At 53.9% G+C, this 114,512-nt stretch carries 112 protein-coding genes, 7 tRNA genes, 2 pseudogenes and 1 riboswitch (2 of these 122 running past the window's edge); of the genes and pseudogenes, 50 read left to right on the forward strand and 71 right to left on the reverse strand.

Features of this window, described 5'->3' with window-relative positions:
* From VSR74_RS06160 to ybiJ, 4 genes are all read left to right on the forward strand, one after another.
* Positions 1-445, forward strand: partial view of a catecholate siderophore receptor Fiu gene (locus tag VSR74_RS06160; protein WP_347793876.1) — the 3' portion only. It extends 1,841 nt beyond the left edge of the window; only the last 445 of its 2,286 coding nucleotides appear in the window; the start codon falls outside the window, past its left edge; its stop codon occupies positions 443-445.
* A gap of 48 nt (positions 446-493) precedes the next feature.
* Positions 494-1,171 carry a PKHD-type hydroxylase YbiX gene (gene ybiX / locus VSR74_RS06165; RefSeq protein ID WP_347793877.1) on the forward strand — a complete coding sequence of 226 codons (678 nt, stop codon included), beginning with the start codon at positions 494-496 and terminating at the stop codon, positions 1,169-1,171.
* Between the two features lie 69 nt (positions 1,172-1,240).
* Positions 1,241-1,507 (forward strand): DksA/TraR family C4-type zinc finger protein, encoded by a 267-nt coding sequence (locus VSR74_RS06170; protein ID WP_347793878.1) that lies wholly within the window; start codon positions 1,241-1,243, stop codon positions 1,505-1,507.
* A 283-nt stretch (positions 1,508-1,790) separates the two neighbouring features.
* Positions 1,791-2,051, forward strand: a complete 261-nt coding sequence (gene ybiJ / locus VSR74_RS06175; protein ID WP_347793879.1) for a DUF1471 family protein YbiJ — start codon at positions 1,791-1,793, stop codon at positions 2,049-2,051.
* Positions 2,052-2,194: 143 nt separating this feature from the next.
* Here ybiJ and ybiB read toward each other — a convergent pair whose 3' ends face one another.
* From ybiB to rhlE, 3 genes are all read right to left on the reverse strand, one after another.
* Positions 2,195-3,163, reverse strand: coding sequence for a DNA-binding protein YbiB (gene ybiB, locus VSR74_RS06180; protein WP_347793880.1), 969 nt, complete (start codon positions 3,161-3,163; stop codon positions 2,195-2,197).
* Positions 3,164-3,195: 32 nt separating this feature from the next.
* Positions 3,196-5,340: an ATP-dependent DNA helicase DinG gene (dinG, locus tag VSR74_RS06185; protein WP_347793881.1), complete on the reverse strand. Its 2,145-nt coding sequence runs from the start codon at positions 5,338-5,340 to the stop codon at positions 3,196-3,198.
* A gap of 124 nt (positions 5,341-5,464) precedes the next feature.
* Entirely contained in the window at positions 5,465-6,856 is a 1,392-nt protein-coding gene (gene rhlE / locus VSR74_RS06190) for an ATP-dependent RNA helicase RhlE (RefSeq protein ID WP_347793882.1), read from the reverse strand.
* 259 nt (positions 6,857-7,115) lie between these two features.
* Between rhlE and cecR the strand changes: the two genes are divergently transcribed.
* The 5 genes from cecR to VSR74_RS06215 are packed head-to-tail and all read left to right on the forward strand — an operon-like array spanning position 7,116 to position 12,753.
* Positions 7,116-7,793, forward strand: a complete 678-nt coding sequence (gene cecR, locus VSR74_RS06195) for a transcriptional regulator CecR (protein WP_347793883.1) — start codon at positions 7,116-7,118, stop codon at positions 7,791-7,793.
* Positions 7,790-8,782, forward strand: a complete 993-nt coding sequence (gene hlyD, locus VSR74_RS06200) for a secretion protein HlyD (RefSeq protein WP_347793884.1) — start codon at positions 7,790-7,792, stop codon at positions 8,780-8,782. The genes cecR and hlyD overlap by 4 nt, the downstream gene beginning before the upstream one ends.
* Complete coding sequence (locus VSR74_RS06205) at positions 8,775-10,514, forward strand: ATP-binding cassette domain-containing protein (protein ID WP_347793885.1); 1,740 nt, start codon at positions 8,775-8,777, stop codon at positions 10,512-10,514. The genes hlyD and VSR74_RS06205 overlap by 8 nt, the downstream gene beginning before the upstream one ends.
* Entirely contained in the window at positions 10,504-11,637 is a 1,134-nt protein-coding gene (locus tag VSR74_RS06210; RefSeq protein WP_347793886.1) for an ABC transporter permease, read from the forward strand. Before VSR74_RS06205 ends, VSR74_RS06210 begins: the two co-directional genes overlap by 11 nt.
* A gap of 9 nt (positions 11,638-11,646) precedes the next feature.
* Positions 11,647-12,753 (forward strand): ABC transporter permease, encoded by a 1,107-nt coding sequence (locus VSR74_RS06215; RefSeq protein ID WP_347793887.1) that lies wholly within the window; start codon positions 11,647-11,649, stop codon positions 12,751-12,753.
* On the opposite strand, the gene VSR74_RS06220 is transcribed toward VSR74_RS06215, so the two are convergent.
* Positions 12,715-13,131: a YbhQ family protein gene (locus tag VSR74_RS06220; RefSeq protein WP_347793888.1), complete on the reverse strand. Its 417-nt coding sequence runs from the start codon at positions 13,129-13,131 to the stop codon at positions 12,715-12,717. The two genes, VSR74_RS06215 and VSR74_RS06220, sit on opposite strands and share 39 nt — an antisense overlap.
* A gap of 131 nt (positions 13,132-13,262) precedes the next feature.
* Here VSR74_RS06220 and VSR74_RS06225 point away from each other — a divergent pair, with 131 nt between their 5' ends.
* From VSR74_RS06225 to VSR74_RS06235, 3 genes are read left to right on the forward strand one after another with little or no spacing between them, the layout of a single operon-like run.
* On the forward strand, positions 13,263-14,024 hold the full coding sequence (locus VSR74_RS06225; RefSeq protein ID WP_347793889.1) for an endonuclease/exonuclease/phosphatase family protein: 762 nt from the start codon (positions 13,263-13,265) through the stop codon (positions 14,022-14,024).
* A complete protein-coding gene (gene clsB / locus VSR74_RS06230; protein ID WP_347793890.1) occupies positions 14,021-15,262 on the forward strand; it encodes a cardiolipin synthase ClsB in 1,242 nt (413 codons plus the stop codon). Before VSR74_RS06225 ends, clsB begins: the two co-directional genes overlap by 4 nt.
* Positions 15,263-15,267: 5 nt before the next feature.
* Positions 15,268-16,224: a lysylphosphatidylglycerol synthase transmembrane domain-containing protein gene (locus tag VSR74_RS06235; protein ID WP_347793891.1), complete on the forward strand. Its 957-nt coding sequence runs from the start codon at positions 15,268-15,270 to the stop codon at positions 16,222-16,224.
* Between the two features lie 63 nt (positions 16,225-16,287).
* Here the strand turns inward: VSR74_RS06235 and VSR74_RS06240 are convergent, their stop codons facing one another.
* The 12 genes from VSR74_RS06240 to moaA form a co-directional block, all read right to left on the reverse strand.
* Entirely contained in the window at positions 16,288-16,716 is a 429-nt protein-coding gene (locus VSR74_RS06240; protein WP_347793892.1) for a hypothetical protein, read from the reverse strand.
* A gap of 109 nt (positions 16,717-16,825) precedes the next feature.
* The gene (locus tag VSR74_RS06245; RefSeq protein ID WP_347793893.1) at positions 16,826-17,266 is read right to left on the reverse strand and encodes an SMI1/KNR4 family protein; all 441 of its coding nucleotides are present in this window, start codon (positions 17,264-17,266) and stop codon (positions 16,826-16,828) included.
* 246 nt (positions 17,267-17,512) lie between these two features.
* A complete protein-coding gene (locus tag VSR74_RS06250; RefSeq protein ID WP_347793894.1) occupies positions 17,513-17,968 on the reverse strand; it encodes a hypothetical protein in 456 nt (151 codons plus the stop codon).
* Positions 17,949-18,479 carry a hypothetical protein gene (locus VSR74_RS06255; RefSeq protein WP_347793895.1) on the reverse strand — a complete coding sequence of 177 codons (531 nt, stop codon included), beginning with the start codon at positions 18,477-18,479 and terminating at the stop codon, positions 17,949-17,951. Before VSR74_RS06255 ends, VSR74_RS06250 begins: the two co-directional genes overlap by 20 nt.
* Complete coding sequence (locus tag VSR74_RS06260; RefSeq protein ID WP_347793896.1) at positions 18,473-19,189, reverse strand: Bax inhibitor 1 family protein; 717 nt, start codon at positions 19,187-19,189, stop codon at positions 18,473-18,475. The genes VSR74_RS06255 and VSR74_RS06260 overlap by 7 nt, the downstream gene beginning before the upstream one ends.
* Positions 19,190-19,398: 209 nt before the next feature.
* Entirely contained in the window at positions 19,399-21,996 is a 2,598-nt protein-coding gene (locus VSR74_RS06265; protein WP_347793897.1) for a hypothetical protein, read from the reverse strand.
* 264 nt (positions 21,997-22,260) lie between these two features.
* The gene (locus VSR74_RS06270; protein ID WP_347793898.1) at positions 22,261-22,965 is read right to left on the reverse strand and encodes a Bax inhibitor-1/YccA family protein; all 705 of its coding nucleotides are present in this window, start codon (positions 22,963-22,965) and stop codon (positions 22,261-22,263) included.
* A 153-nt stretch (positions 22,966-23,118) separates the two neighbouring features.
* Positions 23,119-23,580, reverse strand: coding sequence for a molybdopterin synthase catalytic subunit MoaE (gene moaE / locus VSR74_RS06275; RefSeq protein WP_347794363.1), 462 nt, complete (start codon positions 23,578-23,580; stop codon positions 23,119-23,121).
* Between the two features lie 2 nt (positions 23,581-23,582).
* Positions 23,583-23,828: a molybdopterin synthase sulfur carrier subunit gene (gene moaD / locus VSR74_RS06280; protein WP_347793899.1), complete on the reverse strand. Its 246-nt coding sequence runs from the start codon at positions 23,826-23,828 to the stop codon at positions 23,583-23,585.
* Positions 23,821-24,306 (reverse strand): cyclic pyranopterin monophosphate synthase MoaC, encoded by a 486-nt coding sequence (gene moaC, locus VSR74_RS06285; protein WP_347793900.1) that lies wholly within the window; start codon positions 24,304-24,306, stop codon positions 23,821-23,823. The genes moaD and moaC overlap by 8 nt, the downstream gene beginning before the upstream one ends.
* Positions 24,307-24,309: 3 nt before the next feature.
* Positions 24,310-24,822 carry a molybdenum cofactor biosynthesis protein B gene (gene moaB / locus VSR74_RS06290; RefSeq protein ID WP_347793901.1) on the reverse strand — a complete coding sequence of 171 codons (513 nt, stop codon included), beginning with the start codon at positions 24,820-24,822 and terminating at the stop codon, positions 24,310-24,312.
* Between the two features lie 21 nt (positions 24,823-24,843).
* Positions 24,844-25,833 (reverse strand): GTP 3',8-cyclase MoaA, encoded by a 990-nt coding sequence (gene moaA / locus VSR74_RS06295; protein ID WP_347793902.1) that lies wholly within the window; start codon positions 25,831-25,833, stop codon positions 24,844-24,846.
* Positions 25,821-25,968: riboswitch (molybdenum cofactor riboswitch) on the reverse strand. (Overlaps the previous gene by 13 nt.)
* Before the next feature lie 224 nt (positions 25,969-26,192).
* Between moaA and yvcK the strand changes: the two genes are divergently transcribed.
* From yvcK to pmrB, 4 genes are all read left to right on the forward strand, one after another.
* Positions 26,193-27,101, forward strand: coding sequence for a uridine diphosphate-N-acetylglucosamine-binding protein YvcK (gene yvcK, locus VSR74_RS06300; protein WP_347793903.1), 909 nt, complete (start codon positions 26,193-26,195; stop codon positions 27,099-27,101).
* 77 nt (positions 27,102-27,178) lie between these two features.
* Positions 27,179-28,813, forward strand: coding sequence for a phosphoethanolamine transferase EptA (eptA, locus tag VSR74_RS06305; protein WP_347793904.1), 1,635 nt, complete (start codon positions 27,179-27,181; stop codon positions 28,811-28,813).
* Positions 28,814-28,817: 4 nt separating this feature from the next.
* Entirely contained in the window at positions 28,818-29,489 is a 672-nt protein-coding gene (gene pmrA, locus VSR74_RS06310; protein ID WP_347793905.1) for a two-component system response regulator PmrA, read from the forward strand.
* Between the two features lie 3 nt (positions 29,490-29,492).
* A complete protein-coding gene (pmrB, locus tag VSR74_RS06315; RefSeq protein WP_347793906.1) occupies positions 29,493-30,635 on the forward strand; it encodes a two-component system sensor histidine kinase PmrB in 1,143 nt (380 codons plus the stop codon).
* 143 nt (positions 30,636-30,778) lie between these two features.
* Here the strand turns inward: pmrB and uvrB are convergent, their stop codons facing one another.
* Positions 30,779-32,800, reverse strand: coding sequence for an excinuclease ABC subunit UvrB (gene uvrB / locus VSR74_RS06320; protein WP_347793907.1), 2,022 nt, complete (start codon positions 32,798-32,800; stop codon positions 30,779-30,781).
* Positions 32,801-33,546: 746 nt separating this feature from the next.
* On the opposite strand from uvrB, the gene VSR74_RS06325 reads away from it, so the two are divergent.
* Complete coding sequence (locus tag VSR74_RS06325; protein ID WP_347793908.1) at positions 33,547-34,269, forward strand: ABC transporter ATP-binding protein; 723 nt, start codon at positions 33,547-33,549, stop codon at positions 34,267-34,269.
* Here VSR74_RS06325 and bioD read toward each other — a convergent pair.
* Genes bioD through bioB form a run of 4 tightly spaced genes read right to left on the reverse strand, consistent with a single transcriptional unit; the run spans position 34,235 to position 37,859 of the window.
* Positions 34,235-34,933 carry a dethiobiotin synthase gene (gene bioD, locus VSR74_RS06330; protein WP_347793909.1) on the reverse strand — a complete coding sequence of 233 codons (699 nt, stop codon included), beginning with the start codon at positions 34,931-34,933 and terminating at the stop codon, positions 34,235-34,237. The genes VSR74_RS06325 and bioD overlap by 35 nt on opposite strands.
* Positions 34,926-35,681: a malonyl-ACP O-methyltransferase BioC gene (gene bioC / locus VSR74_RS06335; protein WP_347793910.1), complete on the reverse strand. Its 756-nt coding sequence runs from the start codon at positions 35,679-35,681 to the stop codon at positions 34,926-34,928. The genes bioD and bioC overlap by 8 nt, the downstream gene beginning before the upstream one ends.
* A complete protein-coding gene (gene bioF / locus VSR74_RS06340; RefSeq protein WP_347793911.1) occupies positions 35,665-36,822 on the reverse strand; it encodes an 8-amino-7-oxononanoate synthase in 1,158 nt (385 codons plus the stop codon). The genes bioC and bioF overlap by 17 nt, the downstream gene beginning before the upstream one ends.
* Positions 36,819-37,859, reverse strand: coding sequence for a biotin synthase BioB (gene bioB / locus VSR74_RS06345; protein WP_347793912.1), 1,041 nt, complete (start codon positions 37,857-37,859; stop codon positions 36,819-36,821). Before bioB ends, bioF begins: the two co-directional genes overlap by 4 nt.
* Before the next feature lie 84 nt (positions 37,860-37,943).
* On the opposite strand from bioB, the gene bioA reads away from it, so the two are divergent.
* The 3 genes from bioA (at position 37,944) to VSR74_RS06360 (ending at position 41,218) form a co-directional block, all read left to right on the forward strand.
* Positions 37,944-39,233 carry an adenosylmethionine--8-amino-7-oxononanoate transaminase gene (bioA, locus tag VSR74_RS06350; protein ID WP_347793913.1) on the forward strand — a complete coding sequence of 430 codons (1,290 nt, stop codon included), beginning with the start codon at positions 37,944-37,946 and terminating at the stop codon, positions 39,231-39,233.
* A 69-nt stretch (positions 39,234-39,302) separates the two neighbouring features.
* Positions 39,303-39,779: a kinase inhibitor gene (locus VSR74_RS06355; RefSeq protein ID WP_347793914.1), complete on the forward strand. Its 477-nt coding sequence runs from the start codon at positions 39,303-39,305 to the stop codon at positions 39,777-39,779.
* Between the two features lie 155 nt (positions 39,780-39,934).
* A complete protein-coding gene (locus VSR74_RS06360; RefSeq protein ID WP_347793915.1) occupies positions 39,935-41,218 on the forward strand; it encodes a putative acyl-CoA thioester hydrolase in 1,284 nt (427 codons plus the stop codon).
* A gap of 180 nt (positions 41,219-41,398) precedes the next feature.
* Here VSR74_RS06360 and pgl read toward each other — a convergent pair whose 3' ends face one another.
* On the reverse strand, positions 41,399-42,394 hold the full coding sequence (gene pgl, locus VSR74_RS06365) for a 6-phosphogluconolactonase (RefSeq protein WP_347793916.1): 996 nt from the start codon (positions 42,392-42,394) through the stop codon (positions 41,399-41,401).
* A 151-nt stretch (positions 42,395-42,545) separates the two neighbouring features.
* A complete protein-coding gene (locus VSR74_RS06370) occupies positions 42,546-43,499 on the reverse strand; it encodes a nickel/cobalt transporter (RefSeq protein ID WP_347793917.1) in 954 nt (317 codons plus the stop codon).
* A gap of 201 nt (positions 43,500-43,700) precedes the next feature.
* Here VSR74_RS06370 and VSR74_RS06375 point away from each other — a divergent pair, with 201 nt between their 5' ends.
* A complete protein-coding gene (locus VSR74_RS06375; protein WP_347793918.1) occupies positions 43,701-44,519 on the forward strand; it encodes a pyridoxal phosphatase in 819 nt (272 codons plus the stop codon).
* Here the strand turns inward: VSR74_RS06375 and modC are convergent, their stop codons facing one another.
* The 4 genes from modC to VSR74_RS06395 form a co-directional block, all read right to left on the reverse strand.
* Positions 44,520-45,578, reverse strand: coding sequence for a molybdenum ABC transporter ATP-binding protein ModC (gene modC, locus VSR74_RS06380; protein ID WP_347793919.1), 1,059 nt, complete (start codon positions 45,576-45,578; stop codon positions 44,520-44,522). It lies immediately after the preceding gene.
* Positions 45,579-45,581: 3 nt separating this feature from the next.
* Entirely contained in the window at positions 45,582-46,271 is a 690-nt protein-coding gene (modB, locus tag VSR74_RS06385; protein WP_347793920.1) for a molybdate ABC transporter permease subunit, read from the reverse strand.
* On the reverse strand, positions 46,268-47,044 hold the full coding sequence (modA, locus tag VSR74_RS06390; RefSeq protein WP_347793921.1) for a molybdate ABC transporter substrate-binding protein: 777 nt from the start codon (positions 47,042-47,044) through the stop codon (positions 46,268-46,270). The genes modB and modA overlap by 4 nt, the downstream gene beginning before the upstream one ends.
* Before the next feature lie 156 nt (positions 47,045-47,200).
* Entirely contained in the window at positions 47,201-47,350 is a 150-nt protein-coding gene (locus tag VSR74_RS06395; protein ID WP_347793922.1) for an AcrZ family multidrug efflux pump-associated protein, read from the reverse strand.
* A gap of 128 nt (positions 47,351-47,478) precedes the next feature.
* Between VSR74_RS06395 and modE the strand changes: the two genes are divergently transcribed.
* The 8 genes from modE to gpmA all read left to right on the forward strand — a co-directional run bounded on the left by modE (position 47,479) and on the right by gpmA (position 56,368).
* Entirely contained in the window at positions 47,479-48,267 is a 789-nt protein-coding gene (gene modE, locus VSR74_RS06400) for a molybdenum-dependent transcriptional regulator (protein ID WP_347793923.1), read from the forward strand.
* Between the two features lie 67 nt (positions 48,268-48,334).
* The gene (gene modF, locus VSR74_RS06405; RefSeq protein ID WP_347793924.1) at positions 48,335-49,804 is read left to right on the forward strand and encodes a molybdate ABC transporter ATP-binding protein ModF; all 1,470 of its coding nucleotides are present in this window, start codon (positions 48,335-48,337) and stop codon (positions 49,802-49,804) included.
* 173 nt (positions 49,805-49,977) lie between these two features.
* Positions 49,978-50,889 carry a DUF2167 domain-containing protein gene (locus VSR74_RS06410; RefSeq protein ID WP_411914238.1) on the forward strand — a complete coding sequence of 304 codons (912 nt, stop codon included), beginning with the start codon at positions 49,978-49,980 and terminating at the stop codon, positions 50,887-50,889.
* Positions 50,890-51,138: 249 nt separating this feature from the next.
* Positions 51,139-52,155, forward strand: coding sequence for a UDP-glucose 4-epimerase GalE (gene galE, locus VSR74_RS06415; protein ID WP_347793926.1), 1,017 nt, complete (start codon positions 51,139-51,141; stop codon positions 52,153-52,155).
* 9 nt (positions 52,156-52,164) lie between these two features.
* The gene (galT, locus tag VSR74_RS06420; RefSeq protein WP_347793927.1) at positions 52,165-53,211 is read left to right on the forward strand and encodes a galactose-1-phosphate uridylyltransferase; all 1,047 of its coding nucleotides are present in this window, start codon (positions 52,165-52,167) and stop codon (positions 53,209-53,211) included.
* 2 nt (positions 53,212-53,213) lie between these two features.
* Complete coding sequence (galK, locus tag VSR74_RS06425; RefSeq protein WP_347793928.1) at positions 53,214-54,362, forward strand: galactokinase; 1,149 nt, start codon at positions 53,214-53,216, stop codon at positions 54,360-54,362.
* A complete protein-coding gene (galM, locus tag VSR74_RS06430; RefSeq protein WP_347793929.1) occupies positions 54,356-55,396 on the forward strand; it encodes a galactose-1-epimerase in 1,041 nt (346 codons plus the stop codon). The genes galK and galM overlap by 7 nt, the downstream gene beginning before the upstream one ends.
* Before the next feature lie 219 nt (positions 55,397-55,615).
* The gene (gene gpmA, locus VSR74_RS06435; RefSeq protein ID WP_347793930.1) at positions 55,616-56,368 is read left to right on the forward strand and encodes a 2,3-diphosphoglycerate-dependent phosphoglycerate mutase; all 753 of its coding nucleotides are present in this window, start codon (positions 55,616-55,618) and stop codon (positions 56,366-56,368) included.
* Between the two features lie 32 nt (positions 56,369-56,400).
* Here gpmA and VSR74_RS06440 read toward each other — a convergent pair whose 3' ends face one another.
* On the reverse strand, positions 56,401-57,033 hold the full coding sequence (locus VSR74_RS06440; RefSeq protein ID WP_347793931.1) for an ABC transporter ATP-binding protein: 633 nt from the start codon (positions 57,031-57,033) through the stop codon (positions 56,401-56,403).
* Positions 57,034-57,048: 15 nt separating this feature from the next.
* Positions 57,049-57,294, reverse strand: a pseudogene (locus VSR74_RS06445) (ABC transporter substrate-binding protein); the annotation flags it as partial.
* Positions 57,295-57,404: 110 nt separating this feature from the next.
* Between VSR74_RS06445 and VSR74_RS06450 the strand changes: the two are divergent.
* A pseudogene (locus VSR74_RS06450) lies at positions 57,405-58,111 on the forward strand (IS4/Tn5 family transposase DNA-binding protein).
* An 80-nt stretch (positions 58,112-58,191) separates the two neighbouring features.
* Here the strand turns inward: VSR74_RS06450 and aroG are convergent.
* On the reverse strand, positions 58,192-59,244 hold the full coding sequence (aroG, locus tag VSR74_RS06455) for a 3-deoxy-7-phosphoheptulonate synthase AroG (RefSeq protein ID WP_347793932.1): 1,053 nt from the start codon (positions 59,242-59,244) through the stop codon (positions 58,192-58,194).
* A 316-nt stretch (positions 59,245-59,560) separates the two neighbouring features.
* On the opposite strand from aroG, the gene VSR74_RS06460 reads away from it, so the two are divergent.
* Positions 59,561-59,941, forward strand: a complete 381-nt coding sequence (locus VSR74_RS06460; RefSeq protein WP_347793933.1) for a YbgS-like family protein — start codon at positions 59,561-59,563, stop codon at positions 59,939-59,941.
* A 112-nt stretch (positions 59,942-60,053) separates the two neighbouring features.
* Positions 60,054-60,998 carry a CDF family zinc transporter ZitB gene (gene zitB / locus VSR74_RS06465; RefSeq protein WP_347793934.1) on the forward strand — a complete coding sequence of 315 codons (945 nt, stop codon included), beginning with the start codon at positions 60,054-60,056 and terminating at the stop codon, positions 60,996-60,998.
* On the opposite strand, the gene pnuC is transcribed toward zitB, so the two are convergent.
* From pnuC to cydA, 20 genes are all read right to left on the reverse strand, one after another.
* A complete protein-coding gene (gene pnuC, locus VSR74_RS06470; protein WP_347793935.1) occupies positions 60,995-61,711 on the reverse strand; it encodes a nicotinamide riboside transporter PnuC in 717 nt (238 codons plus the stop codon). The two genes, zitB and pnuC, sit on opposite strands and share 4 nt — an antisense overlap.
* 22 nt (positions 61,712-61,733) lie before the next feature.
* The gene (gene nadA / locus VSR74_RS06475) at positions 61,734-62,777 is read right to left on the reverse strand and encodes a quinolinate synthase NadA (protein WP_347794364.1); all 1,044 of its coding nucleotides are present in this window, start codon (positions 62,775-62,777) and stop codon (positions 61,734-61,736) included.
* Between the two features lie 248 nt (positions 62,778-63,025).
* Positions 63,026-63,101: transfer RNA gene (locus VSR74_RS06480), tRNA-Lys, on the reverse strand.
* Between the two features lie 33 nt (positions 63,102-63,134).
* Positions 63,135-63,210: transfer RNA gene (locus VSR74_RS06485), tRNA-Lys, on the reverse strand.
* 147 nt (positions 63,211-63,357) lie between these two features.
* Positions 63,358-63,433, reverse strand: a tRNA-Lys gene (locus VSR74_RS06490).
* Between the two features lie 3 nt (positions 63,434-63,436).
* Positions 63,437-63,512 (reverse strand) — tRNA-Val (locus VSR74_RS06495).
* A 136-nt stretch (positions 63,513-63,648) separates the two neighbouring features.
* Positions 63,649-63,724: transfer RNA gene (locus VSR74_RS06500), tRNA-Lys, on the reverse strand.
* Between the two features lie 2 nt (positions 63,725-63,726).
* A tRNA-Val gene (locus tag VSR74_RS06505) sits at positions 63,727-63,802 on the reverse strand.
* Between the two features lie 24 nt (positions 63,803-63,826).
* Positions 63,827-63,902: transfer RNA gene (locus VSR74_RS06510), tRNA-Lys, on the reverse strand.
* 164 nt (positions 63,903-64,066) lie between these two features.
* The gene (gene cpoB, locus VSR74_RS06515) at positions 64,067-64,861 is read right to left on the reverse strand and encodes a cell division protein CpoB (protein ID WP_347793936.1); all 795 of its coding nucleotides are present in this window, start codon (positions 64,859-64,861) and stop codon (positions 64,067-64,069) included.
* A 9-nt stretch (positions 64,862-64,870) separates the two neighbouring features.
* Positions 64,871-65,395 (reverse strand): peptidoglycan-associated lipoprotein Pal, encoded by a 525-nt coding sequence (gene pal / locus VSR74_RS06520; protein WP_015965297.1) that lies wholly within the window; start codon positions 65,393-65,395, stop codon positions 64,871-64,873.
* Between the two features lie 35 nt (positions 65,396-65,430).
* Positions 65,431-66,723, reverse strand: coding sequence for a Tol-Pal system beta propeller repeat protein TolB (gene tolB / locus VSR74_RS06525; RefSeq protein WP_347794365.1), 1,293 nt, complete (start codon positions 66,721-66,723; stop codon positions 65,431-65,433).
* A 132-nt stretch (positions 66,724-66,855) separates the two neighbouring features.
* Complete coding sequence (gene tolA / locus VSR74_RS06530; protein ID WP_347793937.1) at positions 66,856-68,142, reverse strand: cell envelope integrity protein TolA; 1,287 nt, start codon at positions 68,140-68,142, stop codon at positions 66,856-66,858.
* 53 nt (positions 68,143-68,195) lie between these two features.
* Positions 68,196-68,624 carry a colicin uptake protein TolR gene (gene tolR, locus VSR74_RS06535; protein ID WP_347793938.1) on the reverse strand — a complete coding sequence of 143 codons (429 nt, stop codon included), beginning with the start codon at positions 68,622-68,624 and terminating at the stop codon, positions 68,196-68,198.
* 3 nt (positions 68,625-68,627) lie between these two features.
* Positions 68,628-69,320, reverse strand: a complete 693-nt coding sequence (tolQ, locus tag VSR74_RS06540) for a Tol-Pal system protein TolQ (RefSeq protein ID WP_015965301.1) — start codon at positions 69,318-69,320, stop codon at positions 68,628-68,630.
* Complete coding sequence (gene ybgC, locus VSR74_RS06545) at positions 69,317-69,721, reverse strand: tol-pal system-associated acyl-CoA thioesterase (protein WP_347793939.1); 405 nt, start codon at positions 69,719-69,721, stop codon at positions 69,317-69,319. Before ybgC ends, tolQ begins: the two co-directional genes overlap by 4 nt.
* Positions 69,722-69,870: 149 nt before the next feature.
* Complete coding sequence (gene ybgE / locus VSR74_RS06550; RefSeq protein WP_347793940.1) at positions 69,871-70,161, reverse strand: cyd operon protein YbgE; 291 nt, start codon at positions 70,159-70,161, stop codon at positions 69,871-69,873.
* Between the two features lie 2 nt (positions 70,162-70,163).
* Positions 70,164-70,274, reverse strand: a complete 111-nt coding sequence (cydX, locus tag VSR74_RS06555; RefSeq protein ID WP_347793941.1) for a cytochrome bd-I oxidase subunit CydX — start codon at positions 70,272-70,274, stop codon at positions 70,164-70,166.
* A gap of 14 nt (positions 70,275-70,288) precedes the next feature.
* Entirely contained in the window at positions 70,289-71,428 is a 1,140-nt protein-coding gene (cydB, locus tag VSR74_RS06560; RefSeq protein WP_347793942.1) for a cytochrome d ubiquinol oxidase subunit II, read from the reverse strand.
* Positions 71,429-71,443: 15 nt separating this feature from the next.
* The gene (gene cydA, locus VSR74_RS06565) at positions 71,444-73,012 is read right to left on the reverse strand and encodes a cytochrome ubiquinol oxidase subunit I (RefSeq protein WP_347794366.1); all 1,569 of its coding nucleotides are present in this window, start codon (positions 73,010-73,012) and stop codon (positions 71,444-71,446) included.
* 926 nt (positions 73,013-73,938) lie between these two features.
* On the opposite strand from cydA, the gene VSR74_RS06570 reads away from it, so the two are divergent.
* Entirely contained in the window at positions 73,939-74,712 is a 774-nt protein-coding gene (locus VSR74_RS06570) for a hypothetical protein (protein ID WP_347793943.1), read from the forward strand.
* A gap of 98 nt (positions 74,713-74,810) precedes the next feature.
* On the opposite strand, the gene sucD is transcribed toward VSR74_RS06570, so the two are convergent.
* The 8 genes from sucD to sdhC form a co-directional block, all read right to left on the reverse strand.
* The gene (gene sucD, locus VSR74_RS06575; RefSeq protein ID WP_347793944.1) at positions 74,811-75,680 is read right to left on the reverse strand and encodes a succinate--CoA ligase subunit alpha; all 870 of its coding nucleotides are present in this window, start codon (positions 75,678-75,680) and stop codon (positions 74,811-74,813) included.
* On the reverse strand, positions 75,680-76,846 hold the full coding sequence (sucC, locus tag VSR74_RS06580) for an ADP-forming succinate--CoA ligase subunit beta (RefSeq protein ID WP_108473876.1): 1,167 nt from the start codon (positions 76,844-76,846) through the stop codon (positions 75,680-75,682). Before sucC ends, sucD begins: the two co-directional genes overlap by 1 nt.
* Before the next feature lie 134 nt (positions 76,847-76,980).
* The gene (gene odhB / locus VSR74_RS06585) at positions 76,981-78,186 is read right to left on the reverse strand and encodes a 2-oxoglutarate dehydrogenase complex dihydrolipoyllysine-residue succinyltransferase (protein WP_347793945.1); all 1,206 of its coding nucleotides are present in this window, start codon (positions 78,184-78,186) and stop codon (positions 76,981-76,983) included.
* Between the two features lie 14 nt (positions 78,187-78,200).
* Entirely contained in the window at positions 78,201-81,002 is a 2,802-nt protein-coding gene (sucA, locus tag VSR74_RS06590; protein WP_347793946.1) for a 2-oxoglutarate dehydrogenase E1 component, read from the reverse strand.
* 221 nt (positions 81,003-81,223) lie between these two features.
* Complete coding sequence (gene sdhB, locus VSR74_RS06595; RefSeq protein WP_108473879.1) at positions 81,224-81,940, reverse strand: succinate dehydrogenase iron-sulfur subunit SdhB; 717 nt, start codon at positions 81,938-81,940, stop codon at positions 81,224-81,226.
* Positions 81,941-81,955: 15 nt separating this feature from the next.
* Complete coding sequence (gene sdhA, locus VSR74_RS06600; RefSeq protein ID WP_231828149.1) at positions 81,956-83,722, reverse strand: succinate dehydrogenase flavoprotein subunit; 1,767 nt, start codon at positions 83,720-83,722, stop codon at positions 81,956-81,958.
* A complete protein-coding gene (sdhD, locus tag VSR74_RS06605) occupies positions 83,722-84,069 on the reverse strand; it encodes a succinate dehydrogenase membrane anchor subunit (protein ID WP_015965318.1) in 348 nt (115 codons plus the stop codon). Before sdhD ends, sdhA begins: the two co-directional genes overlap by 1 nt.
* On the reverse strand, positions 84,063-84,467 hold the full coding sequence (sdhC, locus tag VSR74_RS06610; RefSeq protein WP_015965319.1) for a succinate dehydrogenase cytochrome b556 subunit: 405 nt from the start codon (positions 84,465-84,467) through the stop codon (positions 84,063-84,065). The genes sdhD and sdhC overlap by 7 nt, the downstream gene beginning before the upstream one ends.
* 326 nt (positions 84,468-84,793) lie before the next feature.
* Between sdhC and VSR74_RS23305 the strand changes: the two genes are divergently transcribed.
* The 4 genes from VSR74_RS23305 to VSR74_RS06625 all read left to right on the forward strand — a co-directional run bounded on the left by VSR74_RS23305 (position 84,794) and on the right by VSR74_RS06625 (position 88,643).
* Positions 84,794-84,901, forward strand: a complete 108-nt coding sequence (locus tag VSR74_RS23305; protein WP_459349917.1) for a hypothetical protein — start codon at positions 84,794-84,796, stop codon at positions 84,899-84,901.
* Between the two features lie 204 nt (positions 84,902-85,105).
* Complete coding sequence (locus VSR74_RS06615; protein WP_347793947.1) at positions 85,106-86,389, forward strand: citrate synthase; 1,284 nt, start codon at positions 85,106-85,108, stop codon at positions 86,387-86,389.
* A 212-nt stretch (positions 86,390-86,601) separates the two neighbouring features.
* On the forward strand, positions 86,602-88,368 hold the full coding sequence (gene tssD / locus VSR74_RS06620; RefSeq protein WP_347793948.1) for a type VI secretion system tube protein TssD: 1,767 nt from the start codon (positions 86,602-86,604) through the stop codon (positions 88,366-88,368).
* Positions 88,368-88,643: a bacteriocin immunity protein gene (locus tag VSR74_RS06625; protein WP_347793949.1), complete on the forward strand. Its 276-nt coding sequence runs from the start codon at positions 88,368-88,370 to the stop codon at positions 88,641-88,643. Before tssD ends, VSR74_RS06625 begins: the two co-directional genes overlap by 1 nt.
* A 56-nt stretch (positions 88,644-88,699) precedes the next feature.
* On the opposite strand, the gene nei is transcribed toward VSR74_RS06625, so the two are convergent.
* From nei to VSR74_RS06665, 8 genes are read right to left on the reverse strand one after another with little or no spacing between them, the layout of a single operon-like run.
* On the reverse strand, positions 88,700-89,491 hold the full coding sequence (gene nei, locus VSR74_RS06630; protein ID WP_347793950.1) for an endonuclease VIII: 792 nt from the start codon (positions 89,489-89,491) through the stop codon (positions 88,700-88,702).
* A gap of 14 nt (positions 89,492-89,505) precedes the next feature.
* Positions 89,506-90,150 carry a pyroglutamyl-peptidase I gene (gene pcp / locus VSR74_RS06635; protein WP_347793951.1) on the reverse strand — a complete coding sequence of 215 codons (645 nt, stop codon included), beginning with the start codon at positions 90,148-90,150 and terminating at the stop codon, positions 89,506-89,508.
* A gap of 9 nt (positions 90,151-90,159) precedes the next feature.
* The gene (locus VSR74_RS06640) at positions 90,160-91,155 is read right to left on the reverse strand and encodes a DUF979 domain-containing protein (protein ID WP_347794367.1); all 996 of its coding nucleotides are present in this window, start codon (positions 91,153-91,155) and stop codon (positions 90,160-90,162) included.
* Positions 91,155-91,877: a DUF969 domain-containing protein gene (locus VSR74_RS06645; protein WP_347793952.1), complete on the reverse strand. Its 723-nt coding sequence runs from the start codon at positions 91,875-91,877 to the stop codon at positions 91,155-91,157. Before VSR74_RS06645 ends, VSR74_RS06640 begins: the two co-directional genes overlap by 1 nt.
* A 53-nt stretch (positions 91,878-91,930) precedes the next feature.
* Positions 91,931-92,665 carry a 5-oxoprolinase subunit PxpA gene (pxpA, locus tag VSR74_RS06650; RefSeq protein WP_347793953.1) on the reverse strand — a complete coding sequence of 245 codons (735 nt, stop codon included), beginning with the start codon at positions 92,663-92,665 and terminating at the stop codon, positions 91,931-91,933.
* Positions 92,655-93,587: a 5-oxoprolinase subunit PxpC gene (gene pxpC, locus VSR74_RS06655; RefSeq protein WP_347793954.1), complete on the reverse strand. Its 933-nt coding sequence runs from the start codon at positions 93,585-93,587 to the stop codon at positions 92,655-92,657. The genes pxpA and pxpC overlap by 11 nt, the downstream gene beginning before the upstream one ends.
* The gene (gene pxpB / locus VSR74_RS06660; protein ID WP_347793955.1) at positions 93,581-94,237 is read right to left on the reverse strand and encodes a 5-oxoprolinase subunit PxpB; all 657 of its coding nucleotides are present in this window, start codon (positions 94,235-94,237) and stop codon (positions 93,581-93,583) included. The genes pxpC and pxpB overlap by 7 nt, the downstream gene beginning before the upstream one ends.
* A 16-nt stretch (positions 94,238-94,253) precedes the next feature.
* Positions 94,254-94,997, reverse strand: coding sequence for a type 2 GTP cyclohydrolase I (locus VSR74_RS06665; protein WP_347794368.1), 744 nt, complete (start codon positions 94,995-94,997; stop codon positions 94,254-94,256).
* A gap of 281 nt (positions 94,998-95,278) precedes the next feature.
* Between VSR74_RS06665 and dtpD the strand changes: the two genes are divergently transcribed.
* The gene (gene dtpD, locus VSR74_RS06670) at positions 95,279-96,754 is read left to right on the forward strand and encodes a dipeptide permease DtpD (RefSeq protein WP_347793956.1); all 1,476 of its coding nucleotides are present in this window, start codon (positions 95,279-95,281) and stop codon (positions 96,752-96,754) included.
* 2 nt (positions 96,755-96,756) lie between these two features.
* Here the strand turns inward: dtpD and phrB are convergent, their stop codons facing one another.
* From phrB to VSR74_RS06685, 3 genes are all read right to left on the reverse strand, one after another.
* Positions 96,757-98,175: a deoxyribodipyrimidine photo-lyase gene (gene phrB / locus VSR74_RS06675; protein WP_347793957.1), complete on the reverse strand. Its 1,419-nt coding sequence runs from the start codon at positions 98,173-98,175 to the stop codon at positions 96,757-96,759.
* Positions 98,176-98,187: 12 nt separating this feature from the next.
* Entirely contained in the window at positions 98,188-99,144 is a 957-nt protein-coding gene (locus VSR74_RS06680) for a YbgA family protein (RefSeq protein WP_347793958.1), read from the reverse strand.
* Between the two features lie 107 nt (positions 99,145-99,251).
* A complete protein-coding gene (locus tag VSR74_RS06685; RefSeq protein WP_015965335.1) occupies positions 99,252-99,458 on the reverse strand; it encodes a YbfA family protein in 207 nt (68 codons plus the stop codon).
* Between the two features lie 332 nt (positions 99,459-99,790).
* Here VSR74_RS06685 and kdpF point away from each other — a divergent pair, with 332 nt between their 5' ends.
* The 6 genes from kdpF to kdpE are packed head-to-tail and all read left to right on the forward strand — an operon-like array spanning position 99,791 to position 107,540.
* Positions 99,791-99,856 carry a K(+)-transporting ATPase subunit F gene (kdpF, locus tag VSR74_RS06690; protein WP_347794369.1) on the forward strand — a complete coding sequence of 22 codons (66 nt, stop codon included), beginning with the start codon at positions 99,791-99,793 and terminating at the stop codon, positions 99,854-99,856.
* Positions 99,856-101,523 (forward strand): potassium-transporting ATPase subunit KdpA, encoded by a 1,668-nt coding sequence (gene kdpA, locus VSR74_RS06695; RefSeq protein WP_347793959.1) that lies wholly within the window; start codon positions 99,856-99,858, stop codon positions 101,521-101,523. Before kdpF ends, kdpA begins: the two co-directional genes overlap by 1 nt.
* A gap of 20 nt (positions 101,524-101,543) precedes the next feature.
* Positions 101,544-103,592: a potassium-transporting ATPase subunit KdpB gene (kdpB, locus tag VSR74_RS06700; RefSeq protein ID WP_347793960.1), complete on the forward strand. Its 2,049-nt coding sequence runs from the start codon at positions 101,544-101,546 to the stop codon at positions 103,590-103,592.
* An 8-nt stretch (positions 103,593-103,600) separates the two neighbouring features.
* Positions 103,601-104,176 (forward strand): potassium-transporting ATPase subunit KdpC, encoded by a 576-nt coding sequence (gene kdpC, locus VSR74_RS06705; RefSeq protein WP_347793961.1) that lies wholly within the window; start codon positions 103,601-103,603, stop codon positions 104,174-104,176.
* A gap of 2 nt (positions 104,177-104,178) precedes the next feature.
* A complete protein-coding gene (gene kdpD, locus VSR74_RS06710; RefSeq protein WP_347794370.1) occupies positions 104,179-106,866 on the forward strand; it encodes a two-component system sensor histidine kinase KdpD in 2,688 nt (895 codons plus the stop codon).
* Positions 106,863-107,540: a two-component system response regulator KdpE gene (kdpE, locus tag VSR74_RS06715; protein ID WP_347793962.1), complete on the forward strand. Its 678-nt coding sequence runs from the start codon at positions 106,863-106,865 to the stop codon at positions 107,538-107,540. The genes kdpD and kdpE overlap by 4 nt, the downstream gene beginning before the upstream one ends.
* 50 nt (positions 107,541-107,590) lie before the next feature.
* Here kdpE and pgm read toward each other — a convergent pair whose 3' ends face one another.
* Positions 107,591-109,231 carry a phosphoglucomutase (alpha-D-glucose-1,6-bisphosphate-dependent) gene (gene pgm, locus VSR74_RS06720; protein WP_347793963.1) on the reverse strand — a complete coding sequence of 547 codons (1,641 nt, stop codon included), beginning with the start codon at positions 109,229-109,231 and terminating at the stop codon, positions 107,591-107,593.
* A 24-nt stretch (positions 109,232-109,255) separates the two neighbouring features.
* Positions 109,256-109,813, reverse strand: a complete 558-nt coding sequence (gene seqA / locus VSR74_RS06725) for a replication initiation negative regulator SeqA (RefSeq protein WP_347793964.1) — start codon at positions 109,811-109,813, stop codon at positions 109,256-109,258.
* A 183-nt stretch (positions 109,814-109,996) separates the two neighbouring features.
* Between seqA and ybfF the strand changes: the two genes are divergently transcribed.
* From ybfF to tcuA, 6 genes are all read left to right on the forward strand, one after another.
* Entirely contained in the window at positions 109,997-110,761 is a 765-nt protein-coding gene (ybfF, locus tag VSR74_RS06730; protein ID WP_347793965.1) for an esterase, read from the forward strand.
* 129 nt (positions 110,762-110,890) lie between these two features.
* Complete coding sequence (gene ybfE / locus VSR74_RS06735; protein WP_347793966.1) at positions 110,891-111,184, forward strand: LexA regulated protein; 294 nt, start codon at positions 110,891-110,893, stop codon at positions 111,182-111,184.
* A 150-nt stretch (positions 111,185-111,334) separates the two neighbouring features.
* The gene (gene fldA, locus VSR74_RS06740) at positions 111,335-111,865 is read left to right on the forward strand and encodes a flavodoxin FldA (protein ID WP_149464405.1); all 531 of its coding nucleotides are present in this window, start codon (positions 111,335-111,337) and stop codon (positions 111,863-111,865) included.
* A 281-nt stretch (positions 111,866-112,146) separates the two neighbouring features.
* Positions 112,147-112,599 carry a ferric iron uptake transcriptional regulator gene (fur, locus tag VSR74_RS06745; protein ID WP_347793967.1) on the forward strand — a complete coding sequence of 151 codons (453 nt, stop codon included), beginning with the start codon at positions 112,147-112,149 and terminating at the stop codon, positions 112,597-112,599.
* A 117-nt stretch (positions 112,600-112,716) separates the two neighbouring features.
* A complete protein-coding gene (tcuR, locus tag VSR74_RS06750; protein WP_347793968.1) occupies positions 112,717-113,643 on the forward strand; it encodes a tricarballylate utilization LysR family transcriptional regulator TcuR in 927 nt (308 codons plus the stop codon).
* A 97-nt stretch (positions 113,644-113,740) separates the two neighbouring features.
* A protein-coding gene (tcuA, locus tag VSR74_RS06755) for an FAD-dependent tricarballylate dehydrogenase TcuA (RefSeq protein ID WP_347793969.1) crosses the window boundary here: on the forward strand, positions 113,741-114,512 show its 5' portion. 632 nt of this gene lie beyond the right edge of the window; only the first 772 of its 1,404 coding nucleotides appear in the window; it begins with the start codon at positions 113,741-113,743; its stop codon lies off the right edge, out of view.

Genomic DNA, 114,512 nt, shown 5'->3' on the forward strand with positions numbered 1-114,512 from the left:
AGAAGGTTATGAGCTTTCCGTAGCCGGTAACATTACGCCGGAGTGGCAGGTCATTGGCGGCTACACACAGCAGAAAGCCTCAATTCAGGAAGGCGCAAACGTAGCGCAGGATGGCAGTTCCGCCCTGCCCTATACGCCGGAGCATGCGTTCACCTTGTGGACACAATACCAGGCAACGAATGACCTCTCTGTCGGCGCGGGGGCACGTTATGTCGGCAGTATGCATCGTGGCAGCGATGGTGCGGTCGGTACGCCGTCTTACACCGAAGGCTACTGGGTAGCGGATGCCAAACTGGGCTACCGCATCAACAACAACCTCGATTTACAACTGAACGTTTATAACCTGTTTGATACGGATTACGTCGCGTCTATCAATAAGAGCGGCTACCGCTACCATCCAGGTGAACCCAGAACGTTCCTGTTAACGGCGAATGTGCATTTCTAAGTGATAACGTGGGGCGAACGCCCCACTTTCTGTTGAGGAGAATCCCCCATGATGTACCATATTCCCGGCGTGTTAAATGCTGATGACGTTAGCCAGATGATAGCCGACGTTAACCGCGCAGAATGGATTGATGGCCGCGCAACCGTTGGGGCGCAGGGAGCACAGGTTAAACATAACCAGCAAATTGATACCCGCACTCCACTGTATGAGGCGCTTCAGGCCCGGATACTGGCCGCTCTGAATCAGCACTCACACTTCTTTGCCGCCGCGCTGCCGAAAACGATCTCCAGCCCGCTATTTAATCGCTACCAGCAGCAGGAAACCTACGGCTTTCACGTTGATGGTGCGGTGCGCAGCCATCCGCAAAGTGGCTGGATGCGTACAGACCTGTCCGCCACGCTGTTCCTGAGCGACCCGGAAAGCTACGAGGGGGGCGAGCTGGTAGTTAACGATACTTACGGGCAACACAGCGTAAAGCTCCCGGCGGGCGATCTCGTACTCTACCCTTCCAGCAGCCTGCACTGCGTCACGCCGGTCACTCGCGGTGTACGCCTTGCCTCGTTTATGTGGATCCAGTCGATGATCCGCGATGATAAACGGCGGGCGATGTTGTTCGATCTCGACCGCAATATTCAGACCCTGAAAAATCGCCACGGCGAATCAGAAGAGGTGCTGTCGCTGCTTAATCTCTATCACAACCTGTTGCGCGAGTGGTCAGAGATTTAGGGCTTGTCTGGCACCGAAACGCCCCCATATTGTTTATAATATGTTCAATATTTAACCAGGAGAGAGAAAATGGCTTCAGGTTGGGCAAATGACGGCGCCGTGCAGGATCAAATCGACAGCACCATTGAGGATGCGGTAGCAAGGGCGAGAAACGGGCTTCCGAAGGGCGAAAGCCGCAAATTTTGTGAAGAATGTGGGGAACCGATCCCGGAAGCACGTCGGCAGGCCATTCCGGGGGTTCACCTCTGCGTGCAATGCCAACAGGAGAAAGATTTACATAACTCTACCTTTGCAGGATATAATCGCAGAGGATCGAAAGATAGCCAGCTTCGTTGACAGTTCCATACCGGAAAATACAGCGCAAACGGTTATCTTTACGACCACCCTTTTCGATTAAAAAAGTAGCAAATCGTGCCATAAATCATCGAGACAGTTATTATCCCCCTCCGAAACCATTCACGGTAAAAATAATTTATTAATAATCAGTAAATTAATACTCATTCAAAAATATTGATGAAGGTTATCAATTCTCTTCGATTTATTCTTTCGCAATAAAACGTGATACTCATCACATCGACAGAACATCGTCCCCTAACAAATAACCTGCGAGAGATTGAAAATGAAAACTATCAAATATGCTGTTGCTGCTATTGCCCTGTCCACCCTGTCCTTTGGTGCTTTCGCTGCGCAAGCCGTTAGCTCTGCTCAGGCACAGAATCTGAATAAAATTGGCGTGGTTTCTGCGGAAGGCGCATCCACTCTGGATGGTCTGGAAGCAAAACTGGCTGCAAAAGCAGAAGCGGCTGGTGCATCTGCTTACAGCATCACCTCTGCTAACACCAACAACAAAGTTAGCGGTACTGCGGTTATCTACAAATAACCGAATGATTTGACTGACAAAATGTTGTACCCCGCCAGCTTAACCCACTGGCGGCTGTTTTAACCCTCATTGAACTTGTTGATACCCTTTTTGACGCCCGGCATGCCACGCCGGGTTTTTTTTGTCTTTTTTAAAGGTGTCTCTTAGTACGACTCAGCCACCTTCGCCAGTCCCGCCTCCAGTGACGCCACTTCTCCGGCAGCCAGCAGGCAGCACGCCATCTGGATTTTCAGCGACTGAGGAACCGCTTCGCTTCCCGCGACGCAGCGTTCAATCCAGCGCGCCGTCACTTCCGGATCTTTGCTTTCAGGTAGCATCATGGCTTCGCTGGCCGCATCTGCCTGGCGCTCACTCACCACTCGCGCACCTTGCACATCAATGAGCGTCATCTGCGGGCTACGCTGCGGGTTGGCGTACACCTCTCCTTCCGTACCGTGCATCAGCAGGCCGCGACCACCGATATCGGTAAAGAACTTAGCCACTTTACCGACATACTCGGGATGCGAAACACTCGACAGACGTAACGCGGCATCTTCCGCAAATGGCGTCGCCAGCTTCGCCAGGGTATGCGCGCTGTTACGCACGCCCATCCGCCAGCGCATGGAGAGTTGTTTTTCCAGCGGCGGACACAGCGCACCCACCGGGATATAAACGGGGTGATGACCATCAAGTTTGGCCTGGGCCTGCCCGGCCTGGCGGGTGGGTTCAATACCCATCAATTCAAAAATGGTTTCGCTTATCACGCGCGTTGGATCTTCGCTTACGCCGTGAACTACCACCGGGAAACCGATTTTGTGTAGCAGGATAGCCAGCAATGGCGTCAGGTTGGCCTGTTTACGCGCCCCGTTATAGCTTGGGATAACAATGGGCATCGGTTTGCCCACCGGCGGGGTCAAACGCATCGTGTATTTCTGCATGGCCTCGTAAAAGCCCAGCATCTCCGCTTCGCCTTCCCCTTTGATGCGCAGCGCAATCAGGATGCCGCCCATTTCGAGATCCGGCACATCGCCATTCAGCATGTGGGTATAGAGACTACGGGCGGTATCCAGATCCAGATCGCGGGCGTGATTTTTGCCCCGGCCGATCTCTTTAATCACATTGCGTAAATCCATCAGATGCTCCTTGTCACATGCCGTGCGGCTGATTACCGTTTTTTGCGACGGGTCGGTTTTGCTTTGCTTTTTACTTTAACATCGGGCACGGGTGGTTGCTCAATAGGAAATACAGGTAATGCATTAAGCAGACGCTGGCCGTAGTTTTTGGTCAAAAGGCGTTTGTCATAAATGACCACTTCGCCCCAGCAGCCGTGGCTACGAATAAGTCGCCCAACCTGTTGGATCAGGTTAAATGAAGCGCTCGGCAGGCTCTGAACCTCAAACGGATAGCGGTTCAGGCTTTTCAGCCATTCGCCTTCGGTGATCACTACCGGGCTGTCGATAGGCGGGAAAGCGATTTTATGAATATGCACCTGACTTAACAGCTCGCCTTTTAAATCCAGCCCCTCAGCAAAAGATTGTAGCCCCACCAGCACGCTGCGCTCGCCATTTTCAACACGTTTACGGTGCAACTCAACCAGCCGGTAGCGTGGTTGGTCTCCCTGTACCAGCAACAGCAAACGCAGGTCTGTAACGTGTTCGAGAAAACGCTGCATGGCACGGTTACTGGCAAACAGCACCAGCATGCCCGTGTGTTTTTTGCTTTCCAGTTGCTGGCGGAAATAGGCTGCCATCTCGGCGATGTGCATCTCTTCATTTTCCATCAATGGCTCGTAGCGCATCTGCGGAATAATCAGTTTGCCCTGCTCAACGTGGTTAAACGGCGAGTCGAGCGCCACAAAGCGATCGCCAGCCTTCTCTTTCAGGCCGCTCATCTCCTGTAATCGCGAAAAACTGTTCAGCGAACGCAGGGTTGCAGATGTGACCACAATATGTGGCACGCTACGCCACAACAGGCGTTCGAGCTGATCGCTTACGCGAATGCCTACACAGTTAAACCACAAATGCATCTGCCCGTCGCGCACATCGCGGGTCGCCCATTTTGACACCGGCGCCCCTGATGCCTGAGCCAGCGAAGCCAGACGCCACAGTTTACTTTGTGCCTCAAACATCCCCAGCGCCCGGTTCATTTGCAGAATAACCCGGTGCAATCGCACGATATCGTGCGAACCGGTTTTTTCGCTGAGATCGTTTAAAAACAGTTCTGCCAGCCCGCGCAGCATCTCGGTGAGTTTTGCCAGTCGCTGAACAATCTCCATGATCTCTTCCGGCAATTCGCCCATAGTGAAGCGATGCTCCGTCTCCTGCGCCGCCGGCAGATAGAGATTCAGAATGTTATTGAGCGAAGCAATCAGTTCGTACAACTCTTCGCAGTGGGCATTCAGACGTTCCGGGATAGCCAACGGCGGCGTGGTTTTCGGGCGAAACTGCTCCATGCAGGTCGCCACCAGCTTGACGAAAAGATCGAGCTGTAAGCGATACCAGGGCGCGGTGATTTCTGCGCTCATCTCCAGCGCATCGCGCGCCACATCTGGCAGATGATGGCCTTCATCGAGCACCAGCAGCAGGTTTTTCGGCTCCGGTAGCACCGCTTCGCTTTCCATGGCAGCCATCACCAACGCATGGTTAGCGACCACCACTTCCGCTTCCTGGATCTCGCGCCGCGCGACGAAGAACGGGCACTCGCGATAGTAGAGGCAGTTGCGGTTCAGACAGCTTGCTTTATCAGTGCTCAGACGTCGCCACAGATCATCGTTAATCGCGATATCCGTGTGATCGCGCAGGCCGTCCCACTTATAGCTATCGAGGTCGGCCTTCAGTTTAGCGCAACGCTTCTGCTCTTCCTGGTTGTTCGGCGTGAGGTCGTCATCCAGAAACGCCAGCAGATCCTGCTGGTTTGGCTCGGTGCTCGCCAGCCCATTCAGATTACGCGGACAGACGTAGCGACCACGCCCGAACGCAGCAGTGAATTTAAGATCGGGGATGATTTTACGCAGCAGCGGGAGATCTTTACTGTAGATTTGATCCTGCAGGGCGACGTTAGCGGTACTGACCACCAGCGTTTTTTGCTCTTCCCGGGCAATCGCAATGCCGGGAATCAGGTAAGAGAGGGTTTTCCCGACGCCGGTCGGCGCTTCGATAGCCAGATGCCGCCCCTCTTCCCCGGCGAGCGTTTTTGCCACGTCAGCAATCATCTGTCGCTGCGGCGCGCGGGGAATAAAGTCCGGTATCTGTTCCTGAAGCGCCTTATACCAGGCGGCGATTTGCGCTTTCAGCGCAGCGGTCAATGCCATGAGAAAACCTGAAATACTGTATAAACAGCCACTATTGTGGCATTTTCTTTAGTGCGCAGCAAAAAATAAAGCCCGGCTTGCGGCCAGGCTTCAGAAATTTTTGCATCATGCCAGATGGCGAGGGTTACTGCACCGCTGACGGTTTACGCGGGCGACGGCGACGTTGCTGTTCGCCTGCCGGTTTGGCATCGCCAATGCGGCGGGATTGCTTCGGTTTAGCGTCAGACTTCGGCGCACTGCCTTCGCTGCGGCGTGGCTGCTGTTGTCCGCGGCCCTGGCTTTGGCCCTGACCCTGCGGGCGACCACCTTGCCCACGACCGCCGCCGTTGCCGCCACGCTGCTGACGACCGTTCTGGATCGGTTCCGCTTTGATAGACGGATCTGGCTCGTAGCCCGGCAGCGCAATGCGCGGGATCTCTTTCTTCAGCAGCTTTTCGATATCGCGCAGCAGTTTGTGTTCATCAACACACACCAGCGACAGCGCTTCACCCGTTGCCGCCGCACGGCCGGTACGGCCAATACGGTGGACATAATCTTCCGGCACGTTCGGCAACTCGTAGTTCACCACGTGCGGCAACTCTTCGATGTCCAGACCACGCGCGGCGATATCGGTCGCCACCAGCACGCGGATATCGCCGGATTTAAAATCAGCCAGCGCACGGGTACGCGCGCCCTGAGATTTGTTGCCATGGATCGCCGCACTGCGGATGCCATCTTTATTCAACTGTTCTGCCAGGTGGTTTGCGCCGTGTTTGGTACGGGTAAAGACCAGCACCTGACGCCAGTCGCCCTGGCCAATCATCTGTGACAGCAGTTCCCGTTTACGTTTCTTATCAACGAAATGCACATGCTGCGTCACCTGCTCGGAGGCGGTATTGCGACGCGCAACTTCAATTTCCAGCGGGTTGTGCAGCAGTTTTTCAGCCAGCGCTTTAATATCGTCGGAGAAGGTCGCGGAGAACAGCAGGTTCTGACGTTTCGCAGGCAATTTCGCCAGCACGCGGCGAATATCGTGAATAAAGCCCATATCGAGCATACGGTCAGCTTCATCCAGCACCAGGATTTCAATACCATCAAGTTTGACAGCATTTTGGTGTTCCAGATCCAGCAGGCGCCCCGGCGTTGCCACCAGCACGTCCACGCCGCCGCGCAGCTTCATCATCTGCGGGTTGATGCTCACACCACCAAACACCACCAGCGAACGAATGTTCAGATACTGGCTATATTCACGCACGTTTTCGCCAATCTGCGCCGCGAGTTCACGGGTCGGTGTAAGGATCAGCGCGCGCACCGGGCGACGGCCTTTGGCATGTGGCTGAGTGGTGATGAGGTGCTGCAACAGCGGCAGCGTAAAGCCCGCTGTTTTACCCGTACCGGTCTGGGCGCTGGCCATCAGGTCGCGGCCCTGTAACACCGCAGGAATAGCTTGCTGCTGAATGGGGGTGGGTTCGCGATAGCCAAGCTCAGCAATGGCACGCAAAAGTTCAGGGCTAAGCCCCAGAGAATCGAAAGACATAGTTACTCCACACCCACCCCGACCGCATGCGGTGTAGTTTTCGAGGGGATTAAAAACCAGATAATGACAAAAACCACAATGTCATGAAGGGCCGGAGTGTAGCAGCTTTTGTGACCTGGCGCATAAAATATCTCGCCAGCCAGGTGCCCCTCACGGCGGTGAAAATGCTGTCATTCCGCGCTTTTTCGTGCATCTGACTGGACAAGCTCAATAATCGGTCATAATCTTAATCAATCGATTGATTAATTTTTATAACGCGATGAATACGACTCCTGTTACCACCAAAGGCGAACAGGCTAAAAGCCAGCTAATCGCCGCCGCACTGGCCCAGTTCGGGGAATATGGCCTGCACGCGACCACCCGCGATATCGCCGCGCAGGCCGGGCAAAACATTGCCGCTATCACCTACTATTTTGGCTCGAAGGACGATCTCTATCTCGCCTGCGCCCAGTGGATTGCCGACTTTATTGGCGAGAACTTCCGCCCGCACGTACAGGCCGCGGAGGAACTCTTCGCCCGCCCGGAACCCGATAAAGCCGCCATTCACGAACTGATTTTGCGCGCCTGCAAAAATATGATCCTGCTGCTGACCCAGGACGACACGGTGAACCTCAGTAAGTTTATTTCACGCGAACAGTTTTCACCAACCGCCGCCTATCAGCACATTCACGACAAGGTGATTGCGCCGATGCACACCCACCTCACACACCTGATCGCCGCCTATACCGGGCGTGACCCGCACGATACGCAGACGATTTTGCACACCCATGCTTTACTTGGCGAAATTCTCGCCTTCCGTCTGGGGCGCGAGACCATTTTGCTGCGCGCCGGTTGGGCACGATTTGACGACGAGAAAGCGGAACAGATTTTCCAGGTGGTGAGTTGCCACATCGATTTCATTTTGCAGGGACTAACGCAAAGGAGCCTTAACCAATGAAGAAACCGGTCGTTATTGCACTGCTACTGGTGCTGATTGTTGCCGCCATTGGCGGAACCTGGTGGTATCAGAGCCGTCAGGACAACGGGCTGACGCTTTACGGTAACGTGGACATTCGCACCGTCAATATGAGCTTCCGCGTTGGCGGCCGTTTGCAGTCGCTGACGGTGGATGAAGGCGATGCCATCAAAGCCGGTCAGACGCTGGGGCAACTCGATAAAGCGCCTTACGAGAATGCGCTGATGCAGGCAAAAGCCAATGTTTCCACCGCTCAGGCGCAATACGATCTGATGATGGCGGGCTACCGGGCGGAAGAAATAGCCCAGGCCGCCGCAGCGGTGAAACAAGCGCAGGCCGCATATGATTACGCACAGAACTTTTACGCACGCCAGCAGGGGTTATGGAAAAGCCGCACGATTTCCGCCAATGACCTGGAAAATGCACGTTCATCCCGCGATCAGGCAATGGCAACACTGAAATCAGCGCAGGATAAACTGAGTCAGTACCGCGCCGGTAATCGTCCGCAGGAGATTGCCCAGGCAAAAGCCAACCTTGAACAAGCCCAGGCGCAGCTCGCGCAGTCTACGCTCGACCTGCACGACACCACGTTAGTCGCCCCATCTGACGGCACATTACTTACCCGTGCCGTGGAGCCAGGCAGCATGCTGAGCGCGGGCAGTACCGCCCTCACCCTGTCGCTCACCCGCCCGGTATGGGTACGCGCCTATGTGGACGAGAAGAACCTCAATCAGGCTCAGCCAGGGCGGGAAATTCTGCTCTATACCGATGGACGCCCGGACAAGCCCTATCACGGTAAAATCGGTTTTGTTTCCCCAACCGCCGAATTTACGCCCAAAACCGTTGAAACGCCGGATCTGCGAACCGATCTGGTTTATCGCCTACGCATCATCGTCACTGATGCAGACGATACCCTGCGCCAGGGCATGCCTGTCACCCTGAAATTCAGCGATGAGTCGCGCCATGAGTGAAGATCGCATTCAACTGGATGGGCTGGTTAAGCGCTTTACCGGAATGGATAAACCCGCCGTCGCGCCGCTGAACTGTACCATTCACTCCGGTTATGTAACCGGGCTGGTGGGGCCGGACGGCGCGGGGAAAACCACCCTGATGCGCATGCTGGCCGGGCTACTGAAGCCCGACGAGGGTCAGGCGACTGTACTCGGGCTCGACCCGATTAAAAACGATAGCGAGCTTCACAGTATGCTCGGCTATATGCCGCAGAAGTTTGGCCTGTATGAAGATTTAACGGTAATGGAAAACCTGAATCTTTACGCAGATCTGCGTAGCGTCACCGGCGAGGCTCGACAGAAAACCTTTGCCCGGCTGCTGGAGTTCACCGCGCTGGGGCCGTTTACCGAACGTCTGGCGGGGAAACTCTCAGGGGGGATGAAACAGAAACTCGGGCTTGCCTGCACGCTGGTGGGAGAACCCAAAGTGCTCCTTCTCGATGAGCCCGGCGTCGGCGTCGACCCCATTTCACGTCGGGAACTGTGGCAAATGGTGCACGAACTGGCGGGCGATGGGATGCTGATCCTCTGGAGCACCTCTTACCTCGATGAAGCGGAACAGTGCCGCGACGTGCTGCTGATGAACGAAGGAGAATTGCTTTATCAGGGCGAGCCGACGGCGCTGACCAAAACCATGGCGGGTCGCAGCTTTCTGATGAGCAGTCACGCCGAGAATAACCGCCGCCTGTTACAGCGCACGCTGAAATTACCGCAGGTGAGTGACGGAATGATTCAGGGGCGATCGGTTCGCGTGATCCTTAAAAAGGACGCCACCGCCGAAGATATTCGTCGTGCCCCTGAGATGCCGGAAATCGAAATTAACGAAACCACGCCGCGCTTTGAAGATGCCTTTATCGACCTGCTGGGCGGCGCAGGCACCTCTGAATCCCCGCTGGGCGCAATTTTGCACACGGTGGAAGGCACAGCGGAAGAGACGGTGATTGAAGCCAGGCAACTCACTAAAAAATTCGGCGATTTCGCTGCCACCGACCACGTTGATTTTGCCGTTAAACGTGGAGAAATCTTTGGCCTGCTTGGGCCGAACGGGGCGGGAAAATCGACCACCTTTAAGATGATGTGTGGCCTGCTGGTGCCAACATCCGGCAAAGCGCTGGTGCTGGATATGGATCTGAAAGTGAGCTCCGGCAAAGCGCGCCAGCACCTGGGCTATATGGCGCAGAAATTCTCGCTCTACGGCAACCTGACCGTGGAACAGAATCTGCGTTTTTTCTCCGGCGTCTATGGCCTGCGCGGGCGGGCGCAAAATGACAAAATCGCCCGGATGAGCGAAGCTTTTGGCCTGAAGAACATCGCCAACCACGCCACCGATGCTCTACCGCTCGGCTTTAAACAGCGTCTGGCGCTGGCCTGCTCGCTGATGCATGAACCGGACATTCTGTTTCTTGACGAACCCACATCCGGGGTCGACCCCATCACCCGTCGTGAATTTTGGTTGCATATCAACAGCATGGTGGAGAAAGGCGTCACTGTGATGGTCACGACCCACTTTATGGATGAAGCCGAATATTGCGACCGAATCGGGCTGGTTTATCGTGGCAAACTTATCGCCAGCGGCACCCCGGATGACCTCAAAGCGCAGGCTGCCAGTGATGAACAGATCGACCCGACCATGGAACAGGCCTTCATCACCCTGATCCACAACTGGGATAAGGAGCACGCCGATGCGCAATAGTCCCCTCTCCTGGCGGCGTGTACGGGCGCTGTGCGTCAAAGAGACACGGCAAATCATCCGCGACCCCAGCAGTTGGCTTATTGCGGTGGTGATCCCCTTACTGCTGCTGTTCATCTTTGGCTACGGGATTAACCTCGACTCCAGCAAACTGCGCGTCGGCATTCTGCTGGAACAACAGAGCGAAGAAGCGCTCGATTTTACCCATGCGATGACCGGCTCACCCTATATTGACGCCACCATCAGCGATAATCGCAGCCAACTGGTCGAAATGATGCAGGCCGGGCGTATTCGTGGTCTGGTGGTGATCCCGGTGAATTTCGACAGCCAGATGGCGCGCGCCAACGAGACTGCGCCCATTCAGGTGATTACTGACGGTAGTGAACCGAATACAGCCAACTTTGTACAGGGCTACACCCAGGGGATCTGGCAACTATGGCAGGCGCAGCGGGCGGAAGATAAAGGGCAACAATTCACGCCGCTGATCGATGTGCAGATGCGCTACTGGTTTAACCCGGCGGCCATCAGTCAGCACTTTATCATTCCCGGCGCAGTCACCATTATCATGACGGTGATCGGCGCCATTCTTACTTCGCTGGTAGTGGCGCGAGAATGGGAGCGCGGCACCATGGAGGCGCTGCTTTCCACTGAAGTCACGCGTACTGAACTGCTGCTGTGCAAGCTGATTCCTTACTACTTCCTCGGCATGCTGGCGATGCTGCTTTGTATGCTGGTATCGGTGTTTATTCTCGGCGTGCCCTATCGCGGTTCGCTGCTGGTGCTGTTTTTCATCACCAGCCTGTTTTTACTCAGCACGCTGGGAATGGGGTTACTGATTTCGACCATCACCCGCAACCAGTTCAATGCCGCACAGGTGGCGCTAAACGCCGCGTTTCTGCCGTCGATTATGCTCTCCGGGTTTATCTTCCAGATAGACAGCATGCCGGCGGCTATCCGCATTGTGACCTATATCATCCCTGCTCGCTATTTCGTCAGCACCCTGCAAAGCCTGTTCCTGGCGGGCAATATTCCTGTGGTGCTGGTGATTAACACCCTGTTTTTAATCGCCTCGGCGGTGATGTTTATTGGCCTGACATGGCTGAAAACGAAACGGCGGCTGGACTAAGGAGAAAAGATGTTTTATCGCTTATGGACACTCATCCGCAAAGAGCTGCAATCGCTGCTGCGCGAGCCGCAGACGCGCGCTATTTTGATTTTGCCGGTGCTGATTCAGGTGATCCTCTTCCCCTTTGCCGCGACGCTGGAAGTGACCAACGCCACCATCGCTATCTATAACGAAGATAACGGTAAACACGCGGTGGAACTCACCCAGCGTTTCGCCCGCGCCAAAGCCTTCACCCATATTCTGCTGCTGAAAAGCCCGCAGGAGATCCAACCGACCATTGACACCCAAAAAGCGCTGCTACTGGTGCGCTTCCCGGCGGATTTTTCACGTAATCTGGATACCTTCCAGCAGGCGCCGATGCAGTTGATTCTTGACGGGAGAAACTCTAACAGCGCGCAAATCGCGGCCAACTACCTGCAACAGATCGTCAAAGATTATCAGCAGGAGTTAACGGACGGCCAGGCAAAACCCAACAACAGTGAGCTGGTGGTACGTAACTGGTATAACCCCAACCTGGACTATAAGTGGTTTGTGGTGCCGTCACTTATCGCCATGATCACCACCATCGGCGTGATGATCGTCACCTCACTGTCGGTGGCGCGAGAGCGCGAACAGGGCACGCTGGATCAGCTACTGGTTTCACCGCTGGCGACCTGGCAAATTTTCATCGGCAAAGCCGTTCCGGCGCTGATTGTGGCAACCTTCCAGGCCACTATCGTGTTGGGGATCGGGATTTGGGCGTATCAAATTCCGTTCGCAGGTTCACTGGCGCTGTTTTACTTTACGATGATTATCTATGGCTTATCGCTGGTCGGCTTTGGCCTGCTGATTTCATCCCAGTGCGAAACCCAGCAACAGGCATTTATCGGCGTATTCGTGTTTATGATGCCCGCCATTCTGCTTTCAGGGTATGTATCCCCCGTAGAAAACATGCCGGTGTGGCTGCAAAATCTGACGTGGATTAACCCGATTCGTCACTTTACGGACATCACCAAGCAAATCTACCTGAAGGACGCGAGCTTAACGATTGTGTGGGGAAGTTTGTGGCCGCTACTGGTCATAGCGGCCACGACAGGCTCAGTGGCGTATACGATGTTTCGCCGGAAGATCGCCTGAGTGACGCTTTTTCTCTTTGACTAACAAAGAGACCAGCGCTGGCCCGGCGAGAATAGCCAGCCCCGCAAGGGCCAGCAGAAAGTTATTGTGTAACACTCGCGACAGCAGCCATAAGGCGATAATTGCCGCGCCAAAATACCAGGTGGTGGTGAGTTCTTCGAGTACATCGCCCACATCACGCCAGCGCTGCTCACGGTGGCGCTGTAATGCCAGCATCAGAATCACCGTTACGCCGTAGAGCACACACAGGCCCAGGCCGACGCGGACTAATGCACCGCCCATCCAGCCCATAACCAGCACCGCCACAACCAGCAAATGCAACATAATCTGCCAGCAACTTAACCCTGTTGCGACACGAACGCGTTGTTGCCACTTCATGGCTTCTTCTCCTGAAGGATTTTATTTGCCTATTCAGAGTACGCCACTTTACGGAAAATTCCGTATCACCGCACCTTTTTGTGACGCCGACTACACTATTTAGTCAGGAAGAAAAAAATAACGGGAGCCAAATGACCGCGAACAGCACGCCTTTTTCGGTAAAAATACTGACAATTAACACCCATAAGGGCTTTACGGCATTTAACCGACGTTTTATTTTGCCGGAGCTTCGCGACGCCGTTCGTACCGTCGGCGCAGACATTGTTTGCCTGCAGGAGGTATTGGGCGCGCATGAAGTGCATCCACTGCACATTGAAAACTGGCCCGATACGACCCACTATGAATTTCTCGCCGACACCATGTGGAGCGATTATGCCTACGGACGCAACGCGGTCTATCCGGAGGGGCATCATGGCAATGCGGTGCTCTCTCGATACCCCATCGAACATTATGAAAATCACGATGTTTCCATCGGTAAAAGTGAAAAACGCGGGCTGCTCTATTGCCGGGTAGCGCCGCCACAGCTCAGGACGCCGATTCATGTGATTTGCGTACATCTTGGGTTAGGTGAAAAACAGCGACAGGCGCAGCTTGTTATGCTGGCGGATTTCGTCAATGCGCTGCCGCAGGGCGAGCCAGTACTGGTGGCAGGCGATTTCAACGACTGGCGGCAAAAAGCCAACCATCCGCTAAAATTACAGGCCGGGCTGGAGGAGATTTTTACCCGCGCACGGGGCCGCCCGGCGCGCACCTTTCCCGTTAATCTGCCGCTGCTGCGCCTCGATAGAATTTATGTGAAAAACGCTAACGCCAGCCAGCCAACAAAACTGGCGCTGCGCGGCTGGCGACACCTTTCAGACCATGCGCCCCTTAGCGCGGAGATCCATCTATGAAATGCGCCTGGCGAGAAGGAAATCAGATTACCTTGCTGGAGAACGGCGATCAGTACTACCCGGCGGTTTTCACGGCAATTGATAAGGCTCAGGCGAAGGTTATCCTAGAAACCTTCATCTGGTTTGAGGATGAGGTTGGAAAACAACTCCATGCCGTACTGTTACGTGCCGCGAAACGGGGCGTGCAGATAGAAGTGCTGCTCGATGGCTATGGTTCGCCCGATCTCAGCGATGAGTTCGTGAATGAATTGACCGAAGCGGGTGTGATCTTCCGCTACTACGATCCCAGACCGCGCCTGCTGGGAATGCGCACCAACCTTTTCCGCCGTATGCACCGCAAAATTGTGGTGGTGGATGGGCATACCGCTTTTATCGGCGGCATTAATTATTCCGCCGAACATATGTCGAATTACGGGCCGGAAGCGAAACAGGATTATGCCGTACAGGTTAAAGGGCCGGTGGTGCAGGATATCCTGCAGTTCGAGCTGGAAAACCTGCCGGAAAATGCCCCGGCTCGCCGCTGGTGGCGACGCCATCACCGCCCGGAAGAGAACCGCATGCCCGGCGAAGCGCAGGCGCTGCTGGTGTGGCGCGATAACGACGAGCACCGCACCGATATTGAACGTCACTACCTGCGTATGCTGGCAACCGCTAAACGTGAAGTCATTATTGCCAACGCCTACTTTTTCCCCGGCTATCGCCTGTTACATGCCATGCGCCGTGCCGCACGCCGGGGTGTACGGGTAAAACTGGTGGTTCAGGGCAACCCTGACATGGCGATTGTCAAAGTGGGCGCGGTGCTGCTTTATCGCTACCTGGTAAAAAGCGGCGTACATATTTATGAATATCAGCGTCGTCCGCTGCATGGCAAAGTGGCGTTGATGGACGATCACTGGGCGACAGTAGGTTCCAGCAATCTCGATCCGCTCAGTTTGTCGCTCAATCTTGAAGCCAACCTGATGATCCACGACAGGCAGTTTAACCAAACCCTGCGCGACAACCTCAATACCCTGATTACGCAGGATTCGCGGCGCGTGGATGAGAGCATGGTGCCCAAACGCAGTTGGCTCAACCTGGGGATCGGCGTGGTCGTATTCCACTTCCTGCGCCACTTCCCGGCCATGCTCGGTTGGCTGCCGGCCCATACGCCGAAACTGGCGGAAGTCAGCCCACCCGCACAACCCACCATGGAGACACAGGATCGGGTAGAGACGGAAAACTCAGGAGCGAAGATGTGAAATGGATGAGTAAAAAGCAATGGAAGTGGGCCAAACGCGCGCTGACCTGGCTTTTCCTGGTGGCCGTAGCCGTGCTGCTGGTTCTGTATGCGCGCAAAATTGACTGGCAGGAAGTATGGAACGTTATCCGCGATTACAACCGACTGGCGCTTGCGGGCGCGATCGCTCTGGTGATATTCAACTACCTGCTTTACGGCTGCTACGATCTGCTGGCCCGCGTCTGGTGCGGGCATAAACTGGCTAAACGCCAGGTAATGCTGGTGTCGTTTATCTGCTACGCCTTCAACCTGACGCTCAGTACGTGGGTCGGCGGCATCGGTATGCGCTATCGACTTTACTCCCGCCTCGGCCTGAAGCCTGGCACCATCACGCGTATTTTTTCCCTGAGCATTTCCACCAACTGGCTGGGCTATTTGCTACTGGCGGGGGTGATGTTCAGTATCGGCGCCATCGACCTGCCGCCGCACTGGTATATCAATGACATCACCTTACGCCTGCTCGGTGCCGGGTTACTGGCAATGGTACTGATTTACTTGGGTTTTTGCGCTTTTGCTAAGAAACGCCAGTATTCCATCAAAGGGCAAACGCTGGTGCTGCCAACCTGGAAATTCGCCCTTGCCCAGATGGCAATCTCCAGCCTGAACTGGATGGCGATGGGCGCAACCATCTGGTTGCTGATGGGCCAGGCGGTGGATTATTTCTTCGTCCTCGGCGTACTGCTGGTAAGCAGCGTGGTGGCGGTAATTGTGCATATTCCGGCCGGTATCGGCGTGCTGGAGGCGGTGTTTGTCGCGCTGCTGGCCGGTGAGAAAATCTCCTCCGGCGCGATTATCGCCGCGTTGCTGGTGTGGCGTGTGCTGTATTACTTTATTCCGCTACTGCTGGCACTGGTGTGTTATCTGGTTCTGGAGAGCCAGGCGAAAAAGATTCGGGAGAGGAATGAAGAGAAGGCTGGAGGGTGACAAGATTCCAGTCCGATAGATGAATTGTGAAAGTACTTCCAACCTTAAGAAAACAAATAGATGTCAATTTTGTGAATTTTCAACAATAATCCTTAAGGCGATTTCTGCCATGCAGCAAATATCATCAGCATCAGATTGTAATGATAAATTTAAGCCATCGATTAATCTGGCATCAAGGAAATTTACTGCCTGTTGTGTAACCCAATATCTTACACTTTTGATAGTAAAAGGATCGGTTAAGATCTCGATGACATTCTCAATAACACGTTCATAATCACATTTATAAAACACATCCTCCACTAACTGATAAACTCCCAGACCATCACCAGATCCGAACGAATGCATAAGCAGTGGGATTGCATCGTTATCTGGATTCTCAGTAAAATACTGACGCACATCATCATATTGATCAATGAGCTCTTGCGTGATATCAAGATCATCTGGCATAGGTTGGTGTAATGACAGAAAGTTTAATGCTTCTGTTTTATTCATAATGTTCATCTTAATGTCCAAAGAACGTGATTATGGAATACTGATATTCTGAGCGTTGAGTGCTCTAGCCCGTAAATTATCCGAGAATACTCGCTTCTCCCGTTAATGTTTATAACTGCTCATCATCAAGCGAGCCATCAAGCGCCATTTCCATAAATGCTATAAAAGAAGGTGCTACTTCTTTAACTTCTTCTATATCCAGATCACCAAAATTAACGCTACATACCTTTACACACTCAGGCTCGCGATAATCCAATAGAAAACAAATTGGTCCACCATCAGAGCCGAAAGCAATAAACACATTGCCTAAGTAATGCTTAATCGAATAGCCTTCACTTAAGGAATTTAAAGACGGGATATCTTCTAACGGCCAGAAATCGATATATATATTTTTAAATTTCCCACAACCACCGTTAGACCAATGCCAAAATGATTTTACGTCATCAGGTAATTTATGCGTTAGAACTCCCTCAATTATTGAAATATCCTCTTGGGATACCCCTCTATATTTAACCCAAAAGGAACTTATTACTTCCTTTAATTTATTCATGGCATCCATATATTTTACTATAATTATTACAAGCAATCAAATAGAGTAATATTTCCAGCATGCAGTTGCGGCACTGTGTGGTTTTGTTCGCACCTGGATAGCGTTCTATAGAATGGGCAATTTTATTCACTTTCGCTTCAATAAATGTAAAGCCATTATATTCAACAAAATCATCTTTCGATATTCGCATAGTAATCACTCGCCTTTATTTTAAAATCCACTATGTTTCCGAGACTGCCATTGTGATTAACCATTCAGCAACAAAGTACCACACTCGAATATCAGAAGCTCAAAAGGTGGCAATTCATCACTGAGCATATTATTTAACACCCTATCAATCCATTGCAATAACTTTCCTTCATTTGATGGTAGTGTTGAAGCAAATGCAATTAAGTAGTAAAAATCATTTTGTATAGATAATGTAGAAATTATAACCTTAGAAAATAACTCTTCTGCCGACAGCACGATCGCAAATTGATAACCTTCGGGGTGATTAAGACAGCAATAGCCCGCCGCAATGAGATTATCCCATTGTTCTCCCCCTATCCTCCCCGGCAAAAGTACATAGCACCATTGCTCCGCAGGCAGGGTAATCTCGGGATGTCTTTCCTTTAGATTTGTCTGAATAAGTAACAATATTGCGTTAATCTCATCGATTCGTTGTTCGAAAGAAGCGCCTTCCTTAAACATTTCCACAATCATGAATATCACCCCGGCTATCGCGACTTACCTGCATAATATGCAAATAACGATGAAACCGAAAAGCAGCGCCTCCCATTGCCAACCATCCCCGGAAAGGAAAACTGCATCGTTTTTTCTGTGACACGCTTAGCCGCCATATTTCAGTATTGAAATAGCTAAACGCCAGGCAGGAATCATAAACGCAAACATTTTTTAGCAAACCGTCATGATAAATAAGGAATAACCCAACGCGCTCCTGCACGCCTTCCTGAAGATCTATCAGCAATATTTCCAGCGTTTGTTCAAAGGGGTTTTCATCGGTTGCCAGTAGTAAATATCGGCCATCCTCAAGCAAAACGGCCACTTCCAACCAACAAACCGGAACAATGATCCCCGTATTCACCTGGTTAAGATAAATGTACGACTCGCAGGCCTCTTGTCCATCATCGCTTGTGCCGTGAATCAACGACAGTGAGAGGGTATCGACTCTGCGCATCGCCAGATTAGTTAATGATGAGCCCATTATTACCATCCCAGCATCCCCATTCCCGTTCGGAACAAAACTTCGAGCAAGAACATTAACAGTTGGCAAAACTGGCTGAGCACGCTTAAATAGATGATTACGCCCCCCAGTACCATACAGCGCGGTAGAGTCGAAAATTCGCCAGCATACAGTTTACGAGAGAGCTCACTTAAAACATCAAGCTTAAATAATACCGCGGAGGGCCAGGCCAGCGCAGCCAGGATACTCATGGCCCATACAGAGAATGTGCTCTCCATAAGGCTATTGATTATTACAGCGAGAAGTACCCCGCTCACCGCCATCAGTAATATCAACCATCGGGAACCGGGATTCCATCCCAATAGCAGGCTAAGGGTCGCGCTAAGTACAAATATCGCAACCAGGATGCCAAATACCGTGGCAATCGCCAGTATGGAAAAGAACGCCGATAGCGCTGTGCCAACCAAAACAATCAATACCAGCCCAATCAGACTCGCCAGAAGCGTGCTGAATTTATCCCACCGCAAATCGAGCCAGAAGGAAATCAGGAAGATGAGAATAAGGTTGCACATAAATATCCCGGGATGATTTTCGACATTTACCACACCCGATAAAAGCGCCAGCCACGCCACAACAATCGTCAGCCCCATCGCGAGTGCGGTAAAAAGCCAGATGCGGATCATCATCGTCGCAGGTGCAGCGCGAACCTGATTCAGCCGTATGGAAGAGAACATATTCATGTGCCAGCCGTCCCTTAAAAGACATCCCTGTGATCAGGTATAATCTGACAACCAAAATTTTTGCATGCTGGTTATATCGTGCGTATTTCCCCTTTATAAATTCCGAAAAAAATCCCGGAACATGTCCGGGAACGAGAAATAATAGAGTACAGAATGTGCGCGCGCATCCTCGTGGATGGCGCCACACTTATCCGGCCTGCAAAGATGAATTACTTTTTAAACCTTACCGGATTGTCACGGTACGCTTTCAGCTTCGCCCGCATCCAGCGGCTGCTGTCGCGGTTAACACCGCTCACCACGCCGGTGGTCGCGCCGCCGCCTACCTGCACGTGGAAAATACCGCGTGACGGGAAGTCGTAATACTTCGGCGCAGAGAAGTCGCACGGGTGACGCTCGAACAGCTCCTTCGCGTTACGCCCCATCATCTTCGCATGGACGTCGAGAAATTCCGTATTCAGCAGGCGGCTGTTGATAGCCGTAATATCGTCGCCGATTTCCGGATGCCCCATCAAATAGCTGCCGCCGGTTCCCCAGAACTGCTGATCGAGATCGCCGACCTCTTCACTGACTGTCGCCAGGCGGCTTGCCGGCATCTGCCACGGCAGCACAGGCTGACGCAGGTGGCGGCTGAGCGAGGCGCAGAAATCAAATGTGCGATCCCACTCATATGGCGAGTAGCAGTAGCCATTTTTGTAGGAGCGGGAGGTAAAATCATCCGCTTCATAACGGTCGACCGCCATAAAGTCCGCGCCCTTCGCGATGGCTTTTGAACCATCCTGACGAGTAAATTCAGTATCCTCAAACACACCAACCAGCAGCGCATACCGGGCACAGAGTTTGCCTGCCAGTTCAGGATCTATCGTCATTTTTTTCTTCACTCCAGCAACAGGATCAAAGACGTCATCGTAGGAAAAATCACTGTAGACCCACTGTGACCCGCCGACGCTCCACAGATTAAGCTGCCAGCCGAGCGAGACGTCCGGCGCAACGGCGCGAACCAGCCAGTTAACACCTTTGATATATCCCTTCAGGGTATCGGTAATGCCCGCCGGGACTGCGATATGGACGCCGTGATGCGCCAGTGCTTCCGCCATCGGCAGGCGTACCGGAATCGGATAATCCGGCGAGAAACCATACTTCTGACATTCGCCCAGGTAGTCCGGGTTGACGATAAAGCCCGCAGGTACCGGATGCGCATCGTCTTTCATCGACTGGGCCATCTGCAACGCCTGAATGAAGTTGGCGAAGCTGAATTTATGGCGCACCGGATCGTCAATGATATTCTCAACATCGCCCAGCGACAGGTTACAGGTGTAGGAGACCATCACCGGCAACACGCTTTCCTGCGTTTTTGCACTGACGTTACGCGCCATCTCGATAATTTTCAGTGTCGGCTCTTTTGCCGGGTCAAGATAGCCGGAGGCGTCGCCCATTCCGTCATCACCTGAGTATTTGAACAGCGACGAAACGCGCGCTTCTGCCAGGTCGTCAACGTTGCTCGGCTGCATATCGGCGCAACCGCCAAAGCTCAGGAAGTCGGGGAAGCCTTTAACATGAAGATTCGCGCCTTGCGTCAGTGTGATCTCCAGCGTTTGTTGAGAGTTGCTGTCGACCTGGATTGTCTCAGAAGCGGCATCGACATAGTGCAACACCCCATCACAAATCACCACGTCAGACTGAACCTGGTAAATGCCCTGCGCCAGCGTGATGGTTTGCATACGGTTTCCGGACTGCATCGGTAGCCCGGCAAAAAGGTACTGACGCCCCTCATCGCCCAGCAGGCGCAGGTCGAACGTTGCGGCAACGGTTTTTTCCGCCTGCACTTTCAGCGTCAACGTTGCGGAGCCGGTTTTTGTATCATCCGCTTGTTGGATTTTTGCGGCAGAAAAAAGAATATCGTGGAACTGGTTATTCAGCGCGCCGTTTTGCGCACTGAAGATATAGCGAACGTTATTCAGCCTGATGTCTTTGACAATCACCGCATAGTGGCCGCTCACCGGCAGATTTTCCAGGCGCTGTTTATCGCCCGCTTTCATCATCAGTGCCTGTTTTTCGACACCGTTTTCCAGATAAACCACGTTCAGCACTTCGTTATGCAGCGCATTACTGGCGGGTAAATCAATCGCGATATCCAGCGTTGTGCTGCGCTCGGCCGGGGCAAAGGAAATATCAAGCTGCGCACGTTTCCCCGCATTGATGGTGACTTCCCCTGCACTTAATTTTATCCCGGCACGAACGGTGCCGGCAGCGGTTCGTAACTCTGCCGCCGTCGCACTCCAGGTTCCGGCGGCGATGGCGAATGTATTAATACCCGCTTTCGGCCGCAGTACCTCTTTTTTATCTCCGCGCATCAGCACCAGTTCCAGCGGAATATTATCGAGGCCTGCCGGGAATTGCGCACAAATGACCACCAGTTCACCCGCAACCTGGGTTTCTTCATCTGCTGCAATATTGAAAGAGTCTTTAAAGCTGGGCCATTTTGGCGCCGTATCCGAGGCGACATTAACGCCCATATGGATTTGCGTGATAGCATCGCCAATTGCGCTACCATCAGCAGCAGTAATTGTCAGTTTAATATCATGGACGCCGCCTGAAATTTCGTTTGACTCAAGCGCCAGCTTAATTTCACGCCACGGGTTAGTGGAAACCGTAATATCACCTTCAGTTATTTTCCCCGGTGCGGTAAACGTCAGTACCATTTTTTCTTTCACATCAACGTTGATACCGGTTCTGGATTTAAAGCCAGTAATATCCACCGTTGGATACCATACGTCGTCGCTAAATTTAACAGCGAAATCTAATTGCATTTTTCCATTCCTTTTTAAAGTTAATAATTTCAAACATCATGTATTAGCACCATGGGTATTAACGTTATAAGTAAAGGAATAAAGAATATAGTGTTCAGGTAAAGAGATGAGGTGGGATGATTTAATATCATCGCCGGTGTCTTTTGAAATAGATAAGTGATGGCGCAATGAGGGGGGATGTGATGATAAAAAGAGAGCCTGTGATATCGCATTGAGGATAAAAAAAATCCCGGAACCAGTCCGGGATTTTTGCGTGATTGACCGTTAACGACGGTTGCCAAATATCCGCAGCAGCATCAGGAACAGGTTGATGAAATCGAGATACAGCGTTAACGCGCCAAGAATGGCGGTTTTGCGCAGGCTTGAAGTATCACGTACATCAATCTGCTCGCCGATATTTTTCAGCTTTTGCGTGTCATACGCGGTCAGGCCGACGAACACCACGACGCCGATATAGGTCACCGCCCACATCAGTGCGGTGCTTTTCAGCCAGAAGTTAACCAGTGATGCCAGAATGATGCCGATCAGCGCCATAAACAGCATATTCCCCAGGCCGCTGAGGTCACGTTTGGTGGTGTAGCCGTACAGGCTCATGATGCCAAACATCCCGCCGCTCACTACAAAGGTGCTGGCGATAGAGGAGTAGGTGTAGACGATGAAAATACTGGAAAGCGTCAACCCGGTGAGCGCCGAATAGAGCATAAACAGCGTGGTGGCGACACCGGCGCTCAGGCGTTGCACCATGCCGGAGAGCACAAAGACCAGCGCCAGTTGCGCGATGATCAGGCCAAAGAAAGTGATTTTGCTGGAGAAGACAAACATCATCACCGCCGGGGTGTTCGCCGCATACCAGGCGATAAATGCCGTCAGCAGCAAGCCGCAGGTCATCCAGCCATAGACCTGCGCCATATAGGTTTGTAGCCCGGAGCGAGCCTGTACGATTGAATCAGAACGAGGGTATCTGTCCATGACGATCTCCTGAAGATATAAGGAATATCTTAAGGATATCGCAAATGAAGCCGGTGTGCATCGAAGGAGAGTAAACAGACGTGTTGCGTGGGGTGAATGCTTAATCCAACCTACGGGTACATGCGAGGCGTAGGTCGGATAAGCGAAGCGCCATCAGCTATTGTACCAGCGCCCTGCCGCCTGCTTGTCACTGTCGCGGGCATCCACCCAGCGGTCGCCTTCCGGCGTGGCTTCGCGCTTCCAGAAAGGCGCGCGGGTCTTCAGATAATCCATGATGAACTCTGTTGCTTCAAAACCACTGCCACGATGCGTACCGGTCACACCAACAAAGACAATTTCGTCGCCCGGCCAGAGTTCGCCGATGCGATGGATAACCGTCACACGCCCCAGCGGCCAGCGGCCACGCGCTTCTTCGACAATTTCCGCCAGCGCTTTTTCGGTCATTCCCGGATAGTGCTCCAGGGTCAGCGCTTTTACGCTATCGCCCAGGTTATGGTTACGCACCTTGCCGATAAAGGTGACCACCGCGCCATCTTCATCGCGCCCGGCCAGCCAGTCATATTCGTCGCCCACGTTAAATGCGTCATGACTGACGCGAATGCAGGTTTCGCTCATCATCAGCCCCCCGTTACCGGTGGGAAAAATGCCACCTCATCGCCATCAGCAACCGGGGTGTCAAAACTCACCAGCGTTTGATTGACCGCCGCCAGCAGTTTGCCCTCTTCCAGCGCCAGCGACCAGCGCCCTTCCTGCGCCGCCAGATGTTGGCGAATGGCTTCTACCGTTGCGAAATCTGCCGGAAGCTGAAGCGCATCCGTGCCGACCAGCTCACGCACCTGCGCAAAAAACAGAACCTTAATCATCACAATCCACCCTGAAATCGCCCGATTTCCCGCCGCTTTTCGCCAGCAGACGTACCGGGCCAATGACCATATCTTTTTGTACCGCTTTGCACATATCGTAAATCGTCAGCGCCGCCACCGATGCCGCCGTCAGCGCTTCCATCTCGACGCCAGTTTTACCGGTCAGACGGCAGAGCGTTTCGATCCGCACACGGTTATGCTCCGGGTCAGCCTGAAGATTCACTTCCACTTTGCTGAGCATCAGCGGATGACACAGCGGGATAAGATCCCAGGTGCGTTTAGCAGCCTGAATACCCGCGATACGGGCGGTGGCGAAAACGTCCCCTTTGTGGTGACTACCGTCGATAATCATCGACAACGTTTCCGGCAGCATGGTGACAAAGGCTTCCGCACGAGCTTCGCGGACGGTTTCAGCTTTGGCGGAAACATCCACCATATGCGCTTCGCCCGCGGCGTTGATATGGGTCAGTTGCGACATCGTTTATTTCTTCAAATGAGGGTAGAAGTTACAAGGACGGGTGCGGGAATCGAGCTGCGCCGCGATGATATTTTCCCACGCGGTTCGGCAGGCTTTCGTCGAACCCGGCATGGCGAAAATTAGCGTCCGGTTAGCGATTCCGGCAACGGCGCGCGATTGCAGCGTCGCAGTGCCAATCTCTTCAAACGAGAGCATACGGAACACTTCACCGAAACCTTCGATTTCACGGTCAAACAGCGGGAGCAGCGCTTCCGGCGCCTGATCGCCATCGGTGAGGCCGGTACCACCGTTAATCAGTACCACCTGCACATCATCACGCGCGATCCACTCAGAGACTTTGGCACGAATGGCGTAGCGGTTCTCTTTTACAATCGCTTTATCGACGACGGTGTGACCCGCCTCCTGCGCTGAGTCGCGCAGATAGTGGCCGGAGGTATCATCCTCTTCGCCGCGACGGCTGGAAATAGTAAGAATTGCGATACGGGTCGGGAAAAATTCAGTGCTCGCCTGACTCATTTGATACTCCTTGAAAACGAATTAACCACCAATCCAGGACAGATTCTGGGTGATCCCGGTGTTGCCCTGGTGCAGAAAGTGGGTCTGCTTCTTATGGGTTAACGCCTGTGCAATGCGCGCTTCCAGTTCTTCCTGCTGGGCATCTGCTGCTAACAGGTCACGAAGTTCTACACCGCCGTCGCCGAAGAGGCACAAATGCAGTTTTCCCACGGAAGAGACGCGCAGACGGTTGCAAGTGGCGCAAAAATCTTTTTCATACGGCATGATTAAGCCGATTTCCCCTTCGTAATCGGGGTGACAAAAGACCTGCGCCGGGCCATCGCTACGCTGGCGAATCTGGTGGATCCATCCGCGTTTCAGGAGTTCGTCACGCAGCACCATGCCAGAGATATGGTGTTTACGGAACAGTTCGCTACCGTCGCCGGTTTCCATCAGTTCGATAAAGCGGAGTTGAATGCGGCGCGGTTTGATCCACGCCAGAAAGGTGTCGAGCTGGTGATGGTTCACGTCGCGCATCAGCACAGTGTTGACCTTCACTTTTTCAAAGCCCGCGGTGAAGGCGGCGTCGATGCCATCCATTACCTGGCGGAATTTGTCCTGACCCGTTATCGCATGAAACTGACGTGCATCGAGGCTGTCGACGCTGACGTTTAGTGCCGTAAGGCCCGCGTCACGCCAGGCGGCAACATCGCGCGCCATTCGATAACCGTTAGTCGTGACGGCGATTTGCTTGATGGCCGCGTTCTCTTTTACTGCTGCAATGATGTCGGTGAAATCGCGACGCAGCGACGGCTCCCCGCCGGTGAGGCGCACCTTTTCCGTGCCCAGCGCGGAAAAAGCACGAGTAACCCGCCGCACTTCATCGAGCGATAAAAAGCCGTTATTGGTGACGTTGCCCGGCTTGTAGCCGTCGGGCAGGCAATAGGTGCAACGGAAGTTACACACATCCGTTATCGATAAACGCAGATAGTAGAATCGGCGCGCGAACGCGTCAGTCAATTGTGAAGCCATAGACACCTTTCCAAATATGGGAGGCGAGGTCATTTCTTCCTTCGCCCTGGTGATGCTTGCTAAAGCCTGGAGCATCACGGCCAAAACGCCCTATCTTTCAACTTAGGCGCAGAGGCTAGAGTGTTTTCTTCAGCATTGCTGAAGGTGGTAATGCCGATAGTAGCGCGAGATGGCATCTTTCGCCATTTTCGATTTCGGTATATAAATTGTTATATAGCGACTTAATCCTGCATTTTCCGTACAGAATACGCATAAATCACGTTTTTGCATTGATATACGTCATTTTGCCCGGGATGCGGCATCGTCTTTTGGGAGTAGTTAAGCTAATGTAGGCAGATGTTTTGATATAAGGAAGCTGTATGCGCAATCGCACTCTGGCCGATCTCGATCGCGTCGTCGCCCTTGGTGGTGGACATGGATTAGGGCGAGTGATGTCTTCACTCTCCTCTCTCGGCTCTCGTTTAACGGGTATCGTTACCACTACCGATAACGGCGGTTCAACCGGGCGTATTCGCCGCTCGGAAGGCGGTATTGCCTGGGGAGACATGCGTAACTGTATTAATCAGTTGATCACCGAACCCAGCGTGGCGTCAGCCATGTTTGAGTATCGTTTTGGCGGTAATGGCGAACTTTCCGGGCATAACCTCGGAAATCTGATGTTAAAAGCGCTGGACCACCTGAGTGTACGGCCTTTAGAGGCGATTAACTTAATCAGAAATCTGCTAAAAGTAGAGGCCTCATTAATTCCAATGTCGGAACAACCCGTCGATTTAATGGCTATCGATCAGGAAGGCAATGAAGTCTACGGGGAAGTGAATATCGACCAGTTGCCGCTACCGCCGCAGGAGTTAATGCTGTCACCTTCCGTTTCCGCCACGCGCGAAGCGGTGCAGGCGATTGGCGAAGCCGATCTGATTTTGATTGGCCCGGGGAGTTTTTATACCAGCCTGCTACCCGCACTGTTATTGAGCGATGTCGCTCAGGCACTGCGCCGCACGCCCGCGCCAATGGTCTATATTGGCAATTTGGGTCGGGAATTAAGCCCGGCCGCCGCCAGCCTGACGCTGACGAAAAAGCTGGAAATTCTGGAAAACTATGTCGGCAGATCGGTCATTGACGCCGTGGTCGTTGGGCCAAAAGTGGATACCTCCGGTATTGGCAGCCGCGTTGTCATTCAGGAACCGCTGGAAGCCAGCGACATCCGTTACCGTCATGACCGTCAGCTTCTGCATGACGCGCTGGAAAAAGCCCTGCAGGCGTTAGGTTAGCTTTCCTTAAGATCTTAAGGTTGTCTTAAAAAACACCCGGCAACATAGCTGCCATCATCGTTACCCGGAACATTGCTATGTTGTCCTGCTTACGCTATCGCCCCACCGTTAGCCGTTTAACCTATATTCTGTTTTTCGCGCTCTATATCGCACTGGCGTTAAACGTGGCCTTTTATCGTCAGGCCTGGGCTCTTTTACCGGTAAACACCCTTCATAACGCACTGGTGTTCTTCACCATGCCGCTGGTTGCTTTTTCAGTGATGCTGTTTTGTCTGACGCTGGCCTCTTTTCTGCGTCTGGAAAAGGTGCTGGCGACGCTGTTTATTTTACTCAGCGCATCGGCACAATATTTTATTTTGACCTTCGGTGTGATTATCGACCGGTCAATGATTACCAATATTCTCGATACGACACCTGCAGAAAGTTTTGCACTGATGTCTGGCAAGATGATCCTCACGCTGTTATTTACCGCAGTACTGTTTGTCGCCCTGGCGTGGTGGATAAAAATCAAACCAGCCACTCGCAAGTGGCGCGAGGCAGGGTTACGCGCCGGCGCAATTTTGGCTTCCATTTTGTTGATAGCCGTTGTCGCCCTTCTGTTTTATAAAGATTACGCTTCTCTGTTTCGTAATAATAAAGAGTTAGTGAAGTCATTGAATCCCTCTAACAGTATTACGGCGATTAACTCCTGGTACGTGCACAACAAAATGGATAACCTTCCGCTGGTGCATATTGGCGAAGATGCAAAACAGAAAGCGGTAATGAAAAACGAGCCGCGTAAGAACCTGACTATTCTTATCGTCGGTGAAACATCACGCGCGGAAAACTTCTCGCTCGGCGGATATTCACGCGAGACAAATCCGCGGCTTGCGCAGGACAACGTGATTTATTTACCGAAAACTGCGTCTTGCGGTACCGCCACCGCGGTATCCGTTCCGTGCATGTTTTCTAATATGCCGCGCGCGCATTACGATGATCAGCTAGCCCATCATCAGGAAGGGTTGCTGGATATCGTCCAGCGCGCAGGGATTCATGTGCAATGGAATGAAAATGATGGCGGCTGTAAAGGCGTCTGTGAACGCGTTCCGCATAAAGACATGACCGTACTCAATCTCCCCGGCCAGTGTATAAATGGGGAGTGCTACGATGAAGTTCTGTTCCACGATCTGGAAAAAGAGATTGATCAATTAAACAGCGATGGTCTGATTGTGCTGCATACTATTGGCAGCCACGGCCCAACCTATTACAACCGTTATCCACCGGCGTTTCGTCGATTTACACCGACCTGCGACACGAATGAAATTCAGTCATGTTCACAGGAGCAACTGGTAAATACCTACGACAACACGGTGTTATACGTCGACTATATCGTTGACAAAGCAATTAAATTGCTGCAATCAAAGCAGGATAAATTTACCACCAGCCTGGTTTATCTTTCCGATCACGGTGAATCATTAGGGGAAAACGGTATTTATTTGCATGGCTTACCCTATTCGATTGCGCCCGAAACGCAAAAACATGTGCCTATGCTGCTTTGGCTCTCAGATGATTATAAAAAACGCTATGGTGTTAATTATGATTGTCTGAAGAAACAGGCGACGCAAAACGATTATTCGCAGGATAATCTGTTTTCTACGATGTTAGGTATACTGGGCGTAGAAACCAGCGAGTATCGTCCAACGGATGACATACTTTCGACTTGCAGAGGGTAACGCAATGAAAATTTTAGTCGTTGAAGATGATGCCCTGCTACTCCAGGGGCTTATTCTGGCGATGCAGAGCGAAGGACACGCATGTGATGGAGTGACAACAGCACATCAGGCGGAGCTTAGTCTGCAATCGGGGCTGTATAGCTTAATGGTGCTGGATTTGGGGCTACCTGATGAAGATGGCCTCCATTTCCTGGCGCGTTTGCGCCAGCAAAAATGTAGCCTGCCTGTATTGATATTGACCGCGCGTGACACGGTGGATGACCGCATCAGCGGCCTGGATACCGGCGCGGACGATTATCTGATCAAACCTTTTGCTCTGGAAGAACTCAACGCCCGCATTCGCGCGTTACTACGCCGCCACTATAATCAGGGTGAGAACGAAGTCACGGTAGCAAATTTACGGCTTAACCTTACCCGCCGTCAGGTCTGGTTGAACGAGCAGTTGCTGGAACTGACGCCAAAAGAGTTCGCCCTGCTCTCGCGTTTAATGCAAAAAGCCGGCAGCCCGGTACATCGTGAAATCCTCTACAACGATATTTACAACTGGGATAACGAGCCATCGACCAATACCCTGGAAGTGCATATTCACAATCTGCGTGACAAAGTCGGTAAGACCCGTATTCGCACCGTCCGGGGATTTGGCTATCAACTGGATAACAGTGAGGCAACGGAATAACCTATGCCACTTTCCGTCATTCGTAAATGGCCGATGCGTCATCAACTTCTGTTGACCGTCGGCATTATTCTGGTGATTTTTCAGGTTATTAGCGTTTTCTGGCTCTGGCATGAGAGCAAAGAGCAAATAGACCTGGAAGTGGCCAGTATCATTCAGGGACACAATAACGCCAAACATATCCAGCATGAGGTGCGCGAAGCCGTCGCCAGCCTGCTGGTGCCAAGCCTGGTGATTATTGGTCTGGCGCTATTTGTCTGCATGAAAGCGGTAAAGCGCATTACGCGTCCGCTCTCTGACCTGCAAAAGGAGCTTGATGCGCGTACCCCGGATAATCTGCAACCCATTCACCTCGAAAAAACCGTGCTGGAAGTGGATGCCGTTATCTCAGCCATCAACCTGTTGGTTGCCCGGCTGACACAAACCCTTGACAGGGAACGCCTGTTTACTGCTGACGTCGCTCATGAGCTCCGCACGCCGCTGGCCGGTTTACGTCTTCATCTGGAACTGATTGAGAAAGCCCACGCGATTGATGTCGCGCCACTGCTTCAACGTCTGGATCAAATGACCAATAGCGTGGCGCAGTTACTACAACTGGCGCGAGTGGGACAGTCGTTTTCAGCCGGGAGCTATCAGCGTGTCGAACTGATGGAAGACGTCATTTCCCCACTGAAAGATGAACTGGAAACCATGCTGAAAGGAAGGGAGCAAACGCTCGCAATAGCCGACCATCAGCCCACCGTCACCGTCGCGGGTGATGCCACGTTGATTCGCGTGATGGTTCGCAACCTGGTGGAAAATGCCTGCCGCTACAGCCCGACACATTCGACCATCACCCTTTCCGTTGCTGCTTCGCCTACGCCAATGCTGTTTGTCGAAGATGAAGGGCCTGGTATTGATGAGTCCAAAGTCGGTGAGCTTAGCCAGGCGTTTGTGCGCATGGATAGCCGCTATGGCGGGATTGGCCTCGGGTTAAGCATTGTTACCCGCATCGCGCAGCTCCACGAAGCGGCGTTTTATCTGCAAAACAGGGAAGACCGGAAAGGCACCCGGGCGTGGATTGCCTTCACGCCCGCGAACCAGAAAACACGTTCAGAACGTCAGCGCCCAGTGGCAGAGAAAGCTGACGATAATCGCCCCGGAAAGTAACAGGGTGAAAGATTGCTGTAGGGTAAGATTAGACATGACGCTATCCTCTTGTTGACGCGGATAGTATCTCTGTCAGAGATTAAGCAAACATTAAGGCTGGTATTACGCTATGTGATACCAGCCTCATTTTGAATATTCCGGAATTAAGATGCCGCGATAAACAGTTCGCGTAGCTGGTGCAACTTGTCACGGATCTGCGCCGCCTCTTCAAACTCCAGATTCTGCGCATGCTGCAACATTTGCGCCTCCAGCGTCTGAATTTGCTGCTGCAATGCTTTCGGCGTCAATAGCTGATCCGCCTCGACAATTTGCGCCGCCGTTCGTGATTTCCCGCGCCCTTTCCCTTTCGTCTTCGCCATTCCCTCGCCCAGCGCCAGAATGTCGACCACTTTCTTGTTCAGGCCCTGCGGAACAATACCGTTCTCTTCGTTATAACGCTGCTGCTTCTCACGACGACGCTCCGTTTCACCGATCGCTTTCGCCATCGACGGCGTGATTTTATCGCCGTAAAGAATGGCTTTACCGTTAATGTTACGCGCGGCACGACCAATGGTCTGAATGAGCGAACGTTCGGAACGCAGGAAGCCTTCTTTGTCGGCATCAAGGATAGCCACCAGCGATACCTCCGGCATATCCAGCCCTTCACGTAAAAGGTTGATCCCAACCAGCACATCAAACTCGCCCAGGCGTAAATCGCGAATGATTTCCATACGCTCGACGGTATCGATATCCGAGTGCAGGTAGCGCACCCGCTCACCATGTTCTTCGAGATATTCGGTGAGATCTTCTGCCATACGCTTGGTTAACGTCGTCACCAGTACACGTTCATTGATAGCAGCGCGCTGACGAATTTCTGACAGCAGATCATCCACCTGAGTGGCCACCGGACGCACTTCAATCACGGGATCGAGCAGGCCGGTAGGACGCACCACCTGGTCAATAACCTCGTCACCGGATTTCTCCAGTTCATAGTTGCCCGGAGTGGCAGACACATAAATGGTTTGCGGAGCGAGTGCTTCAAACTCTTCAAACTTCAGCGGGCGGTTATCCAGCGCTGAAGGCAGACGAAAACCGTACTCAACCAGCGTCTCTTTACGTGCCCGGTCGCCACGGTACATCCCGCCGATTTGTGGGATGGTGACGTGGGATTCATCCACCACCAGCAGGCCATCGGCTGGCAGGTAGTCAAACAGCGTCGGCGGCGGCTCGCCTGGCCCGCGCCCGGAGAGATAACGCGAGTAGTTTTCTATACCCGAGCAGTAACCCAATTCATTCATCATTTCGAGATCAAACTGCGTCCGCTGGCTAATACGCTGCTCTTCGAGCAGTTTATTGTTCTCCAGTAGCACCTTGCGGCGATCGGCCAGTTCGTCTTTGATCTCTTCCATCGCCTGCACAATACGCTCGCGCGGCGTAACGTAGTGCGTTTTAGGGTAAATGGTAAAGCGCTGGATGGTGGAATCGATGTGACCCGTCAGCGGGTCAAACAGCGACAGACGCTCTACCTCTTCATCAAACAACTCGACGCGCAGCGCCAGGTCGTCCGATTCCGCGGGGAAGATATCGATAACCTCGCCACGCACGCGGAAAGTGCCGCGCTGGAAAGCCTGATCGTTTCGGGCATACTGCAGCTCGGCCAGACGACGCAGGATAGCCCGCTGGTCAATGATCATCCCGACCGTCAGGTGCAACATCATTTTCAGGTAGAGATCGGGGTCGCCCAGGCCGTAAATAGCCGATACGGAAGCCACCACCACCACATCACGACGTTCAAGCAGCGCTTTAGTCGCGGAGAGTCGCATCTGTTCGATGTGTTCGTTCACCGACGCGTCTTTCTCAATGAATGTGTCTGAGCTGGGAACGTAAGCTTCAGGCTGATAGTAATCATAGTAGGAGACAAAAAATTCGACGGCGTTTTCCGGGAAAAACTCTTTCATTTCGCCATAAAGCTGCGCCGCAAGCGTTTTGTTTGGCGCCAGCACCATCGTCGGGCGTTGTAAATCGGCTATTACGTTCGCCACGGTGAAGGTTTTCCCTGAGCCAGTCACGCCCAGCAGGGTTTGGTGCGCCAGACCATCTTCCAGCCCCTCTTTCAGGCGAGCAATGGCCCCTGGCTGATCGCCTGATGGACGAAATGCGGAGTGCAATTTGAACGGTTTACTCATGAACAAAGCTACCTGATGACGGGTTGAGCGGGCAGGTGATTAATTCTACTCTCCGCTGCTCATTTTGCCAATAAAAAATACTGGATAAAAAAACAGTGGCGCATTATGGTATTGCTGATACGCCGCTCTCGCATGGCGAAGAGTGGCTGAAATTTGTGCGCGAACAAGATAAAACACCACCCCGACAAGGTTATCCCCAGAACTTTTTCTGTTTTAACATTTGTCAATATGCGTAATTAAACTTTTGTGTCAGTGAACCACGCTTCCAGCCCAGGCATTGCTTTTATTCATCTTATTGATAATAAAGAAAAACAGGGGAGAGCCGCGTTTCGCATCAATTTAGTGGCAAGCCGCGTATTCTCTCGCCTTCCGCATGTTTTCTAACTCTAATACACAAGGTTATCCACAGGAATGGTGGATAACTGTCTGGAGCCCCTATCCCCTGTCACTCGGGCGTTTTCACCTGAGGGGGAAAATCGGGGGGGTAAAAATTTTTTATCGCTAATTTTTGATTTTTATCAGCGAAAATCATCATCAGCTTTTCGCGTGACGGGCTTCACAAATCTGTATCTTTTTTGCACGAAAACGGTTGTTGCTGCCCCGCCGATTGCATCGCTTACTCCTTCTTTTTGAGGTCGTTTTTTAGGCTTATTCTTAAAAAACGGCTCCCCGCAAAAAAATCACTCTCTCTGGCAAGATAATTGCAAATTCATTGTGTCGTCCTGTCTTTTGCCGAGGAGAACACGATGTTGAGTTTGCACGCAGTGAATCACTTTTATGGTAATCAGCACACGCTCTGGAACATCGACCTCGAACTATCTTCCGGGGAGTGTACCTGCTTAATCGGCCTTCCCGGGACGGGTAAAACCACGCTGGTGAATTGCATTACCGGACATCAACCTATCGAAAGCGGCAGCATGATTTGGCAGCAAACTGGCTCGCCCCCTTGTGATTTAATGCCCCTCTCCCCGCTGCGGCGCACGACGCTTGGGATTGGCTACGTACCGCAGGATAAGCGCATCTTTTCTCAACTGAGCGTCGAGGAGAACCTGCTGATTGCGCTTAAAGCGGCAGGTGAGACCGGTGGGACGGTCGATCCGGAGATCTATTCACTGTTTCCTTCTCTGTATGCTCTCAGGCAACTAAAAGGTTCCGCATTAACGGAAGATGACCGCTATCAACTGGCGCTGGCCTGCGCCATGGTGACGCGGCCACGGTTGCTGATCCTTGATGAACCGACACGCGGCGTTGGCCACGCTTTCATGCACCGACTTGGGGAGTTGCTGTTACGCCTGAACCGGGAAATTGGTTTGACTATCCTGCTCGCGGAACAGCAGTTGTCGTTTATCCAGCGGGTAGCCGACCGTTTCTGCCTGTTGCATCACGGCAGAAACGTAGCTCAGGGAGACGTGGCTGAACTTGATGAACAGTTGATTAGAGCGTGGATGACGCCTGATGCAGAGCACTAAGGTCGAGATAATCCCCCAACCCCTGTTCCGACCACGCCTCGCCAAGCCAGGGGATCTCACCAAGCATCGGCGCATGAATCATCCGTTGCAGCGTTGCCAGGTAAGGCTGGTGACGTTTGCCGGGCTGTTGCACATCATTCGCAATCCAGCCTGCAAGGCGTAAGCCTGCCTGCTCAATGGCCTGTACCGTCAGGAGCGCGTGGTTGATGCAGCCAAGCTTCATTCCCACCACCAGGATCACCGGAAGTTGTTCCCGCACCACCCAATCTGCAAACGTCAAATGCGGTGAGAGCGGTGTATACCAGCCGCCAGCCCCTTCCACCAATACCCAGTCCGCCTGTTTCTCAAGCTCGCGCAACCCTGCCGACAGCACGTCGGCCTCAATCGGGCGTTGTTCAACCTCGCTGATAATATGCGGCGAAGTGGGTTCGGCGAAGGTGTAGGGGTTCACCTGCGCATAGCCGAGCGGTATCACGCTGTTGCGCTGAAGCGCCAGCGCGTCGCTGTTACGCAACCCCTCAGGGGTCATTTCACTCCCGGAGGCCACCGGTTTATAACCTGCTGCCTGACGCCCCAGCGCGCCTGCCGCCTGTAGCAACGCGCTGCTGGCAACCGTTTTGCCCACTTCCGTATCAGTGCCAGTGACAAAATAACGTTCAATCACGTGTGATTACTCCTGAAAAAAGATGGTACGTCAGCGGGCATTGCCCCTGCTCTTTCGGCCACGCCAGTTGCAGTTGCTGCAGCTTACTGCGGGTTAACGGCTCACGCGCCCGCCCTTCGTGTAGATGAGTCGCGCCAATCCCCTTGAGGGAGCGCATCGCGCTTAACGCATCGGGAAAAGGCAGCGTTAAGGTGGTGAGCGTACAACGATGCTGCCACTTTGCCAGCGCGCCTCTCAGCGTCGCCTCAGGTAAAAAACGGTTGGCATGCGGGTGGCTATCCACGGCCTTCCAGGCCTGATTCAGCTCCGGCAATGAGCCCGCAGTCAGCGTGGTAAACGCCAGTACGCCGCCCGGACGAAGCTGGCGGTATAGCTCCGCAAGTGCGATATGAATATCGCTGCACCATTGCACCGCGAGGTTGCTCCACACCAGGTCAAACCCGGCATCGGGTAACGGGATAGCTTCGATATCGGCAAGCAAATAGTGGTGCGCCGCCTGCTGCTGCCGCGCCTGGCTTAGCATCTCTGCTGAAAGATCCAGCGCCGTAACCTCGCAGCCCTGTTCGCGCCAGTAGCGGCTGTACCCGCCCGGGCCACAGCCCGCATCCAGCACACGCGCAAAGGCCTGCGTGGTGATTTGCTCACGCAGATGCGCAGCGCTCTGGCGCTGCAGTTCATTGAACTGATGATAGTGAGCCGCCGCGCGACCAAATGCCGCCGCAACCGCCTGCTTATTCACGGACGCCATGCAGCACCTCCAGCAGATTTTCGATATCCTCACGCTCGTGCGCCGCCGTAAGCGTTAAGCGCAAACGCGCCGTTCCGGCGGGTACGGTCGGCGGGCGAATCGCCGTAACCCAGCAACCTCGCTGGCGCAGCGTTGCCGCCAGCGCCAGCGTTGGCGCATTTTTACCGACGATCAGCGGCTGAATGGCGCTTTCTGAGGCCGTAAGCTGATAATCCAGCCCCTGCGCCCCCTCGCGGAAATGGGCGATATGCTGCGCCAGTTTCCCGCGCCGTTCATCGCCGTCGTCGCTGCGGATCACCGCCAGCGATGCCCGCAACGCCACAGCCTGCGCCGGAGGCATAGCGGTGCTGTAAATCAGATGCCGGGCGAACTGAAGCAGATAATCTGCTACTGACTCGCTGCACAATACCGCCGCCCCGCTCAGGCCAAACGCTTTGCCAAAAGTCACCACCAGCACTTCAGGACGAACCGCCTGCTGCCAGCAGCTTCCCCGCCCCTGTTCGCCGTTCACGCCAATTCCGTGCGCATCATCAACCATCAGCCATGCACCGGCCTGGGCCGTCGCTTCAGCCACGTCCGCCAGCGGCGCGTTGTCGCCGTCCATGCTGAATACGCCTTCAGTGACCACCAGTTGCAACCCCTCAACTGACGCCGCCAGCAGGCGCGACAGATGCGGGGTGTCGTTATGCTGAAAACGGCGCAGCGCCGCCGGACTCAGCGCTGCGGCTTCCAGCAGTGAGGCATGGCTCAGGCGGTCGGCAATAATGCGGTCTTTTTCACCCATCAACGCAGCGATCACCGCCTGGTTGGCGGCGAATCCGGAAATAAACAGCAGCGCCCGGGGATAGCCCAGCCACTGCGCCAGATCCGTTTCTAAATCGCGATGCGCATGGCTAAATCCGGTCACATGACCAGATCCGCCACTGCCGACGCCGTACTGTTCCGCGCCCTGCTGCCAGGCGCGGATCACGGCGGGATGCTGGCTCATGCCGAGATAGTCGTTGCTGGAAAAGTTGCGATAGCGTTGACCATCGCACTCCAGCCAGCGCCCGGCACCGCGGGCAAGCGGCTGGCGACGGCGAAGGGCATCCGCCTCACGCCGTTGGGTTAAAGCATTGTCAATGCGTTGCTGCCAGCTCATACCGCCGCCGCGTTGTAATAATCCTCGGTATCCGGCGTCATCAGTGCCTGCTCCAGACGCTGCTGCTGTTCGTTATCCCCAACGGTAACGGTCGTTTGCTGTGGGTTCAGCCCCAGTTTGCGGAACAGTTGCAGATCTTTATCCTCTTCCGGGTTTGGCGTGGTCAGCAACTTGCAGCCGTAGAAAATCGAGTTCGCCCCGGCCATAAAGCACATCGCCTGAGTCTGTTCGTTCATCTGCTCACGCCCGGCGGAGAGGCGCACATGAGAGGTCGGCATCATGATGCGCGCGACGGCGATGGTGCGGATAAAATCAAACGCGTCCACATCCTCGTTATCCGCCAGCGGCGTCCCTTTCACTTTCACCAGCATGTTGATAGGCACGCTTTCCGGCGGCGTCGGCAGGTTTGCCAGTTGCAGCAACAAACCGGCGCGGTCGGTCACTGTTTCACCCAGGCCAACGATCCCGCCAGAGCATACTTTGATCCCGGCATCACGCACTTTGCCCAGCGTATCAAGACGTTCCTGATAGCTGCGGGTGGTGATGATATTGCCGTAAAACTCCGGTGAGGTATCAAGGTTATGGTTGTAGTAATCCAGCCCCGCTGAAGCCAGGCGCTGCGCCTGGGTATCGGAAAGGGTGCCAAGCGTCATACACGCCTCGAGCCCCATCTCCTTCACGCCCTGCACCATCTGTTCCAGGTAGGGCATATCGCGCTCGTGCGGGTTTTTCCATGCCGCCCCCATGCAGAAACGGGTCGATCCTGCGAGCTTCGCTTTGCGTGCCGATTCCAGCACTTGCTCCACTTCCATCAGGCGCTCGCTCTCCAGCCCGGTTTTATAGCGCGAGCTTTGCGGGCAATATTTACAATCTTCCGGGCAGGCGCCGGTTTTTATCGACAACAGCGTGCTGACCTGCACCTGACGCGGGTCAAAATGCTGGCGATGGATCTGCTGCGCTTCGAACAGCAAATCAAGAAGTGGTTTTTCAAAAAGAGCGGTGACTTGCGACATTGTCCAGCGTGAAGGGTTAGCCATTGGCTTCTCCAGGGGTTTTGTTAATTTTCGGATCGGTTTATACTCGTAAACCTAAAACTTTTCAAAATGGTTTACAAGTCGATTATGACAAAGGACGATCTCGCCTTCGATCAGCAACATATCTGGCACCCCTACACCTCGATGACCGCCCCGCTTCCCGTCTACCCGGTGGTTTCCGCGCACGGTTGTGAACTGCAACTGGCGAGCGGCGAGCAGTTGGTTGACGGCATGTCGTCCTGGTGGGCCGCCATCCATGGCTACAATCACCCACGCCTGAATGCGGCGATGAAAACGCAAATTGACCAGATGTCGCATGTGATGTTTGGTGGGATCACTCACCCGGGCGCCGTCTCTCTGTGCCGTAAACTGGTGGCGATGACGCCAGAAACGCTGGAGTGCGTTTTCCTCGCCGATTCCGGTTCCGTCGCGGTTGAAGTGGCAATGAAGATGGCGCTGCAATACTGGCAGGCGAAAGGCGAGCCGCGGCAACGATTCCTCACCTTCCGTAACGGCTATCATGGCGATACTTTTGGCGCGATGTCCGTCTGCGATCCGGACAACTCGATGCACAGCCTGTGGAAGGGTTATCTGCCGGAAAACCTCTTCGCTCCGGCACCGCAAAGCCGTTTTGATGGCGAATGGGACGAGCACGATATGGTGGCGTTCGCTCGCCTGATGGCAGCGCATCGTCATGAAATTGCGGCGGTGATCCTTGAACCCATCGTCCAGGGCGCGGGCGGAATGCGGATGTACCATCCTGAATGGCTCAAACGCATCCGCAAAATGTGCGACCGCGAGGGCATACTGCTGATTGCTGACGAAATCGCCACCGGTTTTGGGCGCACAGGCAAACTGTTTGCCTGCGAACATGCGGGGATCGCCCCGGATATCCTCTGTCTTGGCAAAGCCATTACCGGCGGCACGATGACGCTTTCCGCCACCCTGACGACACGCCCGGTAGCCGAGACCATCAGTAACGGCGAAGCAGGATGCTTTATGCATGGCCCGACGTTTATGGGCAATCCGCTGGCCTGCGCCGTCGCCGCCGAAAGCCTGGCGATGCTGGAAAGCGGAGAATGGCAGCAGCAGGTTGCGGCGATTGAACAGCAGTTACAGCGCGAACTGGTACCGGCAAAATCGGCGGCTCAGGTTGCTGACGTCCGCATTCTGGGCGCAATTGGCGTGGTGGAGACGCGTAAACCGGTCAATATGGCCGCGTTGCAGCGTTTCTTTGTCGATCAGGGCGTCTGGATCCGACCTTTCGGTAAGCTTATCTACCTGATGCCACCGTATATCATCAGCGCTGAACAACTGAGCCGCCTGACCCGTGCGGTGTGCGAAGCCGTTGAAACGGACACATTTTTTATCGATTAATCCACGGTAAAATTGCCTGACGCCCGCTACACTGCTTTCTTAATCAGTAGATTAAGTAAGGAGGCAACGATGATTTTAGTCAGTAACGACCTGCGTGAAGGTGAAAAACTGCCACAACGTCAGGTGTTTAACGGCATGGGCTACGACGGAGATAACATCTCTCCGCACCTGGCGTGGGATGACGTCCCCGCGGGCACCAAAAGCTTTGTGGTCACCTGCTATGATCCGGATGCGCCGACTGGTTCGGGCTGGTGGCACTGGATTGTCGCCAATCTGCCTGCCGACACCCGGGTTCTGCCCCAGGGTGCAGGATCGGGCATCGCCGACCTGCCGGAAGGCAGCGTACAGACTCGCACCGATTTCGGCAATGCGGGCTACGGCGGCGCGGCGCCACCAAAAGGTGAGAGCCACCGCTATATTTTCACCGTGCATGCGCTGGACGTTGAGCGCATCGAGGTAGATGAAAACGCCAGCGGCGCGATGGTCGGTTTTAACGTCCACTTCCACAGCCTCGCCAGCGCCTCAATTACCGCTCTGTTCAGTTAATTTTCCTCCCGGAAAGCCCCCTGCGCTTTCCGGTGGAAAATCCTTTTCCACAACGAGAGTGCTTTTTTATCATCCACATCTTCCCGTTTCGTTCAACTTAGTATAAAAAGGCTGGTTTAAATGGAACCCCTTTAACTTAACTAGCCTGGAGCAACATGAACACTTTATCGGTTTCCCGTCTGGCGCTGGCATTGGCTTTCGGCGTGACACTGACTGCTTGCAGCTCAACCCCTGCGGATCAACGCCCGTCTGAACAGGCTGCGCCGGGGACGTCATCCCGCCCGGTGTTATCCGCAGATGAAGCGCAAAACTACGTTGCCGCACGTTACTTCACCGCCCTGGATCCTAAAGGTGCCGCCTGGTCGCCGTCAGCCATCAGTACGCCGGCACAGCCTGATTTTGTGGTCGGTGCCGCAGGCGAGCAGGGTGTCACGCACACGTCTATTCAGGCAGCCGTTGATGCGGCGATTGCGCGTCATAGCAGCAGACGCCAGTACATCGCCATCCTGCCAGGCGAGTATCAGGGCACCGTTTATGTTCCAGCCGCGCCGGGCAGCCTGACGCTGTACGGCACTGGCGAGAAACCGGTCGATGTGAAAATTGGCCTGGCGATCGATTCCGAAATGGCGCCAGCCGCCTGGCGTCATCTGGTCAATCCGGCCGGTAAATATATGCCGGGCAAACCATCCTGGTATATGTTCGACAACTGCCAGAGCAAACGCAGCGCCACTATTGGTGTGATGTGTTCCGCAGTATTCTGGTCACAGAACAATGGGCTGCAGTTGCAGAACCTGACCATCGAAAATAATCTCGGCGATAGCGTTGATGCCGGCACTCATCAGGCCGTCGCACTGCGTACCGACGGTGATCAGGTACAGATCAACAAGGTGAATATTCTCGGCCGTCAGAATACTTTCTTTGTGACTAACAGCAGCGTGAACAACCGCCTGCAGAACGATCGCCAGACCCGAACCCTGGTCAGCAATAGCTACCTCGAAGGGGATGTCGATATCGTTTCCGGCCGCGGCGCAGTGGTGTTTGATAACACCGATTTCCGCGTAGTGAACTCACGTACCCAGCAGGAAGGCTATGTGTTCGCTCCGGCAACGCAGGCGAATATCTACTACGGTTTCCTCGCTATCAACAGCCGCTTTACCGCTTCCGGCGATAATGTCGCGCAACTGGGTCGCTCTCTGGACATCGACGGCAACACCAACGGCCAGGTGGTGATCCGCGATAGCGTCATCAACGAAGGCTTCAACATGGCGAAACCGTGGGCTGACGCGGCGATTTCTAAACGTCCGTTCGCAGGTAACACCGGTGCGAAAGACGATAACGGCAACATCCAGCGCGACCTGAACGATCGCAACTTCAACCGTATGTGGGAGTTCAACAACCGCGGCGTGGGAAGTACCGTTCTGGCAGAACCGAAGCAGTAAAACTTACCAGTAGCAAAAGGGGAGCACTCCCCTTTTTGCTTGTACAACGCGTTTTACGCTTCACCCGTCATTTAGTCACATCATCGTGTTGGCTATTGTTGATATGCTTTCCTGTCACCAGCCGGATATAAAAAAACCTCGCCGCGGCGAGGTTTTTTGTTTTCAGGGTAATCCTGACGCTTAGTATGCGTTCACCACCACCCACATCGGCCCCTGCCCGACCGCATAGCGGCCTTTCTCTTCCAGCAGACCTTGCTCACCTTTAATTTCATACACCGCGATGTGGTGGGATTTCTGCCCGGCGGCAATCACGTATTTACCGCTGTGATCGATATTAAAGCCGCGCGGCTGTGTTTCCGTTGGCTGGAAACCTTCCACAGCCAGCACGCTGCCATCTTCAGAGACGCTAAAGATGGTGATCAGGCTGGAAGTTCGGTCACAGGCGTAAAGATGACGGCCATCCGGCGTGAGATGAATATCTGCAGCCCAGCGAGTATCCGAGAAATCAGCCGGCATCATATCCAGCGTCTGTACGCACTCAATCTTGCCGTAGGGATCTTTCAGCTCCCACACATCCACCGAGCTATTGAGTTCATTCACACAGTAGGCGTACTGCTGATTTGGGTGGAACACCATATGGCGCGGGCCTGCGCCCTCTACGGTAGTCACTTCTGCCGGTTCCTGGGCTGCCAGATAACCATCGTCGCTCAGGGTAAACAGGCAGATGCGATCCTGCTTCAACGCTGGCACCCACAAGGTGCGGTTATCCGGGGAGATATTGGCGGAGTGACAACCTTCCAGTCCCTCGGCGACATCAACCGTTTCGCGCGGAATACCGTCTTCCAGACGCGTCACGCTGACGTTACCGGCATTATAAGATGCGCTAAAGACAAAATTGCCCAGGCGATCGGTTGAGATGTGCGTCGGACTTCCCGGCAGCGGCGCTTCGGCGGTGAAGGTCAGCGCGCCATCGTCCGGAGCAATGCGGTAAGCCAGTACGCGAAACTCCGGGCGCACGCCCACGTACAGATAACGTTTGTCGGGGCTGACCACCATTGGCTGAACCTGACCGGGCACATCCACTACCTGCACCAGCTTCAGATTCCCCTCATGACCCAGCGACCAGACGTGGATCTGCTGACTCTCGGGACTGGCGGTATAAACGGTTTGTTTCATAAGGACACCTCAAAAATGATAATTCCGTATTCCTGTACAAATCACCAACAACAATACGCGATAAAACACGCCATAACGCTACAATTAAATCAATAATTTAGCACATCATTTCGGATGGCATAATTCCCCGACACGGCAGCCGCGCTTTTCATTAGCATCCGGCGGCAATATAGTCGCCATTGGCGCTTACCGGGATAACGGTCAGGAACAACACAATAGCAAACAGCAACAGCGCCGCACCGCCGGCTAGCTTCAGTAACGGCACCAGCCAGCGGATTTTCGACTCGCCGCCAAAAAGCGTCACGGTGCGCTCACGCGCATAACGCACGGCCAACGACAAGCCCATAATAGACAGCGCGGTACCAAACGACATCGTCATGACCGCGGCAATGCCCCAGGTCACGATTCCCAACGTATTGGAGAAGAGTAAAATCATGATAGCGCCGCTGCATGGTCGTGCGCCAATCGCGATAATCACGCCAAGTCGGGTTTTCCAGTCACCCTGCGCCAGGTTTGCGCCGACGCCGTGAGCACCACAACCGCACTGTTCATCATGCTGGTGCAAGGGTCTAAGTGAAATGACGGCCAGCTTCCGTGGACGCAAACTTTTCAGCGCATGAAAAATGATAAACGCCCCAAACCCGCCAATCATGACTGCGCTGATTTTCTCCACGTACCAGCGACTGGTACTGAGATCACCCGATGCAAGGTTAAAGCCAATCGCCAGAATAAACACAAACAGGATTGCGCTCACCCCCTGCATCAGACTGCCGATAAACGGGACGACCCGTGCGGCGAGCAGACTCTCATTATTGGTGCTCAGGTAAGTGGTCACGATAAATTTCCCGTGTCCTGGCCCAATGGCGTGCAGTACGCCATAAAAAAAGGCACCCACCAGCAACCATAACCCGCCCATATATTGATGGTTATTTAACTGAAGCAGGTACATCACCAGATAGCGATGCAGCGTAATTTGTGTGGCAAGGCACCACTGAATGAAAGAGCCCCAGTGCAGATAAAGCGTAAAGCCCGCAAGTAACGTCAGCGACGCCAGCAATATCGCCCCGGGAGTACGCCAGCCGCGAGTAAGAACGAATGAAGTCATAGGAGTGCCTGTCAAAAATTCTGCGGCAAGTATAGCAAGTTAACATCACAGGTCATTTACAGCAGTGATAGTTATTGTCATCAAAGGTGTCGGGAGCCGATTTTAGCGCCCGATGCTGAATGCTCCCCGCTAATTTTGCGGTGCCTGCGAGTCGGTGTACCATCCAGCACAGAGAATTTAAACATGACCTGAGATACCACTATGACTTCACGTGTGATTGCCCTTGATCTGGACGGAACGCTACTTACGCCGAAAAAAACGCTGCTCCCCTCCTCACTGGAAGCGCTGAATCGCGCGAAAGAAGCGGGATATCAATTAATTATCGTGACTGGCCGCCATCACGTTGCCATCCATCCGTTTTATCAGGCGCTGGCATTAGAAACGCCTGCCATCTGCTGTAATGGCACCTATTTGTATGATTACCACGCCAGAACGGTGCTGGAAGCCGACCCGATGCCAGTCGATAAAGCCCAGCAGCTTATCACCATGCTGGATGAGTATCAGATTCATGGCCTGATGTATGTGGATGACACGATGATGTATCAGTACCCTACTGGCCACGTGGTACGCACCAGCAACTGGGCACAGTCTCTGCCGGAAGCACAGCGTCCGTCCTTTACTCAGGTCGATTCACTGGCGCAGGCCGCCCATGACGTCAAAAATGTCTGGAAATTCGCGTTAACCGACGAAGACCTGCCGAAGCTGAAAAAATTTGGCGAGCAGGTGGAAGAGATGCTGCAACTGGAGTGCGAATGGTCATGGCACGATCAGGTGGATATCGCCCGTAAGGGGAACAGTAAAGGCAAACGCCTCACCCAGTGGGTGGAATCACAGGGGCTGTCGATGAAAGACGTGATTGCCTTTGGTGATAACTATAACGATATCAGCATGCTGGAAGCGGCCGGTATGGGTGTGGCAATGGGTAATGCCGACGACGCGGTAAAAGCGCGCGCTAACGTGGTTATCGGCGAAAATACCACCGACACCATCGCCGAATTTATCTATACCCGCTTGCTGTGATCAGGCCGTGATTGAGACGCTCTTGATTTGCGCATAGAGCCACTGGCCTGGCTTCACCGCCAGGTCATCCTGCGCCCACGGGGTGATGCGCGCCCATAACGTTCTGCCGCTGACATCTAACTGCACTTCAATTTGCCCGCTATTGTCATAACACTGCACCACTTGTGCATGCAGCACGTTGCGAATGCTGGTATGCGCGGAGGGTTGCAGCACCAGCGAAACATCCGTCGCCTGGATGCGTACCCTTACGGCAGAGTGTAGGGGCTTATCGAGTTTATTCACCCACAGATGCTGATCGCCCAGCGCCAGCGCAGTCATCGCATAGTACGGATGATGTTCCAGCACCGTCACACGCAAAATGGAGCTTTGTTGATCCTGGGGCAGCCAGGGGTGCATAACGCTACTCCCCCAAACATCCTCCAGGCTACCAAATGCTTTCACATTTCCCCCTTCCAGCACCAGTACCTTATCCGCCAGATGCAGGATCTCATCCAGCGAGTGGCTGACGTACAGCATCGGGATATTAATTTCATGCGCCAGGCGTTGCAGATAGGGCAACAATTCACGTTTTCGGGGAATATCAAGTGAGGCCAGCGGTTCATCCAGCAGGAGAAGTTCAGGCGCGGTCAGCAGCGCCCGGCCAATCGCCACACGCTGTTTTTCACCACCAGATAGACTGCCGGGTAGCCTATCAAGCAGGGCTTCAATGCCGAGTAGAGCCACCAGCTTATCGAACTGGCTCTCCATATTTTTCGCCATGCCGTAGCGCAGATTGCCACGCACTTTATAGTGGGGGAACAGGCGCGCATCCTGAAAAACATAGCCCACCCGGCGTTTTTCCGGGGCAAGGCAAATGCCATTTTCGGCATCATTCAGTACCCGTCCATTAAGAACGATCCGCCCCTGCTCGGGTCGGGTCAGGCCGCTGATGGCGTTGATCAGTGAGGTTTTTCCGGCACCAGAAACGCCAAATACCGCAGTGATCCCACTGGCGGGCAGAGACTCGTTAATGCGCAGGCAATGCGTTCCCAGCGTTTGGCTAAAATTCAGCTCCAGCACAATTCAGGCCCCTATACGTTGGCGGCTCAGACGCGCCAGCCATTCTGAAATCATCAGTGAAATCAGCGCCAGCACAATGGAAATAAGACACAGACGCGCCGCCGCGCTTTCGCCGCCCGGAGTCTGAATCAGGGTATACATCGCCGAAGGGATGGTGCGGGTTTCACCAGGAATATTGGAAACAAACGTAATCGTTGCGCCAAATTCACCAAGAGAGCGGGCAAAGGCCAGCACTGTACCCACGATAATACCGGGCAAGGTGAGCGGTAGCGTTATCGTGCAGAAAACGCGCCAGCGCCCTGCCCCCAGCGTTCTCGCGGCCTGTTCCAGTTTGACGTCCACGCCCTCCAGCGCCAGGCGAATCGCCCGCACCATCAGCGGGAAAGACATCACCGCCGCCGCCAGCACCGCACCACGCCAGCTAAAGGCAAAGGTCAGACCGAACCAGTCATACAGCCAGGCGCCGATAAATCCGCGCCGCCCCATCGCAACCAGCAACAAATAGCCAACCACGACCGGCGGAAGCACCAGCGGCAGGTGGATAAGGCTGTCGAGCAGCGCTTTGCCGGGAAAATTACGCCGAACCAACAGCCAGGCAAAGAAGATCCCAAAGGGCAAACTGAATAAAACTGCCAGAGATGAAACTTTCAGGCTAAGCAGCACCGCCTGCCATTCGGGATCCGTCAATATCATTGTTGTGTGGTAAATCCATATTGTTTAAAGATTGCCGAGGCCTGTGGCCCCTTCAGATAGTCGTAGAACGCAGTGACAGCATCATTTTTATGGCCGTCGATAATCGCCAGCGGATACTCTACTTTCTGGTGAGAATCTTCCGGGAAGGTGCCGACCACTTTTACCCCTTTACTGGCAACCGCATCAGAACCGTAAACAATACCCAACGGAGCTTCGTTACGTTCCACCAGCGCCAGTGCGCCGCGAACATCTTCAGCCGGAGCCAGTTGTGAAGACAGCGTATCCCACGCCCCCAGTTTTTGCAGCGCTTCTTTCGCGTAGATCCCCGCCGGAACGTGATCAGGATCGCCAACCGCCAGACGCCCCCCTTTTAGCAGGCTGACCCAGTCGGTTTTCGCGCTGATGGTGATTTCGCTCTGTACGCTGGCTTTTGGTGCCACAACCACCAGGCTATTGCCAAGCAGGGTTTTACGCGAAGACGTATCGATCGCTTTTTTACCTGCCGCATAGTCCATCCATTTCTGATCGGCGGAGATAAAGAGATCGGCAGGCGCACCGGCCTCGATTTGACGAGCCAGAGTTGAAGAAGACGCAAACGAGGAAACGACATCCACATTCTTCTCTTTTTTATACTCTTTAGCGATATACTGCATCGCATTCGTCAGCGAAGCCGCAGCAAAGACGGTGATTTTACTTTCATCTGCCAACGCCTGACCAGCAACTGAGAGCGCAAGTGTAGCGCCAGTAACCAAACGTAACCATGAACCTGCCATTTCTCACTCCTGTTAATACCGTTGTATATAAATAAATATAACGATAAGTCGACGGGTTTCCCAGCGTTAATTCATGACGTTTAAGAGGGTTATCGGCAGAAAGAGGGAGGGACTTAAAAATAAAAACGCCCGGAGGAGACCGGGCGTCGGGGTAAATCAATGGTTCTGCGTGCGGTTATCTTTATGGCCGACGCCAGAAAAGATGTTGAACACTTCACCGAGTCCGTAAATCAGCCCCATAATGATGGCCATTACGACGGGCACCATGATTACGGCAAAAACCAGACTTTTCAGCAGTTCTAACATGGTTTACTCCAGACATTATGTTTACCTTATTGTAACCATCTACGGGAGAAATACACTCCCTTTTGTGCGGTGCGCTTTGCCCCTGCCCCTATTTAGGTCACAATAACCTTTTTATCAGGACGTTCGTTATGCAGGCAGAAATCCTTCTTACTCTCAAGCTTCAGCAACGCCTGTTCGCCGACCCGCGCCGCATTGCGCTGCTAAAACAAATTGCGCAAACCGGCTCTATCAGCCAGGGCGCGAAGAATGCCGGCATCAGCTATAAAAGCGCCTGGGATGCCATTAATGAAATGAATACGTTAAGCGAGCAGGCTCTGGTTGACCGCGCGACCGGCGGCAAAGGCGGCGGCGGCGCGGTTCTTACCCGTTACGGACAGCGCCTGATTCAGCTCTACGATCTGCTGGCGCAGATCCAGCAAAAAGCCTTCGATGTATTGAGCGATGACGATGCTCTCCCACTCGATAGTCTGCTGGCGGCCATTTCCCGTTTTTCATTGCAAACCAGCGCGCGCAATCAGTGGTTTGGCACCGTCACCCGTCGCGATCACCAGCAGGTGCAACAGCACGTTGATATTTTACTCGCCGACGGTGAAACGCGCCTGAAGGTGGCGATCACCGCCCAAAGTGGTGAACGTCTCGGGCTCGACGAAGGTAAAGAGGTGCTGGTATTACTGAAAGCGCCGTGGGTAAGCGTAACCCGCGATCCGGAACAGGCTCGCGATGCCGATAATCAACTGGCCTGCCGCATCAGCCATATTCAACGCGGCGCTGAACAGTGCGAGGTGTTGATGTCGCTGCCGGACGGGCAAACCCTGTGCGCCACGTTGCCGCTGGATAACGCGACGGAGCTGGAAGAAGGTGCCGATGTCACAGCATATTTTAATGCTGACCGCATCATTCTCGCCACGTTGTGCTGAGGCCATTGACATCGTGAAGTGAAAGACGTATCCCTGATAAAAACCGCTGCAAAAAATGGGATACACAATGTCATCATTGCAAATTTCGCAAGGCACGTTTCGTCTTAGCGACACAAAAACGCTGAAAATTGAGCACCTGACCCTGCGGGCCGGTGAAAGCTGGTCCTTTGTCGGCAGCAACGGCAGCGGCAAATCGGCTCTTGCCCGCTCGCTTGCCGGGGAGCTCCCGCTGCTCGGAGGCTCGCGTGAATGCCAGTTCACCCGCATCACTCGCCTCTCCTTCGAACAACTGCAAAAACTGGTGAGCGATGAGTGGCAGCGCAACAATACCGACTTACTCAGCCCCGGAGAGGATGACACAGGTCGCACCACGGCGGATATTATTCAGGACGACATCAAAAACGCAGCGCGCTGCGCTGAGCTTGCCGCGCGCTTCGGCATCAGCCACCTGCTCGCTCGTCGCTTCAAATATCTCTCCACAGGCGAAACACGCAAAACTCTGCTTTGTCAGGCACTGATGGCCGACCCCGATTTGCTGATCCTCGACGAACCATTCGACGGGCTGGATGTCGCCTCACGCCAGCAACTGGCGGAGCATCTTGCGCAGCTCAGCGAGGCGGGTTATACGCTGGTGCTGGTACTTAATCGTTTTGATGATATCCCGGCGTTCGTTCCGTTTGCCGGGGTGCTTGCCGACTGTACGCTTACGGAAACGGGCGAGAAAGAGAGCCTGCTGGCACAAACGCTGATTGCCCAACTGGCGCACAGCGAAAAGCTGGCGGGTATGACATTGCCGGAACCCGATGCCCCCTCAGCGCAGCGCTCAATTGCTGACGACACACCGCGCATTGTACTGCGCGATGGCGTCGTATCCTGGGACGATCGCCCGATTATCAACCACCTGAGCTGGACTGTCGCCCCCAATGAACACTGGCAAATTATCGGCCCGAACGGGGCAGGTAAATCAACGCTTTTAAGCCTCGTTACCGGCGATCACCCGCAGGGTTACAGTAACGACCTGACGCTATTTGGCCGCCGCCGCGGCAGCGGTGAGACCATCTGGGATATTAAAAAGCATATCGGCTATGTCAGCAGCAGCCTGCATCTTGACTACCGCGTCAGCACCACGGTGCGCAATGTGATTATTTCCGGTTACTTTGATTCTATCGGCATTTATCAGGCGGTATCAGATAAACAGCGTAAACTGGTCGATCAGTGGCTCGCAATTCTCGGAATGGATACCCGTACCGCCGATGCCCCCTTCCACAGTCTCTCCTGGGGCCAGCAGCGACTGGCGCTGATCGTCCGCGCGTTGGTCAAGCATCCCACGCTGCTTATCCTCGATGAACCCTTGCAGGGGCTTGACCCACTCAATCGTCAGGTAGTGCGCCGTTTTATTGACGTGCTGATCGGCGAGGGAAAAACACAATTGCTGTTTGTCTCTCACCATGCGGAGGATGCGCCAGACTGCATTACCCATCGGCTGGAATTTATTGCCGACGGAGAGGGTTACCGCTATCAATTAGGCAAAATATAAATATTCGGGCCCCAATTCATGGGGCCCATCTTATATATAAAGACAATCTTAATCCTGTATTAACTAAAATTAAAAAGTGAAACGCCAGTCGCAGGAATAAAATTACCGCGCACGTTGGCTATTTAGCGCTGACAATGATGTCGGCGATGTTACTTACAGGAAAATATATGAATCTGTCGTTTAGATTTTTCCGTACGCATTGCGTATTTCTCAGCTTTCTTTTTGCGCTCTCCTTTAATGTCTTTGCGGCCAATAAATCGGAACCCCAACAGGCCGATGACCCGGTAGAGATTGCCTATGCGGCGATGGAACGCGTGGCTGTCCCTGGCCCGGCGACCATTCCCCTGGGCGAAAAAGCGTCCATTCAACTACCGAAAGGTTATGTCTATTTTCCACCGAAAGAATCGTCAGTATTTATGACGGAACTGGGAAATTACGTCGATGATGCGAATTTTTATGGTTTAATTTTCCATATGGATATCGCCGGATTTATTTCAATTGATTATGACAACTCGGGTTATATTAAAGATGATGACGCGAAAGAGTGGGATGCCGATGAGTTACTTGAAAGCCTGCGCGAAGGCACCAAAGAAGGCAATAAGGATCGCGTGAAAAAAGGTATCCCGGCCATTGAAGTGATTGGTTGGGTAGAAAAACCCAGCTACGATGCCACCACCCACCGTCTGATTTGGTCTGCCGCATCAAAAGACATTGGCAGCAATGTGCCCATGAAAGAGCAAGGTGTGAACTACAATACCTACCTGCTGGGTCGTGAGGGTTACTTCGAACTGAACCTGATCACCGATCGCGGTAACGTGGATGCCGCCAAACCACTGACCAAAACGTTGCTTAACGCGGTGAGCTTTAACGAGGGTCAGCGATACAGCGACTATAACGCCAAAACCGATAAGTTGGCTGAATATGGCCTTGCCGCGTTGATTGGGGGCATTGCCGCGAAGAAAATCGGTCTGCTGGCTATGATTGGCCTTACCTTGCTCAAGTTCTGGAAAATCGCCGCGATTGCGGTGGTGGCTTTCGGCGCCGGGCTAAAACACCTGGTCTTCCGCAAAAAATCTGACGACTGAGTCGCCTTTCCTCACTGCGCCAGCGCTGCTTTGTTGCGCTGGCGCAGCATCAAGCCGTTACACAAAAATTCACTGCGCATTTTTAAGATTTATACGATTAACCATAACAAACTGAAAAATAAGAATTAATTTCAAACCCTACTTTTATACGTTTAGTGTAAACGATTCCACTAATTTATCCCATGTCACACTTTTGCCTTCTCTGGTATGCTATCTTCAATACATACCATATGCCTAATGGAGCGAAAAATGAGAGTATTGGTTACGGGTGGTAGCGGTTACATAGGAAGTCATACCTGCGTGCAACTGCTGCAACAAGGCCACGATGTCATCATTCTCGACAACCTGTGTAACAGCAAACGCAGCGTCTTACCGGTAATCGAACGTCTTAGCGGCAAAAAAGCGACGTTCGTGGAGGGCGATATTCGCGATGAAGCATTGATGGTCACGATCTTAACCGATCACGCCATTGAGGCGGTGATCCACTTCGCGGGGCTGAAAGCCGTAGGCGAGTCGGTACAAAAACCGCTGGAGTATTATGACAATAACGTCAACGGAACACTACGACTGGTTTCCGCTATGCGTACCGCAAACGTTAAAAACTTCATTTTTAGTTCTTCCGCCACTGTTTATGGCGATCAGCCTAAAATCCCTTACGTCGAAAGCTTCCCGACCGGCACTCCGCAAAGTCCCTATGGCAAAAGCAAGCTGATGGTTGAGCAAATCCTTACCGATCTGCAAAAGGCACAGCCGGAATGGAGCATCTCACTGCTGCGCTACTTTAACCCGGTTGGCGCGCATGCGTCCGGCGAGATGGGGGAAGATCCGCAGGGCATTCCCAATAACCTGATGCCGTACATCGCCCAGGTCGCTGTTGGTCGTCGCGAATCGCTCGCCATCTTTGGTAACGACTACCCTACCCCTGACGGTACGGGCGTGCGCGACTACATCCACGTGATGGATCTCGCCGATGGCCACGTCGCGGCCATGGAAAAACTGGCCGACAAAGCCGGTGTGCATATCTATAACCTCGGTGCCGGCGTGGGCAGCAGCGTGCTCGATGTGGTGAACGCCTTCAGCAAAGCCTGCGGCAAACCGATTAACTACCACTTCGCTCCGCGTCGCGATGGCGACCTTCCGGCCTACTGGGCCGATGCCACCAAAGCTGACAAAGAACTGAACTGGCGCGTAACCCGTAATCTCGATGAAATGGCGCAGGACACCTGGCACTGGCAGTCCCGTCATCCTCAGGGATATCCAGACTAAGGATTTGTGATGACGCAATTTAACCCCGTCGATCATCCCCACCGCCGTTATAACCCTTTAACGGGCCAGTGGATTTTAGTTTCACCGCATCGCGCAAAACGCCCCTGGCAAGGGGCGCAAGAGACACCGTCAAAACAGACGCTGCCCGCGCACGATCCGGACTGCTTTTTATGCCCGGGCAACACCCGGGTGACGGGCGACAAAAACCCCGACTACACCAGCACCTACGTTTTTACCAACGACTTCGCCGCGCTGATGACTGACACGCCGGACGCGCCGGAAAGCAACGATCCATTGATGCGCTGTATGAGCGCGCGCGGCACCAGCCGCGTCATCTGCTTCTCGCCGGATCACAGTAAAACGCTGCCGGAACTCACCTTGCCCGCTCTACAATCGGTGGTGAAAACCTGGCAGGAACAAACCGCCGAATTGGGGCAAACCTACCCCTGGGTTCAGGTCTTTGAAAACAAAGGCGCGGCGATGGGCTGCTCGAACCCGCATCCGCATGGTCAGGTGTGGGCGAACAGCTTCCTGCCCAATGAAATTGAACGTGAAGACCGCCTGCAACGCGCTTATTTCGACGAACAGCGTTCACCGATGCTGGTTGATTACGTGCAACGCGAGCTGGCTGACGGCAGCCGCACGGTGGTGGAAACCGAACACTGGCTGGCGGTTGTCCCTTACTGGGCGGCCTGGCCATTTGAAACCCTGTTGCTGCCGAAAACGCATATTCTGCGCATCACCGATTTAACGGATGCCCAGCGCGACGATCTGGCTCTGGCGCTGAAAAAGCTAACCAGTCGCTACGATAATCTGTTCCAGTGCTCCTTCCCCTACTCCATGGGTTGGCACGGCGCGCCGTTTAACGGCGAGGAAAATGCGCACTGGCAGTTACACGCGCATTTCTACCCGCCTCTGCTGCGTTCCGCCAGCGTGCGTAAATTTATGGTTGGCTATGAAATGCTGGCAGAAACCCAGCGTGACCTGACGGCAGAACAAGCCGCCGAGCGCCTGCGCGCGGTCAGTGATATCCATTTTCGCGAGTCCGGAGAATAACAATGAGTCTGAAAGAAAGAACACAATCCCTGTTTGCTGAAAAATTTGGCTACCCTGCCTCCCATACTATTCAGGCGCCTGGCCGCGTTAATCTGATCGGTGAGCACACCGACTATAACGACGGTTTTGTACTGCCCTGCGCGATTGATTACCAGACGGTGATCAGTTGCGCGCCGCGAAAAGATCGCACTGTCCGCGTGATTGCCGCTGACTATGACAACCAGGTTGATGAGTTCTCCCTGGATGCGCCGATTGTCACTCACGACAGCCAGCAGTGGTCTAACTACGTGCGCGGCGTGGTGAAACATTTGCAAAAACGTAACCCTAAGTTCGAGGGTGCGGATCTGGTCATCAGCGGTAACGTCCCGCAGGGCGCGGGTCTGAGTTCTTCAGCCTCGCTGGAAGTCGCAGTCGGTACCGTCTTCCAGCAGCTCTATCATCTGCCGCTGGACGGCGCGCAAATTGCGTTGAACGGTCAGGAAGCAGAAAACCAGTTCGTCGGCTGCAACTGCGGCATTATGGATCAGTTGATTTCCGCGCTGGGTAAAAAAGATCATGCATTACTGATCGACTGCCGCAGCCTGGGAACCAAAGCCGTATCCATGCCAAAAGGCGTCGCGGTCATCATTATCAACAGTAACTTTAAGCGCACCCTGGTCGGCAGCGAGTACAACACTCGCCGCGAACAGTGCGAAACCGGCGCGCGTTTCTTCCAGCAACCCGCCCTGCGCGACGTCACGCTGGATGAATTTAATGCCGTCGCCAGCCAGCTTGACCCCATCGTTGCCAAACGCGTTCGCCACGTACTGACGGAAAACGCCCGTACCGTGGAAGCGGCGAATGCACTGGAGAAAGGCGATCTCCAGCGTATGGGACAACTGATGGCGGAATCTCACGCGTCTATGCGTGATGACTTTGAAATCACCGTGCCGCAAATCGATACTCTGGTTGAGATTGTAAAAGCGACCATTGGCGACAAAGGCGGCGTTCGCATGACCGGTGGCGGCTTCGGCGGTTGCATTGTGGCGCTGGTGCCGGAAGCCCTGACCGATGCCGTTCAACAGGCTGTCGCCGAACAGTATGAAGCGAAGACCGGGATTAAAGAGACATTCTACGTTTGCAAACCTTCACAAGGAGCCGGACAGTGTTAACAGAAACGCCAACCCTGGCCCCCGATGGCCAGCCCTACCGCCTGATTACCCTGCGTAATACCCAGGGTGTGGTGGTTACTCTGATGGACTGGGGCGCAACGTTGCTTTCCGCCCGTATTCCGCTCGCAGATGGCTCCATTCGCGAGGCACTGCTCGGCTGCGCTTCGCCGGAACAGTACAGCGAACAAGCCGCGTTCTTTGGCGCATCAATTGGCCGCTACGCCAACCGCATCGCCAACAGCCGCTTCACGCTGAACGGACAAACGTATACGCTGACGCCAAGCCAGGGTGAGCATCAGCTTCACGGCGGCCCGGAAGGGTTTGATAAACGCCGCTGGGCTATCAGCAATCAGAATAACAGTGAAGTGTTGTTCACACTCACCTCAGAAGATGGCGACCAGGGTTTCCCTGGCACCCTGAACGCATCAGCGCTTTATCGTCTGACCGAAGACAACCGCATCGCCATTGAGTATCGCGCAACGGTTGATGAAGCCTGCCCGGTGAACATGACTAACCACGTCTACTTCAACCTTAACGGTGAACAGAGCGATGTCCGCACACACAGGCTGCAACTGTTAGCCGATGCCTATCTGCCGGTCGATGAAAGCGGCATTCCGCGCGACGGTCTGAAAGCGGTAGCAGGCACTAGCTTCGACTTCCGCCAGCCAAAACGCATTTCTGCCGACTTCCTCAGCGATGGCGATCAGCAGAAAGTGAAAGGGTATGACCATGCTTTCCTGCTTCAGGCAAAAGGCGATGCCTCTGCGGTTGTCGCACAACTGTGGTCACAGGATGAAAAATTGCAGATGAAGGTCTATACCTCGGCTCCTGCCCTGCAATTCTATTCCGGCAACTTCCTTGACGGTACGCCATCACGCGGCACTGAGCCCTACACCGCCTGGCAGGGGCTGGCGCTGGAAAGCGAATTTCTGCCTGATAGCCCGAATCATCCGGAATGGCCACAGCCAGACTGCGTACTGAAGCCTGGTGAAGAGTACGTTAGCCTGACGGAATATCAGTTTATCGCCGGATAAACGCCGCCGACCGGATGCCGCCCGGCGTCCGGTCGTTACTTTTTGCGCACTTTGCTGAATTTAGCATCAACCATCGACAAATTCACAACCCTGTATTCACAACCACCTTACACTCAGCCGCTATTTTCGCTATGGTTATGCATAAGCGTTGCCGCTGAGGCGATCACGGCAATATAATGAGAATTGTTATCATTCAAATAAAGCTTGAGGAGTGAGAGTATGGCTGTAACTAAGCTGGTACTGGTTCGTCACGGTGAAAGTCAGTGGAACAACGAAAACCGCTTTACCGGTTGGTATGACGTTGACCTGTCAGAGAAAGGCGTCGGCGAAGCAAAAGCGGCGGGTAAACTGCTGAAAGACGAAGGCTATACCTTTGACTTTGCTTATACCTCCGTGCTGAAACGTGCCATCCACACCCTGTGGAATGTGCTGGACGAGCTGGATCAAGCATGGCTGCCGGTTGAGAAATCCTGGAAACTGAACGAACGTCACTACGGCGCACTTCAGGGTCTGAACAAAGCGGAAACCGCCGCGAAATACGGCGACGATCAGGTGAAACAGTGGCGTCGTGGCTTTGCCATCACCCCGCCGGAACTGACCAAAGATGACGAGCGCTACCCGGGTCACGACCCGCGCTACGCGAAACTGACCGATAAAGAACTGCCGTTAACGGAAAGCCTGGCGCTGACTATCGATCGCGTGGTGCCTTACTGGAACGAAACCATTCTGCCGCGCATCAAAAGCGGTGAGCGCGTGATCATCGCGGCTCACGGTAACTCCCTGCGCGCGCTGGTGAAATATCTGGATAACATGGGTGAAGAAGAGATCATCGACCTGAACATCCCAACCGGCATTCCGCTGGTGTATGAGTTCGATGAAAACTTCAAGCCGCTGAAACGCTACTATCTGGGTAATGCTGACGAAATCGCTGCGAAAGCGGCGGCCGTTGCCAACCAGGGTAAAGCGAAGTAATTCCCCACAACCGGGCGGCTATAGCTGCCCGGTTATTTTTCTATTACGCCATCCAGAATCACCTGCGCCCTGCCCTGCGAACAACGTTCAATCCGGCCACATACCCCGTAAACCTGCGCCAGACTCTCTGCGGTAATCACCGTTTCTGGCTTGCCGCAGGCGATCCGCTGGCCCGCCTTCAGCATGAGCACCTGAGCCGCATGGCGTAACGCAATATTAATGTCATGCACCACCATCAGCGTGACCATATTGCGCTCCCGCGTCTCGCGAGAGATAACGTCCATTACATGTAACTGATAGTTGAGATCCAGCGCGCTGAGGGGCTCATCCAGCAGCAGTAGCGACGGCCTGCGAATCAACGACTGGGCGAGGCCAACCAGTTGTTTCTGCCCACCGGAAAGTTGATCAAGGTAGCTTAATGCAAGATGGCCGATCCCCAACTTTTCGAGCAACTCAATGGCCTGATGCTGGCTCGTTTCGCCACCCGATGCGCGCTGAGTTTGCAGGAGCGTATGAATAGCTATCCCGGACGGGCCAAGGGTAAAATCGAGCAGCAGGGACGCCACAATGGCGACCAAAATCGCCGCCAGAATCGCTATGCGCTGACGAAGCACCTGCCGATATCCGGTTTCTATCGACCGCGTATTTTCTACAACAGACATCATCTTCCTTACCACATATCAGCGCGGCGGATTGAGCAAATCATTGACCTGCGCATCGCTTAACGTCAGGCCAAAGAATTGCTGATAAAAATCACGCGTCTCTTTGTGCATATCCACGTCGGCAAAATGTTCAGGGTAGAGCGTTTTCGCCAGCCACAGGAGCTGTAACGCCTCTTCGCTGGTTTCCCGGCACCACCAGAACATTCCCTTCGGGTTGACGTAAACGCGGCGATGGATAACCGCATCCACCCCCGCCCATTGTGGCTGTCTCTTATACACAAATCCTCCGACAACATTGTCGGGGGATTTTTTTTGAATCTTTTCTCTGTTTATTGATCTCTGTTTGATACTCCCCCTGTTTTTGGTGTTCTGTTATGGTGCTTTCTGGTTGTTATTCATGGGCTGACGACATTTTTTGGACCCGCTGAATTAGGGGATTTACGCCGTACCCGGCGGCTTGTCACTCTGGCCTCCTCACTGGCTCAATACACCGGACTGTCTATCGTGAAATCCTCCCGCTCTTCTGCTGAAGTTGAAGGTGCCTATCGCCTGATGCGTAACCCTGCTGTGTTGCCTGACGCCATTGCTGACGCGGGCTTTGCTGCGACGGCCAGAGCCGCTGCTGAATACCCGCTCCTGCTTGCACTTGAAGACAGCACCTCACTGAATTTCGGCCACAGTACCGTTCGGGAGGAACTGGGTAGCATCACCAGCAGCCAGCACGCCCGTGGGCTTCAGGTACACTCCGTCCTGCTTTATGCACCGGGCTGCGCGCATATGGTCGGTCTTATTGAACAACAGCGCTGGAGCCGTGAATCTGACAGTTACGGTAAAAAACACCAGCGTAAACAACGCCCTTATGAAGAGAAAGAGATTGTGGGTGAAACAGGAAGGAAAAGCGTTACCGAAAAATCCCCCGTCCCTGAAATGGGCCTGCCAGTCACTGGCAAAGCTGGGGCGATGGTATGACAGTAAGCGAACAGGAAGACCCGGCTGGATAGTCATATGGGATGGCTGGTTCAAACTTCAGGATATGGTTGAAGGCTACAGAATGGTAAAGTCCCTTGATCAGGAGATCTGATCAAGAGACAGAGCCTAGCTGGGGGTTTTCTGCGCACAAAAAAACCGGCTAAAGAGCCGGTTTCGTTGTCATCGCTGGAATTAATTGCGGCGCGCTTTCACCGCTTCCGCCAACTGACGAAGAATGGTTTCGGTGTCATCCCAGCCGATGCAGGCATCGGTAATGCTCTTACCATAGACCAGTGGTTCGCCGTTGTCCGGGTTCTGATTGCCTTCAACAAGGTGACTTTCAATCATCACGCCAATAATCGCCTGCTCACCGCCTGCGATTTGCTGGCAGACGTCCGCGCCCACTTCCATCTGCTTTTTGAACTGCTTGCTGGAGTTCGCGTGGCTGAAATCGATCATCACCTGCGCAGGCAGATCGGCTTTAGTCAGGGATTCTTTTACGCTCGCTACGTGAGCTGCGCTGTAGTTTGGTTCTTTTCCGCCGCGCAGGATGATGTGGCAGTCGCCGTTACCGCTGGTGTTAACGATAGCGGAATGCCCCCATTTGGTGACAGAGAGGAAGCAGTGCGGAGCGCCTGCGGCATTGATAGCGTCAATGGCCACTTTCATGGTGCCGTCGGTGCCGTTTTTGAAACCAACCGGGCAGGAAAGACCGGAAGCCAGTTCACGGTGCACCTGAGATTCTGTGGTACGCGCACCAATTGCGCCCCAGCTCATTAAATCGGCCAGGTATTGTGGGGTGATCATATCAAGGAACTCACCCGCCGCCGGCAGGCCGGTGTCGTTGATATCGAGCAGCAACTTGCGTGCGATGCGCAGGCCATCGTTGATTTGATAGCTGTGATCCCTATGCGGATCGTTAATCAGCCCCTTCCAGCCCACCGTGGTGCGCGGTTTTTCAAAATAGACGCGCATAACGATTTCAAGGGAATCTTTCAGCTCTTCGCGCATCGCCAGCAGGCGTGATGCATACTCTTTCGCCGCTGCCGGATCGTGGATAGAACAGGGGCCAATCACGACCAGAAGACGATCGTCGTTGCCTTTGAGGATTTTATGAATCGCTTTACGCGCACGAGAAACCGTATTAGCAGCGTTTTCTGTGGCGGGGAATTTTTCAAGGAGTGCGACCGGAGGCAATAACTCATTGATCTCTTTAATACGTAAATCGTCGTTCTGATAATTCATGTTCTTTCCAGTGTTGCCATACTTATATGATTGAATGCAATCCCTTCAATCTATATCTTTCACCAGAAAGTGTAAACTGGGTTTTACACTTCGCGCAGAATAATCCTGGAATAAAACTAAAAAACGCCAGAAAGTAGCGAATAATGAGATCTAATCTACAATTTTTAACTGTAACATCTTTATTTAATAATTTTTTCGAGATTCTCTACTGGCGCAAGCCATAAGTAGCGAGATCTTAAACTATTGCCCGCCTCCTCGCTGGCATAAGTACGTCGGAAGATGCTATCCGGTACTGAACAGACAACAGGAGCACCTTATGAAAACGACTAAACTGGCCACCCTTCTTCTCACCGCGACGCTTGGCCTCGCCAGCGGCGCAGCCCTGGCAGCCGATTCCGGCGCGCAAAGCAATAACGGCCAGGCGAATGCCGCGGCTGACGCCGGTCAGGTCGCCCCTGATGCGAAAGAAAACGTTGCGCCGAATGGTGTCGATAATAGCCAGATTAATACCGGTTCTGGCGGCACGATGCTGCACCCGAACGGCTCGGCCAGCGGTCATGACGGCATGACCAAAGATGAAGTGCACAAAAATTCGATGTGCAAAGATGGCCGATGCCCGGATATCAACAAAAAAGTTGAGACCGGCAATGGCGTCAATAACGATGCCGACACCAAAGTCGACGGCACCACGCAGTAAATAATGCAACAGGCTGCAAACAGGAGAGCGAACGCTCTCCTTTTTATTTTGGTGGCGCAAAAAAGGTATGATGTCATACAGTTAACAAGAGCATAAAAATACGGATGACATTATGGCGCACTCACACTCGCACACTGCTTCTCACCTGCCAGAAGACAAAAACTCTCGCCGTCTGCTGTGGGCATTTATCATTACCGCAGGTTTTATGGTGGTGGAAACCATCGGCGGGATTATCTCTGGTTCACTGGCGCTGCTGGCCGACGCCGGGCATATGCTCACTGACTCTGCCGCATTGCTGTTTGCCCTGCTGGCAGTCCACTTTTCGCGCCGCCCGCCAAACGCCCGCCATACCTTTGGCTGGCTGCGTCTGACCACTCTTGCCGCTTTCGTCAACGCTATCGCGCTAGTGTTGATCACCATTCTGATCGTCTGGGAAGCCATTCAGCGCTTCTACCATCCACAGCCCATCGCCGGGGCAACTATGATGATCATCGCCGTCGCAGGGCTGGTGGCGAATATTCTTTCGTTCTGGATCCTGCATCGCGGTAGCGAAGAGAAAAACCTCAATGTGCGCGCCGCGGCGCTGCATGTGATGGGCGACCTGTTGGGGTCGGTGGGCGCGATTGCGGCAGCGGTAGTGATCATGATGACGGGCTGGACGCCTATCGATCCGATTCTGTCAGTGCTGGTTTCGTGCCTGGTGCTGCGTAGCGCGTGGTCATTGCTAAAAGAGAGCGTCAATGAACTGCTGGAAGGGGCACCGCGTTCGATGGATGTTCCGGCGCTAAAACGTGAACTGCGCAGGGAGATCCCGGAAGTACGGGACGTTCACCACGTTCATGTCTGGCTGGTTGGCGAGAAACCGCTGATGACACTGCATGTTCAGGTGGTGCCGCCACACGATCACGATGCTTTGCTGGAGCGTATTCAGCATTTCCTTGAACATCACTATCAGATTGAACACGCCACCATTCAGATGGAGTATCAGCCCTGCAGCGGCCCGGAATGCCATCTTAACGTGACGACAACCGGGCACGCTCACCATCACCACCATTAATGTGAAAACGCGCGAGAGCCTCGCTCATGCGCGCTGTTTATCCACATCCGGCTGCCGTTCAGAGCGATAAAGGTCAGAATCAGATACTCCAGCGACATGGCATAGACGCCCTGCAAGGCGAAGATCACCACACTGATAACGTTAATGATCACCCACAGCAGCCAGTTTTCCACATATTTGCGCGTCATCAGCACCATCGCGACGATAGACAATACCATCATGCAAGAGTCCCAGAACGGGAAAGCATCGGGCTGTAGCTCTGGCTGCGTGACATTCAGACCGGCGAACTGCATTACATTCACTGCCACACGCGTCAAAAAGGCGAACACAGGATCGATATATACCGTCATCAGGGCAATTGCCACCACGCAGGCGGCCAGCCAGCCAATCGCTTTCGGTTTCGGCAACCAGCGAATTTGCAGCTCAGCTTCATGCTGATTGGTTTGCCGCGACCACGCGTACCAACCGTAAATATTCGCCGCAAAGAAGAGTTGCAGTAACAGGCTGGCGTAGAGCTGGATCTGGAAGAAAATAATCGCAAACAGCGTGACGTTAATCAGCCCGAAAAAGTAGTTCACAATTTTTTCGAGACTCGCCAGCCAGATACAGAGCAATCCCGCGATGGTGCCAACGGCTTCAATCCAGGAGAGATCGTAACCGCCCGCGCCAATCGGGATATGCACCAGAATATTTTGCGTACTAAAGAAATCCATTTTGTCTCCAGAGTGTTAGTCGCTATCCCCGAAGTGTAGCCGCAAAATCGAGCATCCGGTTCAACGGCACCAGTGCTGCCTGGCGCAGCGCTTCGTCGACGTGGATCTCATGGGCTTCCCCGCCCTTCTCCAGCCCTTCCGCAATAGCTTTCAGGCCATTCATTGCCATCCACGGACAGTGGGCGCAGGTACGACAGGTTGCGCCTTCTCCGGCGGTCGGGGCTTCCAGCAGCTCTTTCTCCGGTACGGCCTGCTGCATTTTGTAGAAGATCCCACGGTCGGTCGCAACAATCAGTTGCGGATGCGGCAGCGTTTTAGCAGCGTTAATCAACTGGCTGGTCGAGCCTACGGCATCGGCCATATCGACAATCGCCTGTGGTGATTCAGGGTGAACCAGAATAGCGGCCTGCGGGTACAGCGCTTTCATACGAGCCAACGCCTGCGTTTTGAACTCGTCGTGGACGATGCAAGCCCCCTGCCAGCACAGCACATCGGCTCCGGTTTGCTTTTGCACGTAGCGACCGAGATGACGATCCGGCGCCCAGATGATTTTTTCCCCTAAACTATCAAGATGCTCAATGAGTTCTACGGCAATACTCGACGTGACCACCCAGTCAGCACGCGCTTTCACGGCAGCAGAAGTATTAGCATAAACCACGACCGTGCGATCAGGATGCTCATCGCAGAAAGCGTTGAATGCCTCACTCGGGCAGCCGAGATCCAGCGAACATTCCGCGTGCAGCGTCGGCATGAGTATGGTTTTTTCCGGGCTAAGGATTTTCGCCGTCTCGCCCATAAAACGCACGCCCGCCACCAGCAAGGTGGTCGCAGGATGCTTTGCGCCAAAGCGCGCCATCTCCAGCGAATCAGAGATACAGCCGCCGGTCTCTTCTGCCAGTTGCTGAATTTCCGGATCGGTATAGTAATGGGCCACCATTACCGCGTTGCGCTCTTTCAGCAGGCGTTTGATTTTCTCGCGATAAAACTGTTTTTCGTCCACGCTAAGGGCAACCGGCTTCGGCGGGAAGGGGTAAATTGCGGCTTCTGGGTCAAACATCACGCTCATCATGCTGTCTCGTTTTACTGACTTAACGAAATTGCCGATAACAGGCGTATTAAACGCATCAATCGGACACTGGTGTTTTATATGCTAAACAAGATAGCTGAAATGAGGAGAAAAGTCGTGGAGATTTTAGGGGGAGTTTTGTGCGGGCAGTGTCAGGTAGCGCAGTGCTCAACACCGAACCAGCAGCAGGTTCGAATCGTTTATTTCTGCGCATAGCAAAAAGGCGCCTTTAGGGCGCCTTTTTACATTGGTGGGTCGTGCAGGATTCGAACCTGCGACCAATTGATTAAAAGTCAACTGCTCTACCAACTGAGCTAACGACCCCTTGCGGGATTTTACTGCTTAAATCATTCAGGATGGTGGGTCGTGCAGGATTCGAACCTGCGACCAATTGATTAAAAGTCAACTGCTCTACCAACTGAGCTAACGACCCATCTGGGTGTTGCCTGAAAGATTTTTACTCGGTTACCAATCTAAAATTGGTGGGTCGTGCAGGATGACTCGGCTTTGCCTTGCCCTACGGGCCGTTGCTAACGCAACGTTATCCTTCACGTTTTACTACCGTTTCCACCAGAACGATTGGTGGGTCGTGCAGGATTCGAACCTGCGACCAATTGATTAAAAGTCAACTGCTCTACCAACTGAGCTAACGACCCGAGTGGTGGGTGATGACGGGATCGAACCGCCGACCCCCTCCTTGTAAGGGAGGTGCTCTCCCAGCTGAGCTAATCACCCGATACTGCGCTGGATACTACTTACTAACTAAGTTAGTGGTGGGTCGTGCAGGATGACTCGGCTTTGCCTCGCCCTACGGGCCGTTGCTAACGCAACGTTATCCTTCACGTTTTACTACCGTTTCCACCAGAACGATTGGTGGGTCGTGCAGGATTCGAACCTGCGACCAATTGATTAAAAGTCAACTGCTCTACCAACTGAGCTAACGACCCGGTGGTGGGTGATGACGGGATCGAACCGCCGACCCCCTCCTTGTAAGGGAGGTGCTCTCCCAGCTGAGCTAATCACCCGATACTACGCTGGATACTGCTAATTGGTGGGTCGTGCAGGATTCGAACCTGCGACCAATTGATTAAAAGTCAACTGCTCTACCAACTGAGCTAACGACCCACTTTTACGTTGTTTTCGAGATGTTTAATATCCCGTTGCAACGGCGGCATATATTACTGATTTCAGAATTGAGCGCAACAAATATTTCGACGAAGGTCACTTAAGTGCTTATGTTTCATGCGGCATGACCAGAAATAACACGTTTCCTGGTCATGCTTCAGGCATTACATCCCATTAAGGCGTTTCTGAGCCTGTTTAGCACCATCGGTGCCTGGGTACTTCGCAACCACCTGCTGGTACACTGCTTTCGCTTTAGCAGTATCCCCTTTGTCCTGCATGATCACCCCGACCTTAAACATCGCGTCAGCCGCTTTGGGTGATTTCGGGTAATTTTTCACCACGGAGGCAAAATAGTACGCCGCATCATCTTTTTTACCCTTGTTGTAATTCAACTGACCGAGCCAATAATTGGCATTCGGCTGATACGTTGAATCAGGATATTTTTTGATGAAGTTCTGAAACGCTACCAATGCATCATCCTGGCGAGAAGAGTCCTTCACCAGCGCAATGGCTGCGTTATAGTCCGTATTCGCGTCTCCGGTCTGTACAGGCACACCTGAGGCCGCTGCGTCGGCAGTCGATGCTGGCGTTGCCGTCGCGCTGCCGCCTTGCTCACCGGACGCCTGCTGCGTCTGTGCGCCCGTACCGCCGTTAGTCAGACCGTCAATCTGCAACAGGATCTGCTTCTGGCGCTCAACAATCTGGTTCATCTGGTACTGACTTTCCTGGATTTGACCACGCAGGGAGTCGATATCAGATTGGTTATCAGAAAGTTGTTGCTGGAGTTGGGTCAAAAGTTGACTGTGAGCATTAGAAATACGCTCAAGAGTGGTGACACGGTCTTCGACCGAGCCTGAGCCGACACTACTGATTGGCGCCTGAGCATTAGCGGCCCAGGGGGCCGCTATGCCAACCAGTAACGACAGACTCAACATGTGATGTCTGAAGTTACTGCTCATGCAATTCTCTTAGTAAACCAGTACGGCACGACGGTTTTTGGAGTAAGCCGCTTCGTCATGACCCAGTACTGCAGGTTTTTCTTTACCGTAAGAAACGATGGAGATCTGGTCAGCAGAAACGCCTTTACCCTGCAGGTACATCTTAACAGCGTTAGCACGGCGTTCGCCCAGGGAGATGTTGTACTCAGGAGTACCACGTTCGTCCGCATGACCTTCTACGGTGACTTTGTAAGACGGGTTGCTACGCAGGAAGTTAGCGTGTGCATCCAGCATTGCAGCGAAGTCAGAACGGATATCGTATTTATCCAGATCGAAGTATACGATGTTGTTCTGCTGCAGTTGTTGCATCTGCAGACGAGCCTGCTCTTCGGAGGACATGTTGCCGCTGCCGTTTGCATCCATACCAGTGCCAGCACCGTTCAGCATGCCGCCTTCGCTGCCATCATTGCTTGCATTCTTGTTAGAAGAACACGCAGCAATTGCCATTACCGGCAGAGCCAGCATCAGTCCTTTCAGCACTTTGTTCAGTTGCATTTCTTTGATTCCTTTAATAATTCAATTATTTATTATTACAGATACGGCGACCAGGCAGGGAATTTGACCTGTCCATCAGTTGCCGGAAGACGCGCTTTGAAACGCCCATCTGTAGAAACCAGATTCAGCACGGATCCCATCCCCTGAGAAGAGCTGTAGATTACCATAGTGCCGTTAGGTGCCAGACTTGGCGTTTCGTCCAAAAACGTTGACGACAATACTTGTACGCCACCCGCTTCCAGATCTTGTTTGGCAATGTGCTGCTGCCCACCATTGGAGCTAACCATTACCATAAACTTACCGTCGCTGCTCACATCCGCATCCTGGTTCTGAGAACCTTCCCAGGTAATACGCTGCGGAGCACCGCCGTTAACATTAACTTTATATACCTGCGGACGACCGGCCTGGTCAGAGGTGAAGGCCAGATTCTGGCTGTCCGGGAACCAGGTTGGTTCGGTGTTGTTGCTGCGACCATCAGTCACCTGGCGGATCTGGCCGGAGCCAATATCCATCACGTACAGGTTCAGACTACCGGTTTTAGACAAGGCAAACGCCAGTTTGCTGCCATCCGGAGAGAACGCTGGCGCACCGTTGTGGCGCGGGAACGACGCAACCTGACGAACCGCTCCGTTAGACAGCGTCTGGATAACCAGCGCAGAACGGCCGCTTTCGAAGGTGACATAAGCCAGTTTAGAACCGTCCGGAGACCATGCCGGAGACATCAGCGGCTGCGGTGAACGGTGAACCACAAACTGGTTGTAACCATCGTAGTCAGAAACACGCAGCTCATACGGGAACTGGCCGCCGTTGGTCTGAACGACATAAGCAATACGGGTACGGAACGCACCTTTGATGCTGGTCAGCTTCTCAAACACTTCGTCACTGGCAGTGTGGCCGGCATAGCGCAGCCACTGCTTGTTCACTTTGTAAGAGTTCTGTGCCAGAACGGTGCCCGGCGCGCCGCCGGTATCAACCAACTGATAAGCAACAGTATAGCTGCCATCAGCATTAGGCGAGACCTGGCCGACGACGACCGCATCAATACCCAGCGCTGACCATGCAGCAGGTTGAACGTCCTGCGCAGTAGCTGGCTGCTGTGGTAGTTTTGCACGATCTAACGGATTAAATTTACCGCTGTTGCGCAAGTCAGCACCGACGATACCGCCGATGTCTTCAGGCGCAGCGCCCGGCCCGGCCCACTGGAAAGGAACCACGCCAATTGGACGCGCCGAGTCTACCCCCTGGGTAATCTCGATACGTACTTCTGCGTGCAGCACTGCTGCCCACAGCATTAAGAAACTAAATGCTACTCGTAATGCCTGCTTCATCATATCTCCCTTACCCGGGCGGAAAGCCCACGATAATTTAGCAGAATGTTAACAAACTCAAATACACAAAACTACCAAAACCCTGCGACCGCGCTGCCTTTATTTTCCCCATTCACATGGGGAAAATATACCTTAAGGTTTGAAGTCCAGTGGTGCATTTTTGAACGTTTCCCAGACTGCCTGTGAAGGCGGTTTGGGGAATTTAGTCATTCGGCTGGTTGCCGCCAGCATCTGCTGACAGAAAGCCGGATCGCCGCCTTCCGATTTCACGCTCATAACAGTTCCATCCTGCGCCAGGTTTACACGTAGCGTACAGGTTTTACCTTTGTAGGTATCCCAGTCATAGAGATGCCCACGGATCGCGGCCTGAACCTGTGCGATATAGGACGCGATCTCCGCCTGAGACGCACCACCCTGCCCCGGCTTATTACCTTTAGCAGGAGATGAGCCTCCAGCGGTACCACTGGTGTTACCTTTCGGCGCATTCTTACCTGAGCTGAGATCGCCCAGCAGGTCGTCAACGCCGGAAGCCGCAGCCGCTTTTTCAGCCGCAGCTTTCTTCGCAGCAGCCGCTTTCTTGTCAGCCGCAGCTTTCTTCGCAGCAGCCGCTTTCTTGTCAGCAGCAGCCTTATCAGCCGCCGCTTTCTTATCGGCAGCAGCCTTGTCAGCCGCGGCTTTCTTGTCAGCAGCCGCTTTTTCTGCGGCCGCTTTCTCAGCCGCCGCGGCTTTTTCTGCCGCAGCTTTTTCAGCCGCTGCTTTCTTATCAGCAGCCGCTTTTTCTGCGGCCGCTTTCTTCGCCGCCTCGGCTTCAGCTTTCTTCTGTGCATCCGCAGCCGCTTTCGCCGCGTCGGCTTCTGCTTGTTTCTTCGCTGCGGCAGCTTTTACTGCTTCGGCTTCAGCGGCTTTCTTCGCATCGGCAGCCGCTTTTTTAGCTGCGTCTTCCTGAGCCTGCTTCTTCGCATCGGCTTCGGCTTTCTTCGCAGCTTCATCAGCTTGTTTCTTCGCGTCAGCTTCAGCTTTCTTAGCAGCTTCTTCAGCCTGTTTCTTCGCGTCAGCTTCGGCTTTCTTCGCGGCTTCCGCAGCCTCTTTCGCCTGCGCGTCCGCTTTCTCTTTCGCTTCTATGGCTGCTTTATCGGCGGCCTCTTTCGCTTCTCGTTCTTTCTTCTCTTGCGCTAACTTCGCAGCGTTATCCGCCTGTTGTTTCGCGCTGGACTTCTGCTGCTTTTGATAGTTTTCGACCACGGCACCCGGGTCGACCATCACGGCGTCGATGGCCGAACCGCCACCACCACCGGCCGCAGCATCCATGTGCTCATCGAACGAACTCCAGATCAGCGCTGCAAACAGAATGACGTGCAGCACTGCTGAAATAATTATCGCTCGTTTAAGCTTGTCGTTTTGTTCGGTTGCCTTTGACACTCTCGGTTCCCAAAAACTGCTCGCCCGTCACCCTGAAAAGGAAGTGCAGGTGGTTAGATCGGTTGGGTCATCAACCCGACAGATTTCACACCGACGCTGTGCAACAGGTTTAGCGCTTTAATTATTTCATCGTAAGGCACATCTTTCGCGCCCCCAATTAAGAACACCGTTTTCGGATTGGCCTGCAGGCGGCTTCTCGCTTCAGCGATCACCTGCTCCGGCGGGAGTTGATCGGAGCGATCCTTCTCAACCACCACGCTGTACTGCCCAACACCCGACACTTCAATAATCACCGGCGGATTATCGTTGCTGCTAACGGCCTGCGATTCGGTTGCATCCGGGAGATCAACCTCCACGCTCTGCGTGATGATAGGCGCCGTCGCCATGAAGATCAGCAACAGCACTAACAACACATCCAGCAGCGGAACGATGTTAATTTCGGACTTCAGTTCGCGACGTCCGCGTCCACGTGCTCTGGCCATGGCTTACCCCTTGTTGCTCTCGCTAACGGTAAACGCCTGACGGTGCAGAATGGCGGTGAACTCTTCCATAAAGTTGTCGTAGTTCAGCTCCAGTTTGTTGACGCGCTGGTTCAGACGGTTGTACGCCATAACCGCAGGGATTGCGGCAAACAGACCGATAGCCGTGGCGATCAACGCTTCTGCGATACCCGGTGCAACCATTTGCAGCGTCGCCTGTTTCACCGCGCCCAGCGCGATAAAGGCGTGCATGATCCCCCACACGGTACCGAACAGACCGATATACGGGCTGATGGAACCGACGGTGCCGAGGAACGGAATATGCGTTTCCAGCGTTTCCAGTTCGCGGTTCATGGAGATGCGCATCGCGCGCGATGCGCCTTCTACCACCGCTTCCGGCGCATGGCTGTTTGCACGGTGCAGACGGGCAAACTCTTTGAACCCGCTGTAGAAAATTTGTTCCGAACCGGCCAGGCTATCGCGGCGTCCCTGGCTCTCCTGATAAAGGCGAGAAAGTTCGATTCCGGACCAGAATTTATCCTCGAACGTTTCAGCTTCACGCGCCGCCGCGTTAAGAATACGGGTTCGCTGGATGATAATGGCCCAGGATGCGATTGAAAAACCAATCAAAATCAACATGATAAGTTTAACCAGAAGGCTTGCCTTCAGGAACAAATCAAGGATATTCATGTCAGTCACTGCTTAAACTCCGCGACAATAGACTTGGGAAGCGCACGAGGCTTCATGATGAGTGGATCAACACAAACAATCAGTACTTCAGCTTCGTTCAGTACTGTATTTTCAGCGTTGACAATCCGCTGCGTGAACACGAGTGACGTGCCGCGCAAAGATGTAATTTCCGTCTGGACTTCGAGCATATCGTCGAGCCTTGCCGGCGCAAAATACTCCAGCGTCATTTTACGCACCACAAACGCGACGCGCTCTTCCAGCAACACCTGTTGGCTGAAATGATGATGACGCAGCATCTCTGTGCGTGCTCTCTCATAGAAAGCGACATAGCTGGCGTGATAAACCACACCACCGGCGTCGGTGTCTTCGTAATAAACACGAACCGGCCATCGAAACAGCGTTGTATTCACTTTACATCCCGGTAATGCAAAAAAATTTTGAGCTTTTGAACTTCGCTACTATACGCGCGGAAATCGTGGTTTGGAATGGGGGGAAGTAAACGGAGAGTAAATATTTATGGCCTTATGCAAGCCCATAAATATTTACGGATGTTTCCTGGTTACAGGAAGAAAAAAATCAGTCCTGCGAGGAGAACCAGATCGGCGATAAGCGGGCAGAAAATCCCTTGCCAGTGGATGGCGCGAGGACGAAAGCCAACGCCATGAATAACACCTGCGCAAACAGCCCACATCAGCAGAAAACCATGCCAGATTTCAAGCTCGCTGGTCTTCGCCGCGAAACGCGCCGGATCCCAGAAGATGCAGCCTGCCAGCAGCAGGGCCATAACAAGGGAAAGCGCCCTCAGGGGGCGCTTATCCATTATCGCGTACAGCATAGCGATAATTTTCATCACTATTTTTCTTCACCTGCTTTGGTCGCTTCAACGTGTTCCAGCGCCAGCGCAGTGATCACCCCGAAGGCACAGGCAAGAAGCGTTCCCAAAATCCATGCGAAATACCACATTTTCAGCTCCTTACTTAGTACAGAGAGTGGGTGTTACGTTCAATGTCTTCTTTGGTGATACGACCAAACATTTTCCAGTAACACCAGGTGGTGTACAGCAGAATGATCGGTACGAACACCGCAGCAACATAGGTCATTACGTTCAGCGTCAACTGACTGGACGTCGCATCCCACATGGTCAGGCTCGCGTTAAACATCGTGCTGGAAGGCATGATGAACGGGAACATCGCAATACCGGCGGTCAGAATGATGCACGCCAGCGTCAGTGAGGAGAACAGGAACGCCCATGCGCCTCTGTCCAGACGGGTCATCAGGATAGTCAGCAGCGGCAGCACCACACCCAGTACCGGAATCGTCCACAGAGCAGGCATGTTGTTGAAGTTGGTCATCCATGCCCCTGCTACGTGCGCCACTTCTTTGGTCAGTGGGTTAGACGCTGCGCTGTGATCCATTACTGATGTCACCACATAGCCATCAATGCCGTAGTAGACCCAAACGCCCGCCAGTGCGAAGCACACTAACGTAACCAGCGCTGCGATCTGAGAGACCGTGCGGGTGCGCAGATGTAACTCGCCAACGGTACGCATTTGCAGATAGGTCGCGCCCTGAGTCAGGATCATCGCCGCGCTCACCACCCCTGCCAACAGGCCAAACGGGTTCAGCAACTGGAAGAAGTTACCGGTGTAGTAGAGACGCAGATACTCGTCAACATGGAACGGTACGCCCTGCAGCAGGTTACCAAACGCCACACCAATCACCAGCGGCGGCACAAAGCTACCAACGAAGATGCCCCAGTCCCACATGTTGCGCCAGCGGGTATCTTCAATCTTCGAGCGGTAGTCAAAGCCCACCGGACGGAAGAATAAAGAGGCCAGCACCAGAATCATCGCGACATAGAAACCGGAGAACGCGGCAGCATAGACCATCGGCCAGGCAGCAAACAACGCGCCGCCCGCCGTGATGAGCCATACCTGGTTTCCATCCCAGTGCGGCGCGATGGAGTTGATCATGATTCGACGCTCGGTGTCATTACGACCGAGGAAACGGGTGAGCATGCCCACCCCCATGTCGAAGCCGTCAGCGACTGCAAAACCAATCAGCAAGATGCCGATCAGCAGCCACCAGAGTAAACGCAATACTTCATAATCGATCATTTGACGACTCCTGTCTTAGCGTGCCGGCTGAGTAGTCGCGGAGGACTGCTCAAAGTGATAGCGACCGGTTTTCAGGCTGCTTGGCCCTTTACGGGCGAACTTGAACATCAGGAACAGTTCGGCCACCAGGAACAGCGTGTAAAGACCGCAAATCAACAGCATTGAGAAGATAAGATCGCCTGCCGTAAGCGAAGAGTTCGCCACAGCGGTTGGCAATACTTCACCAATTGCCCACGGTTGACGGCCATATTCAGCGACAAACCAGCCTGCTTCCACAGCAATCCATGGCAGCGGCAGCCCGTAAAACGCTGCACGCAGCAGCCATTTTTTCTCACCAATGCGGTTACGAATAACAGTCCAGAAGGAGGCTGCAATAATCAGCAGCATCAGCACGCCGCATGCCACCATGATACGGAAGGCGAAATAGAGCGGCGCAACGCGCGGGATAGAATCCTTGGTCGCTTTGGCGATTTGCTCTTCCGTCGCATCCGCCACGTTCGGCGTATAGCGCTTCAGCAGCAGGCCATAGCCCAGATCTTTCTTCACATCGTTAAACTGTTCACGAACAGCCGGGTCAGTCGCGCCAGAACGAAGTTGTTCAAGCAGCGAGTAAGCTTTCATCCCGTTACGAATACGTTCTTCATGCTGCACCATCAGCTCTTTCAGGCCAGTGACCTGTTTATCAACAGAACGGGTCGCAATGATGCCCAGTGCATAAGGGATTTGAATAGAAAGGTGGTTTTCCTGCTTATCCTGGTCAGGAATACCAAACAGCGTGAACGACGCCGGAGCAGGCTGGGTTTCCCATTCTGCTTCGATAGCCGCCAGTTTGGTTTTCTGCACGTCGCCCATTTCGTAGCCGGATTCATCACCCAGAACGATAACGGAAAGAATCGCCGCCATACCGAAGCTTGCTGCGATAGCAAAGGAACGTTTAGCGAACGCGAAGTCACGGCCTTTGAGCATGTACCAGGAGCTGATCGCGAGCACGAACATCGCGCCGGTGACGTAACCAGAAGCTACGGTGTGAACGAATTTCACCTGAGCTACCGGGTTCAGCACCAGCTCGGAGAAGCTCACCATCTCCATACGCATGGTTTCAAAGTTGAAGTCGGAAGCGATAGGGTTTTGCATCCAACCATTCGCCACCAGAATCCACAGTGCGGACAGGTTTGAACCCAGCGCAACCAGCCAGGTCACCGCCATGTGCTGCACTTTACCCAGACGATCCCAACCGAAGAAGAACAGACCTACAAAGGTGGATTCGAGGAAGAAGGCCATCAGACCTTCAATGGCCAACGGCGCACCGAAGATATCGCCCACATAGTGGGAGTAATAAGACCAGTTAGTCCCGAACTGGAACTCCATGGTCAGGCCGGTGGCCACGCCCAGTGCGAAGTTGATACCAAACAACTTGCCCCAGAACTTGGTCATATCTTTATAAATCTGTTTGCCGGAAAGGACGTAGACCGTTTCCATGATGGCCAGCAGGAACGCCATACCGAGCGTCAGCGGCACAAAAAGGAAGTGGTACATCGCGGTCAAGGCAAACTGTAAGCGCGACAGTTCGACTATATCTAACATCATGACTCCTTGCTCATCGCATGAAGACTCCGAGAATGAACCCACGAACAGAGTTCATACACATGCCCCAATACAAATTTATTTGCCGCCTCCCCCGCTGCTGTCCGTTAGCGTCAACAGATGCAACGACGGGCAAAGGTTACAAATACGTTAAAAAACACCTCAATTGATCCCAAAAATATATTACTCTGTAATATCCTTACAATAAACAGGTTTTATTGTATTAGATTTACGAAATTCGACGGTGATCAATTTATAGCGAAACAGGCGCTTTACAGCCAGTTTGATCCAGGACAATTTAACCACTTTTATGGTGCATAGCCAGTGTTTACGTGTTGATATAAATCAATTTTACTTGATCTTGTTAATTATGTTTTTATTAAAGAGTATCAGTGAATCATATGTTAATAGCATGTTTAGGTTTTATATCTGATAATTGTCAATACCAGCAAAAAAGAAAACATAGATAAGATTTTTTAACGGGGAAGATATCGAAAGAATGAAATAGTGCAGAATAGTTAATGTTAGACGACTTACGGTATTTTGCCAAAAACCTGCGTCCCTTTATGGTAAATTACATTTCATTCACTTGAATTACAGAGAAAATTAACACCGAAAGTTTATTATTAAAAATAGTGGCAATACCCGGAGACGCCGACTATCGCCTCACGCCGCACTTATAAAAGCGACGATCGCCGCTTTACACTGGTGGCTCGCCGTCAGCATTAAACGATCAGCCGCTCGGTAAATCAGCACACTGAATAAATATCAGTCATACCATCATCCTGAATTTATAGTAAATTCTTATTTTACAATGAATTACATCTTTCCCGTTCTCCCTTGAGCGCTGCTGTTTTTATAATCGCGCCGCGAAATGGGTGCGTTTTATGCGCACTTCGACAGGGGAACTCAGGAAAGGATCCGCTATGGTTCATGTAAAATATCTGCTGGCGCCCGCGTTACTGTGCTGCACGTTGCACGCCTGGGCCGAAGACAGCGTCGATAAAGCCAACAACCCGCTCCATCTGGCAACATCATTAGCCGTTCAGGATTACTACACCCCCAACCTTTACGGCAGCGATCAACACACCAACGATATGCTACTGCGCGCCACCGTGCCTGTTGCCGCAGGCGATCTCATTCCGGTGCCGCAAATTCTGCGCTTAACCGCGCCCATCGCCACGCGCCCGCAGGTTTCCGGTGGTTATGACACCGGGCTGGGTGATATCAACCTGTTCGATATTTTTCTGCTCAAGCAAAAAGGCGTGATGCTGGGCGTCGGGCCACTGATTACCGCCAACACCGCATCGCGCGATGAACTGGGGACTGGGCAGTGGCAGACCGGGCTCGCGGCGGTCGCCGTGGATTCATCGCCTGAATGGTTAAAAGTGGCGCTGGTGCAATGGCAAAAAAGTTTTGCCGGCGATAATGACCGTAGCCACGTTGAAACCGCCACCTTCCAGCCGTTTGTTATCTACAAAATGTCAAAGGGCTGGTATATGCGCTCCAGCGGTATCTGGACGTACAACGTCAAAAACGATGATTACTACATTCCGGCGGGGTTAGGTGTGGGGCGTGCGATGCCGATTGGCGGTTATATCGTTAACAGCTTTATTGAGCCGCAGTGGACTGTCGCGCACAGAGGGGATTATCAGCCGCAGTTCACGCTTTATGAGGGGTTCAGCGTGATGTTGAAATAAAAAAGGCCATCATAAGATGGCCAACCATGTCGAAATCGAACATTTAAAGCTCCCCTGCTCCATATCTCTCAGAGCTTACCGGGGAGCAGAGAGGATTTTTATCCCAGTACCACTTTCAGCGCTTCGCCGATATCGGCCAGGCTGCGAACGGTACGAACGCCAGCCGCTTCCAGGGCAGCAAACTTCTCGTCTGCCGTACCTTTACCGCCTGCGATGATGGCGCCTGCGTGGCCCATACGCTTGCCTTTCGGCGCGGTAACGCCCGCGATGTAGCCGACAACCGGTTTGGTGACGTGCTCTTTAATGTACGCCGCCGCTTCTTCTTCCGCGCTACCGCCGATCTCACCGATCATCACGATCGCTTCAGTCTGCGGATCTTCCTGGAACATTTTCAGGATGTCGATGAAATTAGAACCCGGGATCGGGTCGCCGCCGATGCCCACACAGGTGGACTGGCCGAAGCCGTAATCGGTGGTCTGTTTAACCGCTTCATACGTCAGGGTACCAGAGCGGGAAACGATGCCCACTTTGCCCGGCTTATGAATATGGCCTGGCTGAATGCCGATTTTGCACGCGCCCGGGGTGATTACGCCTGGGCAGTTCGGGCCAATCATGCGCACGCCTGCTTCGTCCAGTTTCACTTTCACGGTCAGCATATCCAGCGTCGGGATACCTTCGGTGATGGTGATAATCAGTTTAATGCCTGCATCGATAGCTTCCAGAATGGAATCTTTGCAGAACGGTGCCGGTACGTAGATAACCGATGCGGTAGCGCCAGTTGCTTCTACGGCTTCGCGCACGGTGTTAAATACAGGCAGGCCCAGATGCGTGGTGCCGCCTTTGCCTGGCGTTACGCCGCCAACCATCTGCGTACCGTAAGCGATCGCCTGTTCGGAGTGGAAAGTCCCCTGGCTACCGGTGAAGCCCTGACAGATAACCTTGGTGTTTTTATCAATTAAAATGGACATTATTTCCCCTCCACTGCTGCAACAACTTGCACTGCTGCATCCGTCAGACCTTTCGCTGCAATAATATTCAGGCCGCTATCAGCCAGTTTTTTCGCGCCGAGTTCGGCGTTGTTACCTTCCAGACGTACAACTACCGGTACGTTTACGCCAACTTCTTCTACCGCGCCGATAATACCGTCAGCGATCAGATCGCAACGGACGATACCGCCGAAGATGTTAACCAGTACAGCTTTCACTTTGTCATCGGAAAGGATGATTTTGAACGCTTCGGTCACGCGCTCTTTGGTTGCGCCGCCGCCAACATCGAGGAAATTCGCCGGTTCACCGCCGTGCAGTTTAACGATGTCCATGGTGCCCATTGCCAGGCCCGCGCCGTTAACCATGCAACCGATGTTACCGTCCAGTGCAACGTAGTTCAGTTCCCACTGTGCAGCCTGCGCTTCACGCGGATCTTCCTGAGACTGGTCGCGCATTTCGCGCAGATCAGCCTGGCGGAACAGTGCGTTACCGTCAGCGCCCAGTTTACCGTCGAGGCAGATCAGATCGCCCTGTTTGGTGATTACCAGCGGGTTGATTTCGATCAGCGCCAGGTCGCGCTCAAGGAAGATGGTCGCCAGACCCATGAAGATTTTGGTGAACTGCTGAACCTGCTTACCTTCCAGACCCAGTTTGAACGCCAGCTCACGACCCTGATACGGCATCGGGCCCGCCAGCGGATCGAGGGCGACTTTATGGATCAGGTGCGGGGTTTCTTCCGCCACTTTCTCGATTTCCACGCCGCCTTCGGTAGACGCCATAAAGACCACGCGACGGGAGCTACGGTCAACAACCGCGCCCAGATAAAGTTCTTTATCAATATCAGTGGCAGCTTCAACCAGGATCTGGTTAACCGGCTGACCGTGCGCATCCGTCTGGTAAGTGACCAGACGTTTACCCAGCCAGTGCTCAGCAAAAGCGCGGATCTCTTCTTTGCTCTTCACGACTTTCACACCGCCCGCTTTACCGCGGCCACCAGCGTGAACCTGACATTTTACTACCCACGGGCCGGCACCAATTTTAGACGCGGCTTCTTCTGCTTCACGCGGAGTAGTACAGGCATAACCCACCGGAGCCGGTAAGCCATAGCGGGCAAAAAGTTGTTTTGCCTGATATTCATGTAAGTTCATGTGTTCTATCCATCCTTCAGGTAATCATCGCCAGGCTGTATTCGATCCTGACTTTCTTTGTTTCGCCGGAGAGCTTAACGCCCTCCGGCCTACAGGTGATGCTCCTGTCCGGCGACACGCGCCGGACAAAATGACTACACGTCCAGCAGCAGGCGAGTCGGGTCTTCCAGCAGCTCTTTAATCGCCACCAGGAAACCAACCGACTCACGGCCATCGATCAGACGGTGGTCGTAAGAAAGCGCCAGGTACATCATCGGCAGAATTTCTACCTTGCCATCCACGGCCATCGGGCGATCTTTAATGGCGTGCATGCCGAGGATAGCGCTCTGCGGCGGGTTGATGATAGGGGTAGACATCAGAGACCCGAAAACACCCCCATTTGTAATGGTAAAGTTGCCGCCGGTAAGATCTTCCACTGTCAGTTTGCCGTCACGGCCTTTCAGCGCCAGCTCTTTGATACCTTTTTCGATATCAGCCATACCCAGCGCATCGACATCACGCAGAACCGGCGTGACCAGACCGCGAGGTGTGGAAACGGCCATGCTCACGTCGAAGTAGTTGTGATAAACAACATCTTCACCGTCGATTGAGGCGTTCACTTCCGGGTAGCGTTTCAGCGCTTCCACCACGGCTTTCACGTAGAAGGACATGAAGCCCAGACGGATACCATGACGTTTTTCGAACGCTTCGCCGTACTGCTTACGCAGATCCATAATTGGCTTCATGTTGACTTCGTTGAACGTCGTCAGCATGGCGGTAGAGTTCTTCGCCTCCAGCAGACGTTCAGCAACACGCTTACGCAGACGCGTCATCGGCACGCGTTTTTCGCTACGGCCCGCCAGCGGCGCAACCGGAGCGGCAGGTGCTTCAGCCTTAGCCGGCGCTTTCGCCAGATGTTTTTCAACATCCTCACGCGTGATGCGGCCACCGACGCCAGTGCCTTTAATCGCGCTGGCTTCAAGGTTATGTTCACCCAGCAGACGGCGAATCGCCGGGCTGAGCGCATCGTTGTTTTGCTCTTCGAGGGAAGCCTGCTGGCGCTGGGCAGGAGTGGACTCTTTCGCTTCAGACTTCGCGCTGGTTTCTTTACCGGCGCTATTGCCTTCACGCAGGCGACCCAGGATCTGACGAGACGTCACGGTCGTCCCTTCGTCTTCCAGAACCGCATCCAGAATGCCGTCTGCCGACGCCGGTACTTCCAGTACCACTTTGTCAGTTTCGATTTCTACCAGCACTTCATCACGAACAACCGCGTCGCCAGGTTTTTTATGCCAGGTTGCGACGGTGGCATCTGCTACGGATTCAGGCAGGTCGGGAACCAGAATATCTACGCTACTCATTGTGTATCCTTTAATTAATCGACGTTCAGCGCGTCATTGACCAGATCTTGTTGCTGTTTCTGGTGAACGGACATATACCCTACCGCCGGAGAGGCGGAGGCCGGGCGACCTGCGTAACGCAGAGAGGCCCCAAAGGGAACTACTTCACGGAAATGATGCTGGCTGCAGTACCAGGCGCCTTGGTTGAGCGGCTCTTCCTGACACCAGACAAAATCACGAACGTGAGCAAATGGTTTCAGTGCTTCCTGCATCGCCTGATGCGGGAACGGATAAAGCTGTTCGATACGCACGATGGCGACATCTTTCTGGTCGTTCTTACGACGCTGCTCGAGCAGGTCGAAATAAACCTTACCAGAACAGAGCACGACGCGTTTCACCGCTTTCGGATCCAGTTCGTCGATTTCGCCAATCGCCGGCATAAAGGTGCCGTTTGCCAGTTCATCCAGGCTGGAGACCGCCAGCGGGTGGCGCAGCAGAGATTTCGGTGACATGACAACCAGCGGACGACGCATCCCGCGCAGCGCCTGACGACGCAGCATGTGGTAAACCTGTGCCGGGGTGGTCGGTACACACACCTGCATGTTCTGTTCAGCACAGAGTTGCAGATAACGTTCCAGACGGGCGGAGGAGTGCTCCGGGCCCTGACCTTCATAACCGTGCGGCAACAGCATCACCAGGCCACACATACGGCCCCATTTCTGCTCGCCGGAAGAGATGAACTGGTCGATAACCACCTGCGCGCCGTTGGCGAAGTCGCCGAACTGGGCTTCCCAGATAGTCAGCGTGCGCGGTTCAGCGGTGGCATAACCGTATTCAAACGCCAGCACCGCTTCTTCAGACAGCACGGAGTCCCACACTTTGAACTCGCCCTGGCCGTTGTGCACATGCTGCAGCGGGGTATACGTGGAGCCGTTTGCCTGGTTGTGAATGACCGCATGACGGTGGAAGAAGGTACCGCGTCCGGAGTCTTCACCAGACAAACGAACAGAAACGCCTTCATCAACCAGCGTGGCATACGCCAGGTTTTCTGCGCCGCCCCAGTCGAACAGTTTTTCGCCAGCGGCCATAGACTGGCGATCGCCATAAATCTTCGCCACACGAGACTGCATTTCAACCGCATCCGGCACCGTACTGATACGGTTAGCCAGTTCCTGCAGGCGCTTCATCTCAACCTTGTTCGGATAGCTTTCATCCCACTCGTGGTTGAGGTACGGCGACCAGGTAAAGGAGTGCAGGTTCATCTGACGCCACTCTTTCACCACGCATTCGCCCGCATCCAGCGCATCGCGATACAGGTTAACCATTTCAGTGGCATCTTCCAGCGTGGCGACTTTCTGCTGTTCAAGCTTGTCAGCATAGATCTTACGCGGCGTCGGGTGTTTCTTGATTTTCTGGTACATCAGCGGCTGGGTTGCGCTTGGCTCGTCGGCTTCGTTGTGGCCGTGACGGCGGTAGCACACCAGGTCGATGAAGACATCACGTTTGAAGGTGTTACGGAAATCGAGCGCCAGACGGGTAACAAAGGCAACCGCTTCCGGGTCATCCGCGTTGACGTGGAAAATCGGCGCCATCACCATCTTACCGATATCGGTACAGTACGGTGTGGAGCGCGCATCCAGCGGGTTAGAGGTGGTAAAGCCGACCTGGTTGTTGATCACGATGCGAACGGTACCGCCCACTTCGTAACCCCGCGCTTTCGACATGTTCAGGGTTTCCTGAACCACGCCCTGCCCGGCAACCGCCGCATCACCGTGAATGGTGATTGGCAGAACCATATTGCTGCTCGGGTTGTCCAGCCTGTCCAGACGCGCACGCACGGAGCCGATAACCACCGGGCTGACAATTTCCAGGTGCGATGGGTTGAACGCCAGCGCCAGGTGTACCAGGCCGCCATCGGTCTCGAAGTCAGACGAGAAGCCCATGTGGTACTTCACATCACCCGTTCCGAGGTGTTCTTTATGTTTGCCGGAGAACTCGTCAAACAGATCCTGTGATTTCTTACCCAGAACGTTGATCAGCACGTTCAGACGACCGCGGTGCGCCATCCCCAGCACCACTTCACGCGTACCGTTGTTGCCCGCGTGGCGAATCATCTCTTTTAACATCGGGATCAGCGCATCCCCGCCTTCCAGCGAGAAGCGTTTCGCACCGGGGAATTTCGCGCCCAGGTAGCGTTCCAGACCTTCAGCCGCAGTCAGTTCACTGAGGAAGCGCTTCTTCTCTTCTGCGCTAAAGGTTGCATGCCCGGCTTCAAAACGTTGTTGGATCCAACGCTTCTCTTCCGTGCTGGTAATGTGCATATATTCCGCGCCGATGGAGCCGCAGTAGGTTTGCTTGAGAGCATCAAGCAGATCAGCCAGCTTCATCGTCTCTTTGCCAATGGCAAACGAGCCTACGTTAAAGCTTTCCTGGAAATCGGCCTCGGTCAGATCGTGGAAGGACGGATCTAAATCTGCCACTTTATCTTGCTGCCACAGTCCTAACGGGTCGAGATTAGCCTGTTGGTGACCACGGAAGCGATAAGCGTTAATGAGCTGCAGGACTTTAACCTGCTTCGCATTGGTGTCAGGGTCGGAAATCGAAGAAGAGTAACGTGAGGCATCCTTCGCCAGACGACGGAAATAATCACGTGTTTTGGAATGAAATTGATCCGGTTTGACCCCTGTGCCAGGTAACTGCTGGAACATGGAACGCCAGTTAGCGTCCACTGAGTCAGGATCGGTTAAGAAGTCTTCATAGAGCTGTTCTATCCAGCTCTGGTTCGCACCAGAGAGGTAAGAAGAGTCCAGCCAGGCTTTCATTGCGCCGTTCTGCATCGTGATCCCTTAAGCATTTTTATGCTTATTTCGCCGTAGAAACTACCACGTACACTGGATGTATGTACGTGCCGGGGTTCACCTGCGAGCTCTTGTTTATCTGGCTCGCGAAGGAACCTTTAAAAACTGTCTAATTGATGGCAGTTTTTAGAGGTTTCCTGCAATCCATCCCCTCTCCCTGAGGGAGAGGGTTAGGGTGAGGGGTTTCCCCCTCGAATAACTTACGCACTACGCTGCAACAACATCGACTTAATATGACCAATCGCGCGCGTCGGGTTCAGCCCCTTCGGACATACACTGACGCAGTTCATGATGCTATGGCAGCGGAATACGCTGAAAGCGTCACTCAGGCCATCAAGACGGCTGTCGGTTTCGGTATCACGGCTGTCAATCAGGAAGCGGTACGCTGCCAACAGACCTGCCGGGCCGATAAACTTATCCGGGTTCCACCAGAACGACGGGCAGGACGTAGAGCAACATGCACAGAGGATACACTCGTACAACCCATCGAGTTTTTCACGCTGCTCTGGCCCCTGAAGGTGCTCGCGAGCAGGAGGATTTTGCCCATTATTCAACAAGTAAGGCTTAATCTTCTCATATTGTGCATAGAATTGCCCCATGTCTACCACCAAATCGCGAATGACCGGTAAACCTGGCAGCGGACGGATAACAATCTTCTGTTTGCCATTGCCCAGCGCCGAAATCGGCGTGATGCAGGCCAGACCATTTTTACCGTTCATGTTCAGACCATCTGAACCGCAAACCCCTTCACGACAGGAGCGGCGGAACGACAGGCTTGGGTCTTTCTCTTTCAACTGGATGAGCGCATCCAGCAGCATCATGTCGCGCCCTTCTTCGCCTTCAAGGGTGTAGTCCTGCATGCGCGGAGCGTCATCGACATCCGGGTTATAGCGATAAATTGAAAATTCGAGTTTCATTGACCTGTCTCCGCATTAATAAGTACGAATCTTCGGCGGGAACGCCGGACGCAGTTTTGGTTCCATATTGACGCTACGACGCGTCATGGACTCAGACTCTGGCAGATACAGGGAGTGGCACAGCCAGTTTGCGTCATCACGATCCGGATAGTCGAAGCGGCTATGCGCGCCACGGCTCTCGGTGCGGAAGTTTGCGGATACGGCAGTCGCGTAAGCGGTTTCCATCAGGTTATCCAGCTCCAGGCACTCAACACGCTGGGTGTTAAATTCGCTGGAAGTGTCATCCAGACGGGCATTTTTCAGACGCTCACGGATCACTTTCAGTTGCTCAAGGCCTTTCGCCATCGCATCACCTTCACGGAATACCGAGAAGTTATGCTGCATGCACTCCTGAAGCGCTTTACGAATCTCAACCGGATCTTCACCGTCACGGTTGCCATTCCAGCGGTTCAGACGTTCCAGGGAAGCGTCAATCTCTTCTTCAGTGGCATCGCGCAGTGCGCCCTGCTCAGCGATAGACTCTTGCAAATGCAGACCCGCAGCGCGGCCAAATACCACCAGGTCAAGCAGCGAGTTGCCGCCCAGACGGTTCGCGCCGTGTACCGATACACAGGCAATTTCACCGACCGCGAACAGCCCAGGAATGACGACATCTTCGCCCTGCTCGTTCACCGTCAGCGCCTGGCCGGTCACTTTGGTCGGAATACCGCCCATCATGTAGTGGCAGGTTGGGATAACCGGAATCGGTTCTTTAACCGGATCGACGTGGGCGAAGGTGCGGGAAAGCTCAAGGATACCCGGCAGGCGGGATTCGAGCACTTCTTTACCCAGGTGGTCGAGTTTCAGTTTCGCATGCGGGCCCCATGGGCCGTCGCAGCCGCGACCTTCACGGATTTCGATCATGATGGAACGTGCCACCACATCACGACCCGCCAGGTCTTTTGCATTCGGGGCATAACGCTCCATAAAGCGCTCGCCGTGTTTGTTCAGCAGATAACCACCTTCACCACGGCAGCCTTCCGTCACCAGCACGCCCGCACCAGCGATACCGGTTGGGTGGAACTGCCACATTTCCATATCCTGCACCGGTACGCCAGCACGCAGAGCCATACCGACGCCGTCACCGGTGTTGATATGCGCGTTAGTGGTGGACTGATAGATACGGCCTGCGCCGCCGGTCGCCAGCACCGTGGCGTTGGCTTTGAAGTAAACCACTTCACCGGTTTCGATGCACAGGGCGGTACAACCGACCACGGCGCCATCGGCGTTTTTCACCAGATCCAGCGCGTACCACTCGGAGAAGATGGTGGTGTGATTTTTCAGGTTCTGCTGATACAGCGTGTGCAGCAGTGCGTGGCCGGTACGGTCAGCCGCCGCTGCGGTACGTGCCGCTTGCTCGCCGCCGAAGTTTTTCGACTGGCCGCCAAACGGACGTTGATAGATACGGCCATCGTCCAGACGGGAGAACGGCAGGCCCATGTGTTCCAGCTCCAGAATCGCTTCCGGGCCGGTCTTACACATATATTCGATCGCGTCCTGGTCACCAATGTAGTCCGACCCTTTTACGGTGTCGTACATGTGCCATTCCCAGTTATCTTCATGGGTGTTACCGAGCGCAACGGTGATACCACCCTGCGCGGAAACGGTGTGCGAACGGGTTGGAAACACTTTAGAGAGCAGCGCACAGGTCTGGCCGCTCTGGGAAATTTGCAGTGCCGCACGCATACCCGCGCCACCGGCACCAATTACAACAGCATCAAATTCTCTGACTGGCAGTTTCATTACACACCCCACACCACAACAAATCCATAAATGACGTAAACCACCAGCGCAACAACGATAGCCAGTTGCAGCACCATACGCAGTGCCAGCGGTTTAACGTAGTCGGTCAGCACCTGCCACATGCCAATCCAGGCATGAATCAGGATAGAAAACAGGGCCAACAAGGTGAACACTTTGGTGAACGCAGAGGAGAAGAAACCGCTCCAGACTTCCCAGGTGAGGTCGCCGCTCGTCGCGAAAAATCCAACCATGTAGATAATGTACAGAGTCAGGACGATCGCGGTGGCACGAACCAGGATGAAGTCATGTACGCCGTTGCGTCCTAATGCTGAGGCGTTGCTTACCATACGAGGACTCCTGCAAGAATTGAAAGCACGACAGTAATAACAAAAGAAATTTTGGCGGAGCGCTTACCTGCTTCGAGGGTTTCTTCCAGATAGCCAAAATCCATCAGCAGGTGGCGAATACCAACGATGGCGTGATACGCCAGAGCCGTCAGAATGCCCCACATAATGAATTTGACGAAGAAGCTGCCCATGATGGAGGACGCATAAAGGAAGCCTTCCGGAGAGGAAAGACTGGTGCCCAGCAACCAAAGCAGAATACCGACAGCCACAAACGTTATGACTCCGGAGACGCGATGGAGAATGGACGCTATCGCCGTGATTGGGAACCGGATCGTTTGTAGATCCAGGTTGACAGGTCTTTGTTTTTTCACATTTCTTATCATGAATAACGCCCACATGCTGTTCTTATTGTTTCCTTTCCTCCGGTCTGCGTGCGGGTCAGACAGCGTCCTTATCTATAACTTCGCGTCATATAAAACTCTGCTTCCAGATGCTAAAACGACACGTTACAACGCTGGGTGGCTCGGGATTGCAGGGTGTTCCGGAGACCTGGCGGCAGTATAGGCTGTTCACAAAATCATTACAATTAACCTACATATAGTTTGTCGGGTTTTATGCTGAACAGTGATCGTCGTCACGATTACAACAATTTTTTAAAAATTAATCACGTGATTTGACAAATATTAAACATTATTGTTACAACCGACACTTGAAAAAGCATATAATGCGCAAAAGTTATGGGGTCACTCTTTCACCTGATAATAAGTTATGTAACAGTGTGGTGCTATTGACCGAAGTTATCAGGAACGATATTAGTGATAGACAGGTTTGAAATTTCGGACTGCTAATACCCTGATTTGCTGTTGTTTCACTGTAGATTAGACGCGTACCCTCAAGCGCCATTTGCTCTGTACCCTGGTATCACCTCTGCAGCAGAGCCTTGAGCCAAATAACAAAGTGGTAACGTCGAAATATCAAATGAATGCAAACCAGGTAGCCGGCAGTCTTACGCAATAAGGCGCTAAGGAGACCGTAAATGGCTGATACAAAGGCAAAAATCACCCTGGGTGATGACACTGCTATCGAACTGGATGTGCTAAAAGGCACGCTCGGTGAGGATGTTATTGATATCCGTAGTCTGGGTTCAAAAGGCATTTTCACTTTTGACCCTGGTTTCACCTCTACCGCATCCTGCGAATCCAAAATCACATTTATTGATGGTGATGAAGGTATCCTGCTGCACCGCGGTTTCCCTATCGATCAGTTAGCGACAGAATCTAACTATCTCGAAGTTTGCTACATTCTGCTGCACGGTGAAAAACCGACGCAGGCTGAGTACGAAGAGTTCAAAACCACTGTAACCCGTCACACCATGATCCACGAACAGATCACTCGTCTGTTCCACGCGTTCCGCCGCGACTCTCACCCGATGGCGGTGATGTGCGGGATAACCGGCGCGTTAGCGGCGTTCTACCACGACTCGCTGGATGTGAATAACCCGCGCCATCGCGACATTGCTGCGTTCCGTCTGCTGTCTAAAATGCCGACCATGGCCGCAATGTGTTACAAATACTCCATTGGCCAGCCGTTCGTTTACCCGCGCAACGACCTCTCCTATGCGGGCAACTTCCTGAACATGATGTTCTCCACGCCGTGCGAACCGTATGAAGTGAACCCGATTCTGGAACGCGCCATGGATCGTATTCTGATCCTGCACGCTGACCACGAACAGAACGCCTCCACCTCTACCGTGCGTACCGCAGGCTCCTCCGGCGCCAACCCGTTTGCCTGCATCGCGGCGGGCATTGCTTCCCTGTGGGGGCCGGCACACGGCGGCGCCAACGAAGCGGCGCTGAAGATGCTGGAAGAGATAAGCTCCGTTGAGCACATTCCTGAATTTGTACGTCGTGCGAAAGACAAGAATGATTCTTTCCGCCTGATGGGCTTCGGTCACCGTGTTTACAAAAACTATGACCCACGCGCCACTGTAATGCGTGAAACCTGCCATGAAGTGTTGAAAGAGCTTGGCACCAAAGATGACCTGCTGGAAGTGGCGATGGAGCTGGAACACATCGCGCTGAACGACCCGTACTTCATCGAGAAGAAACTCTACCCGAACGTGGACTTCTACTCCGGTATCATCCTGAAAGCGATGGGCATTCCGTCATCCATGTTTACCGTTATCTTCGCGATGGCGCGTACCGTGGGCTGGATTGCGCACTGGAACGAAATGCACAACGAAGGCATGAAGATCGCCCGTCCTCGTCAGCTTTACACCGGCTACGAAAAACGCGATTTCAAATCAGACCTCAAGCATTAATTCGCCAGGCTGCCGGGAATCCGGCAGCTTTCTCCCCTCTTCAAATAATTTCCCTTTTCAATATTTCTTTGTGCATTCATTTATCATTTCTATTTTTTCTTCTAAATAATCAACTCAATTAGCATCCTCTGCACGAATTGCTTATCTTTGACTTGAGCTTTCTTTTTGTTCAGCATCTAATTACACACTTTCAAAATAAAGATACTAATGGAATGAGCAATATTATTTACCTGAGGATTACAGGTGAACGCCAGGGAAACATTTCCGCTAATTGTGGGAGTGAGGCGTCAATCGGTAACCGCTGGCAACAGAATCATACGGACGAAATTTTCGCATTTTTACTTCGACACGATGTAACCAATAGCGGTAGAGAATGTCATTTTCAAGCACTGAAATTCACAAAAACTATCGATAAAAGCAGTCCATTACTCAGCAATGCCATCAATAATAATGAACGATTATTTATCGAAATTGATTTTTATCGCATAAACCGCACCGGTCTCTGGGAGCGCTATTACTATATTCAATTGAGGAATGTTTTCGTAGCAAAAATTGATATAGACATTAATATCAAGCATCTTCCTTACGAACACATTTCTGTTATTTATGATTACATTCTCTGTAAGCATCTCATTACTAACACCGAATATAGTTACTTAAATATACCGGCTGAATATAACAACCTATTCTTTCCCCAACCTAAAACTTCCGTCCCTAAAGTCCCGCTCAAGAATAATGAGGTTAAAACCCCACCTCCCGCCCCGGAAAAAGTCACTCCTGTATATGCGAAATCCTGTCTGAAAGAACCGGGATGCACGGATGCGGGAGATACTGAAGAGCCCGCAGAACATTTCGGCGAAATGGCGATATTCGCCAGAACTGACCTCGATGATTGCTGCGGGTATGATCATAAGCCGGCCGGCAAAAACTCTGCAGTCCCCGCGGAAGCTTCTTCCGTAGTACTGGCGCTGCCAGTGGCAATGAACTGGGTATGGGGCTCAAAGTCGTTGGGAGGCCTTCTGGGTGCCGCCGAAAGTGTGCCATGGATAGGCGCGCTGGCGTCAGCACTCTACATTCCTGCGGCGGGAGAAGGAAGCGCGCGCATCCCCGGGCGCGATGAGTACTGGTATGACGATATTCTCCGGCAGAAGGCCGCCGTAGGCGGCACAGCCACCACTCGCGTGCGTTTTTTCTGGCGAAACGATATTCACGGTAATCCCCAAGTCTACGGGGTACATACGGGTGAAGGGACGCCCTATGAAAATGTGCGCGTTGCTAACATGGTGTGGAACGCAACATCGGGTCGCTACGAATTTACCCCCGCAAACGGCGTAGATGGCCCGCTGATCACCTGGACGCCCGAACATCCAGAAAACGGCAATGCGCCAGCCCACACTGGAAATAATGTTCCCACGCTTGATCAGCCGACCATACTGGTTACGCCTATCCCTGACGGGAAAGACGACTACACGACACCACCTTATCCGGTTCCGGACGTCACTGACTTTAATGATTACATTCTGGTCTTTCCCATCGGTTCGGGAATTAAACCCATTTATGTTTATCTTAAAACAGCCAGAGATGAACCCGGTGTTGCCACAGGAAATGGTCAGGTCATCCCCGATAATATACGCTGGCTTGAGGCGGCAAGTTCAGGAATCGGCGCACCAATACCTGCACAGGTGGCGGATAAATTAAGAGGAAGGGAGTTCAGGGATTTTGATCACTTCAGAGGAGATTTGTGGAAGGCTGTTTCTGAGTGTCCTGAACTTCTTGGGCAGTTCAATAAATCTAACCAAAGGGTATTGAAAAAAGATGGTTCTCCATTTGTTGTCGAAGAACAAGCTGTAGGAGGGCGTAAAGTATTCGAAATACATCACATTGTACAAATACGGCAAGATGGACCTGTTTACAACATGGATAACTTGAGGATTAATACTCCTCGAAATCATATTCGCATTCATAAAGAGAATGAATAATGTTCAAAGAACGGTTAGAATATTACACAGAACAAGAAATGTTAGATTATCTTAATGAATTTTTTGATGATTCTCGTGAATTAAATGGAAAAGCATTAAATGATCACTTAAGCAAGCTTGTGCACCACTTAATCAAAATCACCCATCATCCTGAAGGTAGTGATCTTATATTCTATCCCCCCGATGAAAGAGAAGATTCTCCTGAGGGTGTTTTAGAAGAAATCAAACGCTGGCGTAAATCCCAAGGACTCCCGTTGTTCAAAGACAGCGAGTAAATATGCCCGCCGTGCAGGGCCGGATGATGCAAACCATCATCCGGCACAAAACCACCCTACTTCTGGCAAGTCGGGCACCAGTAAAACGGCCTCGACGACATCGTCGTTTTCTCAATCACCCCACCGCAGCGTTCACAGGCTTCGCCATCACGATGAAACACCTTAAAGCGAAACAGCGCCCCGTGGTGTTTATTCTCATCCACCTTGCCGCGCGTGTTGTACGACAGCCGGGGGATCGCGAGTAGCGCATGCGCCAGTGCGTCCAGTTGGGTATCGGTAAGCTGCGATGCTTTATGCTGCGGAGCAAGCTCAGTCTGCCAGAGTATTTCAACGCGCAGATAATTACCCAACCCGGCAAGAAACGCCTGATCCAGCAACAACCCCGAAAACTGACGATTGCGAAAGCGCGGCGACAATAGCCGGGCTTTGACGTCCGCTTCTGTCAGTTTAAGGTCGAGCACATCGGGGCCGACACGCTGTAAAAAGGGATGCGTAGTCAGTTGTTCAGGCGTCAGCATTTCGATATCCGAGGCGCTGTAGAGCAGAATCGCTTTATCTGCCGTTTGCAGCTTAACGCGCAATACCCGCGTGGATGGCGCTACTGTATTTGCATCTGCCACGCGCCATACACCGTAAAGTTGATTGTGGCTGTAAAGCGTCAGATCGTTTGAGAAGTGCGTGAGAAGCGCCTTACCGCGGGTTTCAATATGGGTAATGTGCTGCCCAACCAGTTGTGATTCATAGGGTTTCAGTTGTTCGAAGGCAAACCACGCCTCAGTGAGTGGTTTGCCCTTAACAGCCGCCTCCAGGCTATCCGCTGCGCGGCGGATCTCCGGGCCTTCAGGCATAGTGTTGTCCTTTGTTAATGCGTTGCGCCGCCGGTTATCTGAATGTCGTTATCAACCATCAATGCCGTGGAGATAGCCAGTTCCAGCCCCTGGCGCACGGTTTCTGCCGCCATACTCGGCGCACCGGGATGCGCCGCCGCCTGTTGCGGCAGATACGGAATATGGATAAATCCGCCTTTCACATCCGGGATACCGCTCAGTTTATGCAGCAGGCCATACATCACATGGTTGCAGACGAAAGTGCCCGCTGTTTGCGACACCGACGCAGGGATACCCGCGTCACGTAGCGCAGAGACGATAGCTTTGATCGGCAGCGAGCTAAACCACGCCGCCGGGCCATTCGCAACAATCGGCGTATCAACCGGCTGGTTGCCACGGTTATCCGCAATACGCGCATCATCGACGTTAATCGCCACGCGCTCGACGCTGATATCCGTGCGTCCACCCGCCTGACCGACGCTGAGTACAAGCGTTGGCGAGAGCGAATCTATCGCCGCATTCAGTGCTACCAGTGCGTCACCAAAGACACAGGGCAACTGGCGCGCCACCACGCGACATCCAGCAATAATAACATTATCAAGACGCGAAACGACTTCCCATGAAGGGTTAACCGTTTCGCCATCAAACGGCTCAAACCCGGTGATTAACACTGTGCGCATTTTCACTCCTTACAGGAACATCAGGAAATAGAGCAGGAAAACGTTAACCAGCAGCAACATGATGCCTGTCGGCACCTGCGCTTTGATCACCGCGTTTTTATCCGGCAGCTCAAGCAGCGCCGCCGGTACGATATTGAAGTTCGCCGCCATCGGCGTCATCAGCGTACCGCAGTAGCCAGAGAACATGCCAATCGCCGCCATCACCGCCGGGTTGCCGCCGTGCTGTAATACCAGAATCGGGATGCCGATCCCCGCCGTGACTATCGGGAAAGCCGCAAACGCATTGCCCATGACCATAGTCAGTAGCGCCATCCCGATGGTGTACACCGCCACGGCGATAAAGCGGCTGTCGACGGCGAGATAGCTTTTGGTCAGCCACGAAATCCCCTCCCCCACGCCTGCTGCGGTGAACAGCAGGCCGAGAGTCGCCAGGATCTGCGGCAGAATAAACGCCCAACCGATGGAATCGAGCAGGCGGCGCGCTTCCTGAATCGGCTGATGTACGCGCTCGTGGGTCATTTTGACCGCCATCACCAGGCCAATCAGCGTGCCTACGGTCATGGAAAAGAGCGTCACCAGCGTCGAGTGATTGCCTTCACCGAACAGCGAGGTCTGCAGGCCCGGCACATTGTTAAACAGCAGTACGCCAATGACGGTGACTACAGGGATCGCCAGCGCCGGATAAAACAGACGGTTGCCCAGCCGGCTGGCGCTCTCTTCGCGTTGTTTCTGTGTGCGCTGGGAATAGCTCCCCAGCCGCACGCCGCCGAAACCGGCAATCAGCGCCATTAGCACTACCGCCACGCCCACGGCGATATGTACCGTGCGTTTATCGCCCACCAGCTCATAAGCCCAGTCACCAAGCAAAAAGAGCAGGCCGTAAACGCCCCAGAAAAGCCCCGTCGTCAGGCGACGCGGGTTGGCTTTATCGCGCCATGACATCAGCGCGACAATCAGCAGAACAATGCCCGCCAGCCAGTAGAGATAGCTCTGTTGGAAATGCATCACGCGTCCCCCCGGTTGGCAGCAGCATGGGCTTTCGCCATTTCCCGTTGCAGGTAGTTATCCAGCCGCCACATTCTCGCCCCGTGGATCAGGAACGCGCACAGGGCTGTTGGAATGCCCCACAGGGCAATATGCAGGGGTTCAGTCTGGATGCCGCCCGACTCCAGCATAAAGTTATGCATGAAGATAATCGCACCAAAGGCGACGAAAATATCTTCCCCGAAGAACAACCCAACGTTATCCGTCGCGGCGGACATTGCGCGCAGGCGATAACGCACTGCGCCCGGCAGTTCGCCATGGATCTTCTCCGCCGCCCCTTCCGCCATCGGCGCCAGCAGCGGGCGCACCATTTGCGGATGACCGCCGAGACTGGTCAGCCCCAGCGCGGCGGTGGCTTCACGGACAAACAGATAGACCACCAGCAGACGTCCGGCAGTGGCGCTGTGGATTTTGGCAATCCACGCCTGAGCACGCTCTTTCAGCCCATGGCGCTCAAGCAGGCCGATAACCGCCAGCGGCAGCAGCAGAATAAAAGGCAGGTTTCGGGTGTTAAGGAAGCCTTCGCCAAGCTTTTCGAGGATAGTCAGCAGCGGCATGTGTGCAGCCAGACCGGTGACGATACCGGCGGCAATGACCACCAGTACCGGGTTAAAACGCAATAAGAATCCAGCCACAATGACGGCAATACCCATCAGCGGCCAGAGAGATACCATCTCTCCCATTTTTTCCACCCTGTCACTTGTTATGTTGTTGTAAAATATCTTGTTATATGCGCTTAAGCGCTAATTTTTATACTGCGCTCTTCAAAAGCGCGACGCAAGCGGCGGGCAAAAAGTAACGCGTGTTCCCCATCGCCGTGCAGACAAACTGTTTGCGCCATCACCGGCGTCCAGACGCCATTAATGCTTTTCACTTTTCCTGATTGCACCATCGAAAGCGTCTGTGCCAGCGCCTGATCTTCGTCACTGATTAACGCGCCCGGCAGACTGCGTGGCACAAGGCTGCCATCGTCCTGATAACCCCGGTCAGCAAACACTTCCTGCCGGGTGGTCAGGCCGTAACGCTCACCTGCGCGAATCAGTTCACTGCCCGCAAGCCCCACCAGAATCAGCGTTGCGCTACAGTCATGCACTGCACGGGCGATGGCATCCGCCAGTTGGGGATCTTTCGCCGCCTGGTTATAGAGCATGCCGTGCGGTTTTACATGGCGCATCGTTCCCCCATGGGCACGCGTGATGGCGTCCAGCGCGCCAATCTGATAGAGCGTTTGCGCATAAACCGTTTCAGGCGGCAACTGCATCGCCGTGCGGCCAAAGTTCTCACGATCGGGGAACCCCGGATGTGCGCCAATCGCGACGCCATTTTTCAGCGCTTCGCGTACACACTCAGCCATAGTTTGCGCATCGCCGGCATGAAAACCACAGGCGATGTTGGCAGAAGAGACCAGTCGTAACAGGGCGGCATCGCTGCCGCAGCCTTCACCTAAATCAGCATTCAAATCAATGTGCATCGTTAAGTCGCCATGCCAGTTGTTCCAGATAACGCTGCTGATCGTGGCGCGCTTTCAGCGCCTCTTCCAGCGAACAGGAAACGAAGTGGATCGGTTGCCCAAGCGGAATTTGCGCCAGTTGGTACATATCCGCCTCAATAATGCAGGCAATACGTGGATAACCGCCCGTGGTCTGCGCATCATTCATCAGCACAATAGGCTGACCGTTATGCGGCACCTGCACCACCCCCGGCAACAGGCCGTGCGAGTACATTTCACGGTCGGTCTGCCGCACCAACGGTTGCCCCTGCAGACGGTAGCCCATGCGGTTACTCTGCGGGCTGAGATGCCACGGCGAGCGCCAGAATGCATCCTGGGAAACGCTGTCGAACTCGTGATATTCCGGCCCCGGTAGCGCCCGGATGCGATTACCGTGCTGTAGCTGCTTCACCCCCTGCGGCCCGGTGAACTGGCGCTGCGGCTCGCCGAGCGGCAATGTGTCGCCATCCTGCAAACGTCGCCCTTCCAGGCCGCCGACGCCCACTTTGAGGTCAGTACTGCGCGACCCCAACACCACCGGGACATCAATGCCCCCCGCCACCGCCAGATAGCTACGGATGCCGTGCACCGGACGCTTCAGAATAAGCTGTTGCCCGGCTTTCACCTGTTGCCGCCAGCCGCTCCATACCGGTTGCTCATCAAGACGTGCGTCACAGCCTGCGCCAGTTAGGGCAAACCAGCCGTCACGGGTAAATTCGACAGTAACCTGCCCTAAGGTGATTTCCAGCGCAGCAGCGTTAGCATCATTGCCCACCAGCAGGTTCGCTGTGACTAATGCGGGTTTATCCAGCGCGCCGCAGCGGCTGATCCCCGACTGACGCAGCCCTTCGCGGCCGCAATCCTGTACCGAGGTGTAAAGCCCGGCGCGAATAAGTTTCAGCATACGCCCTCCTTTTGCGGCACAAATCGTAAGGTATCGCCGGGGCGAAGCAGTACGGGTTCATCTTTATGAGGATCAAACAGCGGCTGCGAGGTCTGGCCGATCAACTGCCAACCGCCCGGCGTCGCCAGCGGGTAGATCCCCGTTTGCGCGCCGCCGATCCCGACCGATCCCGCCGGAACCAGCAATCGGGGCTCGGCGCGTCGCGGCATCGCCAGTCGCTCCGGTAATCCGCCGAGATACGGGAACCCCGGCTGGAAGCCAAGGAACCACACGACGTAATCCACCGACGAGTGCAGTTCAACCACCTGCTTTGCCGTCAGGCCGCTGTGTTGCGCGACTTCATTGAGATCCGGCCCTTGCGCTCCTCCGTAAATCACCGGAATTTCGATGTAGCGAGATTCCGGCTCCAGCGCTTCGCTCTCCTCCCACCAGCGCTGTAAACGTTCGATAGCATCCAGGGCCCTATCCTGCGGGTTACGCAAAATCACCGTAATGTTATTCATCCCCGGAATGGCCTCCACCACTTCCGGTTGCTCAGCCAGTCGCTGAGTTAAACGCCAGATACGTTTCTGGCTCGCCAGGGTCACGGGCGGCTCTAGTTCGAGCACGACAGCCGTTTCCCCTAAAAGATAACAACGCGCTCGCTGCACTCTCTACCCTCTTCAATCAGGCCGGGTTGGGGATGTCGATAAACATCACATCCAGATCGGTCGTTTCATTCAGCCATTCGCTTAACGCGCGAATGCCCCCACGTTCGGTCGCATGATGACCCGCCGCATAAAAATGCAGCCCCTGTTCGCGGGCGGAATGAATGGTTTGTTCGGAAACTTCGCCGGTAATAAAAGCATCAACGCCAAAACGCGCCGCGCTGTCGATAAAGCCCTGGCCACCGCCGGTACACCACGCGACGCGTGAGACTTTGTCTGGCCCGGTATCGCCGCTCCACAACGGTTTTCGACCCAGGCGGGCTTCAATCCACGAGGCCAGTTCTACGCCGGAGACCGGCATCGACAGTTCGCCCCATGGCACCAGCGGTTCAATCTCGCCCATTACGTTGATGCCCAGCAACTGCGCCAGTTGTACGTTGTTGCCCAGTTCCGGGTGCGCGTCCAGCGGCAGGTGCCAGCCGTAAAGGTTAATGTCATGACTCAGCAACGCTTTCAGGCGATTGCGTTTCATGCCACGAATAACCGGTGATTCACCTTTCCAGAAATAGCCGTGATGCACGATCACGGCGTCCGCTTGTTGGCGCACCGCTTCGTCAATCAGCGCCTGGCTGGCAGTTACGCCGGTGACGATTTTTTTGATCTCTTCGCGCCCCTCAACCTGTAAGCCATTAGGCGCATAGTCACTAAAGGTGGCGCTGCCGAGTTTTTCGTTAATCAGATGTTCCAGCTCGGTATTTTTCATCATCGCTTCCTTATGTGCGAATGGGGTGTCACTGACTAAAATAGCGTTCTCATCGCCTGACGTCGATAACCCATTCTTTGTACTTGATACCACCCGCTTAAACTTGCCCTTTTCAACATTTAATCACACAAATTACTTTTCTTTACCTGAACGATATCCTGTATATTTATGCAATCAGACAGCATATTACATACATACTTTGAGCTGCATCGCAAAAAAACATCACGAAAACAAATCTATCCGCCGCAGAAATGCCCGATAGAGTAGAGGTTATGAGTCCTATGAATACGTCACAGCCGCGAGCGATTTACTACGTTGTCGCCCTGCAAATTTGGGAATATTTCAGTTTTTATGGCATGCGCGCGCTGCTAATCCTCTATCTCACCAACCAGCTTAAATATGACGATAACCACGCCTACGCGCTGTTCAGCGCATACTGTTCGCTGGTTTACGTAACGCCTATCCTCGGCGGGTTCCTGGCCGATAAGCTATTAGGCAACCGAATGGCCGTGATGCTCGGCGCATTTCTGATGGTGGTTGGGCACCTGGTGCTGGGCGCCAGTGAAATCGCACCGGTATTTCTCTACCTCTCGCTGGCAATTATCGTTTGCGGCTACGGGTTGTTTAAATCCAACGTCAGTTGCCTGCTGGGCGAACTGTATCACCCTGACGATCCGCGTCGCGACGGCGGTTTCTCACTGCTGTACGCCGCCGGGAATATCGGTTCTATCGTTGCGCCCATCGCCTGTGGTTACGTGCAGCAGGAGTATAGCTGGGCGATGGGCTTTGCGCTGGCAGCAATTGGTATGCTGGCAGGGCTGGTCATTTTCCTCTGCGGCAATCGCCACTTCAGCCATACGGTGGGCGTAAATAAGGCGGCGCTTGCGACCAGAAAATGGGGCTTACCGAACTGGGCCTGGCTGCTGGTATTACTGGTTGTGGCGCCACTGGTCATCACCGTGCTGTTCTGGAAAGAGTGGTCGGTGTATGCGCTGATTATCGCCACGATCATCGGTCTGGCTGTGCTGGCGAAAATCTACACCAAAGCGGAAAACAACAAGCAGCGTAAGGAACTGGGGCTGATTGTCGTGCTTACCTTCTTCAGCATGCTGTTCTGGGCGTTCGCGCAGCAGGGCGGCAGCTCCATCAGCCTCTACATTGACCGCTTTGTGAACCGCGATATCTTCGGTTATGAAGTGCCAACGGCGATGTTCCAGTCGGTGAATGGTTTCGCCGTCATGCTGTGCGGCGTGGTGCTGGCGTGGCTGGTTAAAGAAGGCGTCAGCGGCAATCGTACCGTGCGTATCTGGGGGAAATTCGCCCTCGGTTTGGGCCTGATGAGCGCAGGTTTCTGTATTCTGACGCTCAGCGCGCGCTGGTCAGTGGCCTACGGTCATTCATCCATGCCGCTGATGGTTCTGGGGATGGCGGTGATGGGGTTTGCCGAGCTATTTATCGACCCGGTGGCGATGTCACAGATTACACGTATTGAGATCCCGGGCGTCACGGGTGTGCTGACCGGGATCTACATGCTGCTTTCCGGGGCGATAGCCAACTACCTGGCGGGCGTAATTGCGGATCAAACCTCGCAAAGCGCCTTTGATGCCGCCGGTGCGGTTAACTACGCCATCGATGCCTATATCGACGTCTTTAGCGAAATCACCTGGGGCGCACTGGCCTGCGTGGGCGCGGTATTGGCTATCTGGCTCTACCAGGCGCTGAAATTCCGCGCCCGCCGCGTAGCGGTACAAGCGTAATTCTACACTTTTCGCGCCGCCTCATAGGCGGCCAGCGTCTCACTCCGCGCCTGTTTGTGACAGACAATCGGGCGCGGATAATCCAGCGTAACCCCCTGTTTATCGGCCCATGTCCAGGGGTCATGAATCGCCTTCGTCGGCACATCCGCAAGTTCACTCACCCACTGGCGAATAAATTCCCCTGCTTTATCAAATCGCTCACCCTGCGTGGTGGGGTTAAAGATGCGGAAGTATGGCGCAGCGTCAGTGCCCGTCGACGCCGCCCACTGCCAGCCGCCATTGTTGGCCGCCAGGTCGCCGTCCACCAGTTGTGACATAAAGTAGCGCTCACCCTCTCGCCAGTCGATGAGTAAATCCTTCACCAGAAAGCTGGCGGCGATCATCCGCAGACGGTTATGCATCCAGCCCGTGGCGTTAAGCTGGCGCATCGCCGCATCGACAATCGGGTAGCCCGTTTGCCCTTCCTGCCAGGCCTTCAGATGTTCAGTCGCGTTGCGCCATTTCACGCGATCAGTCCAGCCGATAAACGGCCGGTGTTTGCACAACGCCGGGTTATAGGTCATCAGATGACGATAAAATTCCCGCCAGATAAGCTCGTTAAGCCAGACGCTTCCCGGCCCGTCACTCAGCGCTTTCGGCTGCTCCGCCAGCAGGCGATGCAGACACTGACGCGGCGAGAGTACGCCCACGGCGAGCGCAGCCGACAGGCGGCTGGTGCCTTCAATCGCCGGAAAATCACGCAGCGCCTCGTATTCACCCGCCCCCTGCTGACAAAAATGGCGCAACCGCTGGATAGCGCTTTTTTCATCAGCCGGAAACAGTGCCGGGTCAAATTCAGCTTGCGGATAGTTCAGTCGAATCGCCGCACATTCCACCTTCTGCGGCGGATATTGCCGTTTTGCAGGCGCGGCGACGCACTCTGGCACACCGTCATCCAGGCGCGCCAGCCAGGCTTTTTTAAACGGCGTAAAGACTTTATACATTTCATGATTGCCGGTCATTACCGCGCCTGGCGGCAGGATCACGCTATCATCAAAGCCCTGACAACGGACATCGGGTAATGCTTTTTCCACTGCAGCATCGCGCTGGCGCTCGTTGACTTCATACTGGTAGTTGTAGAACAGGTGCGTGACATCATGCTGCTGACAGAAACTTTTCAACGCGGCGACACTGGCATCAAAATCATCAACTTCGAGAAAAGCCAGCGGAATGCCCTTCTCAGCCAGCGACTCACGCAGGCCGGTAAGATGGGCAGAGAGATACGCCGCCTGACGCGGTGACATCGCGTGCTTCCGCCACTGTTTGGGCGTGGCAATATACAGCGCAATCACCGCCGCGTCGGCAGAGCGACAGGCGGCAGCCAGAGCAAGGTTATCATTGAGACGTAAATCATGACGAAACCACATCAGATGGGTGGGCATAGTGCTCCTGCGTTAAGATCCATAACGTAACCGAAGGGCTTCCGGCCAGGGGTCAAAATAACGTTGAGTCGACAGATACGCATCCGGAAACTCAGACATATAGTGTTTAATCAACGTAACGGGCGCAAGCAGCGGTTGAGTCGCCAGACGATAACCTTCAATCAGCTTAGAGAGTTCCTGCCGCTGGCGGCTGTTGAGCTGTTTACGAAAATAGCCCTGCACGTGCATTAACACGTTGGTGTGGTTGCGCCGTGTGGCGGGCACAGAAAGCAGATCCATCAAGCGCTGACGATAAGCAATAAACCAGGCATCCAGCGACTCCCACTCATGTAGCATCGCCACAAAGCGCCCCAGTTCCCGATAATCAGGCTGAGAATGCGCCAACAGCGATAACTTATAGCGACTGTGATAGGCAATCAATTTGCCGCGTGTCAGTCCCTCGTCCCGCAGCGTGTTAAGCTCATGAAGCGCATAGAGGCGTTCGACGAAGTTCTCACGCAGCACCGGATCGTGTAGCCGCCCATCTTCCTCCACGGGCAACCACGGATAACGCTTCATCAATGCTTCGGTATAAATACCGCGCCCGGCTTTACGATTATTTTTCCCGTCTGCGTCGTAAATGCGCACCCGCTCCATACCGCAGCTTGGCGACTTAGCGCAGACGATATAGCCGCAAAGCGTCTCGAACCGGGCGATCCTTTTGTCACTGAAATCGCGCATCGCCCGGGTAAGATCGCCCTCCTGCCCATTGCTGAAACGCAGCGCAATTTCACCGTCAGCCTCTTTTACCAGCCGAAGCGCCGGACGCGGCACGGTTAAGCCTATCGCTATCTCCGGGCATACGGGCTCAAAGCTCACCCAGGGAGAAAGCTCCTCAACGGCGAAGGGTAAACGCTTATGGCCGCCATCAAAACGGACGGGATCGCCTAACAGACAGGCACTGATGCCCACCGGGATTTTCTCTTGCATACCGACTCCTTACTTCCTTTCTGTAAGTGTAGCCAGCAGACGTAAAAAAACCGCCGTCAAAAGACGGCGGTTCTCGTTGAAAAGTCTGATTTACGGCAATGCAGCGCTTAGTAGAAGTCGCTCGCTGCTTTTTCGGCCTGATCCATCCACACCGGCTTATCGCTGGTTTTCGACCAGACGCGATGCAGATAGCTGTAAAAACGTGCGCGATCTTTCCAGAACAACATCACCGGCAGGGCAATGACGCCAGCCGCCACGGCGAAAGTACGACGCAAAATGACAATATGTGCTGGATATTCTTTATACAGTTCCATAATTCTCTCCCCTATAGTTGGCTGGCAATAAACGCCATAAAAATGAATCTCAGTAATCTGGTTAAAATAATACCGCTTTGACTGTAATTTTACTACTCATCCGACCACTTATTTTTGGCTATTTAAGTTTGATTTACATTCATGCCGTAACTTAGTTACAAAAAAGTTAAATTAATACTAACCATTAGTTAAATCATGGTCTTTGCCATTTTTATACTTTTTTTACACCCCTCCCGCGGATTTTTGCGAAATCTTTGCACGGAAAATCCTACCGTTAAGCCAATCACTTAACGTGTTGGAGGTGGTTTGTGACTACAGGTGTAATAGCTGGCATGGTGCTGGTATTCCTGTTACTGGCGTATCTGGTATATGCCTTGCTTAATGCGGAGGCATTCTGATGGCCGCTCAGGGATTTTTACTGCTCGCCAGTTTCTTAGTTGTTCTGCTCATTCTGGCGCGCCCGTTGGGCAAAGTGCTGGCGGGCATGATAGCCAACACGCCGCTGCGGGGTGAAACCGTGCTGTGGCGTACTCTCGGCGTTTCAACCGACGAAATGAGCTGGCAGCGTTACGCGCTCGCTATTCTGTTGCTCAACTTATGCGGCCTCGTCGCGCTCTTTGCGCTACTGATGTTGCAGGGCGTATTGCCGCTTAACCCGCAAGGGTTGCCAGGGCTCTCCTGGCATCTGGCGTTGAATACTGCCGTGAGTTTTGTCACCAATACCAACTGGCAATCTTATGCCGGGGAAACCACACTGAGTTACCTCAGCCAGATGGCTGGCCTGACGGTACAAAATTTCCTCTCAGCAGCGAGCGGCATCGCGGTGCTGTTTGCGCTGGCGCGCGCTTTTGCCCGTCAGCGTGTCAGTACGCTGGGTAATGCCTGGGTTGATTTGCTTCGCATCACGCTGTGGGTGCTGTTGCCATTATCGCTGTTGATGGCGCTGTTCCTTATCCAGCAGGGAACCCTGCAAAACCTGCTGCCGTATCAACACTTCACCACGCTGCAAGGGGTAAGCCAGCAGCTTCCTATGGGGCCAGTCGCCTCGCAGGAAGCGATCAAAATGATCGGCACCAACGGCGGCGGCTTCTTTAATGCCAACTCCTCGCACCCGTTCGAAAACCCCACAGCGCTGACAAACTTTGTCCAGATGCAGGCGATCTTCCTGATCCCTGCCGCGCTCTGTTTCGCCTTTGGCGAAGCGGTCAGCGATAACCGCCAGGGGCGCGCGATCCTCTGGGCGATGGCCATCATTTTCGTCGTCTGCGTTACGGTGGTGATGTGGGCGGAAACCAACGGCAACCCGCATCTGCTGCAATCTGGCGCGGACAGTAGCCTCAACCTGGAAGGCAAAGAGAGTCGCTTTGGCATTCTCGCCAGCAGCCTCTACGCGGTCGTCACCACGGCAGCCTCCTGCGGAGCGGTCAACGCCATGCATGACTCCTTTACCGCCCTCGGCGGCATGGTGCCGATGTGGCTGATGCAGATTGGCGAAGTGGTCTTTGGCGGCGTCGGATCCGGTCTTTACGGCATGCTGCTGTTCGTCCTGCTGGCGGTGTTTATCGCCGGGCTGATGATTGGCCGCACGCCGGAATATCTTGGCAAAAAAATCGACGTACCGGAGATGAAAATGACCGCGCTGGCGATCCTCGTCACCCCGACGCTGGTGCTGCTCGGCACTGCGCTGGCGATGATGACCGACGCCGGGCGCAGCGGCATGCTCAACCCCGGCACCCATGGTTTTAGCGAAGTGCTCTACGCCGTCTCGTCTGCCGCAAATAACAACGGCAGCGCCTTTGCAGGCCTAAGCGCGAATACACCGTTCTGGAACTGCCTGCTGGCGTTCTGCATGCTGGTCGGCCGCTTTGCCGTCATCGTACCGGTGCTGGCGATTGCCGGTTCGCTGGTCAACAAAAAGATCCAGCCCGCCACGCCGGGAACGCTTGCTACCCATGACGCGCTGTTTATCGGCCTGTTAATCGTCACCGTGCTGTTGGTTGGCGCGCTAACCTTTATTCCCGCCCTGGCCATTGGCCCGGTTGCGGAACACCTTTCCCTGTTTTAAGCATTGCGGAGTAAGCGTTTATGAGTCGCAAGCAACTGGCGCTGTTTGACCGCCACCTGGTCGGACAGGCGATTACCGACGCCATCAAGAAACTGAACCCAACGACGCAGTGGCGTAACCCGGTGATGTTTATCGTCTGGATTGGCAGCGTGCTCACCACCGTGATGAGTCTCGCGATGGCTACCGGACACCTCTCAGGCAACGCGCTGTTCAGCGGTGCGATTGCCCTGTGGCTCTGGTTTACGGTGCTGTTCGCCAACTTCGCCGAGGCGATGGCGGAAGGCCGCAGCAAAGCGCAGGCCAACAGCCTGAAGAGCGTGCAGAAAACCGCCTTCGCCCGCAAACTTCGCGCCCCGCAGCATGGAGCGGAAATCGACCATGTTCCCTCGGATGAACTGCGTAAAGGCGATGTGGTTCTGGTTGAAGCTGGCGATATCATTCCCTGCGACGGCGAAGTTATCGAGGGCGGCGCATCCGTCGATGAAAGCGCAATCACCGGTGAGTCCGCGCCGGTTATCCGCGAATCCGGCGGCGATTTTGCCTCTGTAACCGGCGGGACGCGTATTCTCTCTGACTGGCTGGTCATTCGCTGTAGCGTCAACCCTGGCGAAACCTTCCTCGACCGGATGATCGCCATGGTCGAAGGCGCGCAACGGCGCAAAACGCCAAACGAGGTGGCGCTGACCATTTTGCTGGTGGCGCTGACTATCGTCTTCCTGCTGGCAACCGCGACGCTGTGGCCTTTCTCCACCTGGGGCGGCAAACCGGTCAGCGTGATTGTGCTGATTGCTCTGCTGGTGTGCCTGATCCCCACCACCATTGGCGGCCTGCTCTCAGCAATTGGTGTCGCCGGGATGAGCCGCATGCTGGGCGCGAATGTGATTGCCACCAGCGGCCGCGCGGTGGAAGCTGCGGGCGATGTCGATGTATTGCTGCTGGATAAAACCGGTACGATCACCCTCGGGAACCGTCAGGCTTCGGCGTTTTTACCGGCCAACGGCGTGGATGAAAAAAACCTTGCCGATGCCGCGCAGCTCTCCTCGCTGGCCGATGAAACGCCGGAAGGACGCAGCATCGTTATCCTTGCCAAACAGCGCTTTAACCTGCGCGAGCGTGACGTCCAGCAGCTTCATGCCACCTTTGTCCCTTTCACCGCACAGACCCGAATGAGCGGCATTAACATCGACAACCGCATGATCCGTAAAGGTTCCGTCGATGCGATTCGCCGCCACGTCGAAAGTAATGGCGGGCAGTTCCCGGCAGATGTGGAACACCTGGTCGACGGTATCGCTCGTCAGGGTTCGACGCCGCTGGTGGTGGTGGAAGGCGCGAAAGTGCTGGGCGCCATCGCGCTGAAGGATATCGTAAAGGGCGGGATTAAAGAGCGCTTTGCGCAACTGCGCAAGATGGGCATCAAAACGGTGATGATCACCGGCGATAACCGCCTGACCGCCGCCGCCATCGCAGCCGAAGCGGGCGTGGATGATTTTCTTGCTGAGGCGACGCCGGAAGCCAAGCTGGCGCTGATCCGCCAGTATCAGGCGGAAGGCCGGATGGTTGCGATGACCGGCGACGGCACCAACGATGCCCCGGCGCTGGCGCAGGCCGATGTGGCGGTGGCGATGAACTCCGGCACCCAGGCGGCAAAAGAAGCGGGAAATATGGTCGACCTGGACTCCAACCCGACCAAGCTGATTGAAGTGGTGCATATCGGCAAACAGATGCTGATGACCCGAGGTTCACTGACCACCTTCAGCATCGCTAACGACGTGGCGAAATACTTCGCCATTATTCCGGCGGCGTTTGCCGCAAGCTGGCCGCAACTGGGCGTGCTGAACATTATGCATCTGCATTCGCCCAATTCCGCGATTTTGAGCGCAGTGATTTTTAATGCCCTGATCATCGTATTTCTGCTGCCGCTGGCGCTGAAAGGCGTGAGTTATCAACCGCTTTCTGCTTCCGCCATGCTGCGTCGCAACCTGTGGATTTACGGCCTGGGCGGCCTGATTGTGCCGTTTATCGGCATTAAAGCTATCGATCTATTACTGACCCTGTTTGGTCTGGTGTGAGGTGCACAATGTCTTTGCTTCGTCCTGCTGTGGTGATTTTTCTTTTTCTGACGCTGGTGACTGGCGGGCTTTATCCGTTACTGACTACCGCACTGGGGCAGTGGTGGTTTCATGACCAGGCCAACGGATCGCTGATTATTCAGGATAATCAGGTTCGCGGCTCCAGGTTAATTGGGCAAAACTTTACCAATCCGGGTTATTTCCATGGCCGACCCTCGGCCACGGCGGATGTGCCTTATAACCCGATGGCTTCCGGCGGCAGTAACCTGGCGGCGAGTAATCCGGCGCTGGATGAAGCCATCCGTGAGCGTATCGCGCAACTGCGCTCGGCGAACCCGGACGCCCCGGCTGCGGTACCGACGGAACTGGTAACCGCCTCCGCCAGCGGGCTGGATAACGGCCTGACGCCCGCCAGCGTGCGCTGGCAGGTGCCGCGCGTCGCGAAAGCGCGTCACCTCTCTGCCGCCTGGCTTAGTCAGCAAATTGACGCCGCAACGCACAAACCGCTGCTCGGTTTTCTCGGCCAACCTGTGGTAAATATTGTTGAGCTGAATATGGCGCTGGATGCCCAGAAGGAAAACTGATGATGACCGACGAGCCGCAACGCCCGAACCCTGACCGCCTGCTGGAGCAGACGGCTTCCCCGCATCGTGGAAAACTGAAGATCTTCTTCGGCGCCTGCGCGGGGGTGGGGAAAACCTGGGCGATGCTGGCGGAAGCTCAGCGTCTGCGGGCGCAGGGGCTGGACATTCTGGCGGGCGTGGTGGAGACCCACGGACGCAAAGAGACGGCCGCGATGCTAAAAGGGCTGACGCTGCTACCGCAAAAACGGCTGGCCTGGCAGGGGCGTTATCTGCATGAGTTTGATCTCGATGCCGCCCTTGCCCGCCGTCCGGCGCTGGTGCTGATGGATGAACTGGCGCACAGCAACGCGCCAGGCTCGCGTCATCCCAGGCGCTGGCAGGATATCGACGAACTGCTGGAAGCGGGCATCGACGTTTTTACCACCGTCAACGTTCAGCATCTGGAGAGCCTGAATGATATCGTCAGCGGCGTAACCGGGATCCAGGTTCGCGAGACGGTACCAGACCCTTTTTTTGACGCCGCCGATGAAGTGGTGCTGGTTGATCTGCCGCCGGATGATTTACGTCAGCGGCTGAATGAAGGGAAAGTGTATATCGCCGGTCAGGCCGAACGCGCTATCGAGAATTTTTTCCGTAAGGGCAACCTGATCGCCCTGCGCGAACTGGCTCTGCGCCGCACGGCGGATCGCGTGGATGATCAAATGCGCGCCTGGCGCGATACCCAGGGGCAAGAAAAAGTGTGGCACACCCGCGATGCCATCCTGCTCTGTATCGGCCACCATGCCGGCAGTGAAAAACTGGTACGCACCGCCGCACGGCTGGCGGCTCGCTTAGGCAGCGTCTGGCATGCTGTGTATGTTGAAACGCCTGCGCTGCACCGTCTTCCGGAAGCGCAACGCCGGGCGATTTTAAGCTCGTTGCGGCTGGCGCAGGAACTGGGGGCAGAAACCGCCACCCTTTCCGAACCGTCGGAAGAGAAAGCGGTGGTTCGCTATGCGCGCGAACACAACCTCGGCAAAATCGTCATTGGCCGCCAGGACAAACGTCACTGGTGGAGCGGCGAGCGCTTCGGCGATCGGCTGGCCCGCCACGCGCCGGATCTCGATCTGCTGGTGGTGGCAATGGATGAAAAACCAGATCCCCTCCCCTCCGCCACCCGCGATCAGCGCAGCTTTTTTGATAAGTGGCAGGTACAGATCCGCGGTTGTGGAGTGGCATTAGCCCTCTGTACTGTCATCACCCTGGTTGCAATGCAGTGGCTCATGGCGTTCGACGCTGCCAACCTGGTTATGCTCTATCTGCTTGGCGTAGTGATCGTCGCGCTATTCTACGGCCGCTGGCCATCCGTGCTGGCAACGGTGATTAACGTTATCAGTTTTGACCTCTTTTTTATCGCCCCGCGAGGAACGCTGGCGGTGTCCGATGTGCAGTATTTGTTAACCTTTGGCGTCATGCTCACGGTTGGGCTGGTGATAGGCAACCTGACGGCAGGCGTGCGCTATCAGGCACGGGTGGCGCGCTACCGCGAACAGCGAACCCGCCATCTCTATGAGATGTCGAAAGCGCTGGCCGTAGGGCGTAGCGCGCAGGATATTGCCCGTACCTGCGAGCAATATATTCAATCCACTTTTCATGCCCGCAGCCAGGTATTGCTCCCCGACCACAACGATAAGTTGTTGCCCTCAACCCAACAGGAGGGGCTGACATCCTGGGATGACGCCATCGCCCGCTGGAGTTTTGATAAAGGGCAACCTGCGGGTGCTGGCACGGATACGTTGCCCGGCGTGCCCTACCAGATTTTGCCGCTAAAAAGCGCCAGCAAAACCCTGGGTCTGGTGGTGGTCGAGCCGAACAACCTGCGTCAGTTGATGATCCCCGAACAGCAGCGTCTGCTGGAGACGTTTACGCTACTGGTGGCAAGCGCGCTGGAGCGTCTATCCCTTACCGCAAGCGAAGAGCTGGCACGGCTTACCAGCGAGCGAGAGAGTTTGCGTAACTCTCTGCTGGCGGCGCTGTCGCACGATCTCCGTACACCGCTTACCGTCCTGTTTGGACAGGCAGAAATTCTGACCCTCGACCTTGCCAGCAGCGGTTCGCCTTATGCCCCCCAGGCCAACGAAATTCGCCAGCATGTGCTCAACACGACCCGGCTGGTGAATAATTTGCTGGATATGGCAAGGATCCAGTCTGGCGGCTTTAATCTTAAGAAGGAGTGGCTGACGTTGGAAGAAGTGGTCGGCAGCGCGCTGCGCATGCTGGAACCCGGCCTGAACGGGCAACAGATTACGCTCGCATTGCCCGACCCGCTGATGCTGATCCACGTCGACGGCCCGCTGTTCGAGCGTGTGCTGATCAACCTGCTGGAGAATGCGGTAAAATATGCTGGCGCAAAGGCGCAAATCGGCATTACCGCCAGTGAGGATGCACACCATTTATTTCTTGATGTCTGGGATGACGGGCCAGGTATTGAACCGGGTCAGGAGAAAATGATTTTTGATAAATTCTCACGCGGCCATAAAGAGTCCGCTATTCCGGGAGTCGGGCTGGGGCTGGCCATTTGCCAGGCGATTATCGATATTCATGGCGGCACACTCTCAGCCAGCAATCGCCCTGAAGGCGGCGCCTGTTTTCGTGTTACACTTCCGCGAATAGCGCCACCAGAACTTGAAGAATTTCATGAGGATATGTGACAAGCGTTCTGATTGTTGAAGATGAACAAGCCATTCGCCGCTTTCTGCGCACCGCGCTGGAAGCCGAAGGGCTGCGCGTGTTTGATGCTCAAACGTTGCAGCGCGGGCTGCTGGAAGCAGCAACGCGCAAGCCGGATCTGGTGATCCTCGATCTCGGCCTGCCCGACGGCGATGGTATCGATTTTATCCGCGACTTCCGCCAGTGGAGCGCCACCCCGGTGATTGTGCTCTCCGCCCGCAGCGAAGAGAGCGATAAAATCGCCGCGCTGGATGCAGGTGCCGATGATTACCTTAGCAAACCGTTTGGCATTGGCGAATTGCAGGCGCGCCTGCGCGTGGCGCTGCGTCGTCACGGCAATACGCAACCGAACGATCCACTGGTGACTTTTTCAGATGTACAAGTTGATATCGCCGCCCGTCGCATTATCCGTGGCGGCGAAGAGGTGCATCTCACCCCCATCGAATTTCGTCTGCTGGCGGAACTGCTCAACAACCCCGGGAAGGTGCTGACACAACGTCAGTTGCTTAATCACGTCTGGGGGCCCAACGCCGTTGAACACAGCCATTATCTGCGTATTTATATGGGGCATATTCGGCAAAAACTGGAAGCTGACCCGGCGCGACCGAAACATTTCCTGACCGAAACGGGGATTGGGTATCGGTTTATGCTGTAAAAAAGGCCGGGTAGCGTCACGCAACCCGGCCTTTTTAAACAGAACTGTTATCAGGCGTTTTTCAGTACTTCGCTGACAATCTCAACCGCTTCTTTCTCAATCTGCTTACGGTGTTCTTCGCCGAGGAAGCTCTCGCAATAGATTTTATACGCGTCTTCCGTGCCTGACGGACGCGCGGCGAACCAGCCGTTGTCGGTCATCACTTTCAGCCCGCCGATAGAAGCTCCGTTGCCCGGTGCCGCCGTCAGACGTGCGGTGATCGGGTCGCCTGCCAGGGTGCTGGCGCTGACCATCTCCGGAGAGAGCTTAGAGAGCGCAGCTTTCTGCGCAGACGTCGCCCCTGCCTGCAAACGGTTGTAGCTCGGCGCGCCGAAGCGTGCTGCCAGCTCATTGTAGTGCTCTTGCGGATTCTTACCGGTGACAGCGGTAATTTCCGCCGCCAGCAAGCACATGATGATACCGTCTTTATCGGTCGACCACGGCGTGCCGTCGAAGCGCAGGAACGAAGCCCCGGCGCTCTCTTCACCACCGAAACCGAAGCTGCCGTCGAACAGACCATCAACGAACCATTTGAAGCCCACCGGCACTTCCACCAGCTTACGACCCAGATCGTTGACCACGCGGTCGATCATCGCGGAAGAGACCAGCGTTTTGCCCACGGCGACATCTTTGCCCCACTGCGGACGGTGCTGGAACAGGTAGTTGATTGCCACCGCCAGATAGTGGTTCGGGTTCATCAGACCTGCCGGGGTAACGATACCGTGACGGTCATAGTCCGGGTCGTTGGCGAACGCGAGGTCAAACTTGTCACGCAGCGCCAGCAGACCCGCCATCGCACACTCGGAGGAGCAGTCCATACGGATAGCGCCATCTTTATCAAGGTGCATAAAGCGGAACGTCTGATCGACCTGATCGTTGACGATAGTCAGATTCAGCTTGTAGTACTCGCCGATGCGTTTCCAGTATTCAATACCGGAGCCACCCAGCGGATCGACGCCCAGCGTCAAACCCGCTTTCTGAATAGCGGCCATATCGACGATATCCGCCAGCCCTTCGATGAACGGCTGCACCAAATCCATTTCTTTCACATGACCGGACGCCAGCGCGGCATCCAGAGAAATACGTTTCACGCCTTTCAGGCCGTCGGCCAGCAACGCGTTGGCGCGATCTTCCACCACTTTGGTGACGTTAGTATCGGCCGGGCCGCCGTTAGGTGGGTTGTATTTGATACCGCCATCTTCCGGCGGGTTATGAGACGGGGTGATCACAATCCCATCGGCCAGCGGGCCGCCTTTCTTGTTATGAACTAGAATGGCGTTTGAGACCGCAGGCGTCGGCGTAAAGCCGTTATTTTCCTGCACAATGACATCCACACCGTTTGCCGCCAGCACTTCGAGCACGGAGATAAACGCCGGTTCAGAGAGCGCGTGAGTATCTTTACCCACGTAGCACGGGCCAGTAATGCCATTTTTCGCACGATCTTCTGCGATAGCTTGCGCGATCGCCAGAATATGAGGTTCATTGAAACTCTGGCGCGCCGCACTGCCGCGGTGTCCGGAAGTACCAAACTTTACTGCATGCTCTGCGTTACCCGCTTGCGGTTTCAGCACATAGTACTGAGACGTAAGCTGGGCGACGTTAATCAAATCACTCTGTTGTGCAGGCTGGCCCGCACGGTTATGGATTGCCATTGCTTGATCCTTCTTATGCAAGGGTTAGATTGTGCCGCATACCTTTTCGATTAATTCAGCGGGGAACTGCATGGTTTGCATAATGTGTTCCACCATACTGCATTTACGACCGGTGTTGGTATTGGTGATCACCCAATATGGGGTTTCCGGTACCTGTTTCGGTTTAGTCTGATTACCGTTTTTCAGCAGGGTCTGCTCGTTGGCGGCAAAGTAGACACGCGTGCGCCCATGAAGCGATTCCGTTGCTTCGGCAAACGCGTTGTTATCCAGTTTGTAGAGCGTCGTCAGGATCAGCATAAAGCGATTGACGGCTTTTTTCTGCTCAGCGTATTCATCGGAGAGCAGCAGTTCACGCATCGCGCGCACTTTATCTTTCGCGGTTTTAACCGGCTTCACCTCGGCAACTGGAGCAACCTGAGCCGGTGCAGCTTCAGCTTTAGCAACCGGGGCAGCAACAACAGGTTGTGATGCGGCGGAAAACTTCAGCATTCGCCGTAAAATGTCGGATGCGCTCTCGCCAATGTGCAGTGTGTGGGCGGCAATATAGCGATAGAGTTCGTCATCAACTTCGATCGTTTTCATCTTAATCCAGTGCAATAATTTTTCTGAATACAAGTTGCTGGGATTATATGTTCAAAACCCAACAGCGGATAGCGTCATACCAGGATAGCGGCAAAAATGGGATAAAAATCGTATCTTGCCCCTGAACGTGAGAATGTCCAACATAATACCCTAACCCGACAGAGCGAAAAAAAGAACTTTGCTATGAAATTGAATACCCGAACGCAATCTGCACAAAACCAGCACAATAATTCCCCCATCCTTCTCGTTCATGGCCTGTTTGGCAGCCTGGATAACCTCGGCGTGCTGGCGCGCGACCTGGTGGCCGACCACGACATCCTGCAAGTGGATATGCGTAACCATGGCCTTTCGCCGCGTTCTGACGAGATGAACTATCCGGCGATGGCGCAGGATCTGCTGGACACGCTTGATGCCCATCATATTGAAAAAGCAACGGTAATTGGGCATTCGATGGGTGGCAAAGCGGTGATGGCGCTTACTGCGCTGGCTCCGGAGCGCATTGCGCGGTTGGTGGCTATCGATATCGCCCCCGTGGATTATCACGTTCGTCGTCATGATGAGATTTTCGCCGCCATCAATGCCGTTACCCAGGCGGGCGTCGCCACCCGTCAGCAGGCGGCAGCGCTGATGCGCGAGCATCTGGCGGAAGAAGGCGTGATTCAGTTCCTGCTGAAATCGTTTGTCGACGGCGCGTGGCGCTTTAACGTTCCGGTGCTGTGGGATCAGTACCCGCATATCGTCGGCTGGGAACCCATTCCGGCGTGGGATCATCCGGCGCTGTTTATTCCTGGCGGTAATTCCCCGTATGTTACTGAAGATTATCGCGATGCTCTGCTTTCGCAGTTCCCGCAGGCTCGTGCGCATGTCATCGCTGGCGCAGGCCACTGGGTACATGCAGAAAAACCTGATGCGGTGCTGCGCGCTATTCGCCGATATTTAGCAGACTGATTAAAAACTCAACGACCGCGCGCCATTATGGCCGTGGTCGTTGGCGTGTCGGTTGCACTGATGTATGATTGCGCGCTGTCTGCACCGGGCGTTTCCCGGTAGCTTGTTTCCCCGAAGTCACTCTGAATCATGGCAAAAGAACAAACGGACCGCACGACATTAGATTTGTTCGCAAATGAGCGTCGGCCGGGAAGACCCAAAACCAATCCGCTTTCGCGTGACGAGCAGTTGCGCATCAATAAGCGTAATCAATTAAAACGCGATAAAGTTCGCGGCCTGAAGCGCGTCGAGCTGAAACTGAACAATGATGCCGTTGACGCTCTGAACGAGCTGGCGGCAGCGCGTGATATGAGTCGCAGTGAGCTTATCGAAGAGATTCTGATGAGCCAGTTAGCCCTGCTTCACGAGCAGGAAAAGGTCTGAAAATTTCGCAAAACCCCACTTTCATGTAGCAGAGAGTGCAGTCCGGTACGATTGCTGATTCCGCACCTTTCTCTGTTCTGCTATGATTGCCCTTATCTGTGGGCAATACGCCACCACCATATCATTAAGTTTCAAGAGGTTATTTAACTCATGGCAATCGTTGGCATCTTCTTTGGTAGTGACACCGGCAATACCGAAAATATTGCAAAAATGATTCAGAAACAGCTTGGTAAAGACGTTGCCGACGTGCATGACATTGCCAAGAGCAGCAAAGAAGACCTGGCTGCATTCGACATTTTGCTGCTGGGCATTCCGACCTGGTACTACGGCGAAGCGCAGTGTGACTGGGATGATTTCTTCCCAACGCTGGAAGAAGTCGATTTCAACGGCAAACTGGTTGCCCTGTTCGGCTGCGGCGACCAGGAAGATTATGCGGAATATTTCTGTGATGCGCTGGGGACTATCCGCGACATCATCGAACCGCGCGGCGCGACCATCGTTGGTCACTGGCCGACTGCGGGCTACCACTTTGAAGCCTCCAAAGGACTGGCCGATGACGACCATTTCGTCGGTCTGGCCATCGATGAAGACCGTCAGCCGGAACTGACCGCTGAACGCGTTGAAAAATGGGTGAAACAGGTTTCTGAAGAGCTGCATCTGGAAGAGATCAAAAACGCTTAAGCATTAATGCGGCGTGATTGTTAAATTACGCCGCATTAATAGGTAGAAGCAATCAAAATAATAGCTACAAATTTTTAACTTTTGAACGCATATCTGTACAATACCTGCAGAATTTAGCGGGTTTGCTAGTTAAGCCTCGTTTTTGAAATCTTTACTCGCCCAGGGCTTGCTGTTTTCATTTAGAAAGGGTCATTCTATAATGAGACGCATTATACCCGGTGCACTCTCTATGATACTTCCCTGTTGGGAAGTCAATCGTTTAGCAACAGGACAGATTCCGCATGACTGACAACAATACCGCATTAAAGAAGGCTGGCCTGAAAGTCACACTTCCCCGGTTAAAGATCCTGGAAGTGCTTCAGGAACCAGACAATCACCATGTCAGCGCGGAAGACTTATATAAACGCCTGATCGACATGGGTGAAGAGATTGGTCTGGCGACCGTCTATCGCGTACTTAACCAGTTTGATGACGCGGGCATCGTAACGCGCCATAACTTTGAAGGGGGTAAGTCCGTTTTCGAACTTACCCAACAGCATCACCACGATCACCTGATCTGCCTCGACTGCGGCAAAGTGATTGAATTTAGCGATGATTCCATTGAAGCCCGCCAGCGTGAAATCGCGTCAAAACACGGCATTCGCTTAACGAACCACAGCCTGTACCTGTATGGTCACTGTGCAGAGGGTGACTGCCGCGAAGATGAACACGCCCACGACGCGGTAGAAAAATAGTCGTCACTGTTTTACTAAAGCCAACCAACAGGTTGGCTTTTTTATTGCCTGTTGCTTACCCTCCACACTTCGGCGTAATGTTACTTTAATGTAAACACTAAGGTACCGGAGAGGGAAATGGAACTTCGACAGTTACGATATTTCGTCCGCATCGTGGAGACCGGAAGCATGGGCAGCGCGGCGCTCGATCTGAATATTGGCGTCTCGGCGCTCAGCCAGCAGATGACGCGACTGGAAAACGACCTCTCCATACGCCTGTTGCAACGCACCTCCAGAGGCGTCACCCCCACCAGCGCCGGGCTGGCTTTTTACTCGCAGGCGCAACTGGCGCTTCGTCATGCCGATGACGCGGTGCTCGCCGCACGCGAAGCGCGTCTTTCCGGACATATCAGCGTAGGCATGGCGCCCAGTACCGCCTCCGTGCTTGGCATGCCTTTTATCAACGCGATGCGCGAAAGCTACCCTGACGTTCGTTTGCATGTTGTGGAAAGTCTCTCCGGAAACCTCGAACGCATGATCAACACCCGTCAGATTGATTTAGCGATTGTTTTTCAGAAGGATAAAATTGTGCGCTGGAGCGCAAGACCGATTCTTGAAGAAAGACTTTTCCTGATTGGCACCCATGCCCTTCTGGCTGATATTTCCTCTGACGGTATCTCGCCTGCCCAACTGGCAAACATTCCGCTGATTATGCCAAGCCAGGGGCATGGCCTGCGTGGCAGGCTTGAAGCCATTGCCCAGGAGCACGGACTGACCCCGGAAGTCGTCACCGAAATAGATGGCCTGGCCTTGCTGATGCAGGCGGTACGCAGCGGCCTTGGCGCCACATTACAGCCTGGGGCGGCGATATCCCACCTCGACCACGAAGCACTCAGAGTGATCGATGTCCAAAATCCAGTCCTTAGTCGCCCCAACTTTCTGGTCAGCCTCTCTGATGATGAACTCTCTCCGGCTGGTCTCGCAACCCGCGTAATACTCAGCAAAGTAATGCGAGAGCTCACGCAAGCCGGCGCGTGGCCAGGCGCAACCCTTTACGTTAACTAAAGGCCTCTTTAGCAAGAGGCCATAGCGGCAACGCGCATCAAGCATATACATTTCAATTACAAATTTAACAATTAGTTAAATAGTAATGGAGTCGACAATGGTTGATGTTCTGGTGATCGGCGGAGGCAATGCGGCATTGTGTGCCGCACTGACCGCTCGCGAGGCCGGCGCTTCTGTGCTGCTGCTTGAGGCCGCGCCTCGTGAATGGCGCGGCGGTAATTCCCAGCATACCCGCAATTTGCGCTGTATGCATGACGCCCCACAGGATGTGCTGGTGGAGAGCTACCCCGAAGAGGAGTTCTGGCAGGATCTGTGGCGTGTTACCGAAGGAAACACTAACGAGTCGTTGGCACGTTTAGTGATCCGCACCTCATCGCACTGCCGGGACTGGATGCGCCAGCATGGCGTTAACTTCCAGCCCCCACTTTCGGGCGCACTGCATGTCGCGCGGACTAACGCCTTTTTTATGGGCGGCGGTAAAGCGCTGATGAATGCTTATTATCGCAGCGCGGAGAAACTGGGCGTGCAAATTCGCTATAACACCCCGGTTCAGGCGCTGGAGCTGCAAAATGGCGAATTTGTCGCTGCACTGGCAGGAGAGGAGCGCATTACGGCCAAAACCTGCGTACTCGCCGCCGGGGGATTCGAGTCCAACCGGGAGTGGCTGAAGGAGGCCTGGGGCCAGAATGCGCGTGGAGAATGGCCTGCCGATAATTTTCTCATTCGCGGTACCCGCTTTAATCAGGGCGTACTGCTCAAATTTATGATTGACGCGGGTGCGGATATTATTGGTGATCCTTCCCAGTCCCACTGTGTGGCGATTGACGCCAGAGCGCCTCTCTATGATGGCGGCATTTGTACCCGTGTGG

This window comes from Pseudocitrobacter cyperus (assembly GCF_039889165.1).
In the GTDB taxonomy this organism is placed as follows: Bacteria; Pseudomonadota; Gammaproteobacteria; order Enterobacterales; family Enterobacteriaceae; genus Pseudocitrobacter; species Pseudocitrobacter cyperus.

What these genes read in the sequence shown, in the direction of transcription:
- ybiX (WP_347793877.1), top strand. Translation starts at nt 494, where the DNA reads ATGATGTACCATATTCCCGGCGTGTTAAATGCTGATGACGTTAGCCAG.
- VSR74_RS06170 (WP_347793878.1), top strand. Translation starts at nt 1,241, where the DNA reads ATGGCTTCAGGTTGGGCAAATGACGGCGCCGTGCAGGATCAAATCGAC.
- ybiJ (WP_347793879.1), top strand. Translation starts at nt 1,791, where the DNA reads ATGAAAACTATCAAATATGCTGTTGCTGCTATTGCCCTGTCCACCCTG.
- ybiB (WP_347793880.1), bottom strand. Translation starts at nt 3,163, where the DNA reads ATGGATTTACGCAATGTGATTAAAGAGATCGGCCGGGGCAAAAATCAC.
- dinG (WP_347793881.1), bottom strand. Translation starts at nt 5,340, where the DNA reads ATGGCATTGACCGCTGCGCTGAAAGCGCAAATCGCCGCCTGGTATAAG.
- rhlE (WP_347793882.1), bottom strand. Translation starts at nt 6,856, where the DNA reads ATGTCTTTCGATTCTCTGGGGCTTAGCCCTGAACTTTTGCGTGCCATT.
- cecR (WP_347793883.1), top strand. Translation starts at nt 7,116, where the DNA reads ATGAATACGACTCCTGTTACCACCAAAGGCGAACAGGCTAAAAGCCAG.
- hlyD (WP_347793884.1), top strand. Translation starts at nt 7,790, where the DNA reads ATGAAGAAACCGGTCGTTATTGCACTGCTACTGGTGCTGATTGTTGCC.
- VSR74_RS06205 (WP_347793885.1), top strand. Translation starts at nt 8,775, where the DNA reads ATGAGTGAAGATCGCATTCAACTGGATGGGCTGGTTAAGCGCTTTACC.
- VSR74_RS06210 (WP_347793886.1), top strand. Translation starts at nt 10,504, where the DNA reads ATGCGCAATAGTCCCCTCTCCTGGCGGCGTGTACGGGCGCTGTGCGTC.
- VSR74_RS06215 (WP_347793887.1), top strand. Translation starts at nt 11,647, where the DNA reads ATGTTTTATCGCTTATGGACACTCATCCGCAAAGAGCTGCAATCGCTG.
- VSR74_RS06220 (WP_347793888.1), bottom strand. Translation starts at nt 13,131, where the DNA reads ATGAAGTGGCAACAACGCGTTCGTGTCGCAACAGGGTTAAGTTGCTGG.
- VSR74_RS06225 (WP_347793889.1), top strand. Translation starts at nt 13,263, where the DNA reads ATGACCGCGAACAGCACGCCTTTTTCGGTAAAAATACTGACAATTAAC.
- clsB (WP_347793890.1), top strand. Translation starts at nt 14,021, where the DNA reads ATGAAATGCGCCTGGCGAGAAGGAAATCAGATTACCTTGCTGGAGAAC.
- VSR74_RS06235 (WP_347793891.1), top strand. Translation starts at nt 15,268, where the DNA reads ATGAGTAAAAAGCAATGGAAGTGGGCCAAACGCGCGCTGACCTGGCTT.
- VSR74_RS06240 (WP_347793892.1), bottom strand. Translation starts at nt 16,716, where the DNA reads ATGAATAAAACAGAAGCATTAAACTTTCTGTCATTACACCAACCTATG.
- VSR74_RS06245 (WP_347793893.1), bottom strand. Translation starts at nt 17,266, where the DNA reads ATGAATAAATTAAAGGAAGTAATAAGTTCCTTTTGGGTTAAATATAGA.
- VSR74_RS06250 (WP_347793894.1), bottom strand. Translation starts at nt 17,968, where the DNA reads ATGATTGTGGAAATGTTTAAGGAAGGCGCTTCTTTCGAACAACGAATC.
- VSR74_RS06255 (WP_347793895.1), bottom strand. Translation starts at nt 18,479, where the DNA reads ATGGTAATAATGGGCTCATCATTAACTAATCTGGCGATGCGCAGAGTC.
- VSR74_RS06260 (WP_347793896.1), bottom strand. Translation starts at nt 19,189, where the DNA reads ATGAATATGTTCTCTTCCATACGGCTGAATCAGGTTCGCGCTGCACCT.
- VSR74_RS06265 (WP_347793897.1), bottom strand. Translation starts at nt 21,996, where the DNA reads ATGCAATTAGATTTCGCTGTTAAATTTAGCGACGACGTATGGTATCCA.
- VSR74_RS06270 (WP_347793898.1), bottom strand. Translation starts at nt 22,965, where the DNA reads ATGGACAGATACCCTCGTTCTGATTCAATCGTACAGGCTCGCTCCGGG.
- moaE (WP_347794363.1), bottom strand. Translation starts at nt 23,580, where the DNA reads ATGAGCGAAACCTGCATTCGCGTCAGTCATGACGCATTTAACGTGGGC.
- moaD (WP_347793899.1), bottom strand. Translation starts at nt 23,828, where the DNA reads ATGATTAAGGTTCTGTTTTTTGCGCAGGTGCGTGAGCTGGTCGGCACG.
- moaC (WP_347793900.1), bottom strand. Translation starts at nt 24,306, where the DNA reads ATGTCGCAACTGACCCATATCAACGCCGCGGGCGAAGCGCATATGGTG.
- moaB (WP_347793901.1), bottom strand. Translation starts at nt 24,822, where the DNA reads ATGAGTCAGGCGAGCACTGAATTTTTCCCGACCCGTATCGCAATTCTT.
- moaA (WP_347793902.1), bottom strand. Translation starts at nt 25,833, where the DNA reads ATGGCTTCACAATTGACTGACGCGTTCGCGCGCCGATTCTACTATCTG.
- yvcK (WP_347793903.1), top strand. Translation starts at nt 26,193, where the DNA reads ATGCGCAATCGCACTCTGGCCGATCTCGATCGCGTCGTCGCCCTTGGT.
- eptA (WP_347793904.1), top strand. Translation starts at nt 27,179, where the DNA reads ATGTTGTCCTGCTTACGCTATCGCCCCACCGTTAGCCGTTTAACCTAT.
- pmrA (WP_347793905.1), top strand. Translation starts at nt 28,818, where the DNA reads ATGAAAATTTTAGTCGTTGAAGATGATGCCCTGCTACTCCAGGGGCTT.
- pmrB (WP_347793906.1), top strand. Translation starts at nt 29,493, where the DNA reads ATGCCACTTTCCGTCATTCGTAAATGGCCGATGCGTCATCAACTTCTG.
- uvrB (WP_347793907.1), bottom strand. Translation starts at nt 32,800, where the DNA reads ATGAGTAAACCGTTCAAATTGCACTCCGCATTTCGTCCATCAGGCGAT.
- VSR74_RS06325 (WP_347793908.1), top strand. Translation starts at nt 33,547, where the DNA reads ATGTTGAGTTTGCACGCAGTGAATCACTTTTATGGTAATCAGCACACG.
- bioC (WP_347793910.1), bottom strand. Translation starts at nt 35,681, where the DNA reads ATGGCGTCCGTGAATAAGCAGGCGGTTGCGGCGGCATTTGGTCGCGCG.
- bioF (WP_347793911.1), bottom strand. Translation starts at nt 36,822, where the DNA reads ATGAGCTGGCAGCAACGCATTGACAATGCTTTAACCCAACGGCGTGAG.
- bioB (WP_347793912.1), bottom strand. Translation starts at nt 37,859, where the DNA reads ATGGCTAACCCTTCACGCTGGACAATGTCGCAAGTCACCGCTCTTTTT.
- bioA (WP_347793913.1), top strand. Translation starts at nt 37,944, where the DNA reads ATGACAAAGGACGATCTCGCCTTCGATCAGCAACATATCTGGCACCCC.
- VSR74_RS06355 (WP_347793914.1), top strand. Translation starts at nt 39,303, where the DNA reads ATGATTTTAGTCAGTAACGACCTGCGTGAAGGTGAAAAACTGCCACAA.
- VSR74_RS06360 (WP_347793915.1), top strand. Translation starts at nt 39,935, where the DNA reads ATGAACACTTTATCGGTTTCCCGTCTGGCGCTGGCATTGGCTTTCGGC.
- pgl (WP_347793916.1), bottom strand. Translation starts at nt 42,394, where the DNA reads ATGAAACAAACCGTTTATACCGCCAGTCCCGAGAGTCAGCAGATCCAC.
- VSR74_RS06370 (WP_347793917.1), bottom strand. Translation starts at nt 43,499, where the DNA reads ATGACTTCATTCGTTCTTACTCGCGGCTGGCGTACTCCCGGGGCGATA.
- VSR74_RS06375 (WP_347793918.1), top strand. Translation starts at nt 43,701, where the DNA reads ATGACTTCACGTGTGATTGCCCTTGATCTGGACGGAACGCTACTTACG.
- modB (WP_347793920.1), bottom strand. Translation starts at nt 46,271, where the DNA reads ATGATATTGACGGATCCCGAATGGCAGGCGGTGCTGCTTAGCCTGAAA.
- modA (WP_347793921.1), bottom strand. Translation starts at nt 47,044, where the DNA reads ATGGCAGGTTCATGGTTACGTTTGGTTACTGGCGCTACACTTGCGCTC.
- VSR74_RS06395 (WP_347793922.1), bottom strand. Translation starts at nt 47,350, where the DNA reads ATGTTAGAACTGCTGAAAAGTCTGGTTTTTGCCGTAATCATGGTGCCC.
- modE (WP_347793923.1), top strand. Translation starts at nt 47,479, where the DNA reads ATGCAGGCAGAAATCCTTCTTACTCTCAAGCTTCAGCAACGCCTGTTC.
- modF (WP_347793924.1), top strand. Translation starts at nt 48,335, where the DNA reads ATGTCATCATTGCAAATTTCGCAAGGCACGTTTCGTCTTAGCGACACA.
- galE (WP_347793926.1), top strand. Translation starts at nt 51,139, where the DNA reads ATGAGAGTATTGGTTACGGGTGGTAGCGGTTACATAGGAAGTCATACC.
- galT (WP_347793927.1), top strand. Translation starts at nt 52,165, where the DNA reads ATGACGCAATTTAACCCCGTCGATCATCCCCACCGCCGTTATAACCCT.
- galK (WP_347793928.1), top strand. Translation starts at nt 53,214, where the DNA reads ATGAGTCTGAAAGAAAGAACACAATCCCTGTTTGCTGAAAAATTTGGC.
- gpmA (WP_347793930.1), top strand. Translation starts at nt 55,616, where the DNA reads ATGGCTGTAACTAAGCTGGTACTGGTTCGTCACGGTGAAAGTCAGTGG.
- VSR74_RS06440 (WP_347793931.1), bottom strand. Translation starts at nt 57,033, where the DNA reads ATGATGTCTGTTGTAGAAAATACGCGGTCGATAGAAACCGGATATCGG.
- aroG (WP_347793932.1), bottom strand. Translation starts at nt 59,244, where the DNA reads ATGAATTATCAGAACGACGATTTACGTATTAAAGAGATCAATGAGTTA.
- VSR74_RS06460 (WP_347793933.1), top strand. Translation starts at nt 59,561, where the DNA reads ATGAAAACGACTAAACTGGCCACCCTTCTTCTCACCGCGACGCTTGGC.
- zitB (WP_347793934.1), top strand. Translation starts at nt 60,054, where the DNA reads ATGGCGCACTCACACTCGCACACTGCTTCTCACCTGCCAGAAGACAAA.
- pnuC (WP_347793935.1), bottom strand. Translation starts at nt 61,711, where the DNA reads ATGGATTTCTTTAGTACGCAAAATATTCTGGTGCATATCCCGATTGGC.
- nadA (WP_347794364.1), bottom strand. Translation starts at nt 62,777, where the DNA reads ATGAGCGTGATGTTTGACCCAGAAGCCGCAATTTACCCCTTCCCGCCG.
- cpoB (WP_347793936.1), bottom strand. Translation starts at nt 64,861, where the DNA reads ATGAGCAGTAACTTCAGACATCACATGTTGAGTCTGTCGTTACTGGTT.
- pal (WP_015965297.1), bottom strand. Translation starts at nt 65,395, where the DNA reads ATGCAACTGAACAAAGTGCTGAAAGGACTGATGCTGGCTCTGCCGGTA.
- tolB (WP_347794365.1), bottom strand. Translation starts at nt 66,723, where the DNA reads ATGAAGCAGGCATTACGAGTAGCATTTAGTTTCTTAATGCTGTGGGCA.
- tolR (WP_347793938.1), bottom strand. Translation starts at nt 68,624, where the DNA reads ATGGCCAGAGCACGTGGACGCGGACGTCGCGAACTGAAGTCCGAAATT.
- ybgE (WP_347793940.1), bottom strand. Translation starts at nt 70,161, where the DNA reads ATGAAAATTATCGCTATGCTGTACGCGATAATGGATAAGCGCCCCCTG.
- cydX (WP_347793941.1), bottom strand. Translation starts at nt 70,274, where the DNA reads ATGTGGTATTTCGCATGGATTTTGGGAACGCTTCTTGCCTGTGCCTTC.
- cydB (WP_347793942.1), bottom strand. Translation starts at nt 71,428, where the DNA reads ATGATCGATTATGAAGTATTGCGTTTACTCTGGTGGCTGCTGATCGGC.
- cydA (WP_347794366.1), bottom strand. Translation starts at nt 73,012, where the DNA reads ATGTTAGATATAGTCGAACTGTCGCGCTTACAGTTTGCCTTGACCGCG.
- VSR74_RS06570 (WP_347793943.1), top strand. Translation starts at nt 73,939, where the DNA reads ATGGTTCATGTAAAATATCTGCTGGCGCCCGCGTTACTGTGCTGCACG.
- sucD (WP_347793944.1), bottom strand. Translation starts at nt 75,680, where the DNA reads ATGTCCATTTTAATTGATAAAAACACCAAGGTTATCTGTCAGGGCTTC.
- sucC (WP_108473876.1), bottom strand. Translation starts at nt 76,846, where the DNA reads ATGAACTTACATGAATATCAGGCAAAACAACTTTTTGCCCGCTATGGC.
- odhB (WP_347793945.1), bottom strand. Translation starts at nt 78,186, where the DNA reads ATGAGTAGCGTAGATATTCTGGTTCCCGACCTGCCTGAATCCGTAGCA.
- sucA (WP_347793946.1), bottom strand. Translation starts at nt 81,002, where the DNA reads ATGCAGAACGGCGCAATGAAAGCCTGGCTGGACTCTTCTTACCTCTCT.
- sdhB (WP_108473879.1), bottom strand. Translation starts at nt 81,940, where the DNA reads ATGAAACTCGAATTTTCAATTTATCGCTATAACCCGGATGTCGATGAC.
- sdhA (WP_231828149.1), bottom strand. Translation starts at nt 83,722, where the DNA reads ATGAAACTGCCAGTCAGAGAATTTGATGCTGTTGTAATTGGTGCCGGT.
- sdhD (WP_015965318.1), bottom strand. Translation starts at nt 84,069, where the DNA reads ATGGTAAGCAACGCCTCAGCATTAGGACGCAACGGCGTACATGACTTC.
- sdhC (WP_015965319.1), bottom strand. Translation starts at nt 84,467, where the DNA reads ATGTGGGCGTTATTCATGATAAGAAATGTGAAAAAACAAAGACCTGTC.
- VSR74_RS23305 (WP_459349917.1), top strand. Translation starts at nt 84,794, where the DNA reads ATGCGCAAAAGTTATGGGGTCACTCTTTCACCTGATAATAAGTTATGT.
- VSR74_RS06615 (WP_347793947.1), top strand. Translation starts at nt 85,106, where the DNA reads ATGGCTGATACAAAGGCAAAAATCACCCTGGGTGATGACACTGCTATC.
- tssD (WP_347793948.1), top strand. Translation starts at nt 86,602, where the DNA reads ATGAGCAATATTATTTACCTGAGGATTACAGGTGAACGCCAGGGAAAC.
- VSR74_RS06625 (WP_347793949.1), top strand. Translation starts at nt 88,368, where the DNA reads ATGTTCAAAGAACGGTTAGAATATTACACAGAACAAGAAATGTTAGAT.
- nei (WP_347793950.1), bottom strand. Translation starts at nt 89,491, where the DNA reads ATGCCTGAAGGCCCGGAGATCCGCCGCGCAGCGGATAGCCTGGAGGCG.
- pcp (WP_347793951.1), bottom strand. Translation starts at nt 90,150, where the DNA reads ATGCGCACAGTGTTAATCACCGGGTTTGAGCCGTTTGATGGCGAAACG.
- VSR74_RS06640 (WP_347794367.1), bottom strand. Translation starts at nt 91,155, where the DNA reads ATGCATTTCCAACAGAGCTATCTCTACTGGCTGGCGGGCATTGTTCTG.
- VSR74_RS06645 (WP_347793952.1), bottom strand. Translation starts at nt 91,877, where the DNA reads ATGGGAGAGATGGTATCTCTCTGGCCGCTGATGGGTATTGCCGTCATT.
- pxpA (WP_347793953.1), bottom strand. Translation starts at nt 92,665, where the DNA reads ATGCACATTGATTTGAATGCTGATTTAGGTGAAGGCTGCGGCAGCGAT.
- pxpC (WP_347793954.1), bottom strand. Translation starts at nt 93,587, where the DNA reads ATGCTGAAACTTATTCGCGCCGGGCTTTACACCTCGGTACAGGATTGC.
- VSR74_RS06665 (WP_347794368.1), bottom strand. Translation starts at nt 94,997, where the DNA reads ATGAAAAATACCGAGCTGGAACATCTGATTAACGAAAAACTCGGCAGC.
- dtpD (WP_347793956.1), top strand. Translation starts at nt 95,279, where the DNA reads ATGAATACGTCACAGCCGCGAGCGATTTACTACGTTGTCGCCCTGCAA.
- phrB (WP_347793957.1), bottom strand. Translation starts at nt 98,175, where the DNA reads ATGCCCACCCATCTGATGTGGTTTCGTCATGATTTACGTCTCAATGAT.
- VSR74_RS06680 (WP_347793958.1), bottom strand. Translation starts at nt 99,144, where the DNA reads ATGCAAGAGAAAATCCCGGTGGGCATCAGTGCCTGTCTGTTAGGCGAT.
- VSR74_RS06685 (WP_015965335.1), bottom strand. Translation starts at nt 99,458, where the DNA reads ATGGAACTGTATAAAGAATATCCAGCACATATTGTCATTTTGCGTCGT.
- kdpA (WP_347793959.1), top strand. Translation starts at nt 99,856, where the DNA reads ATGGCCGCTCAGGGATTTTTACTGCTCGCCAGTTTCTTAGTTGTTCTG.
- kdpB (WP_347793960.1), top strand. Translation starts at nt 101,544, where the DNA reads ATGAGTCGCAAGCAACTGGCGCTGTTTGACCGCCACCTGGTCGGACAG.
- kdpC (WP_347793961.1), top strand. Translation starts at nt 103,601, where the DNA reads ATGTCTTTGCTTCGTCCTGCTGTGGTGATTTTTCTTTTTCTGACGCTG.
- kdpD (WP_347794370.1), top strand. Translation starts at nt 104,179, where the DNA reads ATGACCGACGAGCCGCAACGCCCGAACCCTGACCGCCTGCTGGAGCAG.
- pgm (WP_347793963.1), bottom strand. Translation starts at nt 109,231, where the DNA reads ATGGCAATCCATAACCGTGCGGGCCAGCCTGCACAACAGAGTGATTTG.
- seqA (WP_347793964.1), bottom strand. Translation starts at nt 109,813, where the DNA reads ATGAAAACGATCGAAGTTGATGACGAACTCTATCGCTATATTGCCGCC.
- ybfF (WP_347793965.1), top strand. Translation starts at nt 109,997, where the DNA reads ATGAAATTGAATACCCGAACGCAATCTGCACAAAACCAGCACAATAAT.
- ybfE (WP_347793966.1), top strand. Translation starts at nt 110,891, where the DNA reads ATGGCAAAAGAACAAACGGACCGCACGACATTAGATTTGTTCGCAAAT.
- fldA (WP_149464405.1), top strand. Translation starts at nt 111,335, where the DNA reads ATGGCAATCGTTGGCATCTTCTTTGGTAGTGACACCGGCAATACCGAA.
- fur (WP_347793967.1), top strand. Translation starts at nt 112,147, where the DNA reads ATGACTGACAACAATACCGCATTAAAGAAGGCTGGCCTGAAAGTCACA.
- tcuR (WP_347793968.1), top strand. Translation starts at nt 112,717, where the DNA reads ATGGAACTTCGACAGTTACGATATTTCGTCCGCATCGTGGAGACCGGA.